The 115,343-nt window shown below is 39.3% G+C and carries 104 protein-coding genes, 4 tRNA genes, 4 pseudogenes and 1 riboswitch (1 of these 113 running past the window's edge); of the genes and pseudogenes, 44 read left to right on the top strand and 68 right to left on the bottom strand.

Going from position 1 to position 115,343, the window contains the following annotated elements; genetic code table 11:
• The 19 genes from KNQ97_RS15325 to KNQ97_RS15415 all read right to left on the bottom strand — a co-directional run.
• Positions 1–99, bottom strand: a 99-nt coding sequence (locus tag KNQ97_RS15325) for a GTP-binding protein (RefSeq protein ID WP_009586195.1), incomplete at its 3' end; no start/stop codon positions are given.
• Between the two features lie 162 nt (positions 100–261).
• Positions 262–336, bottom strand: a tRNA-Thr gene (locus tag KNQ97_RS15330).
• A 13-nt stretch (positions 337–349) separates the two neighbouring features.
• Positions 350–425, bottom strand: a tRNA-Gly gene (locus KNQ97_RS15335).
• Between the two features lie 37 nt (positions 426–462).
• Positions 463–546, bottom strand: a tRNA-Tyr gene (locus tag KNQ97_RS15340).
• A gap of 56 nt (positions 547–602) precedes the next feature.
• Positions 603–678 (bottom strand) — tRNA-Thr (locus KNQ97_RS15345).
• A 98-nt stretch (positions 679–776) separates the two neighbouring features.
• Complete coding sequence (trpE, locus tag KNQ97_RS15350; protein WP_253612425.1) at positions 777–2,270, bottom strand: anthranilate synthase component I; 1,494 nt, start codon at positions 2,268–2,270, stop codon at positions 777–779.
• 108 nt (positions 2,271–2,378) lie between these two features.
• The gene (locus tag KNQ97_RS15355) at positions 2,379–3,047 is read right to left on the bottom strand and encodes a phosphoglycolate phosphatase (protein WP_000109463.1); all 669 of its coding nucleotides are present in this window, start codon (positions 3,045–3,047) and stop codon (positions 2,379–2,381) included.
• Between the two features lie 65 nt (positions 3,048–3,112).
• Positions 3,113–3,742, bottom strand: a complete 630-nt coding sequence (locus KNQ97_RS15360) for an FHA domain-containing protein (RefSeq protein WP_000219968.1) — start codon at positions 3,740–3,742, stop codon at positions 3,113–3,115.
• Between the two features lie 40 nt (positions 3,743–3,782).
• Positions 3,783–6,059: a type II secretion system secretin GspD gene (gene gspD / locus KNQ97_RS15365; RefSeq protein WP_024432837.1), complete on the bottom strand. Its 2,277-nt coding sequence runs from the start codon at positions 6,057–6,059 to the stop codon at positions 3,783–3,785.
• Between the two features lie 41 nt (positions 6,060–6,100).
• On the bottom strand, positions 6,101–6,937 hold the full coding sequence (locus KNQ97_RS15370; protein ID WP_253612426.1) for a type II secretion system protein N: 837 nt from the start codon (positions 6,935–6,937) through the stop codon (positions 6,101–6,103).
• Positions 6,937–7,680: a type II secretion system protein N gene (gspN, locus tag KNQ97_RS15375; RefSeq protein WP_000730343.1), complete on the bottom strand. Its 744-nt coding sequence runs from the start codon at positions 7,678–7,680 to the stop codon at positions 6,937–6,939. The genes KNQ97_RS15370 and gspN overlap by 1 nt, the downstream gene beginning before the upstream one ends.
• A 331-nt stretch (positions 7,681–8,011) precedes the next feature.
• The gene (locus tag KNQ97_RS15380) at positions 8,012–8,338 is read right to left on the bottom strand and encodes an H-NS family nucleoid-associated regulatory protein (protein WP_000801427.1); all 327 of its coding nucleotides are present in this window, start codon (positions 8,336–8,338) and stop codon (positions 8,012–8,014) included.
• A gap of 194 nt (positions 8,339–8,532) precedes the next feature.
• Positions 8,533–8,973 carry a thioesterase family protein gene (locus tag KNQ97_RS15385; RefSeq protein ID WP_000661569.1) on the bottom strand — a complete coding sequence of 147 codons (441 nt, stop codon included), beginning with the start codon at positions 8,971–8,973 and terminating at the stop codon, positions 8,533–8,535.
• Between the two features lie 7 nt (positions 8,974–8,980).
• Positions 8,981–10,174: a hypothetical protein gene (locus tag KNQ97_RS15390; RefSeq protein ID WP_000681777.1), complete on the bottom strand. Its 1,194-nt coding sequence runs from the start codon at positions 10,172–10,174 to the stop codon at positions 8,981–8,983.
• Between the two features lie 9 nt (positions 10,175–10,183).
• Positions 10,184–11,023: a hypothetical protein gene (locus KNQ97_RS15395; protein ID WP_253612427.1), complete on the bottom strand. Its 840-nt coding sequence runs from the start codon at positions 11,021–11,023 to the stop codon at positions 10,184–10,186.
• Positions 11,024–11,031: 8 nt separating this feature from the next.
• Positions 11,032–11,799, bottom strand: a complete 768-nt coding sequence (locus tag KNQ97_RS15400; protein WP_253612428.1) for a uroporphyrinogen-III synthase — start codon at positions 11,797–11,799, stop codon at positions 11,032–11,034.
• 4 nt (positions 11,800–11,803) lie between these two features.
• Positions 11,804–12,721: a hydroxymethylbilane synthase gene (gene hemC, locus KNQ97_RS15405; protein ID WP_213064257.1), complete on the bottom strand. Its 918-nt coding sequence runs from the start codon at positions 12,719–12,721 to the stop codon at positions 11,804–11,806.
• A 100-nt stretch (positions 12,722–12,821) separates the two neighbouring features.
• The gene (locus tag KNQ97_RS15410; RefSeq protein WP_000865993.1) at positions 12,822–13,562 is read right to left on the bottom strand and encodes a LytTR family DNA-binding domain-containing protein; all 741 of its coding nucleotides are present in this window, start codon (positions 13,560–13,562) and stop codon (positions 12,822–12,824) included.
• Positions 13,563–13,622: 60 nt separating this feature from the next.
• Positions 13,623–14,762, bottom strand: coding sequence for a sensor histidine kinase (locus tag KNQ97_RS15415; RefSeq protein ID WP_002062409.1), 1,140 nt, complete (start codon positions 14,760–14,762; stop codon positions 13,623–13,625).
• Here KNQ97_RS15415 and argH point away from each other — a divergent pair.
• Entirely contained in the window at positions 14,753–16,186 is a 1,434-nt protein-coding gene (gene argH / locus KNQ97_RS15420; protein WP_000213740.1) for an argininosuccinate lyase, read from the top strand. The two genes, KNQ97_RS15415 and argH, sit on opposite strands and share 10 nt — an antisense overlap.
• A gap of 9 nt (positions 16,187–16,195) precedes the next feature.
• A complete protein-coding gene (locus KNQ97_RS15425) occupies positions 16,196–16,465 on the top strand; it encodes an oxidative damage protection protein (protein ID WP_000089996.1) in 270 nt (89 codons plus the stop codon).
• Positions 16,466–16,780: 315 nt separating this feature from the next.
• Here the strand turns inward: KNQ97_RS15425 and phoU are convergent, their stop codons facing one another.
• From phoU to KNQ97_RS15445, 4 genes are all read right to left on the bottom strand, one after another.
• Positions 16,781–17,503: a phosphate signaling complex protein PhoU gene (phoU, locus tag KNQ97_RS15430; RefSeq protein ID WP_000075183.1), complete on the bottom strand. Its 723-nt coding sequence runs from the start codon at positions 17,501–17,503 to the stop codon at positions 16,781–16,783.
• A gap of 108 nt (positions 17,504–17,611) precedes the next feature.
• Positions 17,612–18,943, bottom strand: coding sequence for a TolC family outer membrane protein (locus KNQ97_RS15435; protein WP_000959183.1), 1,332 nt, complete (start codon positions 18,941–18,943; stop codon positions 17,612–17,614).
• A gap of 95 nt (positions 18,944–19,038) precedes the next feature.
• Positions 19,039–19,944: a DMT family transporter gene (locus KNQ97_RS15440; RefSeq protein WP_253612429.1), complete on the bottom strand. Its 906-nt coding sequence runs from the start codon at positions 19,942–19,944 to the stop codon at positions 19,039–19,041.
• Entirely contained in the window at positions 19,937–20,518 is a 582-nt protein-coding gene (locus KNQ97_RS15445) for a TetR/AcrR family transcriptional regulator (protein ID WP_253612430.1), read from the bottom strand. Before KNQ97_RS15445 ends, KNQ97_RS15440 begins: the two co-directional genes overlap by 8 nt.
• A gap of 109 nt (positions 20,519–20,627) precedes the next feature.
• Here KNQ97_RS15445 and KNQ97_RS15450 point away from each other — a divergent pair, with 109 nt between their 5' ends.
• The 6 genes from KNQ97_RS15450 to gluQRS all read left to right on the top strand — a co-directional run bounded on the left by KNQ97_RS15450 (position 20,628) and on the right by gluQRS (position 27,044).
• A complete protein-coding gene (locus tag KNQ97_RS15450; protein ID WP_253612431.1) occupies positions 20,628–21,707 on the top strand; it encodes a hypothetical protein in 1,080 nt (359 codons plus the stop codon).
• A gap of 34 nt (positions 21,708–21,741) precedes the next feature.
• Positions 21,742–21,876: riboswitch (TPP riboswitch) on the top strand.
• A gap of 89 nt (positions 21,877–21,965) precedes the next feature.
• A complete protein-coding gene (gene thiC, locus KNQ97_RS15455; protein ID WP_253612432.1) occupies positions 21,966–23,843 on the top strand; it encodes a phosphomethylpyrimidine synthase ThiC in 1,878 nt (625 codons plus the stop codon).
• Positions 23,844–23,918: 75 nt separating this feature from the next.
• Entirely contained in the window at positions 23,919–24,545 is a 627-nt protein-coding gene (locus KNQ97_RS15460) for an NUDIX domain-containing protein (RefSeq protein WP_000029222.1), read from the top strand.
• Positions 24,546–24,549: 4 nt separating this feature from the next.
• Positions 24,550–25,362 carry a 3',5'-cyclic-AMP phosphodiesterase gene (gene cpdA / locus KNQ97_RS15465; protein ID WP_103235849.1) on the top strand — a complete coding sequence of 271 codons (813 nt, stop codon included), beginning with the start codon at positions 24,550–24,552 and terminating at the stop codon, positions 25,360–25,362.
• Between the two features lie 210 nt (positions 25,363–25,572).
• On the top strand, positions 25,573–26,109 hold the full coding sequence (gene dksA / locus KNQ97_RS15470) for an RNA polymerase-binding protein DksA (protein WP_001262524.1): 537 nt from the start codon (positions 25,573–25,575) through the stop codon (positions 26,107–26,109).
• Between the two features lie 2 nt (positions 26,110–26,111).
• Entirely contained in the window at positions 26,112–27,044 is a 933-nt protein-coding gene (gene gluQRS / locus KNQ97_RS15475; protein WP_000216738.1) for a tRNA glutamyl-Q(34) synthetase GluQRS, read from the top strand.
• Between the two features lie 49 nt (positions 27,045–27,093).
• Here gluQRS and ftsW read toward each other — a convergent pair whose 3' ends face one another.
• The 5 genes from ftsW to KNQ97_RS15500 form a co-directional block, all read right to left on the bottom strand.
• Positions 27,094–28,290 (bottom strand): putative lipid II flippase FtsW, encoded by a 1,197-nt coding sequence (gene ftsW, locus KNQ97_RS15480; RefSeq protein ID WP_000907680.1) that lies wholly within the window; start codon positions 28,288–28,290, stop codon positions 27,094–27,096.
• A 24-nt stretch (positions 28,291–28,314) separates the two neighbouring features.
• Positions 28,315–29,661, bottom strand: coding sequence for a UDP-N-acetylmuramoyl-L-alanine--D-glutamate ligase (murD, locus tag KNQ97_RS15485; protein ID WP_000908238.1), 1,347 nt, complete (start codon positions 29,659–29,661; stop codon positions 28,315–28,317).
• 160 nt (positions 29,662–29,821) lie between these two features.
• The gene (locus tag KNQ97_RS15490; RefSeq protein WP_000942501.1) at positions 29,822–30,073 is read right to left on the bottom strand and encodes a DUF6587 family protein; all 252 of its coding nucleotides are present in this window, start codon (positions 30,071–30,073) and stop codon (positions 29,822–29,824) included.
• Positions 30,074–30,093: 20 nt separating this feature from the next.
• Positions 30,094–31,947 (bottom strand): ferrous iron transporter B, encoded by a 1,854-nt coding sequence (locus KNQ97_RS15495; protein ID WP_001278225.1) that lies wholly within the window; start codon positions 31,945–31,947, stop codon positions 30,094–30,096.
• Entirely contained in the window at positions 31,944–32,207 is a 264-nt protein-coding gene (locus tag KNQ97_RS15500; protein WP_001991212.1) for a FeoA family protein, read from the bottom strand. The genes KNQ97_RS15495 and KNQ97_RS15500 overlap by 4 nt, the downstream gene beginning before the upstream one ends.
• Before the next feature lie 143 nt (positions 32,208–32,350).
• On the opposite strand from KNQ97_RS15500, the gene xerD reads away from it, so the two are divergent.
• The 4 genes from xerD to thrC all read left to right on the top strand — a co-directional run bounded on the left by xerD (position 32,351) and on the right by thrC (position 36,974).
• The gene (gene xerD / locus KNQ97_RS15505; protein WP_000608735.1) at positions 32,351–33,271 is read left to right on the top strand and encodes a site-specific tyrosine recombinase XerD; all 921 of its coding nucleotides are present in this window, start codon (positions 32,351–32,353) and stop codon (positions 33,269–33,271) included.
• A 146-nt stretch (positions 33,272–33,417) separates the two neighbouring features.
• Positions 33,418–34,233, top strand: coding sequence for a DsbC family protein (locus KNQ97_RS15510; RefSeq protein ID WP_000011163.1), 816 nt, complete (start codon positions 33,418–33,420; stop codon positions 34,231–34,233).
• A gap of 244 nt (positions 34,234–34,477) precedes the next feature.
• Positions 34,478–35,779: a homoserine dehydrogenase gene (locus KNQ97_RS15515; protein WP_000805827.1), complete on the top strand. Its 1,302-nt coding sequence runs from the start codon at positions 34,478–34,480 to the stop codon at positions 35,777–35,779.
• Positions 35,780–35,834: 55 nt separating this feature from the next.
• A complete protein-coding gene (gene thrC, locus KNQ97_RS15520; protein ID WP_000063593.1) occupies positions 35,835–36,974 on the top strand; it encodes a threonine synthase in 1,140 nt (379 codons plus the stop codon).
• Between the two features lie 104 nt (positions 36,975–37,078).
• Here thrC and pbpG read toward each other — a convergent pair whose 3' ends face one another.
• Entirely contained in the window at positions 37,079–38,125 is a 1,047-nt protein-coding gene (pbpG, locus tag KNQ97_RS15525) for a D-alanyl-D-alanine endopeptidase PBP7/8 (protein ID WP_001984577.1), read from the bottom strand.
• Between the two features lie 212 nt (positions 38,126–38,337).
• Here pbpG and KNQ97_RS15530 point away from each other — a divergent pair, with 212 nt between their 5' ends.
• Genes KNQ97_RS15530 through KNQ97_RS15540 form a run of 3 tightly spaced genes read left to right on the top strand, consistent with a single transcriptional unit; the run spans position 38,338 to position 41,998 of the window.
• Positions 38,338–38,973 carry a response regulator gene (locus KNQ97_RS15530; protein WP_000633799.1) on the top strand — a complete coding sequence of 212 codons (636 nt, stop codon included), beginning with the start codon at positions 38,338–38,340 and terminating at the stop codon, positions 38,971–38,973.
• Positions 38,974–38,983: 10 nt separating this feature from the next.
• The gene (locus tag KNQ97_RS15535) at positions 38,984–40,552 is read left to right on the top strand and encodes a PAS domain-containing sensor histidine kinase (protein WP_001160333.1); all 1,569 of its coding nucleotides are present in this window, start codon (positions 38,984–38,986) and stop codon (positions 40,550–40,552) included.
• Positions 40,553–40,576: 24 nt separating this feature from the next.
• A complete protein-coding gene (locus KNQ97_RS15540) occupies positions 40,577–41,998 on the top strand; it encodes a sigma-54 dependent transcriptional regulator (protein WP_017816292.1) in 1,422 nt (473 codons plus the stop codon).
• Between the two features lie 3 nt (positions 41,999–42,001).
• Here the strand turns inward: KNQ97_RS15540 and KNQ97_RS15545 are convergent, their stop codons facing one another.
• The 4 genes from KNQ97_RS15545 to lptF form a co-directional block, all read right to left on the bottom strand.
• Positions 42,002–43,186 (bottom strand): S41 family peptidase, encoded by a 1,185-nt coding sequence (locus KNQ97_RS15545; protein WP_000939107.1) that lies wholly within the window; start codon positions 43,184–43,186, stop codon positions 42,002–42,004.
• Positions 43,187–43,201: 15 nt separating this feature from the next.
• Positions 43,202–44,749, bottom strand: coding sequence for a 2,3-bisphosphoglycerate-independent phosphoglycerate mutase (gene gpmI, locus KNQ97_RS15550; protein ID WP_000128749.1), 1,548 nt, complete (start codon positions 44,747–44,749; stop codon positions 43,202–43,204).
• A 125-nt stretch (positions 44,750–44,874) separates the two neighbouring features.
• Positions 44,875–45,945 carry an LPS export ABC transporter permease LptG gene (gene lptG, locus KNQ97_RS15555; RefSeq protein WP_000881094.1) on the bottom strand — a complete coding sequence of 357 codons (1,071 nt, stop codon included), beginning with the start codon at positions 45,943–45,945 and terminating at the stop codon, positions 44,875–44,877.
• The gene (gene lptF, locus KNQ97_RS15560; RefSeq protein WP_253612433.1) at positions 45,945–47,045 is read right to left on the bottom strand and encodes an LPS export ABC transporter permease LptF; all 1,101 of its coding nucleotides are present in this window, start codon (positions 47,043–47,045) and stop codon (positions 45,945–45,947) included. The genes lptG and lptF overlap by 1 nt, the downstream gene beginning before the upstream one ends.
• A 143-nt stretch (positions 47,046–47,188) precedes the next feature.
• Between lptF and KNQ97_RS15565 the strand changes: the two genes are divergently transcribed.
• The 4 genes from KNQ97_RS15565 to KNQ97_RS15580 all read left to right on the top strand — a co-directional run bounded on the left by KNQ97_RS15565 (position 47,189) and on the right by KNQ97_RS15580 (position 50,063).
• Positions 47,189–48,637 carry a leucyl aminopeptidase gene (locus KNQ97_RS15565; protein WP_000673449.1) on the top strand — a complete coding sequence of 483 codons (1,449 nt, stop codon included), beginning with the start codon at positions 47,189–47,191 and terminating at the stop codon, positions 48,635–48,637.
• On the top strand, positions 48,630–49,037 hold the full coding sequence (locus KNQ97_RS15570) for a DNA polymerase III subunit chi (RefSeq protein ID WP_001151592.1): 408 nt from the start codon (positions 48,630–48,632) through the stop codon (positions 49,035–49,037). Before KNQ97_RS15565 ends, KNQ97_RS15570 begins: the two co-directional genes overlap by 8 nt.
• A gap of 38 nt (positions 49,038–49,075) precedes the next feature.
• Positions 49,076–49,714: a hypothetical protein gene (locus KNQ97_RS15575; RefSeq protein ID WP_001988710.1), complete on the top strand. Its 639-nt coding sequence runs from the start codon at positions 49,076–49,078 to the stop codon at positions 49,712–49,714.
• A 130-nt stretch (positions 49,715–49,844) separates the two neighbouring features.
• Positions 49,845–50,063 (top strand): hypothetical protein, encoded by a 219-nt coding sequence (locus KNQ97_RS15580; RefSeq protein ID WP_253612434.1) that lies wholly within the window; start codon positions 49,845–49,847, stop codon positions 50,061–50,063.
• A 58-nt stretch (positions 50,064–50,121) separates the two neighbouring features.
• Here the strand turns inward: KNQ97_RS15580 and KNQ97_RS15585 are convergent, their stop codons facing one another.
• The 6 genes from KNQ97_RS15585 to glnK all read right to left on the bottom strand — a co-directional run bounded on the left by KNQ97_RS15585 (position 50,122) and on the right by glnK (position 55,624).
• A complete protein-coding gene (locus KNQ97_RS15585; RefSeq protein ID WP_000493866.1) occupies positions 50,122–50,781 on the bottom strand; it encodes a riboflavin synthase in 660 nt (219 codons plus the stop codon).
• A 42-nt stretch (positions 50,782–50,823) separates the two neighbouring features.
• Positions 50,824–52,116 (bottom strand): DNA adenine methylase, encoded by a 1,293-nt coding sequence (locus KNQ97_RS15590; RefSeq protein WP_001083669.1) that lies wholly within the window; start codon positions 52,114–52,116, stop codon positions 50,824–50,826.
• On the bottom strand, positions 52,113–53,198 hold the full coding sequence (gene ribD / locus KNQ97_RS15595) for a bifunctional diaminohydroxyphosphoribosylaminopyrimidine deaminase/5-amino-6-(5-phosphoribosylamino)uracil reductase RibD (RefSeq protein WP_253612435.1): 1,086 nt from the start codon (positions 53,196–53,198) through the stop codon (positions 52,113–52,115). The genes KNQ97_RS15590 and ribD overlap by 4 nt, the downstream gene beginning before the upstream one ends.
• A gap of 15 nt (positions 53,199–53,213) precedes the next feature.
• Positions 53,214–53,672, bottom strand: a complete 459-nt coding sequence (gene nrdR, locus KNQ97_RS15600; RefSeq protein ID WP_000543541.1) for a transcriptional regulator NrdR — start codon at positions 53,670–53,672, stop codon at positions 53,214–53,216.
• A gap of 158 nt (positions 53,673–53,830) precedes the next feature.
• Positions 53,831–55,228 (bottom strand): ammonium transporter, encoded by a 1,398-nt coding sequence (locus KNQ97_RS15605; RefSeq protein WP_000738520.1) that lies wholly within the window; start codon positions 55,226–55,228, stop codon positions 53,831–53,833.
• A gap of 57 nt (positions 55,229–55,285) precedes the next feature.
• The gene (gene glnK, locus KNQ97_RS15610; RefSeq protein ID WP_000780326.1) at positions 55,286–55,624 is read right to left on the bottom strand and encodes a P-II family nitrogen regulator; all 339 of its coding nucleotides are present in this window, start codon (positions 55,622–55,624) and stop codon (positions 55,286–55,288) included.
• A gap of 279 nt (positions 55,625–55,903) precedes the next feature.
• On the opposite strand from glnK, the gene KNQ97_RS15615 reads away from it, so the two are divergent.
• Positions 55,904–56,131, top strand: a complete 228-nt coding sequence (locus KNQ97_RS15615) for an accessory factor UbiK family protein (protein WP_000894500.1) — start codon at positions 55,904–55,906, stop codon at positions 56,129–56,131.
• Between the two features lie 65 nt (positions 56,132–56,196).
• A pseudogene (locus KNQ97_RS15620) lies at positions 56,197–57,036 on the top strand (YifB family Mg chelatase-like AAA ATPase); the annotation flags it as partial.
• Between the two features lie 141 nt (positions 57,037–57,177).
• Here KNQ97_RS15620 and KNQ97_RS15625 read toward each other — a convergent pair.
• Complete coding sequence (locus KNQ97_RS15625) at positions 57,178–57,417, bottom strand: helix-turn-helix domain-containing protein (protein ID WP_005301602.1); 240 nt, start codon at positions 57,415–57,417, stop codon at positions 57,178–57,180.
• A gap of 69 nt (positions 57,418–57,486) precedes the next feature.
• Here KNQ97_RS15625 and KNQ97_RS15630 point away from each other — a divergent pair, with 69 nt between their 5' ends.
• From KNQ97_RS15630 to KNQ97_RS15665, 9 genes are all read left to right on the top strand, one after another.
• On the top strand, positions 57,487–57,969 hold the full coding sequence (locus tag KNQ97_RS15630; RefSeq protein ID WP_227517036.1) for a hypothetical protein: 483 nt from the start codon (positions 57,487–57,489) through the stop codon (positions 57,967–57,969).
• A gap of 542 nt (positions 57,970–58,511) precedes the next feature.
• Positions 58,512–59,216 carry a metallophosphoesterase gene (locus KNQ97_RS15635; protein ID WP_033846923.1) on the top strand — a complete coding sequence of 235 codons (705 nt, stop codon included), beginning with the start codon at positions 58,512–58,514 and terminating at the stop codon, positions 59,214–59,216.
• Positions 59,217–59,534: 318 nt separating this feature from the next.
• Entirely contained in the window at positions 59,535–60,605 is a 1,071-nt protein-coding gene (locus tag KNQ97_RS15640) for an XRE family transcriptional regulator (protein ID WP_033846922.1), read from the top strand.
• A 239-nt stretch (positions 60,606–60,844) separates the two neighbouring features.
• Positions 60,845–60,973, top strand: a complete 129-nt coding sequence (locus KNQ97_RS19225) for a hypothetical protein (RefSeq protein ID WP_000106063.1) — start codon at positions 60,845–60,847, stop codon at positions 60,971–60,973.
• 109 nt (positions 60,974–61,082) lie between these two features.
• Entirely contained in the window at positions 61,083–62,123 is a 1,041-nt protein-coding gene (locus KNQ97_RS15645; protein ID WP_033846921.1) for a nucleotidyltransferase, read from the top strand.
• Positions 62,120–63,850: a ThiF family adenylyltransferase gene (locus KNQ97_RS15650; protein WP_033846920.1), complete on the top strand. Its 1,731-nt coding sequence runs from the start codon at positions 62,120–62,122 to the stop codon at positions 63,848–63,850. The genes KNQ97_RS15645 and KNQ97_RS15650 overlap by 4 nt, the downstream gene beginning before the upstream one ends.
• Complete coding sequence (locus tag KNQ97_RS15655) at positions 63,843–64,334, top strand: Mov34/MPN/PAD-1 family protein (protein ID WP_033846918.1); 492 nt, start codon at positions 63,843–63,845, stop codon at positions 64,332–64,334. The genes KNQ97_RS15650 and KNQ97_RS15655 overlap by 8 nt, the downstream gene beginning before the upstream one ends.
• Before the next feature lie 11 nt (positions 64,335–64,345).
• Complete coding sequence (locus KNQ97_RS15660) at positions 64,346–65,947, top strand: SAVED domain-containing protein (RefSeq protein ID WP_033846917.1); 1,602 nt, start codon at positions 64,346–64,348, stop codon at positions 65,945–65,947.
• 52 nt (positions 65,948–65,999) lie between these two features.
• Positions 66,000–67,805, top strand: coding sequence for a hypothetical protein (locus tag KNQ97_RS15665; protein ID WP_033846916.1), 1,806 nt, complete (start codon positions 66,000–66,002; stop codon positions 67,803–67,805).
• A 73-nt stretch (positions 67,806–67,878) separates the two neighbouring features.
• Here the strand turns inward: KNQ97_RS15665 and KNQ97_RS15670 are convergent, their stop codons facing one another.
• The 8 genes from KNQ97_RS15670 to KNQ97_RS15705 all read right to left on the bottom strand — a co-directional run bounded on the left by KNQ97_RS15670 (position 67,879) and on the right by KNQ97_RS15705 (position 78,257).
• The gene (locus KNQ97_RS15670) at positions 67,879–68,244 is read right to left on the bottom strand and encodes a copper-binding protein (protein WP_033846915.1); all 366 of its coding nucleotides are present in this window, start codon (positions 68,242–68,244) and stop codon (positions 67,879–67,881) included.
• Between the two features lie 32 nt (positions 68,245–68,276).
• Positions 68,277–71,423 (bottom strand): efflux RND transporter permease subunit, encoded by a 3,147-nt coding sequence (locus tag KNQ97_RS15675; RefSeq protein WP_044423601.1) that lies wholly within the window; start codon positions 71,421–71,423, stop codon positions 68,277–68,279.
• Positions 71,424–71,436: 13 nt separating this feature from the next.
• Entirely contained in the window at positions 71,437–72,936 is a 1,500-nt protein-coding gene (locus tag KNQ97_RS15680) for an efflux RND transporter periplasmic adaptor subunit (protein WP_033846913.1), read from the bottom strand.
• Positions 72,936–74,240, bottom strand: coding sequence for a TolC family protein (locus KNQ97_RS15685; protein ID WP_033854514.1), 1,305 nt, complete (start codon positions 74,238–74,240; stop codon positions 72,936–72,938). The genes KNQ97_RS15680 and KNQ97_RS15685 overlap by 1 nt, the downstream gene beginning before the upstream one ends.
• A 77-nt stretch (positions 74,241–74,317) precedes the next feature.
• Positions 74,318–74,713, bottom strand: coding sequence for a hypothetical protein (locus tag KNQ97_RS15690; protein WP_033846944.1), 396 nt, complete (start codon positions 74,711–74,713; stop codon positions 74,318–74,320).
• Positions 74,714–74,874: 161 nt separating this feature from the next.
• Positions 74,875–76,704: a ferrous iron transporter B gene (locus tag KNQ97_RS15695; RefSeq protein ID WP_033846911.1), complete on the bottom strand. Its 1,830-nt coding sequence runs from the start codon at positions 76,702–76,704 to the stop codon at positions 74,875–74,877.
• On the bottom strand, positions 76,694–76,951 hold the full coding sequence (locus KNQ97_RS15700) for a FeoA family protein (protein WP_033846910.1): 258 nt from the start codon (positions 76,949–76,951) through the stop codon (positions 76,694–76,696). Before KNQ97_RS15700 ends, KNQ97_RS15695 begins: the two co-directional genes overlap by 11 nt.
• A gap of 10 nt (positions 76,952–76,961) precedes the next feature.
• Entirely contained in the window at positions 76,962–78,257 is a 1,296-nt protein-coding gene (locus KNQ97_RS15705; RefSeq protein ID WP_033846909.1) for a cation transporter, read from the bottom strand.
• Positions 78,258–78,343: 86 nt separating this feature from the next.
• Here KNQ97_RS15705 and cadR point away from each other — a divergent pair, with 86 nt between their 5' ends.
• The gene (gene cadR / locus KNQ97_RS15710; RefSeq protein ID WP_033846908.1) at positions 78,344–78,736 is read left to right on the top strand and encodes a Cd(II)/Pb(II)-responsive transcriptional regulator; all 393 of its coding nucleotides are present in this window, start codon (positions 78,344–78,346) and stop codon (positions 78,734–78,736) included.
• Between the two features lie 127 nt (positions 78,737–78,863).
• On the opposite strand, the gene KNQ97_RS15715 is transcribed toward cadR, so the two are convergent.
• The 3 genes from KNQ97_RS15715 to KNQ97_RS15725 all read right to left on the bottom strand — a co-directional run bounded on the left by KNQ97_RS15715 (position 78,864) and on the right by KNQ97_RS15725 (position 82,076).
• Positions 78,864–79,793 (bottom strand): copper resistance protein B, encoded by a 930-nt coding sequence (locus KNQ97_RS15715; RefSeq protein WP_033846907.1) that lies wholly within the window; start codon positions 79,791–79,793, stop codon positions 78,864–78,866.
• Positions 79,780–81,627: a copper resistance system multicopper oxidase gene (locus KNQ97_RS15720; RefSeq protein ID WP_253612436.1), complete on the bottom strand. Its 1,848-nt coding sequence runs from the start codon at positions 81,625–81,627 to the stop codon at positions 79,780–79,782. The genes KNQ97_RS15715 and KNQ97_RS15720 overlap by 14 nt, the downstream gene beginning before the upstream one ends.
• An 83-nt stretch (positions 81,628–81,710) precedes the next feature.
• Complete coding sequence (locus KNQ97_RS15725) at positions 81,711–82,076, bottom strand: hypothetical protein (protein WP_000853613.1); 366 nt, start codon at positions 82,074–82,076, stop codon at positions 81,711–81,713.
• Positions 82,077–82,225: 149 nt separating this feature from the next.
• Here KNQ97_RS15725 and KNQ97_RS15730 point away from each other — a divergent pair, with 149 nt between their 5' ends.
• Positions 82,226–82,909, top strand: a complete 684-nt coding sequence (locus tag KNQ97_RS15730) for a heavy metal response regulator transcription factor (RefSeq protein ID WP_001221580.1) — start codon at positions 82,226–82,228, stop codon at positions 82,907–82,909.
• On the top strand, positions 82,899–84,275 hold the full coding sequence (locus KNQ97_RS15735) for a heavy metal sensor histidine kinase (RefSeq protein ID WP_000149046.1): 1,377 nt from the start codon (positions 82,899–82,901) through the stop codon (positions 84,273–84,275). Before KNQ97_RS15730 ends, KNQ97_RS15735 begins: the two co-directional genes overlap by 11 nt.
• Positions 84,276–84,352: 77 nt before the next feature.
• Here KNQ97_RS15735 and KNQ97_RS15740 read toward each other — a convergent pair whose 3' ends face one another.
• Positions 84,353–86,698: a heavy metal translocating P-type ATPase gene (locus tag KNQ97_RS15740; protein WP_000349575.1), complete on the bottom strand. Its 2,346-nt coding sequence runs from the start codon at positions 86,696–86,698 to the stop codon at positions 84,353–84,355.
• Between the two features lie 284 nt (positions 86,699–86,982).
• Here KNQ97_RS15740 and KNQ97_RS15745 point away from each other — a divergent pair, with 284 nt between their 5' ends.
• From KNQ97_RS15745 to KNQ97_RS15755, 3 genes are all read left to right on the top strand, one after another.
• Positions 86,983–87,363: a copper resistance protein CopC gene (locus KNQ97_RS15745; RefSeq protein ID WP_000689220.1), complete on the top strand. Its 381-nt coding sequence runs from the start codon at positions 86,983–86,985 to the stop codon at positions 87,361–87,363.
• A 66-nt stretch (positions 87,364–87,429) separates the two neighbouring features.
• Positions 87,430–88,311, top strand: coding sequence for a copper resistance D family protein (locus KNQ97_RS15750; protein ID WP_253612437.1), 882 nt, complete (start codon positions 87,430–87,432; stop codon positions 88,309–88,311).
• A 15-nt stretch (positions 88,312–88,326) separates the two neighbouring features.
• Positions 88,327–88,584, top strand: a complete 258-nt coding sequence (locus KNQ97_RS15755) for a hypothetical protein (protein WP_033846899.1) — start codon at positions 88,327–88,329, stop codon at positions 88,582–88,584.
• 105 nt (positions 88,585–88,689) lie between these two features.
• On the opposite strand, the gene KNQ97_RS15760 is transcribed toward KNQ97_RS15755, so the two are convergent.
• From KNQ97_RS15760 to KNQ97_RS15780, 5 genes and pseudogenes are all read right to left on the bottom strand, one after another.
• Positions 88,690–90,132, bottom strand: a complete 1,443-nt coding sequence (locus KNQ97_RS15760) for a hypothetical protein (RefSeq protein ID WP_033846898.1) — start codon at positions 90,130–90,132, stop codon at positions 88,690–88,692.
• A gap of 18 nt (positions 90,133–90,150) precedes the next feature.
• A pseudogene (locus KNQ97_RS15765) lies at positions 90,151–91,236 on the bottom strand (TniQ family protein).
• A 16-nt stretch (positions 91,237–91,252) separates the two neighbouring features.
• Entirely contained in the window at positions 91,253–92,104 is an 852-nt protein-coding gene (locus KNQ97_RS15770; protein WP_033846896.1) for a TniB family NTP-binding protein, read from the bottom strand.
• Entirely contained in the window at positions 92,101–93,990 is a 1,890-nt protein-coding gene (locus KNQ97_RS15775; protein WP_033846895.1) for a DDE-type integrase/transposase/recombinase, read from the bottom strand. The genes KNQ97_RS15770 and KNQ97_RS15775 overlap by 4 nt, the downstream gene beginning before the upstream one ends.
• Positions 93,983–94,681 (bottom strand): heteromeric transposase endonuclease subunit TnsA, encoded by a 699-nt coding sequence (locus KNQ97_RS15780; RefSeq protein ID WP_033846894.1) that lies wholly within the window; start codon positions 94,679–94,681, stop codon positions 93,983–93,985. Before KNQ97_RS15780 ends, KNQ97_RS15775 begins: the two co-directional genes overlap by 8 nt.
• Before the next feature lie 114 nt (positions 94,682–94,795).
• Between KNQ97_RS15780 and KNQ97_RS15785 the strand changes: the two are divergent.
• A pseudogene (locus KNQ97_RS15785) lies at positions 94,796–95,446 on the top strand (ATP-binding protein); the annotation flags it as partial.
• A 14-nt stretch (positions 95,447–95,460) separates the two neighbouring features.
• Here KNQ97_RS15785 and KNQ97_RS15790 read toward each other — a convergent pair.
• A pseudogene (locus tag KNQ97_RS15790) lies at positions 95,461–96,895 on the bottom strand (PLP-dependent aminotransferase family protein).
• Positions 96,896–97,006: 111 nt separating this feature from the next.
• On the opposite strand from KNQ97_RS15790, the gene KNQ97_RS15795 reads away from it, so the two are divergent.
• Positions 97,007–97,783, top strand: a complete 777-nt coding sequence (locus KNQ97_RS15795; protein WP_000845032.1) for an aldolase — start codon at positions 97,007–97,009, stop codon at positions 97,781–97,783.
• Positions 97,784–97,798: 15 nt separating this feature from the next.
• Positions 97,799–98,677 (top strand): dihydrodipicolinate synthase family protein, encoded by an 879-nt coding sequence (locus KNQ97_RS15800; protein ID WP_065717670.1) that lies wholly within the window; start codon positions 97,799–97,801, stop codon positions 98,675–98,677.
• Positions 98,678–98,719: 42 nt separating this feature from the next.
• On the opposite strand, the gene KNQ97_RS15805 is transcribed toward KNQ97_RS15800, so the two are convergent.
• Positions 98,720–99,532: a TorF family putative porin gene (locus KNQ97_RS15805; protein WP_000975217.1), complete on the bottom strand. Its 813-nt coding sequence runs from the start codon at positions 99,530–99,532 to the stop codon at positions 98,720–98,722.
• Positions 99,533–99,588: 56 nt separating this feature from the next.
• Positions 99,589–99,759 (bottom strand): hypothetical protein, encoded by a 171-nt coding sequence (locus KNQ97_RS15810; protein WP_000097143.1) that lies wholly within the window; start codon positions 99,757–99,759, stop codon positions 99,589–99,591.
• Positions 99,760–100,456: 697 nt separating this feature from the next.
• Between KNQ97_RS15810 and KNQ97_RS15815 the strand changes: the two genes are divergently transcribed.
• On the top strand, positions 100,457–101,773 hold the full coding sequence (locus KNQ97_RS15815) for an OprD family outer membrane porin (RefSeq protein ID WP_253612438.1): 1,317 nt from the start codon (positions 100,457–100,459) through the stop codon (positions 101,771–101,773).
• 106 nt (positions 101,774–101,879) lie between these two features.
• Here KNQ97_RS15815 and ppa read toward each other — a convergent pair whose 3' ends face one another.
• Together ppa and KNQ97_RS15825 are read right to left on the bottom strand one after the other, a co-directional pair.
• Positions 101,880–102,407: an inorganic diphosphatase gene (gene ppa, locus KNQ97_RS15820; protein WP_000122443.1), complete on the bottom strand. Its 528-nt coding sequence runs from the start codon at positions 102,405–102,407 to the stop codon at positions 101,880–101,882.
• A gap of 127 nt (positions 102,408–102,534) precedes the next feature.
• On the bottom strand, positions 102,535–102,933 hold the full coding sequence (locus KNQ97_RS15825; RefSeq protein WP_000546045.1) for an MAPEG family protein: 399 nt from the start codon (positions 102,931–102,933) through the stop codon (positions 102,535–102,537).
• A 106-nt stretch (positions 102,934–103,039) separates the two neighbouring features.
• Between KNQ97_RS15825 and KNQ97_RS15830 the strand changes: the two genes are divergently transcribed.
• Entirely contained in the window at positions 103,040–103,423 is a 384-nt protein-coding gene (locus KNQ97_RS15830; RefSeq protein WP_031987858.1) for a hypothetical protein, read from the top strand.
• Positions 103,424–103,462: 39 nt separating this feature from the next.
• On the opposite strand, the gene KNQ97_RS15835 is transcribed toward KNQ97_RS15830, so the two are convergent.
• The 6 genes from KNQ97_RS15835 to KNQ97_RS15860 form a co-directional block, all read right to left on the bottom strand.
• Positions 103,463–105,142, bottom strand: a complete 1,680-nt coding sequence (locus KNQ97_RS15835) for a long-chain-fatty-acid--CoA ligase (RefSeq protein ID WP_000411991.1) — start codon at positions 105,140–105,142, stop codon at positions 103,463–103,465.
• 297 nt (positions 105,143–105,439) lie between these two features.
• Positions 105,440–107,659, bottom strand: a complete 2,220-nt coding sequence (gene parC, locus KNQ97_RS15840; RefSeq protein ID WP_000202262.1) for a DNA topoisomerase IV subunit A — start codon at positions 107,657–107,659, stop codon at positions 105,440–105,442.
• 153 nt (positions 107,660–107,812) lie between these two features.
• A complete protein-coding gene (locus KNQ97_RS15845) occupies positions 107,813–109,132 on the bottom strand; it encodes an MFS transporter (RefSeq protein ID WP_000366681.1) in 1,320 nt (439 codons plus the stop codon).
• An 82-nt stretch (positions 109,133–109,214) separates the two neighbouring features.
• On the bottom strand, positions 109,215–109,859 hold the full coding sequence (locus tag KNQ97_RS15850; protein WP_000927792.1) for a trimeric intracellular cation channel family protein: 645 nt from the start codon (positions 109,857–109,859) through the stop codon (positions 109,215–109,217).
• A 45-nt stretch (positions 109,860–109,904) separates the two neighbouring features.
• Positions 109,905–110,372 (bottom strand): YchJ family protein, encoded by a 468-nt coding sequence (locus KNQ97_RS15855; protein WP_000194004.1) that lies wholly within the window; start codon positions 110,370–110,372, stop codon positions 109,905–109,907.
• Between the two features lie 71 nt (positions 110,373–110,443).
• A complete protein-coding gene (locus tag KNQ97_RS15860; RefSeq protein WP_000575778.1) occupies positions 110,444–112,036 on the bottom strand; it encodes a TerC family protein in 1,593 nt (530 codons plus the stop codon).
• Positions 112,037–112,362: 326 nt separating this feature from the next.
• Here KNQ97_RS15860 and KNQ97_RS15865 point away from each other — a divergent pair, with 326 nt between their 5' ends.
• From KNQ97_RS15865 to KNQ97_RS15875, 3 genes are all read left to right on the top strand, one after another.
• Positions 112,363–112,986: a TIGR00730 family Rossman fold protein gene (locus KNQ97_RS15865; protein ID WP_001089658.1), complete on the top strand. Its 624-nt coding sequence runs from the start codon at positions 112,363–112,365 to the stop codon at positions 112,984–112,986.
• Between the two features lie 197 nt (positions 112,987–113,183).
• Positions 113,184–114,575 carry a multidrug transporter subunit MdtD gene (mdtD, locus tag KNQ97_RS15870; protein WP_000994601.1) on the top strand — a complete coding sequence of 464 codons (1,392 nt, stop codon included), beginning with the start codon at positions 113,184–113,186 and terminating at the stop codon, positions 114,573–114,575.
• A 77-nt stretch (positions 114,576–114,652) separates the two neighbouring features.
• Positions 114,653–115,343 carry the 5' portion of a glycoside hydrolase family 25 protein gene (locus KNQ97_RS15875; protein WP_253612439.1) on the top strand. It continues 68 nt past the right edge of the window, so the window shows 691 of its 759 coding nt (coding positions 1–691); its start codon is at positions 114,653–114,655; its stop codon lies off the right edge, out of view.

Genomic DNA, 115,343 nt, shown 5'->3' on the forward strand with positions numbered 1-115,343 from the left:
TGCAATCGCAGCAGTTAAAGTTGTTTTACCATGGTCAACGTGACCGATTGTACCCACGTTTACGTGTGGTTTATTACGTTCAAACTTGGCTTTAGCCATGATGATCTTCCTCGTTTACGTCGAACCACCTACAAATGGCGCTGAGCTAACTCAGTTTATCGACATATCGCCTAAAAAAACTAGACACCTAATACTTGAAAAGCAGACTATATAGCCTGCTTTTTGAAAACTTTGTGGAAATCCACATTAAACTTTAATATCTGGAGCTCTTATCGAGATTTGAACTCGAGACCTCTCCCTTACCAAGGGAGTGCTCTACCACTGAGCTATAAGAGCGACTATCCTTCGATGGAGCGGGAGACGAGGATCGAACTCGCGACATGCAGCTTGGAAGGCTGCCGCTCTACCAACTGAGCTACTCCCGCAACGTTGGTAATAACCACTTCACTCGAAGTTTAGAGATGGTGGTGAGAGAAGGATTCGAACCTTCGAAGCTTTCGCAACAGAGTTACAGTCTGCCCCCTTTGGCCGCTCGGGAATCTCACCAATATCGCACTTATCTACAGTGCCGTTCTTTACTCAATTAACTTAACACTTTAAAATGGTGCCGGCACACGGATTCGAACTGTGGACCTACTGATTACAAGTCAGTTGCTCTACCAACTGAGCTATGCCGGCGTTTCTTAGTGTTTCGTACGTTTCGTATCGGAACGGTGTGCAGTTTAGCAAAACTTCCAAACGATGCAAGCGGTTTTTTTAAAAAAACCGCTAAAAACTCATAAAATCAATCCGTTTGATGATAATTCAACCGCTTTGATCACTGCGCGAGCTTTTATTTGGGTTTCATTCCACTCAGATTCTGGATTTGAGTCAGCAACTAGCCCTGCACCAGCCTGTACATACACCTTTTTATCACGGATAACACAAGTACGGATTGCAATCGACATATCCATTTCACCATGCCATCCCAAATAACCAACAGCCCCGCCAAAAACTCCCCTTTTCACAGGCTCTACTTCATCAATAATTTCCATTGCACGAATTTTTGGGGCACCTGATAACGTTCCTGCCGGAAAGGTGGCTTTAAATACATCAAGTGCATCGATATCATCACGCACTTCACCTTGTACATTTGAAACAATATGCATGACATGTGAATAACGCTCGATCACCATTTGATCCGTGACTTGGACTTTACCTATTTTCGATACGCGCCCTACATCGTTTCGCCCAAGATCAATCAGCATTAAATGTTCAGCAATCTCTTTTTCATCAGACAGCAAATCTTTTTCTAATGCTATATCTTCTTCTTTAGTTTTACCGCGCGGTCTAGTTCCTGCCAAAGGTCGAACTGTAGCAATACCATTTTCTAAACGAGATAAAATTTCCGGTGACGAGCCAACAATATGAAATGGTTTTTTATCAGTAATCGTTTGCCCTTGAACCAAGAATAGATAAGGTGATGGATTTAAATGACGTAATGCACGGTAAACCTGTAAAGCTTCTCCATCAAAATCAGAAACCATACGCTGCCCAGGTACAACCTGCATCACATCGCCTGCACGGATATATTCTTTAACCTTCTCTACCGTCTCTAAGAACTTTGCTTTACCAGTAATTGATTCAAAATGCGGAGGCGTATGTGGTCGCGCTTGCATACTAACTGGAGTCGCCAACAACTGTTCTAATTGATCTAATTTTTGTTGAGCGTCTTCATAAGCATTACTCTGCTCTGTATCCGCATGCACAATTAAAAATAGCGTATCTTTAAGATTGTCAAAAACAATGACTGTCTTTGAGAGCATCAACCATAAATCTGGCAGCGTAATCGGATCAGCCGCAGGTACATTCTTTAAACGTGGCTCGATGTAGCGGACAGCATCGTAGCCCAAATAACCCACCAAGCCGCCCGTAAAACTTGGTAAGTCTGGTAAGAGTTTAGCCGTAGGAACTTTAAATTGTTTTTGGAATTCACGGATATATTGGAATGGGTCTAGACAATTTTGCTGTGTTACTGATCCGTCAGCATGTTGTATAGATAAAACGCCAACGTTACAGGAAAAAACTGTTGATTCGCCTAAACCAATCATAGAGTAGCGCGCCCAGTTTTCGCCCCCTTCAACAGACTCAAATAAGTAAGCCTGTGTTTGATCCTTAAAACGAGCAAAAACAGATAATGGGGTTTCTGTATCCGCTAAACGTTGACGATAAACAGGAATAGTATTGTAACCAGCAGCCTTAAGTTGCTCGAATTGCGCTAATGTTGTCATGAATCTTCTCTAATATGGTTTCGATTTAAAAGTGTGTTTTTCTAGATTCGGTTTAGACACGCCATCGAAAAACCATACGCTTATTCATTCTTATCTCCATTTTCTTCATTAGACAATCAACTCAGCAAGACTATCAACAACTTGCTGAGGTTGGCAATCATAGATATTCTCTCCATGATTATAGCCATAGCTAACCACAATACAATCAATTCCAGCACGACGTGCAGCTTCAATATCATTACTTGAGTCACCAATCATCAATGATTGTGAAGCAGATATTTTTAGGCTTTCCATGCAATGCAATAATGGTAGTGGGTGCGGCTTTCTTTCAGGTAAGCTATCTCCTCCAAGTACAACTTGAAAATAAGAAGAAAGCTCTAGCGCATCCAGTAACCCTTGAGCAAGTTTGACAGGCTTATTAGTCACACATGCCATTTTGATATTCAAAGTTTGGCAATGTTTTAAAAACTCAGGTACACCTGGGTAAATTTGAGTATTCACACACAGCTCCGCACCATATACCTCTACAAATTTCTGTAATAAAACTTTATGTTGTTCAACATCTAATTTTCCAAATATATGAAGCAGAACACTCTCACAAAGTTTTGAAGCCCCTTTACCTACCCATTCCCGTATTTGTGCTTCTGTTACCAATGGCCAACTGAGTGATTGCAGACTTAAGTTCATAGACCGATATAAATCGGCAGCGGAGTCAACCAACGTTCCATCTAGGTCAAATAAAATTAAATCGCGCTTACTTAGTTGTGCAACAGACATTTTCTTCTACTCAAAATTAAAAAGGCATGCGTTTAGCATGCCTTGATTGTAAAAGCACCAACGAATTATTTAAAGAATAACCACGCCAATACAGCTAAAATCACTAAAATAATAATGGTCACTAGACCAATAGATGCATTCTTCTGCTGCTCTTTCTCTTCAGCAACTCGAGAAACTGGCTCCTCAATAGCAACAGGAGTTTGTTCTGGCTGAGGATGAATATCCACCCCTTCAGGAATCGGTGCTGGTTTTGGTACAGAAACTCGCTGAGGCATTCCATCACGACTCACTTCAGTTTCTGCTGCACGCTCCGCAATACTTGGCATACCTTGATCACTTAAATCTTGTGTCGGTGCAGTTTGTACTGGCTCCACCTCAATTTCAGGTAAATCAGTATTTTCTTGTGCAGGGGCGAAAACTGAAAATTTTAAACTTGCGAATTGAACAATATCACCATCATGCAACTGTTTTTCTTGCTCAATACGAATATCGTTCACAAACGTACCATTCGATGAATTAAGGTCTTGCACCCATAGCGCTTGATCTTTTAACAGCAATGCTGCATGGCGTCGTGAAATTTCAGCAGCCTGTAGTAATAAATCGGCATCTTGATGACGTCCCACCAACATATCACGATCAACATTAATTTCTTGGCCAGTAAATTCACCAGTAATTGCTTGTAATTTCCAAGTCATGCCTATGTCCTATTCATTTTTTATTAATCATAACATGCTACTACGGCGCTGTGCTTGGACGCAGTGTCGTTGTTGTTACTGTATTTTTAGTACGATTAATTTCAGGATCAGGCAACTGTAGGGTTTGCTTTTGGACGGTAGGTTCTACAGCTACCGGCGTAGTTATGGTCGAACTTTTACCACCTGATGGAACCTGTTGGTAATTTTTTGGCTTGGAGGCAATACTCGGCGGGGTCATTTTTTGGTTATAAATATCATCAACTTGCTCAGGTAATTTTGCAAAGTTGCCATTTTTATCCATAGCCAATTGCAAGCTATAAAGTTGATTATAGCGCTGCTGAGATAAACGGCGTACATCATTTGCATCGCCCACAATTGTTGGGTGAATAAAAACGAGAAGGTTACGTTTTACATTGCTTCTGTTATCTGATCGGAACAATCGCCCAACATAAGGAATACTACTTAAACCAGGTATACCTTGTCTTGAAAGCGAAGTGTCATCCGACACCAAACCACCTAGCACCACAGTCTGCCCATGCTCGGCTAAAACAGCTGTTTTAATAGCGCGTTTACTTGTCACCAAGTCAGCTGCTTGCCCACGGCTATCTTGAACAGCAGAAACTTCTTGCTCTACTTCTAAACGAACAGTACCCCCTTCACCGATATGTGGAACAACTTTCAAGGTCACACCGACATCTTTACGCTCAACAGTTGTATAGGGATTGATACCTGTACTATTGGTAGTAACCGACCCTGTGACAAATGGAACGTTCTGACCTACAACAATATAAGCTTCTTCATTATCCATCGTCACAATGGACGGTGTCGAAAGTAAGTTTGATTTAGTATTGGTTTTGAGAGCCTGAATTAGTGCACCATATGCCTTACGAGAATTATCAAAATTGCCCAATCCTAAAGTCGCACCATTACCTTTATTAGCTCCATTAGCGATAGCAGATGCAGCTCCAGCCGAACCACCCGATAAATAACCAGCAGCGATAGAAGATAAACTCGCCCCTACATTACTAAAGCTAAGTAAACCAATCCCACTAGATAAATCACCGAGTGCCCATTGAATTCCAAGTTGATCTGCATCATCTCCAGAGACTTCAATAATTGCGGCCTCAATAAGCACTTGTTGACGACGAACATCTAGTTGTTGAATCGCTGATTCAATTTCACGCATTAATTGGGGATCAGCTTTAACTACTAATGAGTTCTGAGCATTATCTGCAATAATACTCACACCGTTTTGATTAAAGCTGGTGATATTATTCTGATTACTACTGTTCGAATTACCGTTTAGGTTAATTGCAGGAGTTGAAATTGAGGCACCATTTGAACCCGATGTATTTGAACCAGAATTCTGGTTATTACCAATTAAACTATTAATCGGATTCGATGAGTTAGATGAATTATTACTATTATTCGATGAAGATACTGCCTGTCCTGTGACTAAGCCTTGCAAAATTTCAGACAAGTTTTTAGCACTGGCATACTTCAAACGGAAAACTTTTAAGCCACCTAAACGATCTGCAGAAGGTACATCCAGCATCTCAATCATATGACGAATACGTTTACGTGTTTGTGGATCACCTTTTATTAAAATACGGTTTGTCCGATTATCAGCAATAATACGAATACGGGCACCACTAAAATCTTTAGATGCGCCTGTTGCGCTCATCGCTTCAAGCTGGGTAATAATTTCTTCTGCTTGGCTCGACTGAAGCGTGATGGCTTCAATATCATTTTGCCCAGTTCCATCCAAGTTACGAATAATATTTTCAAGTTGATAAATATTCGCAGCTCTATCAGAAACAATAAGTGCATTGGTTCCTGCAATTGCCGCCATATGTGCAAATTGCGGCATTAAGGGACGGAGTGCTGGAATTAAGTCATTTGGATTAGTATTTTCCAGCCAAATCACACGTGTAACGATTTGATCACCACGGACCCTATTTCTAGAATCATAAGGAATTCCCGAGTTTTTAACATTGCTATCCGGTACAAGCTTAATGGTATTACCAGAAGGAATTGCAACCACCCCGTTTACATTTAAGACCCCAAGAAATAGGTCATAAACTTCATCTTTATTTAATGGCTTATTAGAAATAACCGTGACATTACCACGTACTCTCGGATCTACAGCGAAGTTCTTTCCTGTAATGTCTGCAACTTCATTAATAAAGGCAGTTAAGTCAGCATCACGTAAATTGATCTTCCATGTTTGGGCATAGGCACTGCTAGTTACTGTCGCAATCAATGGGGCTGCTGCAAGTAATGCCCAAAGTGGACGTTGATGATTCAATAAAGCCATAACTCGCGATATTTCCTAACTCTTATGGTGACGTGTTATCACTAAAAATTTTGTTGTATGGTCATCACTTGATCACCACGTTTTATTTCTATTTTTACTTGCCCTGCTCGACGAGCCTGCTCAAGTAATTGCACATCCGTTTGCCCTTGCCCAACCGTTTGACCATTCAAAGAGACAATTCGATCGCCAGGCCTTAAACCTAACTTATTTCTAAGTGCAGTCGGTGTACGTTCTGTAACTTCATAGCCTTCACCTGAGTTACCACTTACCCCTATATCTCGGAGGTACTGCTCTCGGTTACCTTGCATCTGCTGGATCGCTTGTCCCAATGCCTGTTGGGCCGTATTCATAGGCTCTGTAGGTTGAGACGGTGTAGCACTTTGTTGTGAAGCATCCGGAGTCATCGGTTGATATAAACCATTTGGCAAACCTTTGAACTGAAGTTCACGGGTACTGCCATTTCCTTGACTCAACACAACATGATCCCAATACACCTCTGCCAATTGGTAAGAAGTTGAACCAATGGTTTCACCAACTCGATAACGCTCAGCAGTATTATCAATTTTAATAACAGCAGAGGAAAACCGGTTTGGATAGCCGACCATTACACCCTGCAATTCTAAATTCACGCTTTCTTGAGCCGCATTGGCAGAAGGTTCGTTAAAAAGTGAAAAAGTACTAATATTTGGTATTTGTGGTTGTTGAGAACCGAGTTCTACCCGATCAAATTGCATCAGTTGAGGAGGCGCAATCACCAACCAAAAAAATGAAGCGAGTTTCCAGCATAACCACAAAATTAAAATGGCAAGGACCACTACACTCAGTCGATCTAATTTTTGCCATTGCAATTGCTGTAATTTATCAATCCATACTTTCATTAGTTACCACCTTGTAATAATGGTTGGCGAGAACTAATGACAAAAGTATCCAAACCAGCTTTACCGTCATATGATGGAACATTGAGTAATAAACGCTGTGTGAGCTGAACATCCAGCATCATATTGGCATCTAGTAAAAGATTGGCCATTTTTTGATTACGCTGATCACGGATGTCCACTTGTAGCTGTCCGTTCTGGTCAGTTAATTGCCCACTTAAAGAAGGCATATTCATACGATCTTGACGATCACCAATATTATAAATGAGCGCCCCACCACCCCAATGCAATTGCCCATCAACTGCCGCAAAGCCTTGCTCTTTTTTATAATTAAATTGGATATCTTTAAGTTGAATACTGTTTACAGGCCATTGCCAATTTACAATTTGCTTCAGTGTTTCTGGAGCAATCTGGCCATTCATATCCCTTACAATAACTTTTTTTCCAAAACCATACGCCATAATCCCCGTTAATTGCGTATTACCACTATGAATATCAACATCTGCAGCAAAGCGTAATAAAAGTAAGTCTAGCGGTCTCGTTTTCCAGTGGATAGTGCCTCGTAACGCCCCACGGTGCCAGTCTGCCTGCCCCTGCCAGATGTTGCCACTTACATTATGGACAGTTTGATTATTCTTTGAAAATTTAGAGATAAGCCAAGTCGCCGGAATCTGTAAAATAATAAAAATTAAAAATGCAATGAGGGCAAAAAACCACCACTTCCATTGCTTAGACTTTTTCTTCATTCAGCCTTACCAACATGCAAATTATCATCCTTATATGAGAGTTCCTCTCTAGTCTGACATTATGCATACTTTTTCAACATCGCCAATTCACTTCATATAAAAAAACCAAGCAATCGGGCTTGGCGTCTCGCTAAAGACTATAAGTTGAACGTATGACAAAATCATGAAAATTACGATTGATCTTGCTAAATGAAAATTTAGTCTCAACAATGCTCTTAATTAGGAACTCAAGCACCTTATTGAATATTCATATTTAAAATAAAATTTTTTTAATTCTTTTAAAAATAAAAAAGCCAAGCAGAATCGCTTGGCTTTTTAAGAGGCAATACAATTAGATTAAGAAATCTTCAAGTTTTGCACCTTTTTCAATTTCAGCAACTAACCAACGTGGTTGTTTACCGCGACCAGTCCAAGTCTCTTCAGCATTGTTTTTGTTACGGTAACGTGGTTCTACAGATTTACGTGTTGTTTTCTTACGTTTTTGAGCGCCAAATTCTAGAAGCTGTTCAACACTAAAACCTACATTTTCAGCAATTTCGATAATTTGATTATAAGCATCTTCGATTGCTTGATCTTTTTTGCTTGCAATTAAAGCTTCTGCTTCTTCTTGTAAGCGTTTTAACTCTTCAACAGATAATTCACTAATATCCGGTTTCATTAATAAATACTCCAGTCTTACTGACAATTCAAATAATACAGACAAAATTTAAAAACATTAAATCATAACCAATAGTATTTATAATCTATTCAATAAGCAATAGTTTGAAAGTCAAGTTCATCAGAATAACGCTATAAATTTACTTTTTAATTACATTAGTAATTATAATTGTAATATATTTTCTTAATATTTATTTAAGCTAAATGTATTAAATCATGCCCAACTGATTTTTCTAATTCAATAATTTTACTTTTTACTTCACTTGGTATTTCACATTTTAATCCTGTCATTTTATTCACACAAACCATAACTGCTTCACCTGTAGCAACGATTTGCTGCTGAGATTCACTCCATAATATATAAGCCATACGGAACGCGCTCTTACGTAGCTCTTCTACACGAACCCCTACTTTCAATACATCTGGATAAAACACAGGTTTTAAATATTTGCACTGACTTGAAGCAACAACAGTATATATATTTGGAGTCAATATATTTACATTTTCCATATATAAAATACGTGAGCTTTCAATATATCTATAATATTGCACATTATTGACATGACCAAAAGCATCCATATCTCCCCATGCTACTTTCTGGTCGTATATTACAGGGTAGACAGACAGTTCTTTCATTTTTACCTCAGATTTTAAATTTTAAAAAATTCGCATCATTTTCAAAGATTAGGTTTAACTGTTTGATTAACTCATCATCTTCTTTTAAAGTTGATTTAATACGTAAATAGCTCATTAAAATATTATCAGGGTATAAACTTAATAATATTTCTGCTTCAGCTTGACGACCTGTTGCCATGTAAACATGCCATTTTGCAAATGTTAAAACTGGCAAATTCATATATTGAGATTCAAATTGATTAATCTTTTCTTCGACATCGGCATAGTCAGGAACCTGCTTAAGCAATTGTTGCTGAAACCATAAGTAAAATACGTCCGGATCGAATTGCTCTTTGAGTAAATGCAAGGTTAATGCTTCATGCTGAATACTCATTTCTGGCATACGGGCCAAAAGTTTTAACCATAACAATTTACTGCTATAAGGTCTGGTTTGAATTTCTGACTCTAAATCTAGATAGCGCTGTTGCAGTGCTTGTAAATCATCAATTGAAGCTTGATCAAACTGTTGAAGAAGTTGTTGTAGCCATAAATCACGATGTTCAGCGTCCAACAAACCATATTTCATAGAACGCAAGTATACCCATGGTTGTTGTAAAGCAAGCTGGCCCCAAAGCGCCGTTAAACGTTGTTGATATGCTGTCTCAATTTCTTCAAGCCATGGCGATAACTGATGCTGATATAAAAACTCAAGATGGGTTAAGGCACGTTCAGCTTCGTTTTGTGCCAAGAATATTTCAATACGCTGTAATTCTGCTAACTCAAAAGCCATTGGTGGGGATTGATCCAAGGCCTCTAAAGCTTTTTGGTAATCTCCACTTAAAACTAGAAATTTGGCATCAATAATATTTTTTAGAAGGCCTGATTGAGTAAAAACACGTTCGATAAATACCCGTTGATCTTCAGCAGCCTCTAATAACCAGACAATACCTAATTGTTCATACGGATGAAGGTTTTTAAACTGAAAAATATTCTCTCTCTTTCTTTGTTCCCGAGAAGAATAACGCTTAATCCAAAGCCATATCACCTGAGCAATAAAGCTCATCACAACAAACGTAAAGACTAATCCCCATACATTTGTTTGCAATTGCAATTGCCGCCAGTAAATATAAACATATCCCATACCATAGCCATAACTGAATAAAGCCAAGGCTGCGAAAAGGACTAAGCTAATTAAAAAGTAAACCCACAGGAGATGCTTCATATGTCCTCCTTATGAGCCGATTAGACCAAGTGTCGATAATTTAGGAACAGGCACTACAGATAAATGTGCCACTTTAGCAATACGGTTTTTGAGTTGTTGGCTAGTCGCATCGGGTAATTCATTTAGTTTGTGCATTACTGTCTGCAACTCATTTTGATATTCAGCCATTTTTCCTTGGTTCAAAGCTTGCTCAGCAATTAATAGCCTTAATTGCACTTCTTTAAGCACTACACTTCGGTTCATTAAATTAATAGACGGCGTTTCTACTTTCTCAATACGGAACCATTTTTTCCACCATGACACAGCCTCGGATTGGTCCATCTCAAATTTAGGCTGTTTTAAGGCTTGCTGAATATTTTTATCAATATTCTGGAGTAAATCATCAATGAGTTGATGTCGCTGATTTTGAGCAAGTACAAACTGTTGAATAGCCTGCTTATCTTGCTCAAGAGCCTGATTTAAGCTGTGTTGTAATGCAGGAGCAATTCCATATTGTGGTAGGGTTTGCTGTAGTTGGGTTAGATGATCTACAGCATAAATAAATTGCTGTTGGTCAATTGCAAATTGGATTAACTCTAATTTTTGTTTAATTAATACGGTCGGTGCAATTCCGGTTTGAACAATTTCAGTCGTTGCTAAAGGCGTTGTTTTAGAATTATGACTTGGTTGATTTTGAATTTGTCTTTGCAAAGCAACCAATTGATCATTCAAATTGGCATATTGCTGTTCAGATTGCAGCAAGTTTTGCTGAAGTTCAGGGACGGTACGAGAAATTTGCCACATATCGTAGCTGAGCTTAGCCACCCAAGCGATGCCCAGCAAAATGATGATAGAAACAAGTTTTCTCATACGAATCCTTATAATGCCTGAATGTGATGAATCATCCCCGAAGGCGATAAATTTTCAAGTTGAATAATGTGAAAATGAGCTTGTTGCTGATCGCGATAGTCTTTAACAAGTTGAAAAAGGCGTGGTCCTAAAACTAAATATACGCAATCAGGTTGTGCCTTATTTTTTAAACAAAGCTCTAACCAGTATTTCCAGCTCGCCTCACTGGTAATTAAGACGAGCCATTTATCTAAATTATAATTTGAATTCTGTGTCAGATGTTTGAATGTCGAATATGAAGCTTGCGGACACTGCCGGCGATATAGAACAAAATTTAAAATCTGAATTCCTTGCTGTTGCAAAGTTTCCATCATAAATTGACGGCCGCCTTCACCTCTCCAAAAAGCCACACTACCTGATTTTTTCATACAATGAAGGAGAGGTAAGTTAAGCATCCCCTCGGAAGTTTCAACCTCAGGAACATGCGCTTCAATCCCATAGTCGTGAAGACGATTAGCCGTCGCTTGCCCAACCGCAATCCATTGAATATGTTTTAGCTCATCTATTTTTAAACCACTTTGTGTTAAATACTGCATCCCCACATCAACAGCAGTAGGACTAACCACTACAATCGCTTGTGCACCAGTTAACTGCTGATAGAGTTGAGAGAGTGATTCTGAAAAAGGTTGAGCAACCAGTTCTAAAAGAGGTAAAGACTCGACCTGAAACCCCTTCTTCTGCAAAGCATGAGTTAATTCAGCCGCACGCGAGTCAGGTCGGGTATTAATAAACAACATAGCGTTAGTAAAGAGCCTTTAATAAATCACCAGCGCCTTGATCAAGTAAGTTCCGAGCAAGGTTTTCACCTAATTGCTGAGCATTATTCGCTTCATCTGTAAGCTCAGCCCGTAATAATGTTTGCCCATCAACACTACCTACACGGCCTTCAATATGAATTTTACCATCTTGGAGTGTTGCATAACCTGCAATCGGCACCTGACAACCACCTTCAAGATAAGCATTGAATGCTCGCTCAGCACGTACACATACATCTGTCTCTGGGTGTAGAAGTGGCTGAATTAAAGCCAACACTTCTTGGTCATCTGCACGGCATTCCAAACCAAGAGCGCCCTGTCCCACCGCAGGCAAACTTACACTTGGCTCGATACAGTGGCGAATGCGTTCTGCCAATCCTAAACGTTTTAAACCAGCACTCGCCAAGATAATAGCATCATATTGACCATCGTCTAGCTTCGCTAAGCGGGTACCGACATTACCACGTAAATCAATAATTTGTAGATCTGGACGTTGTTTTAAAATTTGTGATTTACGACGTAAACTTGAGGTGCCAACTTTTGCTCCTTGCGGCAAATCAGCAAATTTTTCAAAAGTATTTGAAACAAAAGCATCTAACGGATCTTCACGTTCGCAAATTACGGCCAAAGTTAAACCTTCTGGTAACGCCATCGGAACATCTTTCATTGAATGTACAGCAAGGTCCGCACGACCATCTAAAAGTGCTGCTTCCAATTCTTTAACGAACAACCCTTTGCCACCAATTTTTGCTAAAGGTGTATCTAAAATTTTATCGCCTTGCGTGACAAACTTAACCAACTCCACCGTTAAATCTGGGTGAAGCTCCTGTAAACGGGCACGAATATGTTCTGCCTGCCAAAGAGCAAGTGGGCTTTGTCGTGTAGCAATTTTCAAGGTTTTCATAAATTCAAGCATAGGCTGGTCAAACAATACACCCTAAACTTAACTTGATCCCTTAAAATTGCAAGTAAAATCTCACAAGCAAAAATAAGATGAATACAGGTTAAAGTTGGTGTATCCGTTCTCTAAGGGTAGATAAATGACGGCGGCTTACGGAAAGTCTTTCATCTAAGCCACGTAAGCGAACCTGATATTGGCCCGAACTTACTAGCTCTAAACCATCTAAATAAGCAATCGAGACCAATGCATTACGGTGAATACGGATGAACTGATCTGCGAACTCAGTTTCAAGTTCTTTAAGTGTTTCGTCAATCAATACGCTGCCATTTTTATGACGTACCGTGACATATTTCTGATCTGCTAAAAAGTAATAGATATTTTCAACAGGAATTAGCTCAACCCCACGATAGGTTTTAGCAGCAATTTGATGACGTTGTGTTTTTAAATCCTGTAAAAGCTCAGGTTTAGGCAAAGCGCTGAGCTGTGCTTGTGTTAGCTGGGTTAATTGCTTAAATGTCTGCTCCAGCTCTTGAGGATCAATGGGCTTAAGAAGATAAGCTTGTGCTTGTGACTTAAATGCCTCCAATGCATGCTGATCATAAGCTGTGCAAAACACTATAGCAGGTCGAGGATTAAGTTGGCTTAATTGCTCAGCACAGACGAGACCATTCATACCCGGCATCTGGATATCAAGTAAAATCACATCTGGGTGATGAAGCCGTGCCTGTTCCAAGGCATCTTGGCCATGATGAGCTGTTGCGACAACCTCATGTCCCATCTTTGAAACTAAACGTGACAATCGTTCCACTGCAAGTGGTTCGTCATCACAAATTAGCACCTTCATTCATCCTCCTTGTCACCGTTAACTTGGTCCATTTTTTTATGGTTAACTCTGACTGACTTATTATTTTGATTGGTATTGATAGCTCATAATAGTGGTATATAAAGCCTCACCCTTATATACCTGGAATCTCACTGAATTCCCATAATACGCTTTTAAGCGCTGTTTAACATTTTCAAGAGCGATTCCATGCCCTTTCCGTGAATTTATTGTATCGTGTGTATAAGGGTTGGTAATGACTATACTGACCTGATTTTGCAATATTTCAACCAATACCCCAATGGTTGCTTTACCCATCATTGGCTCTACCCCATGAAAAATACTATTCTCTAATAAAGGTTGTAATGTCAATAAAGGAATAGTGACCTGTTTTAATTGCAAAGGTTCAATTTCCACTTTCCATTCGACTTTTAAACGCTCGCCTAAACGTATTTGCTCAATCATTAAATATTGCTTACTAAGCTCAATTTCTTCATGCAAGCTCACTAATTTTAATTCTTGAAAACTCGCCCGAAACAGTCGTGACAGGCTAATTAACATACTTTCTGCTTTATCTGGATCTATCGTTATTAAACTCACCACATTATTTAGACTATTAAATAAAAAATGAGGATGAATGCGAGCCTGCATTGCCTGAATACGGGCATTTAATTCTGCATATTGTTGGTGTAACCATTGTTCTCGAACATATAAATAACGCAGACAAAAGGCCCCTAATAATATTCCATAACTTAAATATAAAGGGACATTGGTAAAATAAATGCTCCAGTCCTGCGCTATAACAGATGTTTTTTTCAAAACTCCAAACTGAAAAAAATTGCTTATTATGGTGGTTACCACAACTATCGCTTGCAGCATAACAAAGCCAATTACCAAAGCATATTTTTGCTGTAGCTGACTAAAAAAATCCTGAAAATGTTCAACCAATGCAAAAAAAGACAAAATCACCCAGTTAATAAAAATGATGTATTGTAAAAGACGTGAGCCGTTTAATGCATGCCAAGACTGCGCTTCAGCCAAAGCTAAAACCAGAGCTAAAACATTACTTGCGATAATTAATTCTAATAAATGTTGCCAACGATCAATTTTCGTAAAAAAATAGGAGGAATTTTGATTTCGATATGCTGTAGAAAACAACTTTGTTTGTTGAGCTTCGGCAAGTGATATACTCTTTTTTATTTTACTGAGCCACCATGACCACATCTTCAAATCCCCCTAATTCAGCAGCCCCAAACCAAACCTCAGGTATGTGGGGTGGTCGTTTTTCTGAAGCGACGGATGCTTTTGTAGCCGAATTTACCGCCTCTGTTCAATTTGACCAGCGTTTTTATAAGCAAGACATCGCTGGTTCTATTGCGCATGCTACCATGCTTGCGAAAGTTGGCGTACTGACAGAAGCAGAACGAGACGACATTATTGAAGGTTTAAGCACCATTCGTGCAGAAATTGAAGCTGGAACTTTTGAATGGCGTATCGATCTTGAAGATGTTCACATGAACATTGAATCACGTTTGACTCAACGTATCGGTATTACAGGTAAAAAACTTCACACTGGCCGTAGCCGTAACGACCAAGTTGCAACTGATATCCGTCTTTATCTCCGCGATGAAATTGACGACATTTTAGGCTTATTAGAGCGTTTACAAAAAGGTTTGTTGGGCTTGGCTGCCAAAAATGTAAATACTATTATGCCTGGCTTTACACACTTACAAACAGCTCAACCGGTAACTTTCGGCCATCACTTGTTGGCATGGTTTGAAATGTTAGTTCGTGATACTGAACGTCTTCAAGACTGCCGTAAGCGTGTTAACCGTATGCCACTTGGCTCTGCGGCTCTCGCTGGTACAACTTACCCGATTGACCGTGCTTATACAGCAGAGTTACTAGGCTTCGAAGCTGTATCTGAAAACTCTCTTGATGCTGTATCTGACCGTGATTTTGCTATCGAATTTAATGCAGCAGCATCTTTAATCATGATGCATTTATCGCGTATGTCTGAAGAACTTATTCTTTGGACTTCTGCACAGTTTAAATTCGTAAATATTCCTGATCGCTTCTGTACTGGTTCTTCAATCATGCCGCAGAAGAAAAACCCTGATGTTCCAGAACTCATCCGTGGTAAATCTGGCCGCGTATTTGGTGACTTAATTAGCTTACTTACGCTTATGAAAGGTCAACCACTGGCGTACAACAAAGACAACCAAGAAGATAAAGAACCTTTATTTGATGCCATTGATACCGTTCGTGGTTCACTCATGGCGTTTGCCGACATGATCCCTGCATTGGTTCCAAATGTTGAAATCATGCGTGAAGCTGCTCTTCGCGGATTCTCTACAGCAACTGACCTTGCTGACTATTTAGTGAAAAAAGGCGTTGCGTTCCGTGATGCACATGAAATTGTAGGTAAAGCTGTTGCATTAGGTGTTGCTGAAGAAAAAGATTTATCTGAGTTAACACTTGAGCAATTACAACAATTCTCTGACCTAATTACAGCAGATGTATTTGATAAAGCTTTGACACTAGAAGCTTCGGTAAATGCACGTGATCATATTGGCGGAACTTCACCAAAACAGGTTGAAGCTGCGATTGCACGTGCCCATAAACGTCTAGAACAGTTATACGCTTAAGGATACAAAATGAGTCGACAAGTATTTTGCCGTAAATACCAAAAGGAAATGGAAGGATTGGACTTTGCTCCGTTTCCTGGTGCCAAAGGCCAAGAATTTTTTGAAAATGTTTCTAAGCAAGCATGGCAAGAATGGTTACAGCACCAAACTACGCTAATTAATGAAAAGCGTTTAAACGTGTTTGAACCAGAAGCGAAAAAATTCCTTGAAGAGCAACGTGAGAAGTTCTTCAATAATGATGAAAGCGTTGAAAAAGCGGAAGGCTGGAAACCAGAATAACAGGTTTATTCCAAGCCCATCATTTTTTAAAAAGGCAGGTTTATATACATAGACCTGCCTTTTTTTACGTGAAACTTACACAAACATATAAAGCCTTACATAGAGCGCACAGGACTCTACATGACATGAAATAGCTGAAACTTTAATATCAATTCATAGCAAGTAAGACACGATCCCTGTCGTGTTTTCTCTTAATGCACTTGATTTTCTGTCCTGAACTTCCCCCCAAAGTTCGGGACATTTTTTTATCTATTATTTTAAAAAAATAAAAAAGCCTTGTCTGAAACAAGGCCTTTAAATATCTCAGCTCACATATTACTTTTCGTGTACTTTTGCTTCAATTTCTTCAATTTTGGTATGACGTGCATCAAAGCCTTTTGCCATGTAAATGACTTGTTCAGCAATATTACGAGCGTGATCACCGATACGCTCTAAAGAACGTAAAACCCACATGACATTAATCACACGAGCAATATGACGCGGGTCTTCAATCATATAAGTCATTAAAGTACGCGTTGCCGACTGATATTCACGGTCGATGTCAGCATCAGCTAAAAGTACACGTAATGCTTGATCTGCATCTAAACGTGCAAAAGCATCAAGTGCGTCATGAATCATGACTCGTACTTGGTTACCAATATGACGTGTTTCCATATAGCCACGAGGAGAACCGCCCTCTTCACATAGATTTTGCGCAATACGGGCAATTTTTGCAGCTTCATCCCCAATACGCTCTAGGTCAGTATTGGCTTTACTCATGGCAATTACCATACGCAAGTCAATTGCTGCCGGATGACGGCGTGCCAAAATCAGCGTCAGCCCTTCATCAATATCACGTTCATATTGATTGACTGCATTATCTTTAAATTGAACATCAATTGCTAAGTTCGCATCTGTATCAAGTAAAGAATGAATTGCATTGGCAACCTGTTGTTCGACCAAGCCACCCATGGTCATAAACTTTGTGTTCACATCTTGCAAATCTTCATTAAATTGAGAAGAAATATGATGGCTTAACACCGGATTACTCGGACTCAAGGGAAGCCTCCAACATGATGGCGCAGGGATAAAATGATTGAGCATTAAAACACATCAATCATTAAATTTTTATGACAAAATTAAATTTCAGATAAAAGCATTTTTTTATTACTGATACGTTAACCAGCTATTTAATTCAACTAGATCTTTTTCTCCTAGCTGACCTACAGCCGCTTTTAAACGTAATACATTTAATAAATAGTCATACTGAGCATTAAGATAATCCTGTTTTGCTGAAAAAGCATTACGCTGCGCCAATAAAACATCGACCATACTTTTTAAGCCTTCGTTATAACTTGCTTTTGAAGCTTGAGAAACAAGTGCTGAAGAGTCCATTGCCGCCTTTCTTGCTTCAAGCTTTGCTCGGTCGGTATCTACCTGCATAAAAGCACTTTTCACATCGACATTGGCACGGCGAATGGCCGCATCAAGTTGGGCTTGCGCTTTATTTAACTCCACACTGGCTTTTTTAATAGAAGTTCGGGTCCGGCCTCCATTAAATAAGTTCCAGTTCATTTCTACCCCGACCTGATCAAACTTCCCATCAGTTGAAATCAGCGTTTCTGGCGTTTGTTTGGTATAACCATAACTCGCCACTGCATCTATCTGTGGATAAAGTGCAGCTTTTTCCACACGACGTTGATCTTCAGCATATCGCTTTTGTAAACGTGCTTGTTGAATCTTTAAATTTTGCTGTTGGGCTAATCCTAACCACTCATCGAGCTGTGCCGGATAAGGTTTTTGAAAGATAAAATCACTTCTCAATACAGCAAGCCTATCTTGATACGGACCAATATATTCAGATAGTTGCTCTTGAGCCAATAAAAGCTGCACATTGGTAGCAATACGGTTGGCTCGGGCATTTTGATATTGGGCATTTGCTTCACTCACATCACTACGTGCTACCAACCCTTCTTTAAGCTTGGCGTTCATCATATTGAGCTGTTCAAGCAAAGCTTTTTCTTCTTGTAAATATGCAGCGGTAAGTGCCTGTTGACGCAGTACATTAAAATAGGCTTCAGCTACATTTAAAACATGATCTTGTTTTTGCAGTCTTAAAGTAACTTCACTAAGAGCAACCGAAGTTTTAACCTGTTTATAACCTTCCCATGCATCCATACGAAAAAGAGGCTGACGGGCAGATAAAGTAGCCTGTTTGGTAGTCGATGTATTACTTACCAAAGCATCGGAAAGTCCTTCCTGATCAACACCAGGAAAATTTGAACGCTTTACCGTTTGTCGATTACGGGTAATATTTCCAGATAATGTAACTGTTGGTAGTAAAGCGCCTGTTGCTAAGCCTAAATTAAGCTGATCTGCTTCAAACTGTTGTTGATTCGCTTGCCACGTCGGATCATTTAGTTTTGCGCGCTCATAAGTTTCAACTAAATCTAGAGCAAAACTCGACGATGTAAAACTCCATAAACCCGCAACAAGCATTAATTTTATTTTCATTGTTTAAATCAACGATAAAACTTGGCTTTAAGACTAAGAAAAATTTAATTTAAACTCAAGCCAGTAAAAGTTTTCATTTTTTATGTATTTTCAGGCTTTGATAACATCAAAATACAAATGAAAATCAAAAACATACCTACCCACCCAATCCATGAGACACTTTCGCCAACCAAAACAATGGCAAAAATCGCTGCAACAAGAGGTTCAAATAAAGTTAAAGTGGTGGCTTTACTGGCATTTACAGTTTTTAACCCGAAACCAAAAAGCAAATAACCCAAAAACATAGGAATCAGCATCATATAGCCAGCAACAAGTAAATTTGTTGAACTTTGCAGTAGCCCACCACCTGTAATTAATAAAGTTGGAAGCAAGATGACTGCCCCACCACCCATAATCATGCCCATTGCAGCTTTAGCAGCAATACCCCGATCTATTAATCTTTTTGCAACCCATGAATAAAGTGAATAGGTTGCACCCGCTACCAGCCCAAGAAAAATACCAAAAATTTTATTCCATTCATTTGTACTCTCTTGTGCTGCGTGGCTTTCGCCCATAGATAATAAACTTACCCCCACAACACCCAACACAAAACTTAGGAACCACTTTTTAGATAAAACTTTACGGTCAAAGAATCGCTCTAAAACTGCTGCAATGAGTGGAGCCGAACCAATTGAAACCACCGTACCAATCGTAATTCCGGCATAATGCATGGAAGAATAAAAAGCTAGTGGATATATCCCAACTGCCACAACACCTAAAAGAATAATAGAAATATTTCGCCCAATAAATTGTCGGTGTTCCCGGATGGCCTGAGATGCAATCAATGCCTGTAAAAGCCCACCTCCCCCCATAGCAACCGCGCCAATTGCAAGTGGTCCGAGTGTTGGGGCAAATGCTGCGGCTGTGCCCGTGGTTCCCCATAAGAAAGAGGCCACTAAAATTGCAATAGTGCCACCATAACTACTATTTTTAATAAGGCTAATCATGTTGGCATTCTCGATCTAAAATATCTTCTGCCATTTGTCTCGCTAATTGAAGTTGACGGCTACTACCCTCTAAACCAGCTCTTGCCATCGACCCTTCTAATAAAAAAGAAAGTTGTGAGGCAATATAGCTAACACGCTGTAAATCTTTTAATAAGCGATTTAAATGCTCGGCAACAATTGCCTCAACTTGTTCTTTATGCTGTCTTACAGCATTTCGTCCTGAACTATTCGCTGGGAACTCTGCGGCAGCATTTAATAGCCCACATCCTCTAAAACCCTTTTCATAAGCAAACTCGGCATGATCTTGATAGGCATCAAATACGGCCAAAATAGCTTCTTTAGCTGTTTTTGTTTTTTCTAAACGCTTTTGATAAAGGTCTAACCACTCTTGATGTCGTGCAGCAATATAGGCATCAACAAGTTCACCTTTTGAAGAAAAATTATTGTAAAGCGACATCTTGGCTACATCTGCTTTAGCCGTAACCGTATTAATTCCTGTTGCAGTAATGCCATCGTTATAAAACAGTGTTGCCGCTGCATCGAGAATTTTCTGTCTTGCTGTTCTATCATTCATAGCTTTTACTTAAGTAGACCGACCTACCTAATAATAAAGATTTCTAACAGTGATGCAATCTTTTTAAGCGTTATAATTTGAGCAATATCAATTTCGATAAAAATATAAGATGAAAAAAATTCTAATGATGAGTATGTGCGGCGCACTACTTTTAGCTGGCTGCAATAAAACCTCACAGCAAGATCAAACTGTATCTAAAGAGCAAAAATCAACTGCGCAAAAGGCCACCGAACAGCGAGACAGTAGCTGCTTACAAATTATGGTAGCCATGCACACGATTAATCAGAACAGTAAAATAGAAGACTTAAATCAAATTAATGAAAAGCTTAAAAACTGTGTTCCTTCGTTAAAAAATGAGGAACAGCTTAAGCTAATTGATGCATCAACAACCATGTATCAACGTTTTCTTAAACAAGACTACACTGAAAAAACAGGGAGAGCTTTTGAAGCATTTGGCTATGCTGTTTTAGAACAGAAACAAGACCTTAAAAAGGTGATTCAAAGTCAGAAAAAGCTCTTCGCCCAACTGAGCCCGCGTGATCAATATTTACTTCAACATGAAGGCCAAGCCTATATTGAGCTGCTCTATCAAGGTGAAGGTATGTTTACTTATCGTCGCCAGCCAAACTACTTAGTTGATGTTTTTTCTAAGGCTTTACCCGCTGACCAGAAAGAATTTTTATCTCGTATGGCAAAAGACAATCAAGACATTTTCTATAACGATGGTGCTTTGGCTGTTTCATGGAAAGAGCTCACTGAACGTGCTTTATTTTGGGAAAGATTTATTCAAAAATATCCAAAGAGTTATTTTATTAATGATGCCAAATTACTCTTTAATGAATATCGATACTTCATTTTCTTTGGCCTAGATAACACACCTGTGTCGAATGAATATGCCCCGAACACATGGTTTGACCCTGATGCACTTCAGCAAATCCGCTTTTTATCAACTCAGAGCCAATCAAGTTTAGCGAAACCTGCCCAACAATTTCTTAAATTTATTGCCACCCCTGTCGATGAGCGTAATACACAATTCAAGACAGATTTAACTGATGAAAATGGGCAAAAGAAATCTACCTATCAGATTGTGCATGAACAACTTGAACAGTTATTAAAATTAGATTCGCCATGGAACACGGAAGTCTATCGTGACTGCCATATAGATGCAGTTTGTATAGATACAAATTGACAATGCCAGCCAACCTAAAACATGTTAGTCTTTAAATCGCTTGACGGAGCGCGAGTAATAGCTCGCTGAGATTGTGTAAATTTCGTGTTATCGCAACACCAGTTTGATCACAAGTACCGTTGAACCTGATCAGGTTAAGACCTGCGTAGGAATCAAGCCATCTGAAAACCTAAGCCCTCAATTTATCTAGTTCAAGATAAATCCGCCATCGTTTTTGGTCGTGCTTGATTCGTTGATGTTATTCATAAGGATCATGTGATGAACCAATTAACGAATCTCTCTTCTGCTGAAATTTCAGCACAACATGAACAAGATGCAAAAGACTTAACCCGCATCTTACCCGCTTCTAAAAAAGTTTATATTGAAGGCTCTCGCCCTGATATTCAGGTTCCAATGCGAGAAATTTCTTTAACCGATACCCCAACTGGCCTTGGTGGTGAGCACAACCCACCTATTATGGTATATGACACTTCAGGTGTTTATACTGACCCGAATGTTCAAATTGATTTAAATAAAGGTTTACCTTCAGTTCGTCAAAAATGGATTGAAGAGCGTAACGATACTGACGTTCTTTCTGGCCTAACTTCAAAGTTTGGACAGGAGCGTTTAAAAGATATTCGTACTGCTGATATTCGCTTTGCACATATTCAAAACCCACGCCGTGCTAAAGCAGGCAAAAATGTCACTCAAATGCACTATGCCAAGCAAGGTATTATTACGCCTGAAATGGAATATATTGCAATTCGTGAAAATCAGCGTCAACGTGAAGCTGTAGATATGCGCCAGCACCCAGGTCAAAACTTTGGTGCGAAAAACTTAAAAGAAATTACACCTGAGTTTGTTCGCCAAGAAGTTGCCGAAGGCCGCGCTATTATTCCTGCCAACATTAACCACCCAGAACTTGAACCAATGATTATTGGCCGTAACTTCTTGGTTAAGATTAATGCCAATATTGGTAACTCGGCGCTTGGTTCTTCAATTGATGAAGAAGTTGCGAAAATGACATGGGCAACCCGTTGGGGCGCTGACACCATTATGGACTTGTCTACAGGTAAGAATATTCATGAAACACGTGAATGGATTATTCGTAACTCACCAGTTCCAATCGGTACCGTACCAATTTATCAAGCACTTGAAAAAGTTGATGGTGTTGCTGAGAATCTGACTTGGGAAATCTTTAAAGACACGCTTATTGAACAAGCTGAACAAGGTGTTGACTACTTCACCATTCACGCAGGTGTTCTACTCCGTTATGTGCCACTTACAGCAAACCGTTTAACAGGTATTGTGTCTCGTGGTGGTTCAATCATGGCGCAGTGGTGTCTCGCTCATCATGAAGAGAACTTCTTATACACACACTTCGACGAAATCTGTGAAATCATGAAAGCCTATGATGTGTCATTTAGCTTAGGCGATGGCTTACGTCCGGGTTGTATTCAAGATGCAAATGACGAAGCGCAGTTCAGCGAACTTAAAACACTGGGTGAGCTGACTCACCGTGCATGGGAACATGATGTTCAGGTCATGATCGAAGGTCCGGGTCACGTACCAATGCATATGATTAAAGAGAACATGAACTTACAGTTAGAAGTGTGTAAAGAAGCTCCATTCTATACGCTTGGACCTTTAACCACAGATATCGCTCCGGGTTATGACCACATTACTTCTGCTATTGGTGCAGCCATGATTGGCTGGTATGGCACAGCAATGCTTTGCTATGTGACACCTAAAGAACATTTAGGTTTACCAAACAAGAAAGATGTGAAAGACGGAATTATTACCTACAAGATTGCAGCACACGCAGCCGATCTTGCCAAAGGTCATCCGGGTGCACAGGTTCGTGATAATGCCTTGTCTAAAGCACGTTTCGAATTCCGTTGGGACGACCAGTTCAACCTAAGCCTAGACCCAGATACAGCACGCAGCATGCATGACGAGACTTTACCAAAAGAAGCGCATAAATCTGCTCACTTTTGCTCAATGTGTGGTCCAAAATTCTGTTCAATGAAAATCACCCAGAATGTACGTGACTATGCCAACAACCTCACCAATAGCGATTCAGAGGTTGAAGAAGGCCTCAAAGCAATGAAAGAGGTTTATCAAGAGCAAGGACAAAAACTGTATCATAAAGTGTAAATATTCAAAAAAAACACTTGCCTAGCCATGATTCTCGGTTAGGATGAAATAAATAGATTTCGTCCTGATCGAATCATGAGTATTGTCGAGCGTCCAAGTTATACATCTAAAGATGTCGAAGTAACATCACGTGAACCTCTGTTCAGTGGTTTTATTCAAGTTGAAAAAGTCAGCCTTCGACATCGTCTATTTAATCAATCTGAATATACTCCTGTATTGCAGCGCGAACTTGTGCATCGGCCTGAAGCGGCTGGCGTTCTACTCTACAATGATCAAAAACAACAGTTTGCCCTGATTGAACAGTTTCGTGTTGGTGCTTTAGATGACTCCCATTCGCCATGGCAACTCGAAATTATCGCAGGCGTATTAGATGGCAATGAATCACCAGAAAGTTGCATTCGACGCGAGAGCCTTGAAGAATCAGGTTGCGAAGTTCAGGATTTAGAACATCTATTTAGTTTTTACCCATCAGCTGGCGCCTGTTCAGAGTTATTTCATCTGTACGTTGCCGAAACCAATTTACCTGCTGTAGGTGGTGTTTTTGGGGTAGATAATGAGGGTGAAAATATTCAGCTGCATTTGTTTAGTTATAGTGAAATTCAAACACTACTCAACAGCGGACGTTTAAGAAATGCCCCTGTTATTATGGCATTACAATGGCTGGCTCAACACAGCAAAACGATAATAAATCCGAAGAGGTAGGACGGTGACTTTTCAAGTCTCAACACTTTCACAAAAAAATCATGTCATCATACAAATTACCGATACACATTTATTGGAGTATCCACAGCTAGAATTTGTGGGGATGAATCCTGAAGAAAGTTTCCACGCCATTATTCAACAGATACTAAAACAACATCCCGAAGCTGATGCGATTATTCATACCGGTGACCTCGCACAAGCGCCAACACCTATTACCTACAAACGTTATATCAATTTTATGCAAACCTTGGGCCTGCCTTTTTTCCAGACCCTCGGCAATCATGACAATGTCGACCACTTTCCTCTACATAACGAAAACCATCAACAACCTGTAGTTGTCGGTTTAGGAAACTGGCGTGTGATTATGCTAAATAGCGCTGTAAAGGGAAAAGTAGATGGCCATCTGTCTTCGGAACAATTAGAAAATTTAGCGAATTTACTTGAACAATTTGCAGATCATCCTGTTTTGCTGGCTTGTCATCACCACCCATTTGCCATGAAATCAAAATGGATTGACCACCATAAGCTTCAAAACTCAAATGCACTTTTAGATACTTTAAGTCCATTTCAAAACGTGAAGGCCCTAGTCTGCGGACATGTTCATCAAGATTCCCTTAATATCTGGCAAGGTATCGAGTTTTTTTCTACGCCTTCCACAAGTGTACAGTTTAAGCCGTTTAGTAATGATTTTGCACTCGACCAAAATGCACCGGGTTATCGTTACATTCGTCTGAATAACGATGGTAGTTTTGAAACAAAAGTGTTTCGCCTTGAAAATTTCAAAACCTGTATAAATACTGATATTTCAGGTTATTAGCCCTAAAGTTTATATAACCCAAAAGAATTATGACTAGGGTAAACACGTTTTGAAAATATTTACGGGACAGAATGACTATCATCTTGCAGGAAAAATCTATATGATGACGACCCGATGGAAAAATCCATCGATGGTTTTCTATAAAAACACTTGCATATCACCATATTTTTTGCGTATAGATAATACGTGTATGATGAGGAATGCCCTATTATGGCGAATGACAACCACAACCAAGTTTTGGATGAACATACAGAAGTTGTAGTAGAAGGTGATAAAGCTTCTGCAAAACGTGCACGTAAAGTGAAACCTAAAACTTCTGACGTAGGCTCAACTGCAAGTTTATTTGGTATTGCACCTTATCAACCTAAGAAAAATGAAGAGTACATGTCTGAAGGACAGCTCGAGCATTTCCGACAAATTCTGCAAGCATGGAAAGCTGAATTAATGTCTGAAGTTGATCGTACTTTAAATACGATGCAAGATGAATCAACTGCATTGCCAGACGTAAATGACCGTGCTACCCAAGAAGAAGAATTTGCAATTGAATTACGTACACGTGACCGTGAACGTAAATTAATTCGTAAAATCGAACAATCTCTTGAAGCGATTAAAAACGAAGACTACGGTTTCTGTGAAACTTGTGGTATCGAAATCGGCTTACGTCGTTTAGAAGCACGTCCAACTGCAACGTTATGTATTGACTGCAAAACTTTGGCAGAAATTAAAGAGAAGCAAAATAACGGTTAATTGTGACGGTTAAGAATTCTCCAGCCGAGCTTAGTTCGGCTCTTGCGAATCAGCGAAACGATGTTCCACTGATTCGCTACTCAGGTCGGTTTGCGCCCTCGCCAACCGGCCCTTTACATTTCGGATCACTCATTACTGCTGTTGCCAGTTACTGCGATGCCAGAGCCCATCAAGGTCGATGGTTAGTGCGTGTTGAAGACACCGATATCCCCCGCATCTACCCCGGTAGTGAAGACCATATACTCGCATCACTTGAAGCTTTTCAGTTCGATCCGGATGCCGAGATCATTTTTCAAAAAGACCGCCTAGATATTTACGAAAGTGTATTAGACCAACTTAAAAAAGAGGGTCTGGTTTACGCCTGTCAATGTACCCGTAAAATGCTCGGTTCAAACGCTATCTATGCAGGCACATGTCGAGATTTGCATCTCGACTTCCAACATCAAGCCATTCGGGTAAAAGTTCAAGATCAGCCAATCTGTTTCGATGACCGCCTACAAGGGATTCATTGTTCTAATCTAGAGCATGACCTTGGTGATTTTGTCCTTAAACGCCGTGATGGAATTATTAACTACCAGCTTGCTGTCGTCGTAGATGATTACCTACAAGGCATTACTCATGTTGTGCGAGGCGCAGACCTGTTAGATAACACTGAGCGTCAAATCTGGCTTGGTCAACTCCTCGGCTACCCTAAGCTGAGTTACATGCATCTTCCGCTCGCCATGAACGACCAAGGGCAAAAACTTTCAAAGCAAAACCTTGCCCATGCACTTGATTTAACAAAGGCTCCTGAATTACTACAACAAGCCATACAAGCCTTAGGTCAACCACAGGTTGATTTAGATCGTCCCGAAGTGATGCTCAAGCAGGCGGTAACCCAGTGGAATGTAGATTTGATTCCTCATGGACAACAACTTTGCGGAACATATCTATAAATAATAAAAAGCCCGATTTGATATCGGGCTTTTTATAACGCTTCATGGTTTAGAAGTTTGATTCTTCCCTCTCAGGGTTCACTTCTTGAGTTGAAGCATCAATCTTTAAGATCAAGCTAATCATAGCTGCACACATCATTAAAGACGTACCACCATAACTAATAAATGGCAGAGTTAAACCTTTGGTTGGCATTAAGCCCATGTTCATACCCGCATTTACCAAAATCTGGAGTAAGAAAATAATACTAATACCGTAAGCCAAATAACCCGCACGAAGGTAATGATGTTTCAAAGCACGGTGGCCGATTTTGATACAACATGCCAGCATCAAGAAAGATAAGCCAATGACAATTGAAATACCAAAGAAACCAAATTCTTCACCTAACACAGCCAACATAAAGTCAGTATGCGCTTCTGGTAAATAAGAAAGCTTTTGAACACTATGCCCCAAGCCTGTACCAAACCACTCACCACGACCAAAAGCCATTAATGCATTTGATAACTGATAACCCACGCCTAATGGGTCTGCCCAAGGGTCAGTAAACGAAATCAAACGTTGGAAACGGTAAGGTTCAAATAAAATCAAAAACACAATACCCGTGACAATTGCACCAAGCATGATTAAGAATTGTGTTGGAGGCGCACCCGCTAAAAAGAACACCCCGACCATCATCATGACAATAACCACCGTCGCACCCAAGTCAGGCTCGGCAATAATTAAACCTACCGTAATTGCCATAACGCCACTTAAACGAAGTAAGCCTTTCCAGTGGGTACGAACTTCTTTAGCACGGCGTACTACGTAATCTGCGGTAAAGATGGCCATCATGACCTTGGCAACCTCTGTTGGCTGCAAGGTAAAACCACCAATTTTAATCCAACGTGTGGAACCGTTAACTTCCGAACCTACAGCCAAAGCCGCAAGTAACAGAACCATGGTTAATAACCACAATGGAAAGGTATTTTTAAACCATGTATTGAGTGATATTCGATAGGTTAAATAAGCCACCACGCCAGCAGCAACGATTGAGATCCCATGACGAATCACATAGTGAAATGGGTTTTCATGCATATATTCAGCATAAGGCATGGAAGCAGATGCGACCATCACCGAACCGATACATAACAATGCAACCACACAGAAAATCAAGACATTACGTGGCGTCACTTCCGCTGGCCATTTCGGCAATATCCGTTCATACCAATGATTGATTTTCTGGATTGTGGTCTGAGCTAAGCCTGCCATACTACATTCCTAATCATATTTTCTTTAAACCAACGAATTGACGCAGGCAACAAACTGCTGACCACGGTCATTATAACTTTTAAACATATCAAAACTTGCACATGCTGGTGATAGCAATACCACATCTTCAGCTTGTGTTTCACGTTGACACAGCTCGACAGCTTCTTTAAGCGTTGCTGCATGTAAAATTTTAGTTGCGCCTTGAATGGCTTGTTCGATGACAGGCGCATCTTCACCAATCAATACCACAACTTTGGCATATTTTTCGATAGAAGAACGTAAAGGAGAAAAATCTTGCCCTTTGCCCTGTCCACCTAAAATAAGCGCAACCTTACCTTTTTTCACTTCAATGGCAGCACCTAAGCCATCAATTGCTGCAAGTGTAGCACCAACATTGGTACCTTTAGAGTCATTATAATAACGGACATCATGCACGGTTTTAACGTACTCACAGCGGTGCTCTAGTCCTTTAAATTTTTTTAAAGTTTCAAGCATTGACTCCATAGGTAAACCAATTGCTTCCCCCAATGCTAAACAAGCTAAAGCATTAGCTACATTGTGCATACCTTGAATATATAAATCTGAGCTTTTAATTAACCGCTGTAAACCACGAGCAAGCCAAAGCGTACCGTCGGCATCTCTTAAAACGCCATATTGATTTAAATCTGGTGCGTTTAAACCAAAGCTTTGCATTGGTGTCGTATCAGGAACAAGTGGGCGGCTTAAAGCATCGTCTCGGTTAAATACAACTTTTTTAGCGCCTTGGAAAATACGATGTTTTGCTTGGTGATACCCCAGCATATTTCCATGACGGTCTAAATGGTCTTCACTCATATTGAGAACCACTGCTACCTCAGCGTTTAAGTGAGAGGTGGTTTCTAATTGAAAGCTCGATAACTCAAGGACCAGTAACTCTGGTTGATCTTTAAGTAAATCTAACGCTGGTCGACCAAGATTGCCGCCTACTGCAACTTTCTTACCTGCATCCTTAGCCATTAAGCCAATTAAAGTCGTTACAGTACTTTTTGCATTGGAACCTGTAATCGCTACAATCGGCACATCAGTGGCACGGCGCAATAACTGGATATCGCCCACCACAGAAATACCCTTAGCAATAGCTGCCTGAATTTCCGGTAATTGCGGTGCAAGGCCTGGGCTTAAAATAATCTCTTCTGCTTGTAATAATAATTCTTGATCAAGTTGACCAAAACTGGTTTTAACGCCAGCCGGAATCTGATCGTGTCCGGGAGGTGTGGGGCGGGAATCCGTTACAGCAACTTGGTAGCCTTGTTCATGCAGGAAATTTACAGCAGAAACGCCTGATATTCCCAAGCCTGCGACAACTTTTAATCCACCACGTTGTATTAACATTTTTGCCCCACAATTTATCAATCGACAGAATGGCAAAAATGTTAGCACTTTGCTGTTTTGAATGCTTTTTCAGTTTGAACTTTATTCATCTTTTTTTGTGTCAGTGCGTAAAAAAGCCATCAATATGATGGCTTTTTATACGAAACAGGAATGGCTAAATTTATTGCCATTTAACTGGTTTAATTTCTTGAACTGTATTAGTTGGTTTATCTTCACTTGAGCAGCCACAGCCACCTGCACAACCAAAAGTCATTTTCGGTTTCAACCATTTTGCTAAAGTTGCCCAACCCTGCTTTTCACAAAAAACGGATAGTGCTGAAAAGGCCGAGTTTGCTGTTTTTGGAAATACTTTCTTAAAAACAACAACAGCACTCCAAATCACCAAAACCGCAATAATCAGATATTGAAGCATATACAACCTCCTTTATTGCTTTAACCCCAATAGTGGGAAGCAATTTGATAGGTAACAAACGATGCAAAATAAGCTAAACCAAACAGATATGCAGTCATAGCTGCAACATGTTTCCATGAACCTGTTTCACGACGTACTGTTGCCAATGTTGCCAAACAATGCGGCGCATAAATGAACCACACTAAAAGCGATAAACCTGTTGCCAACGACCAACCTGTACCATCTGCACTAATTAAATGAGACAAACCTTGTGCTACTGCATCTTCATCAGTTGCCGACAAGGCATATACGGTACCTAATGCAGCGACCACAACTTCACGAGCTGCCATAGCCGGGATTAAGGCAATACAGATTTGCCAGTTAAAACCAACTGGAGCGAATAAAGGCTGGATAAGGTGTCCAAGCATACCTGCGAAGCTGTAATCTATAGCAGGCAATGTCGCCCCTTCTGGTGGTTGTGGGAAAGTACACAAGAACCAGAGCAAAATAGAAAGCGCAAAAATAATGCCGCCGACACGCTTCAAGAAGATCTTCGCACGATCTAACAAACCGATTCCCACACTTTTTAAATCAGGGAAACGATAACTCGGCAGCTCTAGCAGTAAAGCGTGTTGAGACTTATCTTTTTGGAAAAATTTCATTAAGAATGAAACACACAGTGCACTCACAATCCCAGCCATATACAGACCGAACAGCACCAGTCCTTGTAGGTTGAAAATACCCCAGACCATTTTCTCTGGAATAAATGCAGCAATCAGCAAGGCATATACGGGTAAACGTGCCGAACAAGTCATTAGTGGCGCAACCATAATCGTTGTAAAACGGTCACGAGGGTCACTAATACTACGCGTTGCCATAATTCCCGGTACTGCACAAGCAAAGCTTGAAAGTAACGGAATGAAAGCACGTCCACTTAAACCGGCTTGAAACATTAATTTATCAAGTAAAAATGCTGCACGCGGTAAATAGCCCGATTCTTCTAATACTAAAATGAAGAAGAACAAAATTAGAATTTGTGGCAAGAAAACAACTACGCCACCTGCACCCGCGATAATTCCGTCAACCACCAGACTATGCAGTAGTGGCTGTGTAATCACAGAACCGACTACTTCACCCAGCCAGCCGAAGAAGCCTTCAATACCATCCATAAAAGGTGCTGCCCATGCAAAAACTGCTTGGAACACAATAAACATCATGATGGCAAGACTAAGTAGACCTAAGACTGGATGTAAGAAAATTCGATCGAGAAAATCAGTACGCTTGTCTTCCTGATCAACATAATGAACAACATCTTTAAAAATCATATCGATTTTTTGATGATGGGTCCCAGTTAAGCCACTCAGTTCAGTTTGTGGCACACTGTATTTTTCTTGATCAAGAGCATGTAATAAATTTTCAATACCCGCATTACGGACAGCTACTGTTTCAACGACTGGTACGCCCAAACGTTGAGATAACTTTTGAGTATTAATCTGGATGCCACGACGACGCGCTTCATCCATCATATTAAGGACAAGTAAAATTGGGCGACCCAACTCGATCATTTCGAGTACAAGGCCTAAATGCAATTTTAAGTTGGTCGCATCAACCACACATAAAAAAGCGTCTTGTTGCCCCTCTTCCGCTATTTTTCCTAAACAGACATCACGAGTAATTGCTTCATCCGGACTGGTCGCATTAAGACTGTATGTACCCGGCAAATCGAGCACTCGAACCGAACGGCCTGAAGGTAACTGAAAATGACCAACTTTACGCTCGACCGTTACACCGGCATAGTTGGCAACTTTTTGTCGAGTTCCAGTTAAATGATTAAAAAGAGAGGTTTTACCACAGTTAGGGTTTCCCACAAGGGCAATACGTAACGCATCACTCATGCGGGTACTCCTTCTTCTACTTGAATTTCGATTTTTTCCGCTTCTGCTTTACGTAAAGCGAAACGAGTAAAGCCAATTTGGATTAAGATCGGATCACCACCAAAAACACCCTTGGTAATCACTTCCACTCGCGTGCCTGGTACAAAACCCAGACTTTCCAAACGAATTGCGACCAAATCTTGCTGCTCGGACTCTACTTCTATCCGATTCACTTTGGTGATGGTCGCCGCTTGCTTCACTTTCAACGCTGATAAACGCACCGCATCCGATCCTAAACCTTTTTTACTAGTATACATATAAATGAGAATAATTACCAAATAAGGTTAGATTTCAATTCTTATGGAGTTTAATCGACAAACCTTAAAGTTTCTTTTACAGTACAGTGGTTTAGAGGAAGTTATTTATGATAAATAAAAAACCGCGTATTCCAAGCCCTGTTCAAATTCCTGAACATTTAAGCTTTTTACAAGGTTTTCGCGACTATCTGGTTGCACAAACAGTCAGTCCGCATACGCGTAATGCCTATTTATCCGACCTGATTCAATGTAGTGAACTTCATAAAAAAAATAGATTGCCAGATTGGACGAGCGATGACATTTCTGATGTCCTCATTGAACTTACCAAAGTAGGGAAAAGCCCACGCTCAATTGCCCGTTGCTTATCTGCTCTACGTCAGTTTTATAAATTTCTACGTGAACAGAAATTACGAAGTGATAATCCTGTAGCTACTCACCATTCACCAAAAATTGGCCGAGCTTTACCTAAAGACTTGTCTGAAGAAGATGTAGAAGCGCTCATTCAGGCGCCAGACATTACAACGGCGTTGGGCTTACGTGACCGAGCAATGTTTGAAGTCCTTTACGCTTGTGGTTTACGTGTCTCTGAATTACTGAATTTACGCCTCGAACTTATTAATTTAAAACAAGGTTACCTGCGTATTACGGGTAAAGGTAACAAAGAACGTTTAGTGCCTTTAGGCCAATATGCCTGCGATTGGGTGGAACGCTATTTAAACGAGGCACGTCCACAACTTTATAAAAGTTCAACTGACTATTTATTTTTAACCCAGCACGGTGGAATTATGAGCCGTCAGAACTTTTGGTATGCCATAAAGCGTTATGCGCTACAGGCCAATATTCAAGCTGAACTTTCACCTCACACCTTACGTCACGCCTTTGCAACACACTTGCTTAATCACGGGGCGGACTTACGCGTAGTACAAATGTTACTGGGTCATAGTGATTTATCAACCACGCAAATCTATACGCATGTAGCACAAGTCAGAATGCAACAATTGCATGAAAAACATCACCCTAGGGGTTAAATTTTTTTAAAAGAATATTTTGAAATACACCAAACAATCACTTGATTTCGTTCACAAAGGTTAAGAAAGTTTTAACAATAGACACTAGATTTTTTGTTATGCTTAGCAGCTTCTGACTATAAATACTGATGAAATAAGGGTTATCTATGTCCTTTACCCGATCTCAAATTTTTCTTGCCTGTGCTTTGGCTTCTAGCCTGTTGTTCAGTGCTTGTTCTAAAGAAAACAAACCACAAAAAGAAGATGCGCTCACAGCGACCGCACCTGCTACAGGGGAAGCTTCAACCATTATTGAACGCAATGCTAAACAACGTTTAATTGAAACTTTGCAAAAACAATTTAAGAATGCAAACATCAACGTCAAAATTTTAGATATTAAGCCTACCGAAGTTCCTAATTTATATTGGGTTAACCTTGAAGGAATGACGTCGGTTTATACAACAAGTGATGGTAAATACCTGATTCAAGGCGATGTCATCCGTTTAGGCGGTAAAGAACTTCATAATATCGGCGATAGCCTTCAAGCCTCAGAAAACAAAAAGCATCTTGCTGCTTTAAAAAATGAAGACTTAATTGTTTATCCAGCTAAAGGCGGTAAAGCTAAACATGTGATTTATGTGTTTACCGATGCAAGCTGTCCTTACTGCCATAAATTACATGAGCATTTAGCTGAGATTAATGAGAAAGGTATTGAAGTTCGTTACATTGCATGGCCACGCGGCGAACAATTTATGCCAACTATGGAAGCGGTTTGGTGTAGTGCAGACCGTAAAGCTGCATTTGACCAAGCTGTACAGGGCATTAGTATTCCACCTGCTCAATGTAAAAACCCTGTTCGCGAACAATACCAACTTGGTCTAAACATGGGCGTAAATGGTACACCAGCTATTTATAATGTTGATGGTGAGTACTTGGGTGGCTACTTAACACCGGATGAATTGATTAAACGATTGGATAAATAACCCTCTCCAAGTTGATGAACAATTCATCATCCATCTTACAAATAAAGCGCTGATCTTATTGCAGCGCTTTGTTTTTTCAATAAATACTTCTTCTCATACCAGTGTTTAAAGAGTGATCTACTCTTCTTTTCCAAACATTGCACTCTAAATCACTGAACAGGCGCTAAAAGCGCTAGAGTCTGGCGTTTTTTTTAGCTATGATCTAGCTTCAATTAAATGATTCAATGATGATATGGAGTGTGACGTGAAACCAGTTCGCCTGGCAATACTCGGTCTAGGTACCGTAGGTGGAGGAGCCCTTAAACTACTACAAGAAAATGCCGCTGAAATTAAACGTCGCACCGGTCGAGAAATTCAAATTACCCACGTTGGAACACGTCGTCCTCGTCCAGATCTCGAATTGGAAGGGATTAAACAAAGCGCAGACTTACTTGATATCGTTCGTCAACCCGATGTGGATGTGGTTGTAGAAGTTATGGGTGGTATTCATCCTGCTTACGAAATCATTATGGAAGCGATCAAACACGGCAAACAAGTCGTGACTGCAAACAAAGCATTACTCGCTGAACATGGCAATGAACTATTTAAAGCAGCTGAAGACAATGCTGTGCAAATTGCTTATGAAGCGGCAGTAGCTGGCGGTATTCCAATTATTAAAGTGATCCGTGAAGGCCTTGCTGCAAACCATATCGAGTGGCTTGCAGGCATTATTAATGGTACAGGTAACTTTATTCTCACTGAAATGCGTGAAAAAGGTCGTGCATTTGATGATGTATTAAAAGAAGCTCAAGAACTCGGTTATGCAGAAGCAGACCCAACTTTTGACGTTGAAGGTATTGACGCTGCACACAAGCTTACAATTTTAGCGTCTTGTGCGTTTGGTATTCCTTTGCAATTCGATAAAGTCTATACCGAAGGTATCAGCAAAATTACTGCACAAGATGTGAAGTATGCTGAGGAGCTTGGTTTCCGTATTAAACATCTAGGCATTGCCCGCCGTGCTGAAAAGGGTATTGAACTACGTGTTCACCCAACACTTATTCCAGATGAGCAGCTTATTGCGAATGTAAACGGCGTTAAAAATGCTGTTTTAGTTCAAGCCAACGCAGTAGGTCCAACGCTTTATTACGGTGCTGGTGCTGGTGCAGGCCCAACAGCTTCTGCGGTTGTTGCCGATGTAATTGATATCGTTCGTGATATTTCTTATACAGAAGATGGCGCAGGCACAATTCCTCAACTGGCTTTTGAAGCATTAACAAATATGCCAATTTTAAGCCGTGAAGAAATGACCACAGGTTATTACATCCGCTTAAATGCTGAAGATCAGACTGGTGTACTTGCAGATGTGACGACCATCTTAAGCCGTGCCGGAATCAGTATTGATGCCATCATGCAACAATCTCGCTTAAAAGACCTCATTCCAATTGTGATTTTGACCGATCCAATCGTTGAATCCAAAATGGATGACGCTCTTGCGCAAATTCAAGCATTACCTGCAATTCGTGGCGAAATCGTAAGAATTCGTTTAGAATCGCTCGATAGTTAATCAGGTTGAGGGAAAGATTCCCTCTCCCGCTTCACCTCATAATTGGAACACCATCATGTCTAATGCCAATCGTTATACTGGTCTTGTAGATCGTTATCGTGACCGTTTGCCAGTTTCGGCAACTACTCGTGCTATCTCTTTGGGTGAAGGCAACACCCCTCTCATTAAACTTGAGAATATTCCACGTATTATTGGCAAAGACGTTGAAATTTATGTGAAATACGAGGGTTTAAACCCGACTGGTTCATTTAAAGACCGTGGTATGACCATGGCTGTAACCAAAGCGGTTGAAGAAGGCTCTAAAGCAATTATCTGTGCATCTACAGGTAACACTTCTGCTGCTGCTGCTGCCTATGCTGCACGCGCAGGTATCAAAGCGTTTGTTTTGATTCCAGAAGGCAAAATTGCGATGGGTAAAATGGCGCAAGCCATGATGTATGGTGCGATCACTATGCAAATCCGTGGTAACTTCGATGATGGTATGCGTCTTGTAAAAGAAGTGGCTGATCAAGCACCTGTAACGATTGTAAACTCAATCAACCCTTACCGTTTGCAAGGTCAAAAAACTATTGCTTATGAAATCGTTGAAGCTTTAGGCCGTGCACCTGATTACCACTGCTTACCAGTTGGTAACGCAGGTAATATTACAGCTCACTGGATGGGTTATACCGAAGCAGTAGCTAACCAACCTGCTGACCAATTTGAACAAGTTGTTTATGACGCTGCGACTGATCAATTCACCGGTCCAAAACCAGAAGGCTTACCAACAATGGTAGGTTATCAAGCTTCTGGCGCAGCTCCTTTCTTACGTGGTGCTCCAGTAGAAAAACCGGAAACAGTTGCAACTGCAATTCGTATTGGTAACCCACAAAGCTGGAACCATGCAAAAGCTGTAGTACGCGACTCTAAAGGTTGGTTTGATGAACTTCAAGACAGCGAAATTTTAGAAGCTCAACGCTTACTTTCTATGTATGAAGGTGTATTTGTTGAGCCAGCATCTGCTGCTTCTATTGGCGGTGCGATCCGTGATATTAAAGCGGGTAAAATTGCTGAAGGTTCTGTCATTGTATGTACAGTAACGGGTAATGGCTTGAAAGACCCTGATACAGCAATTAAACAATGTGCTGATGCAGTGATGTTGTCAATTGATGCAACAATGGACCAAGTAAAAGATTCGATTTTATCTAATATGTAAGATCTGATTTTTCAAAAATGGCTGTTTTAAACAGCCGTTTTTTTATGTCTTTTTATAGCCATAAAAAAACGCTTCTTAATAGAAGCGTTTTTTGAATATTTAAATTAAATACGTTTTGGCAAATTGCTCAACCAACCAAGCAAGTTAGTTGCATCATTATTACGTGCCTGTGTACTTGGTTCACCCAATAATACAATCACTGCTGGACGTGAGTTCACAGTAGTATGCATAACCACACAACGGCCTGCTTCATTAATATAACCAGTCTTAGATAAGTTGATATTCCAACCACCATTACGGACTAAAGCATTTGTATTATTTGATTTAAGAACACGATAACCTAAATTAAAGTCATAGGTCGGTGTGGTTGAGAACTGACGAATCAAACCATATTGAGATGCTGTACTCGCCAAAATTCCTAAGTCACGCGCAGAAGATACATTACGCGGATCTAAACCAGTTGACTCATAATAATGAGTTGCATTCATACCTAAAGCACGCGCTTTAGCATTCATTGCCGCCACGAATGCAGCACGGCCACCCGGATAAGTACGCGCTAGAGCTGCTGCTGCCGGATTTTCTGACTTCATCAGAGCAAACAGAAGAACTTCTGCTCGGTTCATTTTATCGCCAACACGAAGTGTTGAGCTTGAGTTTTTCCCGCCAGCCCCAGCAAAATCAATTTGCTCAAGTGTAATTTCTTCAGACATGTTTAAACGGGCATCTGCCGTTACAACTGCCGTCATCAATTTGGTAATAGAAGCGATCGGCACTGATGCGTTGGTATTTTTACTATAAAGTACCTCACCTGTTTGCGCATCCATTACAAGTGCAGCACGTGCACTGACACTTGGCTGGGCGTTATAACCCACAGTATCACGGATTGGAGCAACTTTAGGGGCAGAAGTAATAACTCTTGGCGCATTACTGCCACGCAAAGTTGTGGTTACAGAAGTTGAACCTTGCGGAGTCGGTTCATCATCTTCATCATTTAAAAGTTGACTAGCATCCGCTGCCGACCAATTTAAACTTGCAGTACCAGTACTCCCTGAAGACGGGTTATTGACGAGTTCTGCAAAGCTTGTTGAACTCAAACTAAGCAAAATAGACATGCTTAGCACATGCATTAAAGACTTTTTAGAATTTTTCACGGCACAATACTCGACTCAGGGTGACACACATTTGCGCTTACTATCATTATGCCTTACATTTGAGATATAAGGTATAAAGCTTTTACCGACACAATTGTGCACAACTATTCGCTCACTATAGAAGAATAGGATTGCTAATTTTGTCATTCCATTGCAAGCTTATTTTGCTTTATGTAACAAAAAACTTGTTTTTTGAAAGAAAGGAGGTCTTCTTGATTACAGTTTTAGTTGTCGATGACCATGAACTGGTACGTACGGGTATTTGCCGTATGTTAGAAGATCATGCCGATGTTGAGGTAATTGGACAAGCCGAATCGGGCGAAGAAGCAATTGCTATCGTTCGCCAACAACATCCGCAAGTCGTACTGCTGGATGTCAACATGCCGGGCATCGGTGGCGTAGAAACAACCCGTCGTTTATTACAGACGGCTCCAGAGACGAAAGTCATTGCTGTAAGCGGCCTTGCCGAAGAGCCTTACCCATCTTTATTATTAAAAGCCGGTGCAAAAGGCTATATCACTAAAGGCGCGCCAATTGCCGAAATGGTTCGTGCAATTAATAAGGTCATGCAAGGCGGTAAATATTTTAGTGCAGATATTGCCGAACAACTCGCGAGCTCATATTTATCCGACACTCAACAATCCCCTTTTGATTCGTTATCGGAACGGGAAATGCAAGTTGCAATGATGGTCGTCAACTGTATTAGCGCCCAAGAAATTGCCGATAAACTTTTTGTAAGTGTGAAAACTGTAAATACTTACCGTTATCGTATTTTTGAAAAGTTAGGAATTGATAGTGATGTAAAACTAACACATCTTGCGATTCGTTACGGTTTGATCAAGCCATAACCAAATTTACATGCAATTTCCCTTAAATTCATCCTTGTCCCATACGATTTTTCGTTTGGGCACTTGGTATGGCTTATACCGTCTTATTATTGCGGTTAGCCTGAATATTATTTTGGTTTTAACCGATGCGCAAACTGATAACAGTTTGCAGCAACCTGCCTTATATTCCTACACACTACTCGGCTATTCGCTCTTAAGTCTTGTTCAGCTGTTATGCTTTAAATTTATTGCCACTCAAGCCACGCGACAGCTTATTTTATTTTTTATTGTTGATATTATTTGTTTGAGTTTACTGACTTTTTCTGTGGGTGAACCAAATTTACAACTCAGCTTACTCTATGTAATTGCCATCTTTACCTCGGCGATTTTACTCAGCGCAAGAATGTCTTTGCTGATTACATTGCTTGCGGTTATCGCTGTTATTTACCAAAGATTTGTAGGTAGTCTATTTGACTATAACAATCTAAATACTATTGGTAATAGCGCTCTCTTAGCTTTCTTATTTTTTGTGGTTCACGGAATTGGCCAAATTGCAGTGCAGCGCTTTAAATTACTTGAAGCACTCACCTTTCACCAGTCAATTGAACTTTATCAACTCCAAAATATTAACCGTTATATCTTAGAACAAATTGAAGAAGGCTATTTAGTTCTAGATGAGAATTACGACATCGTTGTCAGTAATCCTGCGGCCTGTTCACTCTTGGGTATTCCCCCTCAATTTGCCAATGAAAAATATCCTTTAGCAAAGTGGCATGCCGATTTATTTGAAATTTTAAAGTTTGGCGACTTAAAAGAAGGTGACCGATTCATTTTTGAGTCTCGGCTATCGGCGTACTCCATCAACATTAAAGTGCAACATCTTTTGGTCCCACAACAAACGTTAACCCTGCTCATTTTACAAGATGCCCAACAAATTAATCAGCAAGCTCAGCAGCTTAAGCTTGCTGCGCTAGGGCAACTCTCAGCAAGTATTGCACATGAGATCCGCAATCCTCTCGCTGCAATCGTACAAGCAAATGAGTTACTGAAAGATAGCGATCCAGAACAACAAAATACTTTGCGTCATATGATTGGCAAACAAACCAAACGTATTGATAGTATTGTTCAAGATACCTTAGGGCTTGCTCGTAGCGAAAGAACACATCCTATCCAGATCGATGTAAAACACTTCATAGTTACATTGCTCGAAGAAGATTTATTTGACGTTAAACATTCAATTCAACTTAAAATTTCGGATAGTTCTTTAAAATTTTTATTTGATGAAAAACAATTAAGACAAGTCATGATTAATCTGGTGAGAAATGCTTTACGGCATAATGCCCCCGACTCACCGTACATTACGATCAACATTCATTCACAGACAAATAAAATTTATATTGATGTGATCGATTACGGTGAAGGTGTTTCAAAACGTGATATATCTCAATTATTTAAACCATTTTTTAGTACCGAAATTAATGGAACTGGTTTAGGATTATATTTGTCTCATAGTTTTTGTGAGGCGAACCATGCAAAGCTCACCTATGTAGAGCAAAAACAAGGGGCATGCTTCAGAATAGAATGCCCAATAATATATTGATTTTTTTATTAGGTTTTTGGGGAAATGGCAGAACAGCAACCACTGGTTTTGCTTGTAGACGATGAAGAAGATTTGTGCCTTTTAATGCAAATGACACTTGCACGAATGGGGATTAAAACACATCTTGCTTATCGGGTTGAACAGGCCAAACAACTCTTCACTCAGTTTCATTACGACGCATGTTTAACCGACTTAAACCTACCCGATGGGAGCGGGATAGATTTAGTTAAACATGTCTCTCAAAATTATACTAATACTCCCATTGCCGTTTTAACTGCCTACGGCAATATGGATATTGCAATTGCAGCATTAAAAGCAGGCGCTTTTGATTTTGTAAGCAAACCGGTCAACCAAGTACATCTAGATCAGTTATTACAAAAAGCCTTGAATCGGCAAAAAGTAGAGCATGATGCTACCGAGAATGCGTTAGAAAATAAATTATTAATCGGCCGTTCTCTACCCATCCAGCAGCTACGTATTGCAATTAAAAAAATTGCGCGCTCACAAGCACCTGTATTTGTTACCGGTGAGTCTGGAACAGGTAAAGAAGTAGTTGCCAATCTGGTTCATCGGCTGAGTAACCGTAGTGAAGGCCCTTTTATTGCAATTAACTGCGGTGCCATTCCAACCGAACTCATGGAAAGTGAGCTTTTTGGGCATAAAAAAGGGAGCTTTACCGGAGCAACTCAAGATAAACAAGGCCTCATTTTATCGGCACACGGTGGCAGTTTATTTTTAGATGAAATTGCCGAATTACCTTTAAGTATGCAGGTCAAACTGCTCCGCGCAGTACAGGAAAAAAAGATCCGACCTGTCGGTTCAGATCAGGAAATCGATGTTGATTTCCGTGTGATTAGTGCAAGTCATCAAGACTTAGATTTATTAGTTCGACAGGGCAAATTCCGTCAAGATTTATTCTTCCGTATTCACGTTATGGACCTCATATTGCCGCCTCTACGTGAACGTGGCGAAGATGTCCTTTTACTGGCCAATCACTTTATTCAGAAAATTTGTATGGAGTGGGAAACGACACCTAAACAATTAACAGAAGCGGCCGAAACTTATCTGCTACAGCAACACTTTCCGGGTAATGTTCGTGAATTAAGAAATATGATTGAGCGCGCAATTACCTTAAGTGAAGATACCACTATAGATGTATCTCATTTACATCCTGCTCCACTAAGAGCAAATATTTCTAATCCTTTTGCTTCGGTTGCTCAAAGCATACAAACCACTGTGGCAGCTCCTCAAGTCGTAAAAAAATTACCAAGTGAAGGCTTAGAACGTTATTTAGAAAATATTGAAAAAGATATTTTACTCAATGCACTCAATATGACTCATTGGAATCGTACCTTAGCAGCTAAAAAATTAGGAATGACTTTCCGCTCTTTACGCTATCGTCTGAAAAAATTTGGCTTAGATACGGAGACAGAACAGGAAGTATAAAATTTACTTTCTTTTTAAAAGGAGATCGGCAACACGATCTAGATAAACTTCTTCTTTCATTTCTGGAGGTAAGGGATAAGTCTGGTTAGGCTGAATACCTTGCCCCTCAATCATATTACCATTTGGTGTGTAGTAATGTGAGACTGTCATTTGTAGCGCTGCCCCACTCGGTAAAGGGAAAAGCTTCTGTACAACACCCTTTCCATAACTTTTTTCACCCATGACCCAAGCACGTTGATGCTCTTTCATTGCAGCAGTAAAAACCTCTGCTGCCGAGGCAGATCGGTGATTAATTAAAATACCAACTTTTATATTTTGAAAATCGTTACCCGGTAAAGCCTGAAATTGCTGGTTGCCTTCTGAACGACTTTTTGTAGAGACAATAATGCCATGATTTAAAAATAAATCGGCTGACTCAACAGCAGCAGATAACAAGCCGCCTGGGTTATTTCTTAAATCAATTAACACCGCTTTTAAACGCGAAGAACTATTTTCTTCAATTAAACGCTTAATCTCATTGGCGGTATCTTGTTGAAATACTCTAATTTTTAATACCAACACTTGATTGTGCAACATCACAGGCTCAATATCGGTTTCAATCTTTTTATTACGGACTAAACTAATTGGACTATTTGACTCTTCTGTTTGTACTTGAAGCGTCGAGCCTATCGATCCATAAAGCAAACCTAGCACCTGATCATGTGTCAGATTCTTAAGTTCCTGATTATCAATCTTTAAAATAGTTTGGCCATTTCTTAAGCCTAGTTTATATGAGTCAGAACCCGTCTTAAGGTCACGAATCATCCATTTATGAACATGTGATTCGGGGCTTAGTACAAAATCAACTGAAGCAAGATCCCCTTCAGTATATTGAATGAGTTGACGGTATTCTTCAGCTGACAAATAGCGGGAGTAACGGTCTAGACCACTGACTAAACCTTTAATTGCCTGTAAAAATAAAGCATCGTCCGATTTTTCATCGACATAGTTATCACGGACGATTCCATATATTTGTACAAACTGTTGAATAGACTCAATAGGTACTTCTGCATAACTTTCTTCTGATTCTGGGGCATCAGCATGCAGAGGCGATAATTTTTCTTTTACAACAGGGGCTGCAAGAGCAAGCTGGCTGCAACACATCAATACGCTAACAAAAAAAGCTTTATATATATTGTGTTGCAGCATTTAGTCACCTATCGCTTAAGCAGACAATGTAATGAGATTACGACCTTGCATTTCAGCAGGCACAGGAATCTGCATTAAGTTCAGAATGGTCGGTGCAACATCAGCAAGCACGCCACCTTCTGCAATCGTTGCTTGGGTTGGACCCACATAAATAAAAGGCACAAGCTCTGTTGTATGCTGAGTATGAACCTGACCACTTTCATAATCTTGCATTTGTTCAACATTACCGTGGTCAGCCGTAATAAGCATATGGCCTTTTTTCGCCATTACAGCTTCGTATACACGACCTAAACATGTATCAACTGCTTCAACAGCCTTAACTGCAGCATCAAATACGCCTGTATGACCGACCATATCACCATTGGCATAGTTCACAACAAGTAAGTCGTACTCACCCGAGTTAATTGCTTTGACTAGCTCATCAGTTACTTCATAAGCACTCATTTCAGGCTTTAAGTCATATGTCGCAACGTTTGGCGATGGAATTAGAATTCGCTTCTCACCTGGATATTCGTCTTCACGACCACCACTAAAGAAGAAAGTCACATGGGCATATTTCTCAGTTTCAGCAATACGTAATTGTGTTTTACCTAAAGAAGATAAATATTCACCAAGCGAGTTCTTTAACTCTTCAGGCATATATGCCACAGGTGCATCAATACTTGCCTGATAACGCGTCAACATGACAAATTTAGAAAGGTTCGGTACAACTTTACGCTCAAAACCTGCGAAATCTTTTTCAACAAACGCACGCGTAATTTCACGGGCACGGTCAGCACGGAAATTCATAAATACAACGCTATCGCCATCTTGAACTTTAGCGATCTCACCAATACGGGTTGCTTTTACAAACTCATCATTTTCATTTGCAGCATATGCAAGCTCTAAGCCTTCAACCGCAGTAGTTGCAGTACGAACAGCTTCACCTTCCGTTAATAAACGGTAAGCCTGCTCAACACGATCCCAACGGTTATCACGATCCATTGCAAAGTAGCGACCAATCATGGTTGCAATACGGCCCTTGCCTTCATATTGAGCGAATAAAGCATCTAATTTTTCTAATGAAGGTTGAGCACTACGTGGAGGAGTATCACGACCATCAAGGAATGCATGTAAGTAAACTTTCGCACCGCGTTTTAAGGCAAGTTCACACATCGCCACAATATGATCTTCATGTGAGTGAACACCACCTTCAGAGAGTAGGCCCATAATATGAACTGCGCCACCCGCTGCTTTTGCTTTTTCTACGGCATCAACCAATACTTCGTGCTCAAAAAAAGCACCAGTACGAATATCTTTAGTAATACGTGTGAAGTCTTGGTATAACACTCGGCCAGCGCCAAGGTTCATGTGACCAACTTCAGAGTTACCCATTTGTCCATCAGGTAAACCAACATCTTCACCAGAACCAGAAATGAGACTATTTGGATGCTTTGCTTTCATTGCAGTTAAATTCGGGGTTTTTGCTGCAAGAAAAGCATTATCTTCAATCGCTTCACGGTGTCCAACACCATCCATAATGACCAGAACGTGAGGGATCTTGCCAGCAGTTGCATCCGTCATAATCAATTTCTCTTTTGTCTACAATTTCATCGCAATATCTTACCGAATTTTCGGTGAAGACTCTATTTTTTCCTATGGCTTTCCCCAATGCTCCTCATTGAGAAAGCCATTCATATACTTTCAATTTAACGGGCCCGATAAAGCAAATAACTTCCGGCACCAAACATTAAAATAATAGGCATGAGTACAAACCAAGCTGGCGAAGGCGCGTAGACCAAACTTGCGTAGCCCAAGAAGTCTTGTAAATAATAAAAGCCTAAACCAATGAAGAGTGCGATCACTAAACGGAAACCCATCGACTGTTGACGTAGTGGACCAAAAATAAAAGAACAAGCCACTAATACAAGAGTAATGAGTGAAAATGGAGAAGCGACTTTTTGCCAAAAAGCTAATTGGTAAGTTTTCGGCACTTGGCTATATTCGTCCATATAGCGCATAAAACTAATCAGCTGACTTGGAGACAAGTCCTCAGGGTCTAAAGTCACCATGTGTACATATTTAGGCTGTAGAGCCAAACCTAAAGACTGCTGATCATGATTATTTAGTATCGAATTACCATCTGTAAGAATGTCCATCTGGCTGGCTTTTTGTAAAGTCCATTGACCATCTTGGATAAACTTTCCTTGCTCTGCATTGATTAAAGACTGTAAATGGTAGTCTTTGTTAAAGTCTACGACCTGGATATCTCTTAAATTTCCTTGTGAGTTCGCATAATCAATATAAATAAAACGTTGCCCTTCTCGTGACCAATAACCTTTCACTTCACCTAAAGCAGCAACTGATCGATGGCTTTTGACACTTTGCGCTTTCTCATTTGTATAGGGAACAACCCACTCACTTAGAGCAAAAGATAAAACAATAAGTAGCAAAGCTGAGCGCATAACCCAACCTACAATACGCCATAAGCTAATCCCGACTGAACGCATCACGATCAGCTCACTATTGGATGCTAAAGCGCCTAACCCAATCACAGCGCCAATTAAGGCCGAGATAGGTAAAATTTCATATAGATAGCGAGGGGCACCCCATAACACATAGATAAAAGCTTGCCATGCATTATAGTCAGGTTTTAGCTCACCTAATTCACCCAGATAAGTAAACAGGATTTGCAAAACAGACAAAACAATGGTGGTACCAAACATTGCGAGCGCAGTGGTTTTCGTCACATATTTGGCGACTATTCGACGTGCTAACATTATAATTTCACTCGCTTAATCTGTTTCTTGATTTTCGGCCCTAATTTCTGCTTACGTGAAAATAAGGCAGCTGCGATTGCATAAACCAATAAAGCCACTAGATAAGCCCAAATACCCAGTTCTCCTTTACTTATACGAGTTTTAATTGCAATCATGAGTACGATCAAACTCGCGAAAATAAAGATAGATGGAATAAGGCGATAATAACGACCTTGTCGTGGGCTTACTTCCGACAATGCCACAGATAGCATCAAGGCAATAATAATGGTAAACGGACCAAATAAGCGCCAGCCCAACTCACTTCTTACGACCGGATCATTTGCTTTAGAAAATAGTTTTGATGTGGAAAGTGCTTCTACATCGCCACTCTCAAACTTAACATCTTTGTCATTTTCTAAACGTAGACGATAAGACTGGAACTCTGCTTGCGTATATTTTGGTTGTCCCGGGAATATTTCATAGCGACGACCTTGAACGAGATCAACCACATTGGCTGTATCATTCGCGACCTCAACACGTGTTGCCTCTTTTGCCAAAATCATGACATCTGGCTTGCCTTCTTTGGCTGCACGCTGATAAAAGAAAATATCTTTAAGGTTTTTTCGATCTTCCGACAATGAACCTGCATAAATCGTATAAGGTCCAGAAGAAATAAACTCTCTTGGTCGCACCAAGTCAAACCCCGTACGCACTGCTTGGGTTGTAGTTAATTTTTCGAATTCACGAAGTCCCCACGGTGTCATCCAAAGCATAAGTACGGACTGACACACCATGTAAACCAGTGTCATTGGAATAAGTAAGCGCGCTAACTGATGACGACTTACCCCACTACCATTCAATACGGCCATTTCATGGTCAACATATAAACGACCAAACACCAACATTAAACCAATAAAAAACCCAAGTGGTAAAATGAGGGTTAGAAATTCAGGTAAACGATATCCAATGATGCTAAACAAGATACTGGCATCTAGTCGCCCCTGTGCCGCCACACCAAAGTATTTGATCAGACGACCACCCATCATGATTAAGGTCAATAATGCAATGACCACCAATGAGGTAGAGACAACTTGCTTGACGAGATAACGCCGAATAATCAAATTAATACTTCCAAAAGGCTAATCGGGACGAACGCTAGTTTACCCGAATGTTAAAAATATAAAACCGCACATTGCAACGCTATGCTTGAAAGTGTTTCAATGTTTCAATCCAACATAACTTTCTATAGGCAATCACGGCAGCCATGAAATTTACAACTTATACAACTTTTCCTGAACAAACATCTAATGAATCTTTGTGGATTTTAGTTGATTCAGAACAGCTACAAAGCAATCTCAATACATATCAAATCAATAATCTAGAAAGTATTCTTACAGCAACTCAATTTAAAGCCAACTTCAATGAAACGTTGCCATTATTTGGTCAACTTAGCACTCAGCCCCATAGCCAATTACTTGGTTTAGGAAAAGCAGCTGAACTTCAAGCAGCTAAGTTAGCAAAATTGGCGCAAACCATTATCAAGTCGGCACAAAATAAATTTAAGCATATCGCAATTGATATTGCTGCGTTACCTGTCGAATACCATTATTTATTTGCATTAAGCTTAACTCAAGCAGCTTATGGTTATGATGAGTTTAAATCGAAAAAAAATGAATTTGTGTTACAACAAGTTGATTTAATTAGCTCACAAACCAGCCTTGATGAAAATCAACTCGCTTTGGTACATGCCGTACAATCTGGTCAGTCTTATGCTCGTGACTTAGGAAACCGACCAGGTAATATCTGTTTCCCTGAATATCTGGCAGAACAGGCATTAGCTTTAGCTGCAGAATTTCCAGACTTACTTAAAGTCACTGTCTTAAATGAGCAACAAATGGCTGATTTAGGCATGTATGCATTTCTTGCAGTCAGCAAAGGGTCTGAGCGTCCGGGCCGTATTGTGACTCTTGAATACCAAGCACAGCTTGAACAAGCTCCTGTCGTACTTGTCGGTAAAGGCGTAACCTTTGATACAGGCGGTATTTCTTTAAAACCAGGACTTGGCATGGATGAAATGAAGTTCGATATGTGTGGTGCAGCTTCTGTACTCGGCACAATCCGTGCTTTATGTGAGGCACGTCTTCCAATCCATGTTGTGGGTGCGATTGCAGCTGCGGAAAATATGCCTTCAGGTAAAGCAACTCGCCCAGGCGATATTGTAACAACCATGAGTGGTCAGACCGTTGAAATTTTAAACACTGACGCTGAAGGCCGTTTAGTCCTTTGCGACACCTTAACGTATATCAAACGTTTCAATCCGGCAGTTGTGATTGATATCGCAACATTAACTGGTGCTTGCGTAGTTGCGTTAGGTAAAGTACTGAGTGGTTTATTCTCTCCGGACGATACTTTGGCAGCTGAACTCCAACAAGCTGGTGAGCAGTCATTTGACCGTGTATGGCGCATGCCAGTGATTGATGATTATCAAGAACTATTGGACTCTCCTTTTGCAGACATCGCTAACATTGGTGGACCACATGGCGGCGCAATTACAGCAGCCTGCTTCCTTGAGCGTTTTACTCGTGACTATCGCTGGGCTCATTTGGATGTTGCCGGAACAGCATGGTTATCAGGCTCAGCAAAAGGCGCAACTGGTCGTCCAGTACCGTTACTTATGCAATTCTTGGCTAACCGTGTAAGTACGAATGGCTAAAGTTAGCTTTTATCTGTTTGAAACCAGTGAAGAACGGCAAGTCGATAGTGCTTGCCGTTTATGTCGAAAAATTTTACTGAAGCATTCACAAATCTGGTGGTATTGCCCAGATGTGCAGTTACAACAAACACTTGATGAAAAATTGTGGAGCTTTGATCCGACCAGCTTTATTGCCCATGGCGTTGATCAGGTAGATGCAGCAGTATGTATTTCGGCTAAACAACCTTCTGAACAAGGTTGGCTGGTATTTAATTTTAACAATCATGCACTTGAACAAGTGAATCATTTTAGCCACATTATAGAAATTGTTGAAAATAATGAAGCAGCCAAGCAAATTGGCCGAGAAAAATTTAAAATGTATCGTCGTTTAGGTATAGAACCTCGAACCTTTAAATTATAACGCGCTAAAATGTAAATACTGTTGAGCAAAGGAGAACTGTGGTGGCATTAAATGTCGGGCAAGATTTTAAAAAAAGATGGTTAAATGCGCCTGAAGCTGTCCGTCATGCTTATCAACAGGATTTGGCTCGTATTTGCGATTTATTAGAGCCTCAGACCCCTATTCAACTGTGGGTTTTAAATGACGAAAAAGCGCAGTTAGAATCACAACAAAATATTGAAAAGGCATATGCTGACTTAAAGGCAGAGTTAATCGAGCAAGCGCGAATTCGTCGCCAACTTGCTTTAGAAAAAGCTCTTGCAGATAAGCGCGCAAAGGAAGCAGCTTATGCTGCTGAATTACAAGCTGACGAAGTTCGTAAATTTAGTGAACAAACGGAAGCTTTGCAGGCTTTACGCAGTCATTTAGAACAAGAAGTTGCTGAACATACTGCACGTTATCAGAAAAACCCTGAAACGCCAGCAATTGACTATTCTTCTGGTGCAAAACTTAGCATTACTGATGATCAGATCTTATCTGAGCTTGAAAGTGTACGCGTTCGCCTAGAACTTGAAGCTGAAAGCTTAATTGAACAGGCGGTAACAGTTTTCCGTGCCAAACTGCATGCTGCGGCTCAAGAAGAAATTGAATATATTTTAAAGAATTCTAACTTTTCTGATGAAAAAATAGAAAAGTAAAGTTTTAATATTCTTCCTGTCATAAAAATGACATTTAATTGTCACAAAATGGTCATGCATAATATTCTTATGGTTCAAACAATTATAAGAATAATTCATGATTATTTATGAAAATTAATGAGGGTAAGAAATGGACATTCCGCATCAGATTTCAACGCAAATTGAGCAACTTAATCAAGGCGAGCAATGGACCTTCTCAGCACAAGAACTTTATATGAGTTATAACGACTTTAATTCGCTTTCAATCTTACTCACACGAGCATCGGAAAAAGGCGAATTTTCAATTACACGCACTCAGCATAATAAACCTTGGGTCGGCACACACTCAGTTACTCTCACCAAGCATTAATTTTTAAAATAAAAAACCGGAACGTATGTCCGGTTTTTCATTTTGGCAATTTAAAAGTTTATTTTAAAAAACCATTTTCAGCTAAGAAGGCCATACTAATATTTGATTCAGTTTTCTGTTCAGCAGCTTTATCACCTAGTAATAAGCGTTCGATATAACGTGCTAAAACATCAACTTCAAGATTGACCTTGCTACCCACTTGCCACGTTCCAATATTAGTACGCTCTGCTGTGTGTGGGATGAGGTTTAAACTTAAAATATTACCGCGTAAATGATTAATCGTTAAGCTAATACCATCTACAGTTACTGAACCCTTCTCTGCCAGATATTTAGCAAGTTCTACAGGCGCAGTCACTTCAAAATAAATTGAGCGAGCATCTTCACGTACTAGGGTAATTTCACCTACACCATCAACGTGACCACTTACAATGTGTCCACCAAAGCGAGTGGTCGGTAACATTGCCTTTTCTACATTGACACGTTGACCAACTTTCCAGTTACCCAAAGTCGTGCGGTTTAAACTTTCACGAGATACATCAGCCGCATACCAGTTATCACCCCACTCAATCACTGTGAGGCAAATCCCGTTAGTTGCAATTGAGTCACCCAAATGTACATCAGACATATCCAAATCGGTTTGAATACGTAAACGCACATCGCCACCTACACTTTGCAGGCTTTCTACTTTACCTAAACTTTCAATAATGCCTGTAAACATGGCTCAATCTCCAAATCTTTTACACTGCTTAAATTGCAGCGCTTACCAAAGTGCGAGCTGCGTACTGTTACCTGAAGTATCTACACCACCTAGCTCGGCGAAGTGGTAAAGCTGGCCTAACAATTGACGTAACGGTGGTCCTGGTTTGGCATGAGTATCTGTAATCACAATAAACTCAAGCACACGTGCACGCTCTGACTGACGTTGTTTACTTACGCGATAACGTGGAACATCTTGAGTAAGTAAAGTCACTTTTCCACGTTCCAGATTGGCCATCAGTAAATCTTTCGGCTCAATGTTACCATCGGTCGAATAACTGGTCAGAATATAACGTGCATTGATGGTTGAAAGTAATTTTTCATACGCATCTTTTGCATGTTTAGAAGAGTTGTATGGACTTGGACGCTCTTTACGCCATGCACGGTCAATACCACTCTTATAACCCTTAGTGTCTGGTGGCGGTAGGTCGACTTGATCCCATAATGTCAACGCATTTAAAACGTGATAGTTACTACTGTAAGCATGCTGATTATAAGGTGGGTCAAGATAGGCTACATCTACTTCAAAACCGCTCATCTGATTTGCTAGATGCTGAGCATCTACACACCACATTTCAGCAGCAGGGCGTTTACGGTCGCCAATCTCACAGAAACGGCTCGGAGTTAACCAAAGTAGTGATTCGATACGTTCTAATGCTGTTTGTGTACGTCCGCCCCACCCTTGGTGGAAGCTTTTAAATACACCACTGGTATTACTCACAAAACTTGCCGAATAGAGTAATGGCGCAAGCAAAGCACTCATTTCTACATCATTAATTGCACCCTGCGCTTGCCATGTTGCAATTTGCTGGCGAATCGCATCGATACGCATACCATTGCGACGTTTAAAGAATAATCGGTCACGAGATGGATCATAGACATCATCATTACGAGGGCAAAGATTGTGTGTTACCCAGCCTTTAACCTCGGGTAAGCGGTTTAAATAATCAATCGCTTTCTGATAGCCACCCAACTCTTTAAAAGCAGGTGCATCGACACACGCTAAAATTGCATGATTTAACGCATGGCTATAAGGTTCCCAGTCATTTGCAATCACACGGTAACCATTTTGACGTGCCAAACGAGACACTACACCACTACCCGCAAAGAAATCGGCAAAAATCGGAGGATTCTTTTTCTTGCTATTCAGCGTCCCTGTGATTTCCAGAGCTTCTAAAATCAAGTGGAGCAATCGGCGCTTGTTACCCAAATACGGGACAAGCTGATGGAAAAGATATTCGTCTGTCGTGCGGGCTGCATGACGACGTTTGTGGTATACCGAAGGCTCTGAATTCATACTTTCTCTTGCGTAGGGATTAACCTTAAGCGTATATCTTGATCAAGTTGTGTTACATCAAGAAGTTTAAAACGAAGTTGCTGTGCCATATATTCAAAATCTGCATTGAACATGGCTCTTGCACTTTGCCCCAATAAAGTTGGAGCCACATAACTGATCATTTCATCAATCAAGCCTTCTTGCAAAAAGGCACTTGATAATGTCGCGCCAGCCTCGATCAGCACATCATAAATTTGGTATTGCTTAGATAAGGTCTGTAATAACGTTTTTAAAGGCTGAATTTCTAATTGTATCACGCCTATGTCAGCGAGTTCCTGACGATATGGTCCCATGACCATCACAGTTTCAGGATTTTCTAATATTTTAGCGGTGAGTGGTAAACGCCCTCTCCGATCTAGAATTACACGTTTTGGCTGAGCAACTGTCTCGATATCAACATCATGAAGTGAACGTACATTAAGTTGGCAGTCATCGGCAATTACAGTTTCAATACCTGTAATCACGGCGCCTGAAATCGCACGCCAATGTTGTACATCTTGACGGGCCGCAGAACCTGTAATCCACTTCGACTCACCTGATGCCATTGCAGTACGCCCATCAAGACTAGAAGCAACTTTTAGTCGTACATATGGCATGCCGGTAGACATCGCTTTTAAAAAGCCTTGATTAAGTTGAGCTGCCAAATCCTCACAAATACCGATTTCTACTTCAATACCGGCATTTTTTAATATCTGAACACCTTTACCTGCAACAAGCGGGTTTGGATCGGGACATGCCACAACCACTTTTTTAACTTGTGCCTTTACAAGTGCCTCAGCACACGGAGGTGTTCGTCCATAATGAGCACACGGCTCAAGCGTCACATAAGCAGTTGCGCCTTGTGCCTGTTCACCCGCCTCGCGTAAGGCAAAAACTTCAGCATGAGGTTGACCAGCTTTAGGGTGAAAACCTTCGCCAATGATTTGATTATCTTTGACAATGACACAACCAACATTTGGATTAGGCTTGGTCGAATAGAGTCCTCGTTTGGCAAGTTCAATGGCTTGCTGCATCCAGTATTGATCTTGTTTTAACTCAGACATAAAAATCTCAAATGATTAGTGCTCACGTTGTTGCATTTGCTCAATTTGGCGGCGAAACGCTTCAACATCCTGAAAGTCTTGATAAACCGAAGCAAAACGAACATAGGCAACGTGGTCAAGTGCAAATAAAGATTGCATGACAATCTCACCAATCGTTCTGGATTTCACATCACGCTCACCCAAACGGCGAATTTGCAACTGAATATCGCTTAGAACCGTCTCGATCTGCTCTTGTGTCACTGGACGTTTTTGTAAGGCATGCATAAGCGAACGACGTAGCTTCGCCTCATCGAACGGTTCATTTTTTCCATTCGATTTGATCACACGGGGCATCACCACTTCATAGCTTTCAAAAGTGGTAAAACGTTCACCGCAACTTACACACTCACGACGTCGACGAATCTGACAACCTTCTGCGGCTAGACGCGAATCGATGACTTTACTATCTGCGGCGTTGCAAAATGGACAATGCATAGCGGACTTAATAGGGTCAATTACTTTGACCTAGTGTAGCAAAATTTCTACACTTACAGAACCAGCATTCTATGAGACAAAAAAACAGTCCTGTCCGAGATCAAAGCATCGCTTTGATCACAGCACAAGACTGTTTTTGATATAAGAATTATTAGTGATTATTCAATACGTTCGCCATGTTGGCTTAAGTCCAGACCCATACGTTCATCATCGGAATTAACACGAAGTCCAATTATAAGGTCAATCACTTTAAGAATAATGAAAGTTGCGATACCACTGTAAACCATTGTCGCAAGCACACCTTCGACTTGTACCCACAACTGACCAGCGAATGTTGGTGCTAATGCTACGTTGGCTGCCTTAATGATTTCATCACTATAAAATACGCCAGTTAAAATCGCACCGACAATACCACCTACAGCATGCAAACCAAACGCATCCAAAGCATCATCTGCTTTAAGTAAGCGTTTAAGTGCCGTAATACCCCAGAAGCAGACTACGCCACCAATAAGGCCCATTACTAAAGCTCCGCCTACACCAACAAAACCAGCTGCAGGAGTAATCACAACTAAACCAGCAACAGCTCCAGACGCACCGCCCAATACAGAAGCTTTACCACGGATCATACGTTCTACTACCAACCAAGAGAACGCAGCAGCAGCAGCAGCAACTTGAGTCACTAAAATTGCCATACTTGCACGAGCACCAGCACCTAAAGCACTACCACCGTTAAAGCCGAACCAACCCACCCAAAGTAAACTTGCACCGATTACAGTTAAAGTTAAGTTATGTGGCGCCATAGATTCACGGCCAAGGCCAATACGTTTACCAAGCATATAAGCAGCAACTAGACCTGCAACACCGGAGTTAATGTGTACAACCGTACCGCCAGCGAAATCTAATGCACCTGCTTTAAATAACCAGCCATCTGCCGCCCACACCCAGTGAGTAATTGGCGCATAAACCACAAGTACCCAAATTGCAATGAATGCCATGAAAGCTGAGTATTTCATACGATCAGCAATCGAGCCACTCAAAATTGCGACAGTAATGATGGCGAAAGTCATTTGGAAAATAACAAAGAGGCTTTCAGGAATTGTTCCACTTAGTGCATCAAAAGCGACACCATTGAGCATTGCTTTAGACAAATCACCAAAGTATGCACCTGTGCCAGAGAACGCGATTGAATAACCTGCAATCACCCAGAGCAAACTTACTAAAATTGCAGCAGAAAGGCTAAACATCATAGTGCTTAAGACATTTTTCTTACGGACCATACCACCGTAAAATAACGCCAAGCCTGGAATTGTCATCAACAGAACCAAAGCTGTTGAAATTAAAATCCAAGATGTATCACCGGTATCGAGTTTTGCAGTCGGTGTCGGAGCGGCCGGAGTTTCCTCAGCTGCTGGTGCCGCTGCAATTGTTGCAGGAGCTTCAGACGTTGATGTTGCTGTAACCTCAGATGTTGGTGTTGTTACAGTCTCTTCTGCCCAAGCGGCAGTACCACCCAAAAGTGCGCCGGTTAAACTCAGCGCCATAAGCATTTTTTTCATTCGTGTCCCCCAACCTCATTTGCGAGCTATTTATTGCTCAGCAAGCTTTGTGCCAATTTAGACAGCATCTGGTCCTGTTTCACCTGTACGGATACGGATGACTTGTTCCAGATTAGTCACAAAAATCTTACCGTCGCCGATTTTTCCAGTGCTTGCCACACGTGTAATTGACTCAATTACCGCGTCGACCATTTCATCACTAATCGCAATTTCGATTTTTACTTTAGGTAAGAAATCAACCACATACTCAGCGCCGCGGTAAAGTTCTGTATGTCCTTTTTGACGACCAAAACCTTTAACTTCAGTTACGGTAATCCCTTGTACACCAATGTCAGAGAGTGCTTCACGCACATCATCCAATTTAAACGGTTTTACAATTGCAGTTACAAGCTTCATGTTTGTTTCCTTCGGCTTCTTTTCACCAGTAAGGTTTTATGTTCAATTTTCATGCCAATATTTCAAAGGTTGGAGGATATGAATCTTTTGCATGAGCTTTCTTTATAACCTATTTAGTTATCAAGATGTAGATGAGCAACTAAAAATAAAATGAATTTTCAGTCCTGTTTTTATTTCAATTTATCGTTATAACATGGCTAAAAGCCAAGAAGCCTATATCCTAGATTCAAGCAGTGTTAAACTGGCGAGCATAAGGTAATACAACAGTTTGGATATATCATGCTAGAAACTCTATTACAGGCCATCTTGGAACAAATTGACGAGCCTAAAAAAGATTTAGAAAAAAACTTACGTGCATTATTAAATGAAACTGTCGAGAAATTAGATCTTGTCTCTAAACAAGAAATCGAAAGACAAAAAACAGCCCTTCATTTAGCCAATCAACGTTTAGAAGCGCTACAAAAACAAGTCAGTCTATTAGAAGAAGCTTTAAAGAATAAAAAATAAGCACCAACGTAGCGCACTTATACTTTACAACGATTAAAAATGAAGCACCATAATGGAACAATAAGATGTCTTTTTCTAAAATTTATACTCGGGGACTTTTAGGATTACATGCGCCTCTCATTGAGGTTGAGGTGCATGTGAGTCAAGGCTTACCCTCTCTGACTATTGTAGGCTTAGCGGAAGCAGCAGTTAGGGAAAGTAAGGATAGGGTTCGCTCAGCTATTATTAACAGTGGATTTCAATTCCCAACTAAGCGGCTGACCATTAATCTTGCTCCTGCAGATTTGCCCAAAGATGGTTCACGGCTAGATTTACCAATTGCTTTAGGCATCTTAATTGCCTCTGGTCAACTTCCGGAAAACTGCATAGAAGACTTTGAATTTATTGGAGAGTTAGCTCTAGACGGTCATGTAAGACCTGTGTCAGGCGCCTTAACTTTAGCAATGGCATGCCAGCAAGCTCAGCATAAAATCGTTTTACCAGTCGATAATAGCCAAGATATTAGCCATTTACCTAATCTTGAGTGTTATCCGGTTAATCATTTAAAAGAGGTGTGCGAGCACTTTTTAGGCACACAAAAGCTAGCTCACGCACAGCCAAGTGCCCATTCAAATGAAATGCCCTATAAATTTGATCTTGCAGATGTTAAAGGTCAGCTACGCCCACGGCGTGCACTAGAAATTGCTGCCGCTGGGGGACATTCCCTGCTCTTTAAAGGACCACCAGGCACAGGTAAAACTTTATTGGCCTCACGCCTGCCTTCCATTTTACCGCCACTTTCTACTCAAGAAACTCTTGAAGTTGCAAGTATTTATTCTATTTCAAATACACCGCATACTTTTGGGCAGCGTCCATTTCGCGCGCCCCACCATACAGCATCAGCAATTGCACTGGTTGGGGGCGGTTGTGATTTACAAACAACTATGCGACGTTACAAACAACTATGCGACAAAATACTCTGTAATAATGTGTTTTGGAGAGTTAAAGCGTAATTTTGAGAGGTTGATATTAAGTTTTAAGACAAAACAAATCTTATCTAATTAAAATTAATGTTTTTCTAATTTAGAAATTATAATAAATTCTGAAAGTTGTATATCAAGGGCTTTTAGCCAGTCATGTAATTCAATTACATCCAATCTACGATCTAAATTTTCTACTTTAGCAACATACGACTGATGTTTTTTTAGAAATGAAGCTACTTCTACCTGAGTTATATTTTTTTCCTCACGTAAAGATATTAAACATTGTATTAGACCAATATATCTAGGGTCATGTATTGAGCTCATAACCGAAGATGGTGTACTATTTTAAAAAATATCCCAAAATAGGATATTAATTGTTACTTGATGGTAGAAATGACGAAAAGACAAATTCTGCAAAGATTGTTTTTACGTTTCCTTATGAAAAATTCTTTTCATAAATTGGCGTTCACAGAAATATGGTCGTTATTTGTAGGCCATAACAGCTATTTAAATAACGATGAAAACTTTGAAGTAGTTCATAGCTTTTTTATTCATCATTTAGTAAAGGAGTACTTTATTGTGGATTCTATAAATATTCCTCAAAAATACACTTCTAAATATCATGCATATCAAATCAAGAAGTTTTGTTTACCTGTGGAATTACAAGAGCCTTATGAATCTATTTGTGAGAAGACTAATCAACTTAATAAAGCACTACAGCAAAATGAACTCGAAATTGAATGTCTTAACGAGTGTTTTAATGAGTTTCCTAGTATTAGATTTCAGATTGAACTTTTGATACAAAAAAAGAAAGATTATCAATTTTCACTTCAATCAAAAGTAAACGTATTAAAGGAGTTAATACAAACTTTCTAAATTATACATTGCCACTTCATTATATTTAAAAATCATTATGAAAAATAATAAATTAAATAAATATTAACTTATTAACAGATAGTTAATTAAGAGAATATTTTATTGTTAGGTTGAGAATATCTTGTGCTCTTCTTAAGCGTTAAATTGGGAGTTCACTGGCTAAATATATTTTTATAATCAATATTTTGGAGTATTAACCTTGAGCACTAATAATTCTCTACAAACGAAAACCACACAATGTATAACGTGTGATATTTGTGACCAGCCAACTTCAAGCAATTATGGTGTACTGAAATCAGACTGGGATCCGAACACCGATGATAAGAAAGATAAATATGAAGTTCGACTATGTAAATCCTGCTTCTTAGGGACACTTTCTTATTTAAGAAATCAGAAAAAATTAAATCACTTATTTGATGAAAATTTTGACTTTAACCAATTAGATAATCTTGGCTTAAGTTAAATGTAATAGTCAAAGTTGATATTCTTCATATGAACCATGATTATGTAAACTCATTATTTTTAACTAGTGAATTAGAATTATGAAAGAAATAGATTTAGGACATAATTTAATTGAACACTATTCTAAGCCTATACAGGGCCGTCTTTTTGTAGTGGGTGATCTTCATGGATGTTACACCCTACTCATGAATAAATTAAAAGAAATAAAATTCAATTTTCAGCAGGATTTATTAGTATCTGTTGGAGATTTAGTCGACCGCGGCAATGAGAATCTTGAGTGCCTAAACCTTATTAATGAACCATGGTTTAAGGCAATCCGGGGCAATCATGAACAGATGTGTATTGAAGCGACTCTTGATAATGAAATGAAGGATATGCATACCCATCATGGGGGAGCCTGGCTATACGATTTACCTATTGAGCAACAGCAAAGCATAGTTGATCAATGCCGTAATTTACCCATAATTCTTGAAATTCATCATAACAATAAGGTTTATGGTTTTGTTCATGCAGATATAAATATCAATGACTGGGAAGACTTCAAGCAAAAAATTCTTGAGAACGATTATTTCATTGCAGGCGAGCAGTCAGCTATACAAATTGCTTTATGGCATCGAGGACGAGTTAGATTTAGTAAATATCACCCTGGGTATAGAACTGTAACAGGGGTTGATGAAATCTATTTCGGTCATACCGTAGTTAAAGAACCAGTCCAGCATCAAAACTGTTTTTTTATTGATACAGGCGCTGTTTTTGGGGGAGCTTTAACAGTTCTAGAAATCTAAGAGTCTAATAACAATCATTCCAGAATAACTAAATTATCTATAGAAATATGGCCTTCAATAACCCGTCTTATGGTCCCATCTTTCAGAATATCTTAAGAACTTTAGCTGATCTAACTGCTTTAAAAACTAGCTTTCTTGTCATAAAATTTAATAAATGTTTCAGCCAAAAACTATATTTAGTAAAAAACTAAAAAACAAACACAATATATAGACCCAATTTTAATTTCGGTTATAGTTTCACAAAAAATTGACAGCCCCAAATATTTCCACTATCTTACCGGCATGAATCAAAAGAAATTTTTGTTTCAGGGAGGACATATGCCTACATTTAATCCAGACATGTTAAGAATTGCTCGGGACCTAAGAGGGATGAGCCAGACTGAGCTTGTCCAAAAAATGGGAAATATTACTCAAGCTGCTTTATCCAAAATTGAGAAAGGCGACATTAAGCCTTCAGATGAAACAAAGTTTAATATTGCTAAGACCCTTAATTTCCCAGAAAGGTTCTTTCATCAAGATGACCACTTTAAAGTGTCCCCAATTAGTCTACATGCATACCGAAAAAAAGCTTCAACTACAGCTAAAATCCTAAATCAAATCAATGCTGAAATGACAATTAAAGCTTCAAATCTAGATAAGCTTGATCTGTTTTGTCAGTTAGAATCATCTTTACCATTACCAAGTTATCAGATACATATAAATGTTAGTTCAGCCACTGAAGCTGCATTAAAGCTTCGTAAAGAATGGAATTTGGGACTAAACCCTATTGAAGATTTGACCGGACTCATTGAGAAAGCTGGAGTCTTTATTTTCTATTGTAATTTTGAAGAAGATCACATTGATGGGGTATCTTTACAAACTCAAAATAGCCCTCCATGTATTTTCCTCAATGCAAATCAACCTAATGACCGAATTCGCTTTACCTTAGCACATGAGTTAGGACATTTAATTCTTCATAAATATGCTCCATCTATAGACATGGAAGAAGAAGCGAATGAATTTGCTGCAGAGTTTTTAATACCAACTGACGCTGTGCAAGGCCAGTTACAAACAACTAATCTTAAGACTTACGCAACGCATAAGTTGTTCTGGAAAGTTTCCATGGCTGCTCTAATTGTGAAATCAAAACACATTGGAGACATAAGTGACAGACAGTCAGCAACGTTATGGCGTCAAATGAGTATGTACGGTTACCGCAAAGCTGAGCCTTATTCCCTAGAAAGAGAGCACCCTCAACGCTTTGCTAAATTAATGATGGATTTTTGCCAAGGTGATAAGTCAAAAGTCATTCCAGATTTATCATCCTTCTTTAACTTATACCCGGAAGATTTCACTCAGCTTTATAAAGCTGATATCGAAGAGATGGAGAGATTTTCTATGGCTTCTTAATATTTTAGCCGACCCGAAGGTCGGCTAGTAAACGTGAGAAAGGCAGATTTGGGCATATGCCCCTGCGATTTCAGGACAAAAGACTTGACTATCCATAAGTACGGATAGATGTCTTTCACGTTAGTCCTCGTGATGTGGTGTCTCGATTCTAACGTAAAAGCTCTCTCCTCCGCAACGGACAACCCTGTCTACTCCTAAGTCGCACTCACATTACCATGCCCTATGTGAGGAGTAGACCTATGTCTACAAACGACGATGGCATTGAATATGTGTACACACGATTCATTACCAGAAACGGCAAACGTATTTATCACCCAAAAGGTGGTTTATATAAGTTTCCGAAACGTTCAAAAAAGTCAAAGTCTTAGAGTGAATTAACTGAGCTAATGGCTTTTAAAAGTTTAAGTAATTGTTCTCTACCCAGTTTTTTTAGGGGGGCTGGGTACCAAATAAACTTACATTTTGAGAGAGCAACACATGAGTTTGCAAAATAAATTTAATACGTTTAATCAACGAATCTATCTAACCCGTCATGATTCCGAGTATTCAAATGCTCGTGAAAAAGACGATAGCATTACAGCTGCAATCAAGGCTAAATTTAAAGAAAAAGGTTATCCTGTTATTGATAACTTTGTTCAAGGGTCACTTGCTACTTATACGACTATTAAAGAACCTGGTAAAGATTTTGATATTGACCGTGCCATAGTCATTGATTATGAAGATTCTCCATCAGATCCTTTAGTTCCCAAAAAAGTCATTTTAGAAATTCTGGAAGATCGTGGATTTCAAAATGCTAAAATTAAAAAACCTTGTGTTACTGCTGATTATAAATTTAAGAATCTACATATTGATATCCCGGTATATAGAAAGAATTCCTGGGGAGGATATGAATTAGCAGTAGGGAAAAAAGACTCAGCTGATGAACATAAAATTTGGTCAGAATCCTCGCCAATAGAACTCATTGACTGGGTCAATGACTCATCTCAATATGGCGTATATGCCACAGAAAAACTACATCAATTTCGCAGATTGGTAAGGTACCTCAAACGTTGGAGAAACCTGAAGTTTAGTCCTGACGTGTGCAGAAAGATCTATTCAATCGGTCTAACTGTAATGATTAAACAGAACTTTAAACCAAGTATTGATGAAGACGGGTTTCCAAATGATTTACTCGCACTAAAAGCTACAGTTGATTCAATTCTGGATTGGTCTGGCTATTTTCAATTGCACTCTGATGATCAATGGAAAGTAAAAGTTAACCTCCCGGTTTATCCATCTAGAGATATTTTTCATGGTAGTAGCCTAAATACGGGCACTAGATTTAGAAATCAATTCACTAATTTACGATCTACCTTGCAGGATGTAATTGATACATCAGATGAAGCTGAACAATGCTCTTTACTGGTCAAAGTATTCGGTGATGACTTTCCAAATAATGTTAATACCAACAGTGCAAGCACGGCTCAAAAAGTGCAATTCGCTACCTCTGGAGCTGTAGGGACATCTCAAGGCGCATGAACTACTCTTCAATCATTAATCATCTGACAGACCGCGGATACCAAGTATCCGCAACAGAGTTCTGTTTGTTTCCGGCTCTGAGTATCGAATGTTCCGTTGCAGGTTACGATATCACCTTAATTCATCTAAAAGATGAAGAACTTACAGCTCTGCCTTCTTTTTTTCTAAAGTCTCCTGATAAGTACGGGCGAATCGCGCACACACTTGCGAATAAGACTTTAAATGTAGCTTCAATATGCGTAAATGTTCCGGATTCGGTGTCTATCAATTTTGAGGTGCCCGAACGAGCCTTTGAAGAATCCTTAAAACGGCATATTTCTTTATTAGAAAGATGTTTATCTGATCCCAAATGGAATGAAGAAGAGTTATTACGAGAATTTTTAGCAGGCTGGAATCATATTCAGGACCAAAAGTATGAGGACTTTTTATGCTTGTCTGATAAAGGAGAATTTGAGCTTCTTAATATTCTTCCTCCCAAGAAAGGCGTTAAATACGGACTGAATGCTTGCCATTTTGGGATACCTCAGGAATTTAAACAAAAGCCTCAGTTTTCAGTAATTAATGATCACATCAATAACCGTGGTAAACCTAAAGGAATTGGATGTATTGTTCCTTTAGAAAAGTTAATCCCTGCCCCATGGCAGAGTGCAGACTTAGAAGAATGGTATCTTGAAATACTCAAGTTTATTTCTCAGGATGTTTTTGAGTCTTTAACCCGTACCCTCGGACAAACTCGAGACCATGCCTTTTGGCTTGTATTTAATGCGGATACACCATCAGGTAAAACTTGGTTTGGTATCCATTTTCATTTAAAAAATAATATTAAAAGCAAAAAAGGCCTGCCTCTTAATCGTGAGCATTTAGAGTTCTGGGAACTCAAGGCAATGAATGTACGTTTATTTAATAAAGAACGAGTCATGCCCCGAAGTGGAGCTATTCAAGAATTACAAAACAAAAAAGTTTTACTGGTAGGTTGCGGATCGGTTGGGAGTCAAATTGCTAATCAACTTGCATCCACAGGTATTGGCCATATCACACTTTCAGATCCCGAGACTTTTTCTTTGGATAATTTATATCGCCATACTCTTGCAGCTCATTATATTAGCTGGCCTAAGACCTGGGGCTTACAAACAGAATTGAGTAATAAATATCCGTGGCTAGAAGTCCAGGTTATGTTTTCAGAACTCCTAAGCCTAAGATATGAAAATGTATTAAATACTTTCGATCTCATCATTATCGCAATCGGTTCACCTACACAAGAACGTATTTTTCATGATTACTGTATTAAGAATTCAATTGAAACTGCTGTCATAAATACCTGGGTGGAAGGTTACGGAATTGGGGGCCATGCTGTACTAGATATTCCTGATTCAAAAGGTTGTTTAAGATGTGCATATGTTGATCCAATTGATTTTTCACGAGGTCTAGGTTCCAACCTTAATTTTTTGAAACCTAATCAAAACCTTACGAAAAATCTTGCGGGTTGCGGAAATGCATTCTTACCTTATAGCAACTTAAGTGCATTACAAACCGCTCTTATTACTTCTAATTTAGCGATCAAGTTTTTAATGGGCCAATTACACAGCTCTTCAAAAGTGAGCTGGAAAGGCAGTGATTTTGATGTCGTCCAAGCTGGTTTCCAGGTAACTGATCGATATACACAGTTTTCAAAATCATTAGAAATTCTCCCTCTTCTAAATAGCGGGTGTGATCTTTGCAATGATTGAAAATTATTACTTGCTCCCCTCTAAACAGTTTGAACTCTATATTTCCCATGAAGTTATTCAAACATGGACGAGATATAAGCAACTTGATAGAAAAGATCTAGAAGCATGTGGTGTTCTGATTGGCAATCAGAGCTCCTCTAACCCTAATCAGTACTGGATTGAGGACTTAACTGAGCCTATGCCAAAAGATTGCAGATCTACGCATAGGTTCACCTTAAAAGATCCGGGACATCAAAAGAAAGTAGATTCGGCATTTTCAAAATCAAACGGAACCTCGGTTTATTTAGGAACTTGGCATAGCCACCCACAAAACATCCCAACTCCGTCAAATATTGATTATGCAGACTGGAAAAGTTGCATTTTGAGGAATCCTGACCGCCAGCTTTTTTTTGCCATAGTGGGCATTCAAGCAATACGAATTTTCTTTTACTCCTCCCTTCAAGGGTGGAATCAAGCAGAGATCAATAATCAACAAGTACGATAAGGACTATAAGAATGACTGAAGTTACTTTTACTGAAACACTTGTACAAACGGTAAATCCTCCATTTGATTCATTAAAGACTGCACAAGAGTTTACAACTACAATTCAAGATTTCATTACATGGGATACAGTCGGTCTACTTATTGATGAAAGTGGTCAAAATTTAGTTATTTTATTATTAGAAAACGATACTGTAATCAGTTCCCTAAGGGCTAACCTGTATGAGACTGATCTACTTCAATTCATATTAGAACTATCTAATAAACAAACCAAAAAAATTATTCTGCATGCTTGGCAAGGTCATACAATAAATTGTTCTCATTTGAGCGATTTAAAAAAACTTGAGCATATTTGGCATAATAAAAGCGCTTATCAAGCTACAGAATTTATTAAAGTAAATGACATTAAAAAATTCATCAAAAGCTATTTTAAGCCAGTAAAAAAAATTGGACGAGGTAATCCGTTTACTGCTGAGACAAAGCGACTCGTCATGCAAGATAGTCATGGCCGCTGCATGTTCACTGGATGCGGTGATCGTCTAGATATCGAACAACTTACAGGCATGAAGGGTAATATAGGATATCTGGCTCATAATGTAGCCTCTTCAGAAAGAGGTGAAAGAGGAATTCCGTACCTTTCCGACTTGCTTTCTGATGACCCGGCAAATGTACTCCTTTTGTGTGATAAACATCACCGGTTAATTGATAAAATTGCAGCAAGTGATTACTCAGCACAACAACTGAGCGAAATGAGAAAATCATATTGTGATTTAGCAAACACTTTACTTGACGCCCTAGCATTCAGCCCAATTCCTGTATATTCAATTTTATGGTCTGTAAATAGTAATGCTGTTGGTCATCCAGAGCCTAAAGAGATTGCTTCATGTTTATCACCATTACAACATCGGATGGATGGTTACCTTCAAAGGTTATGTGATAGTAATACGATATATATGAAAAATCCTGACCAGTTTTCACAACAACTCGTCATGATTATTCAGAATGAAGCTGACAAAATTATCCAGCAAACAAGTTTAAATGGACATCGTGCTGCCATCTTTGCATTCGGACCTATGCCGGCACTTATTGGCTTAGGTGCTTTATTAGGTAATAAAGGAAAGTTTCTCCCAATGTTAAGGGATAGAGAAGCAAATCGATGGGGATGGCCAAATACTTCAGCTGCTGATCAATCATATGAAACGATCGGAATTGAAACTCTTCGAAAGGCTCCCGATGTTGTTTTATGTATAAATTTCACAGCTCTTATTGATAAAATCAAAAATAAGGCTCTTGAGCTAAAAGCTGAATTGGGTGCTGATATTATTGAAATTAATGCGCTTGAAGCATATTTAGGAAGTAAGGCGGTTCCTCATCCCCATAATATTTCAAAGTTCACCGCTGAGCTTCAGAAACTTTTTCATCTATTAAAAGATAAACATGGTGTAAAGAGAGTCCATCTTTTAATTGCCGCACCAAATGCAGCCTGTATAGCTTTAGGACAAGCTATTGATCTACATCATCCTGATATTATTATCTATGACTTTGCGCAAGATACTATGCTTCCTAAACTCATTATTAGAAATGATTCACGCGGAAATCACTTAGAACTTCCCTAAAAAACCTATTTTACAAGCTTATTTTTAATATATTAAAAATGGGATAGACCTTATGACTAATACTTCTACTGATCAAGATAAAAACTCTTCTGATGAAAATAAAGTAAAACTATTATGGGAGATCCTTAAACCCTATAAAGATAAATATTTACAAGTTTGGTGGTATGGAGGGATGGAAAAAGGAAAAAGGCCTGGAGATCAGCCACAGGTTCATGTCTTATTCAGAGAAGTTTTAGAAGATTTGCGTCCCACTGATAATTTTATCCAGATTACAGCAAACATTACAGATCTTGTATCTTGGCGAGTTGATTCAATTTGGCATCAGCAACGAAAAATAGATTTTGCAAACCAGGATATCTATGAATTTGTTATTAATCATACTGATTTCGAATTTAAATTTTTAAAAATCTATGAGAATGTGGATGAGAAGAAGAAAATTAACTTTTTCAAAAATCGAGAAGAATGTGAAATAGTGGATACGAAAGAGAGAAAAAATTGTATTTCTTTCAAAGTGAACCACCCTGAATTTGATGAGCTTTTAATACCATGTCTAGAATTTCTCACTAGAGCATATGGTTTATCAACTGAGCTCATACGAATACTTACTACATATAATGAAAGTGAACGAGAATCTCGATTATATATTCCCCACGTAGGGGAAAAGGATCTTTGGAGTGTACTACTTGGCGATAGAATTACCCGGCAGGATGCCGACTTTGTCGCATATTATAAATATACTGAACTCGCTAAGAATGCTACACGTATCTTATATAGTAGTATCGTTAGAAATTCTGATTTAAAACAAGCCAATATCTATCCAAAAGTTGTCCCTTGGCATACGGAGACCTTACCTATCCGAGTGTCAGGGTTCCGCTTAGCGGGAACAAAAACATTTGTTGTGACAAGAATCAGAGGAATGAAGTCACCAAAAAATGATCATATTAGAATAATACCTAGAGCAACTGAACGTATTAATACCATTACAGACACTAACCAGCCTAATCCCCCTTTACCTCAATTAGGTAGCGGTGATATTAATGTTTCCACAAATCAGGGCGGTCGACGTCCGCCTTCTGATTATGAATTCTTAGAAGATGACTTTGAATGGATTGATGGCGGTCCAGCTAATGAATTAAGTAAATACAAATATGTAAAACAGACTAAACGTCCAAAAAGAAAGAAGAAATATATAGAAACACAGACTATAGGAACTGGAGCTCCTGACAACTCACCAGAAGTATTAAACGGCCAAATAGTTCCTTCAACAAATCAATCGACAGAGTTTCAGGCCTCCGAGGATGGCAGAATTATTGGATTATGGAAAGCTTGTGTAAAAGCCATGGATTTCAATCCAGATTTAATACAACAAGTTCACTACTACACATTTGAAAAGGGATTTAACTATTCCGAACTCCCGATGCTGATCGGTTTTTTTACAGAGTCGGAAGTGCAGGTTCACAAGACTTGGTGCTACGCAAATTCATTAAAAACTCAGATAAGAGGAGCATTAATTATCAGATTAACTGTATCGCAATTAGAACCTGTTTATATTTTTGATATACAGCCCGCAACATATACGTCTACTGTAGAAGGTGAAAATCTGACAAAAGAAAGAGGACATGCAGGATTAGTTTTCCGAATGAAACAAGAAAAAGATCTAGAACAATTCATATCTGATTTGATGTATTTACTTCCGCTTTACGAAGGTTCATATCCTCAAGAAGTTTTTCAGAGTCTACTCGTCACACAAGTATTCTTATTCCGGCATTCAAATACAAAGGGATTAACTGAAGGAGAATCAACGCTATTAAATGCTTTGAGGAAAATAGGTATAGAAAAAATTTCTTTTAAAAATTAGAAACATATAGTTGGAACCAATAGTATCAATCACATATCAACAGAAGATACTATTGGCCAAAATACACTTTTATTTATGCCGTTTTTGGTTTAACTGCAACAATAATATAGTTTTCACCTTCAGCTTTTAGCTCAAACTCTACATGTTGTCCTATGGTTAGACCTTCTAGAAGTGCAGGATCAGCAACTTTAAAGCCCATAGTCATTGCTGGCCACTTAATCGCAGGAATTGCTTCATGTTCGAGTGTTAAAATATTTCCTTTTTTATCAATAGCAGTAATCACCCCAACGGCTTGGGCTGTTACCGCTTTAGATGACTCTTTATTCATCTGTTCCATAGGTGCTTCCGCTTTCTTTTGCTCAGATGCTTCGTTTTTAGTACACGCACTTAACGCGGCTACTGTTCCAACAAATACTGCAATTTTCATAAATTTCAACATAATAAAACCTCTTAGACTAAATAATGAAACTATCAATGTTTTGATAATTTCCTTTTGATTAAAAGCTGATAGGCAGCCGGGATAACAAACATAGATAAGAGGGGGGCTGAAATCATGCCCCCAACCATAGGTAAAGCTATACGGCTCATGAGTTCAGAGCCGGTTCCATTTCCTAAAAGAATAGGAAATAAGCCTGCCAGAATGACAGCTACTGTCATGGCTTTAGGACGCACACGTAGCACGGCACCGGACCGAATCGCATCATTGAGTTGTTGTTCCGATAAGGATGCTGCTGAAGAAGATAGACTTTGCTGTGTATGTTTGATCGCTTGCTTTAGATAAAACAACATAACTACGCCAAACTCTGCGGCAACGCCTGCTAGTGCAATAAATCCAACAGCAATTGCAACAGAAAAATGATAACCACTGAAATACATGGCCCATATACCACCGATAAGGGCAAAAGGAAGAGTGGCCATAATCAGAACTGCATCTTGTACTTCTCTAAAAATTAGATAGAGCAATAAAAAAATAATCATCAAAGTAATTGGAATGACTATTTTTAGGCGAGCATTTGCTCTTTCCATAAACTCAAATTGGCCAGAATAACTGATACTCATACCAACTGTTCGTTTTACCTGCTGATCAATAGCCTGTTTTAGATCTCGAACAACTGAAGCTAAATCTCGTCCTTGTACATCGACATAGACCCAACCACTTGGACGGGCATTCTCACTTTTCAGCATTGGAGGGCCATCTGTAATTTGAATATTGGCAACACTACTCAAGATAATTTGCTGGCCAGAGCCCGTGACAATCGGTAAGTTTCTTAAAGCCTCTAATGAGTCTCGGATCTCTCGAGGATAACGCACGTTAATTGGATATCTTGCTAATCCTTCAACCGTTTCCCCAATATTTTCCCCACCTATCGCTGAAGACACAATTTGCTGTACATCTGCAATATTGAGACCATATCGTGCAGCTTGTATCCGGTTGATATCGACATCAATATATCGCCCACCAGTGAGTCGCTCTGCCAAGGCTGAGCTTACGCCAGGCACCTTTCTTGCTATTTTCTCAACTTGCTGTGCAACCTGATCAATATTTTGCAGATCATTTGCTGAAATTTTAATACCAATTGGGCTTTTAACTCCTGTTGCCAACATATCAATCCGATTACGAATCGGTGGTACCCATATATTCGTTAATCCTGGCACTTGAACAGCCTTATCCAGCTCTTTTATCAATTTGTCAGGTGTCATCCCTGAACGCCACTCTGATCGCGGTTTAAACTGAATTGTGGTTTCAAACATCTCCAGTGGTGCTGGATCAGTCGCCGATTCAGCTCTTCCAGCCTTACCAAATACAGTTGCAACTTCAGGTACAGTCTTAATCATCCGGTCAGTTTGCTGCAACAGTTCGGAAGCTTTAGCTGCGGACAATCCCGGTAAAGCTGATGGCATGTACAGTAAATCACCTTCATCCATATTAGGTAAGAATTCTCCACCTAAGCGTGTTAGGGGGAAAAGGCTTACTAAAAAAATGAATAGTGCAGCAAACAGGGTTATCTTTGGATGAGCTAATACTACGTCCAACATAGGACGGTATATTCTGATCAGAAATCGATTTAATGGATTATGCTGTTCTGAGGGTAATTTTCCTCGAATCCAATAACCCATCAAGACTGGAATCAAGGTAATGGATAAACCAGCTGCTGCTGCCATGGCGTAGGTTTTGGTAAATGCCAATGGTGAAAATAAACGTCCTTCTTGTGCCTGCAAAGTAAAAATAGGGATAAAGGATAAAGTAATGATGAGTAAGCAGAAAAATAATGCAGGACCAACCTCACTCGCTGAGCGTGTAATAATGTCCCAACGAACTTGAGTATCTAATACCTGATCAGGGTATTCATGCTGCCAAGCCTCGATATGCTTATGTGCATTTTCGACCATCACAACCGCAGCATCAACCATGGCACCAATTGCAATAGCAATACCACCGAGAGACATGATATTGGCATTTAAGCCCTGATAATGCATAACCAAGAAAGCTGATAAAATCCCAAGAGGCAGAGAAACAATGGCTACCATTGCTGAACGTAAATGCCAGAGGAATAATCCACAAACTAAAGCTACTACAATGAATTCTTCAATCAATTTATGGCTGAGATTCTCTACAGCCCGATCAATCAATTGACTACGATCATATACCGGAACAACTTGCACACCTTTCGGTAAGCTAACTTGTAATTCAGCAAGTTTTTCTTTCACAGCGGCAATCGTTTCCCGTGCATTTTTTCCTGCCCGTAGAATCACGACACCACCAACAGTTTCACCTTGTCCATTCAGCTCACTGATACCTCGACGCATTTCTGGTCCAAGCTGAATGGTCGCAACATCATTTAAAGTAACCGGAATGCCAAAACTATTTGTTCGTAGTGGAATCTGTCGAAAGTCATCTAATGTCTTTAAATAACCGGAAGCACGTACCATATATTCCGTTTCAGCCATTTCCAGTACTGAACCACCAGTTTCCTGATTGGCCTTTTGAATCGCTTCAATGACATTGTTTTGGGTAATACCAAAGGTTGCCATTTTGTTGGGGTCTAAAACAACTTGATATTGCTTAACCATCCCGCCAATAGAAGCAACCTCAGCCACATTGGGTAATGTTTTTAATTCATACTTTAAAAACCAGTCTTGTATACTTCTCAACTGGGAAAGATCATGTTTTCCTGTTTGGTCAACCAATGCATATTCATAAACCCAACCAACACCTGTCGCATCTGGTCCTAAGGAGGATTTTGCATTCGCAGGCATTTTCCCTTGAATCTGGTTTAGATATTCCAATACACGAGATCGTGCCCAGTAGAGATCGGTATGTTCATCAAAAATGACATAAACAAATGAATCTCCAAAAAAAGAATAGCCACGTACAGCTTTAACACCTGGTACCGATAACATCGTCGTTGTTAAAGGGTAAGTCACCTGGTTTTCAACAATTTGTGGTGCCTGCCCTGGAAAATTAGTTCTGACAATTACTTGCACATCAGACAGATCTGGCAAAGCATCAACGGGAGTATTCCTTACAGCCCAAGTTCCCCAAATCGCAAGAACTACAGCCGCTAACAAGACAAATATGCGATTTATAATTGAAAAACGAATAATACGGGCAATCATAATAGTTCTCCCGTTAGTTCTTCATAGGGGCCTGAGATATTTTGGAAATCTCAGAAATAGTGTAAGCATTTCCAGCATGTATAAAGCTAAAGCTGACCTGATCACCTTGCTGAACCTGGCTAAATGGTCGTACAGGCTGTTTAAAGCCCATTGTCATAGCTCCCCATCCCAGCTCAGGAATAGCCTGATGTGAAATAGTAATCTCTTGAGTGGTGATTTTTTCCACTTTACCGGTACTTTGATATATAGCGTTCTTAACTTTTTGAGATGACGTAATTGATTGTCCAGTATTTAGCTTATCCATTACACCTTGTAAATTTGCTTCAGAATCAATGAGGAATTGTCCTGAAATCACCACTTTCTGGCCAGCTTTCAAACCTTGTAGAATGGCAATCTTATTACCATCGCTTTGCCCTAGCTGTACAACAACAGGTTCAAAGCGTCCTTGATCATGTCCCACAATGACAACATTTCGAGTACCTGTGCGTATAACAGCTTGTTCTGGCACAACTAAGCTGCTTTGGGGATGATTCGATAATCTGACAGAGGCATACATTCCTGGCTTGAGGTGGCCATCACTGTTAGGTAATTCAATACGAACCTTTATGGTTCTACTGGTAGGATCTAAAGTGGGTAAAATATCTGTTACTTTACCAAGCACTGCTTGAGGGTATGCAGCTAGAGTTGCTTCGACTCTCATCCCTCGTTTTATACCGGCAATTTGTGTTTCTGAGACAGATGCTTCTAACCAGATTGGGTTAATCCCTTTAATCGTGGCTAGGGTTTGTCCCATCGCTAAAGTCATTCCATTACGAACTTCCAATGAGTCAATAAAACCACTCACAGGCGCAGACAAAGTCATACTAGATTGCACTCGATGAGTACGTTCGACCTGACGAATCACAGTTTGCGGAATTCCTAAAAGCTGCAAACGTTGTCGGCTTGCCTGAATCAGAGAACGGTCTCCAGTTCGGAGTACAGCTAAAAACTCGGTTTGTTCTCCTGTCCATTCGGGTATGGAAATATCTGCAATCGGGCTGCCTTGGTTCACCATATCACCAGGGGCATGTCCATAAACCCGTTGAACAAAACCATTTGCTCTGGTTTGTAAAATCGCGACTTGCCTTTCATTGGCCTGTAATATGCCATTAGTTAACAGGGCGTTTCCAATGACTGCTTGTTCAACTGTGACATAACGAATGGCTAAATTTTGTTGAATAGATGGATCAATCTTGACTGTAGAATGACTATCATCTTTTATCCCTGTATTTTCATCTGCATATTTAGGTACCAGTTCCATATCCATAAATGGAGACTTACCGGGTTTATCAAAATGCTGTTCCGGCTTCATTGGATCGTACCAATAAAGAACTTTTTTATCCTGTTTTTGGCTTTCCACCCACGGTTGAGATTCTTCTTTTTTATGGGCAAACCAGTATCCAGCACCGCCACCTGCAACCAGACTAATTGCGGCGACTCCCATAATAGCAACTGTCAATTTATTCCTTAACATTATGGCTGCTCCCCAATATGGTTTAAGGTCGGCTCTTCAAAGGTAAAGAAAAGCTGTGCTGTTGTAATCGCTTGTTGTTGTTGAAGATCAATGAGTCGTAGCTGTTGCTCCAAAAGAGTTTGTCGGACAGCAATCACATTGGATAAATTAGTTTTCCCCGCTTGATAGCTTGCCAACTGTAATTTCACTTTTTGTTTGGCTAATGGAATACCCGTTTGAATTGCACGCTTAATTTGCTGGTTAAGCGCTTCAAGATCAGATAGCCCATCATCTAATTTGGTAAGGTGTTCACGGTACTGGGCTTCTTGATCAGCGGTAATTCTGTTTTGTTCCGCTAAAGCGGCCTGGATGAGTGGTGTACTTCGTCTTTTTGAAAATACGGGAAGCTCAGTGGTTAGTTGTACTCCAATCATATCGCCAAATTCTGGAGCCCGATGCTGATAAGCAAGTTCAATACCCCAATCTGGTTTCTGTAAAGCTTGAGCTTGCTTTAATTTTGCTTCGGCAGTTTGCTTTTCTGCCTGAAAAGCTTTTAATTCAGGATGTTGATGCAAATGACCATACAACTTTGAAGTGTCGAGATGAATAACAGGTGGTTGGGAAGGCAAGGCTTCAATCTGGGAGAGATTTTCAGTAGGGTCTGCACTGATCAACCGATGCAATTCAAGTTTTGCCTTATTTAAATCACGGAGTAAATCATCCTTTTGGTCAAGCAATACGATAGTCTGCTGTCTTGGCTCAAGTGCATCGGCAATCATTGTCCGGCCAGACGTGACTTGAGTTTGCGTAATTTCAGAAAGTAATCGATTCTCAGCAAATAATTCATCGTATAGGGCCAATTTACGTTCAAGATAAAAGCGCTTAAACCAAGCAGATGCGACTTTTTGACGTAGTTCAATCCGTAGAATCTCAGTTTGGGCATTGGCAGAACCTAATTCAGCTTTTGCTAACTCGACCTCTGCTTGCCTTTTAGCCCGGTTTGGAAAATCCTGCATAACCCCAATTTTCTGCATGGTCATACCTTCGCGTGTGACTGACCATGCTGCATCACCCGATACAGGGTAATTATCTAAACCCACAAATAATTTAGGGTTAGGTAAAATACCTGAAGCTGAAACCATATTTTCAGCCCCTTCAATCCGTGCACTACTTGCTCTTAGGTTAGGTGCATATTGCTCAGCAAGCTTTAAAGCTGTATCCAAAGTCAATGGTTCAGCATAAGCCTGACCATAGATCAGACAGAAACAGATCGTAGCTATTGGCCATCTCTTACTAAGAGATCGCTTTTCTTTATAAATATTCATATTTTTTGCTCTAAAATGATTACGCGCACGCGCAGAACATCCATAGAAAATTCTATGAATGATAGAGGACTATCAAATTAGTTAGAGCGTGGGGGCTTCCATAAACCCGAAGGGTATGGAGAAGGGAGATTTTGATCTGGAGAGTAAAAAGCTGAGCGCTCTATAGGAAAGGAAACAGTTGAGTACAAAATACTCTGAACATCATGACCATATACAAGCTTGCTAAAGGACATAATGCAATCTTGTTCTGACATACAAGATGGGTCGTGTAGAGTTTTTTTGGTCTTTACTTCTACTTTCATACAATCCGTATGCATCATCTGCTGATTTTGAGATGCTCCCATTAACATGGGTGGCATTTGTTCAGATGGCATTAAACATCGTTTATGTACAGACGAAGCAACAGCGGCCGATCCTACTAACAGGATAGCAAACGATAAAAACAGCGATAGACATGTTTTTAACCACTGCATAGATATAGACCAAATTTTAAGCTTTATTAGTTTTGCAGATTCCATCACAAAGGGCAACAGATAATACGCAAAAACTGTATGACTTAAGAAAATTATTAAAAACAGGAAAGACTAAATAAAACAGTGACATAAATATCACTGTTTTATCTTAAATTAATTCATCACCACCGGCTGACAAGCTGATACGTTATGAAAGAGAATAAATATGCGAGAGAGAAAAGGTAAACTGCCATTATAGTTGGTTGCTTCCAACTCCCAGTTTCTCTTCTGATAGTCGCCAAGGTTGCTAAACAATGAGGTGCAAAGATAAACCAGACTAATAGAGACATCCCCGTTGCCAATCCCCATCCATCAGGGCCTGATATTTGCGACAAAAGGGTCTGCGTAACGGTATCTTCATCACCCGACATAGCATAGATTACCCCTAAAGCAGCGATGATTACTTCACGCGCAGCCATAGCAGGAATTAAGGCAATACAGATTTCCCAAGTGAAACCGATCGGCGCAAATATTGGATGAATTAAATGCCCCAACTGACCTGCAATACTATAATTAATCGGAGGCATAGTTGGATTATCAGGTGGTAAAGGGAATGTCACCAAGAACCATAATAAGACAGATAATGCTACAATAATTCCGCCAACCCTTTTTAAGAAAATAGTGGCTCTATCATAAAGTCCTAACGCAACATTTCTAACATCTGGAAGGCGGTAGGTTGGTAACTCAAAAATAAAAATACTTTCTGTTTTATCTTTTCTTACTAATTTCAAAAATAAGGAAACGAGTAGAGCCGATACGATACCAGACATGTACAGTCCAAACAAAACCAGACCTTGTAAACTGAGCCAACCGTAAATTAGCTTATTCGGTATAAAAGCTGCAATTAATAAAGCGTATACAGGTAGTCGAGCAGAGCATGTCATTAAGGGAGCAATCATAATTGTTGCTAAACGATCTCTTTCCGAGCTAATACTTCTTGTTGCCATAATGCCCGGAATAGCACAAGCAAAACTAGAAAGTAATGGAATAAATGAACGCCCACTTAACCCAGCTTTAGACATTAATTTATCTAATAAAAAGGCTGCTCTAGGTAAATATCCTGATTCCTCTAAAATTAATATAAAGAAAAATAGAATAAGAATCTGAGGCATATAAGCAAGTACACTACCTGCTCCTGCAATCACTCCATCAACAACTAAACTTCTTAATAACGGTTGAGGGATCAAGGAACCTATAAAACTTCCCAACCATGTAATCGAATCTTCAACAAAAGAAATGAATGGCTGTGCCCAAATAAAGACAGCCTGAAACATTACGAACATAGTAAAGGCTAATATTAATAATCCAAAAACAGGATGCAAAAATATTTTGTCTAAGAAAGCTGTTCGCTTATCACCGTTATCATTTTTCAAAATGACTTGTTGTGTAATGTATTTAATTTGATCGAAATGACTTAAATTTGAATGATAAGGCGTGACAAATAAATTCTTTTTATCTAATTCAGTCAATAAACCTTGTATGCCTTTTGTCTTGACAGCTATTGCCTCAACAACAGGAACTCCTAAGAGTTCAGATAATTTTAATGTATCAATTGAGATTCCGCGCTTTCTAACCTCATCCATCATGTTTAGAACTAGAATCATTGGCCTATTAAGAGCTCTAACCTCAAGCACTAAACTTAAATGGAGATGTAGATTAGTAGCATCAACAACACATACAAAAATGTCAGGTATTACTTCACCTTTTAACTCTCCAAAACATACAGCTCTGGTCACTTCCTCATCTAAACTACTTGGTTTTAAACTGTAAGTCCCTGGCAAATCTAACACTCGAATTGTATTGCCAGAAGGCAATTTAAAAAAGCCTTCTTTTCTCTCTACAGTTACACCTGCGTAATTTGCAACTTTTTGGCGTGTTCCTGTAAGTGTGTTAAAGAGTGATGTCTTACCACAATTGGGATTACCAATAAGTGCAATATTTTTAGTGTTCATTGGCAATCTCTACAATAATTCTTTCAGCTTCATTTTTTCTTAAAGCAAAACGGGAAGTCTCAATTTGAACTAGAATAGGCTCTCCACCAAAAAGTCCTTTGGCAAGTACTTGTAAAGATTCACCTACTCTAAAGCCAAGTAATTTCAAACGTTCTAGAACAGGATCATTATTATCTGGATAATGATTACCCTTTTTAAGTTCAATAATTTTTACAGTTTGAGCTTGCTTTACTTGAAATAAATTCATTTTCAATACCTTATTTCAATGCCAAAATTTTTCGTGCTCCATTCAGCACAAACAATGAAACAAGGATACCAATAATCAAATCTGGATAAGCTGAACCAGTCCAAGCGACTAATATTCCTGCCAAAATTACTCCCATATTCACGATGACATCATTTGCAGTGAATATCCAACTTGCTTTCATATGGGCGCCTCCATTTTTATGGCCTGTCAGTAAATAGAGACAGGCAGCATTTGCAATGAGTGCACATAAAGCAATAATAATCATGATATTGGATTCAGGTTCGCTACCAAACATAAAACGTCTAACTACATCTACAATAACGATTGAGGCCAATATAAGTTGTATCCAACCAGCCAAGTGTGCCGCTTTTACTTGATACCTCGCTGCTTTTCCTACTGCATACAATGCAATGCCATATACAGCCGCATCTGCAAACATATCAAGGGAATCAGCAATAAGACCTGTTGAAGCAGCGATAATTCCACTTATAAATTCAATAAAGAAAAGGACACCATTAATTGCCAACAATAATTTTAAGACTTTTGTCTGTTGAGCTGGATCAGGTGTTTCTGGTAAATCCTCGGTAGTTCTTACAGTTTCAATAAGTACTGCACCGAATCCTAAAGACTCAAGCTTTTCGGTAATTTCATTAATACCGTTTGTATGATAAACCTTTAAATTTCTTTGTGATAAATCAAAGGTTAAGCCCTTAATCTGTTGTAAAGGCGAAAGAGTCATTCTTACCATTTGCTCTTCAGCAGAACAATCCATTTTTGGAATTGAATAGGTACTTACTTCTTTCGCACTCGGTTGACTTTCCAGAATCTCTGATTTATTTAATTTGGCTCCAAATCCGAGATTCTCTAGTTTGGCAGTAATTTCATTAACTTCACCGCTGTGGCGAACTTTAAGGCTTCTATTTGGTAAATCAAAAATCAGCTTATCAATATTCGCGAGTGATGATAGTGTCATCCGAACCATTTGTTCTTCTGCGGAACAATCCATTTTCGGGATATGATATTCACTAATAAAAGTCACTTTACTTACGTTCTCAGCCGCCATTACTGCATTTGTTTTTGAATCTGAACCACATTGTGAATTCGTCCCACTTGAACAGGGCTTAGTACTGCCACAAGACAGCTTCTCTTTACCACCCAGCTCTTGCTCTGTATCACTTCCGCAACAAGAACTATTATTTTTTTCAGGCGCCGAACCTGATGCTTTACAAGCATCCTGTTGAGAAGTCTTTAATTTTTGCTCCGTTTCTTCAAAAGCGCTTTCTTTATTACAACCGCAACCACTCATTGACGTGCCTATAGTCATATCTTCACTTATTGCATATTTAAATCCCTATAGCTACTATAGAGTCAAGCTAGTTTTAGTTGATTACCATGTTTTTAAAAATAGGTGAGTTATCTGAAAAAACTTCTTGTTCAGTATTAACAATAAGGTTCTACGAAAAAGAAGGTTTAATCCCTCAGCCTGAAAGAAATCAGGGGAATTATAGGCTGTATTCTGAAAGCTATATTGATAGACTTAAATTCATTGTGAATTGCCGTTCACTAAATATGAATTTAAGTGAGATTAAGAAATTACTGTCTTACAAAGACATTCCTAATCAAAATTGTTCTGAAGTTAATGAGCTCATTGATTCACATATTAAAGAAGTGCAAAACAACATCCGCAAACAACAAAAACTTATCGAACAACTGTTAGAAATTCGGAAAACCTGCGATGGTATGTGTAATGCTGATCAATGCGGTGTATTGAAAAATTTAGGTTAAATAAGTAAAAATATCAATTAATTCAATGGCGTTTAAAATTCGTATTAGCTCCGATCTGATCAGTTAGTTATTAATATTTGTATAAATTATCTGATCGGATAGGAACTAATACATCAAATTGATTTATTTAAAATACCAATTCGATACCCGCACCATAGACCCATTCTTTTTCAGAATCAGTGGCTTCTTGCATGTTAGTCGCTTTTTGTCCTTTTTCATATTGGTAGGCCACATCAATGAAAGGTCGGATTCTTTTAGTGATCTCATACCGGGTTTTGATACCAGTTTTTAACTCAGATAAACCTGATTTTGCAGCATATTTAGAATCATCGCTAAACACAGCATCTACTTCTAAATAAGGTTGTGTGATCAATTTCTGGGTTAACAGGAAATCACGCTCGACTTCTAAGCTCGCCCCCCAGAAATTATTCTCACCACCGTACAAATAAGCTTGGGTTTCAAAGAAATAGGGAGCTAATCCCAATACGCCAATAACACCATCAACCCGATCACTGTTGCTGTTATTTTTATCTTCACTGTATCTCACCCCAGCCTGTACATCCCAGAAGGGTGCTACATTACGGCTATAAAGTGCAGACACATCATATTTTGGATCATGACTTTCCGCTTTATCCAAATTTGCTTCAATAAATAGGCGATTTTCATCTGTGCCTATCAATGTTTCAATTTTCGATCCTAAAGTACCTTTGCCATCTTCATCCACAGTCCACTCATTCTCAAATTTAGTCGTTTGAAAAACTTGTCCACCATGCTCTTTCAGATGTTTATCATGATTTCGGCTATTAGATGTTTCGGCTTCAAGACCTGTACTGTTATCTCCATCATTACCAGAAGTTGAATTTTGGTAAGTATTACGGTCAACGTAACCTAGCCCGCCAGGCTCTTTTAACAGCATTTTCATACTCTCGGACTGAAAGGATTTAGTACTATTATCCATGCTTTGAATATCTGTATCATTTGCAAAAGCTAGACCTGATAATCCAATTAAAGCTATTGATAAAAGTGTCTTAGAATATATTTTTTTAGTGGTGCGCATGTTGATTTACCCCCTTATCATTAGTATTAGGTTGAGCAACAACATCTTTCGAATCAGTACTATTACTATCGACATTTGCCACAATAAGTTTATTCATCATTCCAGCAGACATGTGATAGAGCAAATGGCAATGAATAGCCCATTCACCTAACTCATCAGCCGTTAATAAAGTTGTAACTGTTTTACCTGGTGGAACAATAATTGTATGTTTATTCGGCATATTACTTGGATCTTGGCCATTTTCCAGCTGCATAAACATGCCGTGTAAATGCATCGGATGAGCCATCATACTATCATTAACAAATTTCAAGCGTATACGCTCACCATATTTCACTTTAAATGGTTCAGTTTCATTAAACTTCTTACCATTAATTGTCCAAATATAGCGCTCCATATTTCCACCTAAGCGGATTTCAATTTCACGCTCTGGAGCACGGGTATCTTTTTGAGGGGTTAAAGATTGTAGATCACTATATTGAAGTGCTTTTAGTCCAGCTGGGGTTGAGGCATTCGCCCATCCGTAAACCACTTCATCTGATCCAGAAGAGCTCATTGTTTTTGGAGACATGTCATGGTCCATACCTTTCATTGAAGACATATCATGATCCATACCTTTCATTGAAGACATGTCATGATCCATACCTTTCATTGAAGACATGTCATGATCCATACCTTTCATTGAAGACATGTCATGATCCATACCTTTCATTGAAGACATATCATGATCCATACCTTTCATTGAAGACATGTCATGATTCATGCCCATATCTTCCATCGTCAGTAAAGCACGGGGACGAGGTGTCGGCATCACAATACTTTTTACAGGTGAAGTATTTTCGTCATGTAATGTACCGATAGAAAAACCACTTCGGTCAATAGATTCAGCTTCAATCTGATAATTTGCCTGTTTCGGTTCTACGATAACATCATAAGTTTCCGCTGTTCCTATCCGGAACTCATCCACTGGCACGGGTTTGACTGGTTGTCCATCCGCGCTGACTACTGTCATTTTCAGATTGGGAATTCTTACATCGAACAAAGACATTGCCGAGGCATTGATAAACCGGAGACGTACTTTTTCTCCAGCTTTAAAGTTTCCAGTCCAATTTTGTTCTGGAGTCTTACCATTCATTAAAAACGTATAGTTTGTTACATCAGACATATCTGTCTTAAGCATTCGCATCTGATTCCACATGGAACGATCTTTCCATGTTGCTTTTAAACCATCTCTTTTAATCTGCCTAAAAACATCAAAAACTGTTTCTCTTCGATTCTGGTAGTAATCAGCTTCTTTCTTGAGATTACTCATAATCTGACCACTAGTAGAATTGTGAAAATCAGAGAGTAAGACTACGTAATCTCTATCAGCTTTTTCTCCGGCCGTTAAAGGAACTTTATTTTTGGGATAAATGACTAAAGGGCCATATAGACCATCTTGCTCTTGACCTTTACTATGCGAGTGATACCAATAGGTTCCATTCTGACGAACCTTGAATTTATATTCATAGGTTTTATTTGGTGCAATACCATCAAACTGGTTGAACCCCGGTACTCCATCCATGATGCCAGGTAAAATTAAACCATGCCAATGAATAGAAGAATCTTGGTTTTTCAACTTGTTGTGTACACGAATAACGGCATCATCGCCTTCCTCAAACTCAAGAAGAGGCGCAACAAACTTACCATTTACAGTAATTCGTTTTAGAGGCTTTCCTGTAATATTCACCGTCTGTTCAGCAATTGTTAAATCATATTCTTTAACCGCTGCCATAACCCAAGTCGACGAAAACAATCCGACTCCTATTAAAAGGACATGACTTAATTTTCTAGACATTTATTTTCACCTATCTATAGTTAATTGAGGGCTAAGCAGGTGGATAAAATACTTTTCCCTCAATATCTTATTTCACGTATTAATTATTTATTTGGCATATTCATTTTAGAATGGTCCATGTCCATCATCTTAGAATGGTCCATGTCCATCATCTTAGAATGGTCCATATCCGTCATCTTAGAATGGTCCATGTCTTTCATCTTAGAATGGTCCATTTGGGACATATCAGACATTTGGCTGTGATCATGCTGACTATGGTTCTGTTGATTTTCCTTACCATCTTTCATATCACAAGGCTTTTTGCATTTCTCTTGTGCTTTTGCATTTACTTTAACTTCTGTACTTAAAGTATTTTTCTGTTGAGCATCAGCAGCCCAAGATTGGCTTCCAGCAATTAAAGTCCCAACACACATAAAAGCAGTTAAGCTACGACGGAATAGAGTTTTCATTGATTGCTCCAAAAATAAATTTTATATAACTAACTTATAGGTTGGAACCGGACATCTATGTGACTTGAAAATGACATTTTTGTAATCTACATCGCATCGTGTATTTATAACGTTATTATGGTCTTAATATGCGATACGGGGCTTAATAAATGAGAATCTTACTAGTTGAAGATGAACAAAAAACTGGTGATTATCTAAAGCAAGGTCTTTCTGAGGCAGGATATATTACAGACTGGGTTACAGATGGCTTATCAGGTAAACATCAAGCTCTTTCTGAAGAATACGATCTAATCATACTAGATGTAATGTTACCGAAGTTAGATGGCTGGAATATCATTAATGATATTCGCAAAAGTGGAAAAACTATGCCTATCCTTTTTCTCTCAGCTCGTGATCAAATTGAAGATAGAGTTAAAGGCCTGGAATTAGGAGCTGATGATTATCTGGTTAAGCCTTTTGCTTTTGCAGAACTTCTTGCCCGAATTAAAACCTTACTTCGTCGCGGTCAACAAAAGGAAGATAGCAATATTATTACGATTGCTGATCTTGAACTTGATCTTCGTAAACGTCGCGTCACACGTGCTGGACAAAGAATTGACCTTACAGCTAAAGAGTTCGCATTGATGGAATTATTCATGCGTAGACGTGGCGAGATTCTGCCTCGTGCTCTCATTGCTTCTCAAATATGGGATATGAATTTTGATAGTGATACCAACGTTGTAGAAGTCGCTATCAAACGTCTAAGAAATAAAATAGATAGTAATTTCAGTCCCAAGTTGATTCAAAACATCCGCGGAATGGGGTATGTCTTAGAGGTAGAAGATGACTCATAAACTGTTTAATGCGATCAGTTTCCGTATTGCACTCATCTTCTCGTTATCTACCATTATTATCTTAATGATTATGGGGCTGGTCATTCATCAGCTTGTTATGCATCATTTCGAAACTCAGGACCGTACTCAGCTAGAAGGGAAAATTCAGCTTTTAGAAAATTTACTGGAACAGAATCCGAAAAATACTGATGAATTAAAGATATATTTAAAAGATGCTTTAGTTGGCCATCATGACCTAATTGTCCAGATTGAACGCCCAACTGGCCAAATCATTTTTAGTTCAGCACCTGCCGTTATAAAGGCTCAAACATTAGTAAAGTCTAAACATATCCCTTGGATAGAGTGGGAAATTCAAAATAAAACCTATCGTGGTTTAGTTTATAAAAAGTCGTTTGATAAAAATATGAGTGTTCCAACTGCTCAGATTATTGTTGGAATCGATACCTCCGAACATCAACATTTTTTAAACGACTTTAGACGACAATTGTTATATATCGGAGTGGTGGGCACAATTTGTTTAATGTTTTTAGGTTGGTTTGCCGCATGGAGAGGCTTACGTCCAGTTCAGAAAATGGCAAAAGTTGCAGAAGGTATTTCAGCTCAGCATCTATCTGAACGGTTAGCGGTCGATAACACTCCTACTGAACTAAAATCATTAGCCATAGCCTTTAACGATATGCTAGATCGATTAGAAACTGCTGTAGAAAAACTCTCAGATTTTTCATCTGATCTTGCCCATGAAATAAGAACGCCAATTAATAATTTAATGACTCAGACTCAAGTATGTTTATCTCGTAGTCGGGATATTAATACTTATCAGGAAGTCCTCTTTTCTAATCTGGAAGAGTTTGAACGTTTGGCTCGAATGGTTTCAGATATGTTATTTCTTGCAAAGGCAGAGCATGGCCTACACTTACCAAACCTGCAACAGGTCAACCTGGTACAAGAAATTTCTGCTCTATTTGACTTTTATGATGCTATCGCTGCTGAAAAGGGAATGTCCCTAGAACAAAGTGGACAAGGATATGTTAAAGGCGATCCTTCAATGTTACGTCGTGCACTGAGTAATTTACTATCAAATGCGATCAAATATGGCAAACCTGATACAGTAATTAAGATTAACTGCCGACAAAATATTGATACCACTATATTTACAATCGAAAATGAAAGCTCACCAATAACATCTGAGCAGCTGAATCGGTTATTTGACCGTTTTTACCGTACGGATGCGTCCAGACAAAGAGTTGAGGAAGGCACAGGTTTAGGTCTAGCAATTACCAAGTCAATTCTTGATGTACATGGTGCAACGATTCAAGCGGACTATAACAACGGTCGGATAGCTTTTAAAATAATTTTTAAAAAATAAATGCTTGTGAATAAAAAATAACTGACTACTCATATCTGTATCTAAAAAATTATGAGTAGTCAGAGAATGATCCTTTCTTAACTACGTAATCTTAAAGCATTACCAATAACCGATGCTGAACTTAGGCTCATTGCTAAAGCTGCGATCATAGGAGAAAGTAGCCAACCGGTAAATGGATATAAAATACCCGCAGCTAAAGGGATGCCTAAAGCATTATAAAGAAATGCAAACATTAGGTTTTGCCTCATATTTTTAATAGTGGCCTCTGACAGGGAACGAGCGATCTCTATACCCCGTAAATCACCTTTGATTAAAGTGACTTGAGCACTATTCATGGCCACATCTGTTCCTGTTCCCATTGCAATACCAATATCTGCTTGAGCTAAAGCTGGGGCATCATTAATGCCATCACCTGCCATTGCAACCATTCTTCCTTCGTTTTGTAATTTATTAACCAGTTCCAGTTTATCTGCCGGTTTAACTTCTCCATAAACTTCATCAATACCTAATCTAGCACCAACTGATTTTGCAGTAGTTAAACCATCTCCTGTGGCCATTATAATTCTTAAACCAGAATTCTTCAGAGCATGCACAGCCTCAGGTGTACTCGCTTTGATTGGATCTGAAACAGCCAATAACCCTACGAGCTTCCCATCAACAGCCAAATGCATAACACTTGCACCTTCTGCTCTTAATTGCTCCGCTTGAGGGATATATGTATCAACTGATATGCCGAGTTGTTCCATTAGGGCTGTATTGCCTAATGCTAATTGTTGCCCGTCTAACTCGCCCTTCACACCAATTCCGGAACCTGACTCGAAAGATGTTGGTGTTGTTAGTACAAGATTTCTTTCACGGGCAGCCCGTACAATTGCATCCGCCAAGGGATGTTCACTACCTTGATCCAAGCTGGCAGCTAATCTGAGAACTTCATTCTCTTCATATCCGGATAAAGCAATGACCTTATCAAACGAGGGGCGGCCTTCTGTTAAGGTGCCTGTTTTATCAATAATTAATGTATCAATCTTACGTAAATTTTCTATTGCTGCGGCATCACGGAAGAGTACGCCATTGGATGCACCACGACCTGTTGCGACCATGATTGACATGGGTGTAGCCAATCCTAAAGCACACGGGCAAGCAATAATTAAAACTGCGACAGCATTGATTAGTCCGTATACCCAACTTGGTTCTGGTCCAAATATTCCCCAACCAAAAAAGGTAAGGATAGATATACCGATCACCACCAGCACAAACCAGCCGGCTACCTGATCTGCCATTCTTTGCATAGGGGCTTTAGAACGCTGAGCTTGTGCCACCATTTGAACTATCTGTGAAAGTACTGTTGAAGAGCCGACCTTTTCCGAGCGCATCACTAATGAACCGTTCATATTCATTGTCGCACCTATGACTTGGTCACCTATACGTTTTGTTACCGGAACCGGCTCTCCCGTTAACATCGACTCATCAATAGAACTAGAACCTTCTGTAATTATTCCATCAACAGGTACTTTTTCACCTGGCCGCACTCTCAGTAAATCTCCAACATGGACATGGGAAAGTGGAATATCTTCCTCTGTACCATCTTTATTAATTTTTCTTGCAGTTTTTGGTGCCAACCCAAGTAAAGATTTTATTGCTGTAGAAGTTTGCGAACGTGCCTTTAACTCAAGAACCTGGCCTAATAAGGTCAGTGAAATGATTGCGGCTGTTGCCTCAAAATAGACAGCAACACGCCCCATAGAGATGAAAGACGCTGGGAAAACTTGTGGGGCTAAAGTCCCAACGACACTATAAATAAATGCAGCTCCAGTCCCAATTCCAATTAAAGTCCACATATTCGGACTACGATTTAAAATTGAATGCCAACATCTAACAAAAAATGGCCAACCTGCCCAAAAGACGATAGGTAAAGTAAGGACAAGTTCAATCCAGCTTTGCACCTTCATTTCAAACCAGTTCAACTGATGCCCGAACATCGCCAAAAATACGACGATGAGGGTTAAAGGTAAGGTGTACCAAAATCTTCTTTTAAAATCTTTAAGTTCAGGATTATCATCAGCTTCATCTAGATTGGGTAGTAATGGTTCCAGGGACATACCGCATATGGGGCAGTTACCGGGATGATTTTGCCGGATTTCCGGATGCATTGGGCAAGTATAAATTGATGAGGTATTTGCATTTACACTATTTGACTGTGCCTCCATCTTATTTAGAGAGGCATTTGCGGAAGCAGATCCATTTTCTTTAGCAATATATAAAGCAGGATCATGCTTAAATTTTATCTGACATTTTTCACTACAAAAGTAAAAAGTCTTATTGCCAACCTGTTCATGAAATTTAGATTCTTCTGTTACAGCCATGCCACAGACAGGATCTTTAAATGCTTCATTTATAGTTTTCTTTTCATGATGATGGTCCATATATAAACCTCCTTCATATTTAATTTTTTTAAAAAAACAATTAGCTTTGGACAGAAATAAATTTCCGGTTATTTGAATATTTAATGAACATTTTTCTTGATAAAGTCAGTGTAGCACTTGTGAGTTTTCAATTCTAAAAATGACAAAAATGTAATTTTGGAGTCATCAAGACGTTTCTCTCATTCTTAAATAATAGGCATACAAAGAGTGATGACCAACTCGATCAATTTAGGAATTTCACTGGGTCATTACTTAGCAAGTACTAATTTTAAAAAGGTGATGAAATGAAAATTTTCCAGAATAAAGTGTCGGCTCTACGTAATGTACTAGTAGGTGCGACTATGGTTGTAGCTGCTTCAAGCGCATTTGCTCATGTCAAACTTGAAAGTGCTACTCCGGCTATTAATGCATCTGTAGCAAGCCAGCCAAAAAATATAACTCTGAATTTTGGTGATGAAGTCATGTTAATGAATGTCAAATTACTTGACGCTCAACGTAAAGACATCCCTTTAAATTACCAGGTAACTCATGATTTAAAAAAATCATTTGAAGTCGCAGTACCTAAACTTAAGAAAGGCAAGTACACAGTGGTTTGGACCACAATGGGTGCTGATGGTCATAACATGAATGGTGAATATAGCTTCACCATTAAATCAGCGAAATAACCATAAAACACCAGTAGTCTATATGCCAGCAGCTTGCTGGCATATTACTATCGCCGGGGAATAAATATGAATCCTGAAACTTGGATATATGCAACGTGGCTGATTAAAGTCGTTTTATATTTAGGAATAGCCTTTGTCGTTGGGGGCGCCTTTAGCTATTTTCTACTGGGACGCTATGTAGAAATCAAGAAAACTCTCCTAAAGTACATTACTATCGGTGCCGGATTAGGCTTTATTTCAAGTACTTTAGGTTTCTTCGTTCTTATAGGAAGTTTTGCCAATACAGGTCTTTCTGGGATGTGGGACAGTAACTACATTAATATCTTAGTAAATACACCTACTGGGCATATCCATATCATCCGTTCAGTCAGCTTCGCACTTTTACTGTTATTTATGCTCGTAAAGCTTAGTAAAGGGACTATCCAGATTTCCAAAGTAGAAGGGACAATTTTTACCATCCTGCTCATCCCCATAGTTTTTAGTTTTTCACAACTAGGCCATGTTACGAATTTACCTTTATTCGCTCAATTCTTATTATCAATACATGTACTTGTAATGTCCTTATGGATGGGATCACTTTTCCCTTTATGGAGAACAACTAAAAAAATTACTGGTCTATCATTAAAAGATCGCATGCACTTATTTGGAAGAATCGCAACATTTGTTGTAGGAATTCTACTCGCTTGTGGTGCCAGTATTGCGCTGTTACTCATTAAAGATTTTAATACGCTACTAAATACTCCTTATGGGCATGGTTTTATTATTAAGATCGCATTTGTTCTAAGCATTTTATTATTAGCTGCCTTTAACAAATGGTATTTTACTCCTCGCTTACAAGACCCAAAATTTGCCGGACAGTTGGGTTATGCCATTTTATTTGAAATGTCATTAGGCCTAATGATCCTTTTAACGACTGGATATATTACAACTGTAGTCGGGATTGAGTAACGGGAGTAATAAGCAATGATTTCATGGATGAAAAAAATCTTTATTGCTGTTATGTCTGTTGTAATGCTTACTTCGGTATGGGCTAAACCAGCTTCACCTAAAACTATGCATGCTCTTGATGACAGTGAATTAAGTAAAATTACAGATCATGATCACTCAGATAAAACCTCGCTTTCCCATAACCAAGCAGAAAAGAAAGAGGTCCCTCAAAATTTAACTAAAGAAAATAATCTTCAAAATTTAAAACTTGTACAAAGCCCTCAGCCCCAGTGATTTCATATGCGTTTTAATTACACACGGGGATAGAAAGCTTCTATTCCCTAGTCGGCATAAGTGGCCTTTATAATTTAAAAGCAGAGACATCAATACACTGCATATCTAGGTTTGTACTTGTCTTCTATCAAGGAAATTACTTCTTTTGGGTATCCAGAAACTTTCATTTCTAAAACTCACAACCAATCCATCTTCAACTTCATTGACCATATTTAGTTGTATTTGTTTAGCGTTGGCGACATCTAACTTATGGAAAAACCTTAAGCAAAGCCTAGTCCACAACAAAAGATCAAAACTACTCTCAGCTATCATTATTAGTTTGATAATCTCTTTTTCTAACTTCTTGTTTCTAACTGTTTTTAGAAAACTAGAGTTTTTAGTAAATGAAAAATCTAAATGGGTACCGTAATTCTGATTTAAAAAAATTAGAAATCCTGTAAGAGCGGCAGCCTGACCAGGATGCTCAGAAAGATAGTGCTTGATATGCCATAGCCGTGGCAGTTTAAACCTTGATTTACTGATCTGTATCATTAAGGCTGCTGCAGGTTTCATTGCTAATCGGGCAGAACGAATACTTGTTTTGCCGTTATATACTCTATTCATTAATACTTCATAGTACTCTTGAAGAATTTGAGCTGAGGATGAAGTTTCCGGGCAAATATCTTTCAACTTATTCAATTGGTCCAGCTCAGAACAAAATTCTTTTGCTTGTATATCTACTTCAAGATGATGTACTTGAGTTAACCATTGCATAGGTAGTACGAACTTACGTAAGCCACTTGATCTTAATCGTGCAAGGAAGTCACGATAAGCTGGAATTTGCTCCTTCCAAAGATCATTTGTTACTTCAAAAAACTTTATATGTTTAACACTAAATAATACTGCTTTATGTGGCCCAACTCGTTGTTCAAGCCATTTAGAATAATTTTTAAAATGTTGTCTAAGGTTTACGTCTTTTAGATTATTTACCAGCTTCGCAACTTTTCGCTCCAGAGCCTGGTGCCAAGAACATATTTCACAATAACTCCCACGTCCAGCCGGGATTTCCTGTTTACAAGACAAGCAAGGATGAGGTTGGCCAGTTAAACATTTTTTGCAGTACATCTGACCTGTTGAAATGTCTACTTCAAGTAGGCGATACCGGCGACAACACGGGCAAGTTCTACAATCACGAGTTGCACACTTAGGACAGACTCTTAAATTATCTGCAAAACGGCTAATTCGGAAAAGTTTCTGTGAAAGACATCCACAACGCTCACAAGCTTGAAACTCTCTAAAATAAACGGAACAACTTTTACAAACTGGACCATTCTCTGTAATTTTTCCTATGGAATAATCAACTCTTTGACAACGAATACATGGCCTATTGTTTTCACATTTCTGGCAAATTGCCAAATGATCATATTTATATAATCTAGCCAGACTTCCGCAGGATGAACATTCCCGTTTTTTAAATACCCGTACATAACATGTATGACAGAATTTATTTGATTTATAGTTTTTATGAATTTTTTTAACGCTTCGGCCACATTCATCACATTGAGGCATTCCTTATTCTCCCTCAATTTAGGAGATCTTTTGCTTTAATCTCCTCATCTTTCGCAATATAGTTTTTTTACTCGTAGGTTTAGGAATTTCTGAAACCTTTTTTATTAAGAGATACTTCCGAGAAACTTTGTCTAGTTGTCTTTCTAGAGGCTGTAATATTTCAGGTATTCTACATCTCTTATCCCAGAAAGAGGTTCTATTCATCTTTAAAGAATGAGCTATTTCGATAAGTCTTATTTGAGGGATATTTAAAAGTTGATAAATATAGGAAAAGATTCGCTCTCTTTCCATTACTGAAAGTTGGCTAAGAACTAAACCTGTCGATAAAAGTTGTATGTGGGGTATTTTAATTCCTAAAGCCTTTAAAAATGCCCAACCCTTACTATTTAAGGGACCTCTAAGAACTTTTCGAATGAATTGATTAAAGACCTGAATGACGTTCAACCATTCTGATATAGAAATTAAAGTATTTGTATAAATCGCATATCCTTGCCTTAGAAAAAGGTCAAAATCTTCCTGTAATCTCAAAGCATTTTGATCAATGGTATTGGCTTTCACATCAGGAAGTTTCTTTTTACATATAGCACAGCAAGATAGAGTTCGATCCGGGGCTTCCAATAACCTTGGTTGAATAGCCTTATGACAGTGGGGGCACTGGTCTACTAAGCGTAACTGATGCTTAGTACAACCCACATGTAATACATACCGCTAATTCAGGTGGTAGTAAGCAACAGGATCTTCTTCCAAGCACTTCGGGCAATATTGCCAGCCGCCACTATGTTTACGATTTCTTGTACCTAAAGCTAGAATCCATTGATGAGGGTTTAGTTCATTATTTTGTACAAATAATTCCTTAAAAGTAGCGTTATTTAATTGATCCTGACTGACAGCTGTCTTACGAGCTAATATTTCTAAATATTCTTGATTAAGTCCTTTATCAATATCTATAGTCCATACTCTCCATTTAGGCCAAATTATTCCCGTTAAACTTAATGGATCACAACCGCATCCAAGGGCAACCCGTATTAACCAAGAGGATAAAGCTTCATCCTGAAATAAAGGTGTTCGGGTTACCCAATAATAAGTCTCTCGGGTAGGTGCCATATTGGAGCCTCACAGACTATCTCACATCTTCTAATAAATGATGATCAATATATTCCTGACCTGAAATAATAGCTTTCTTGGCAGCCTCTCTTAACAAACTACGTAAATTTCCTAAGTTTCCTTCAGTAATGTCATGTAAATACTTTACCGTGGCTGGCTCAGCTAATCTTGAAGGTTGTTTAAGCGGAAGTACTTTTTCAAATTTATTTACTAGAGCCTGAAATTCTTTATCAAGCTGCCATAAAGGTAAGTTAACAACACGAAAACGGCTCACGTGCTGCGGATCTGTATAAAGTACACGGACTGCTTCTTCCGTACCAAAACCCACCACCGGGATCTGGGTTTCATTACACAAGTATTTGATCGCATTCATGACTGTTCTCTGCTTAATGGGGGTCCCACATAATAAAGAATTCATCTCATCAATAATGAGTAGCTTCACCTCATAAAGTTTAAGACAGTGCACAACCTGATACCTTAATTTAGCAACCGGATCTCTTTCCCGGAAAGGTTCCCAAAATCTATCCAGGATCGCCATATATAAAGCTTTCTCATCAGGGGAAACAGGTGCTTGAACAACAATGACAGGCTTTACTGCATTATTCAGCTCATTGATATATCCCTCACCATAGAGCTTAAAAAATTGGTTAATGATTGATGTCTTACCATTATTAGGCTTACTTAACACCAGTAAATTAGGCATACGACTTCGTTTTGGGAGGGTAAGCATGCCCTTTAACTGATCTAATAAATCATTCGCTGCCGGGTATCCGATCCAACGATCCTCTTCAAGAAAGTACAGCCGATCCTCATTAGATTGATCAACAATAGGGCGAAATTCCTGGAAAATATGTGGATAATTACTCATGAAATATCCTCATCATTTTCTAGCTCATCTAAAGGTAATAACCCATATAAGTTTTCAAGTTGTTGCTCCATAACTGTGCTCTCTTGCTGAGATTTTTTATCCTGAATTGAGGCAGGGTTAATACTCTGTTGATGTTGAGTACTACGCTGATATGATCTGCGAGCACGACGAGTCTTAGTACTCGCTTCTTGTACTCGTTCACGAAGTTTAGCCAAAGCCTGTCCAAGCTCATGATCTTTTAAATATTCACCAGTTTCTTTTTTCAGTTCCTGAATTTTTTTATGTTCCCAGATACTAAAAGGCGGAATACTTTGATCTGCTAAAGGAACCTTAAAATAGTTTTTGATTTCCGGGTCAAAGAACCATATTTCACTGATATTCCGTGGATCACGTCTAAAAATAAACTTACGTTTCTCTTTATGGTTATCAGGGTCTACTGAATTGATCCAGCCTCTCAATACATCCGAATAATATGACAGCCCATCAATAGTTACGCCTGTGGTTTGAATAGTTCGTTCAAAACTCGGTAAAAAATCAAGGAAAAAATTATGATCATTTGCAGGTAATCTGGCTGCACCAGATCCTAAAGTATTCTTATCACCAAAAATACCAAGTTCAAAAGCATGTAGAGGTGATGTACCTAAAGCTGAGTGTTTCCGTTTATGGTAAACATTACAGATAAAGTCAATCAGCCAATCCTCAAACTCTGTAAATGTGAAAACGGCTTCTGTATCAGAGTTATAGTCTTTTCTTTGAAAAATATTAGAGAAAGTAGTACCTGGTACTGCATGAATATCTGTAGCAAATGTCCCCATCAAACGTTCAATATGTCCACCAAAGCGTGGTTTTTTAACAGGTCGATATTCGAGACGAATATCATGCGCCATACAGGCATTTCTGAAAGTTTCTGAATGGAATTCGGAACCATTGTCTACATGAATCGTATTCATAATTCCCCAAACAGGCCACTCAGTCTGGATTTTGCGTAAGGCCAGCCATTTCTCTTTAGGTAATACTGCTTGAGATACACACATAGCAATCGACATTACAGAAGGCGCATCTAAAGAAAGGTAATAACCGACAACAACCCGTGAAAAGACATCAATTGCAAGGGTTAGATAAGGACGTCCAATAGGTTGTCGATTAAAATCATCTACTAAAATAAGGTCCACTGGGGTATGGTCAATCTGAACCACTGCAAGTGGATAATCTGCATGTGGAAATTTTCCAGCAGCAGGAGTAAATCTATTATTTGCCTTTTCTTTATGTCCTCTTTTACGAAGAGCTTCTTTTTGACTAATCGCTGCTATACGATTTCGTACCGTATTTGCATGAGGGACATCAAGAATATGATATTCATGGCATAAGCGTTTCACCTCAAGTACAACTTTTTGAACACTTATTCTCTGATTGGTCAGGTATAAATCTTTAATCGCTTTTTCAATAATTGCTTCGGCATGCTTATTAATCATTTTTTGACCTTGAGGCAAACCCTCTTTTTTAGGTCTCAGTCCATCAATAGTTCCATATGCGTTATAGATTTTTAACCATCTATATACAGTTGCCGGGTTTATATCATGTTGTTTCGCACGTAACTCTACTTCCTTACGACCACTCACACCCTCCTCAATGAAGGGGCGGATGATATTGAAACGCCTTTCAGCTTCCACCCAATCTTTATCAGGAATGAGATTTATATCTTCATACTTTTCAGTGGGTAGTGCTGGTTCCAATTCACTAATAGCAGCAATACCTTTTCTGCCCGTATTCTTGTTTTCAACAAAGACAGATTTAAGATCAATGATCTCAAGAATTGTATGCGGAACACCTTTAACCTGAACGGATTCACCAGCAGCAATCTTGATATTTATACGTCTATCATTCATAGTAATTTCCGCTTGTCCAAAGTTCCGTAGAAGGCTGCAAAGGCTGACTTAGATCACATACTAAATAACCATGAGCAACTAAATACCAAATTTGACTAATGCCATTTGCACGGTCCCATTTACCGGAAAAATGCCGTGCTAAAAGTGTGTCAAAAGTGACGACTTCCCGATCTCGTACATAATCTATTAAATGTTTTGAATCGGCGAAAGAAAAGTTCATTTTTCGGTATTTTTGCAGAAACATAGCATTTAACCATAACCGATCACGAATACGTCCTTCATGCGCGATATGGAATTTCCAGCCTTCTTCTTTGCAAATAGTCATAGCAGCACGGTATCTTGTTTTCCAAAGATTTAAATTCTGTTCTAACTCTGCTGCCGGCTTTACTTCGACTAATTTAGGGGGAATAAAAGGAAGATAGTTATCATGTTTATAAGTTACTAAAAAGTCGGGGGTATAAACCCGTTTCTTTCCATTATCAATATACTCAATAGTAAATGGTTGAGACTCAACAGCAAGAACGTTGGGATCAATTTCCAAACGGATAAGAAAATCTCTTTCAAGTGTAGATTCAAAAGCAACAGCAGAATCTTTTTTAAAAGGGTACAGACCAGATACACTAATGCGTGTATTACCAACTTTTCTTCGGGCCGGTACGATCTTTACCGTGTCGCATAATTGATTGTACATTCTTGGTTCCGTCGCATAGTTCATTATAAGATTTGTCGCACAGTTCTTTGTAAAAAGTGTTCTAAGTTATTGACTCATACTTAAATTGTCGCATAGTTCTTTGTAAATGACAGCGGTTCACACCCTAAACCGGGTGAAATTACTTTATCTCATTTAGGTGTTCTATTTTTAGATGAACTCCCCGAGTTTGACAGAAAGGTTCTAGAAGTCTTACGCCAACCGCTTGAGTCAAAAGAAATCATTATTTCACGTGCGGCTCGGCAAATTACTTATCCGGCGAACTTTCAGCTCATTGCAGCAATGAATCCTTGTCCATGTGGGTATGCATTTAATCAAGATAGCCGTTGTCAGTGTTCACCAGAAAGCATTAAACGCTATCAAAACCGCATATCGGGACCGTTACTCGACCGCATCGATTTACATATTGATGTACCGCCATTAAAAGCTCAAGAACTGCAAGACCCAACGCCTGCAGAAGATTCTACAACTGTGCGACAACGTGTGATTTATGCTTATGAACAACAAATGCAAAGACAGGGTTGTTTGAATCAGGCGCTCTCACCAAAACAACTGGAACAACATGCCGTTCTCGATAGTACTTCACAGCGAATGATTGAAATGGCTCAGCAACGTTTAAATTTATCTGCTCGTGCTTATCATCGCGTTTTACGGGTTGCTCGTACTATTGCCGATTTGGCTCAAAGTGAGATCATTCAAAGTCCTCATCTTACAGAAGCACTCTCTTATCGAGGTAATCATTCTTAAAATTAAACAGCGGATTATGAGTCCGCTGTTCTTTTATTAAAGAGCTTCATTTAAGGTCTCAATTAGAGAGGTGATTTCTTTCTCTGATAAAGCTGCAAAACCAAAGCGAATACAATGATTAGCACATTCTTTCTGTTTAAACTTCTGCTCTGTATCAATGTTGAGTTCTTTTAGCTTTATGAGCTGATCTTGAGTAAATGATTTCTGAAATTTTACCCACAAAGCCATTCCACCCGCAGGCGGTTGTATCTCAATACTTTCAGCAAAAACTCTTTGAAACTCAGCTAACGCATGGTCTCGACGTAACTGATAAATCTTTTTCATTTTACGAATATGACGCTTGATCTCCCCTCGTTGCATTAAATCTGCTAAAGCGAGTTCTGTAATATTATTGCCCTGCCGATCAATCAATAAAATATCTTCAGTAATAGTTTGAATGATGGTTGGAGCTGCCACGATGTAACCTAACCGAATACCGGGTGCAAAAACTTTAGACAATGAACCTACATGAATAACCAACTCAGAATGGGGCAAACTTGCTAAGGGTGGCATAGGCCGGCTGTCATAGTGGAATTCGTGGTCATAGTCATCTTCAATAATGTAAAACCCCCATTTTTTTGAAAGCTCTAAGAGTTGAAGACGGCGGCTCATTGTCATGGTAACGGTTGTAGGGTACTGATGATGTGGCGTTGTATAAATTGCTGCAACCGAGTGTTCTTTTAAAATCCGTTCAAGATCTTCAATAACAATACCTTGATCATCTAATTTGACAGAAACCACTTGAAAGCCATTTGATTGGAACGCTTTAACAGCAGATGGGTAATACAGCTCTTCAACGACAATAACGCCCTGCCGATTGGGTAATGCTCGAGAGGCAAGAAAAATTCCCATCTGGCTACCACGTACAATACAAATCTCATCTTCCGCAACATTCATGAAACGTTCCATCGACAACATTTGTTTTAAAGCCTGCCTTAGTTCAGCCATACCGCGTGGGTCACCATATCCCATATACTGGTTTTGAGTAATTTTAATGAGTGCGTGCCGATAGGCCCTCGAAAACAATTCATAGGGAATAAGCCTCGGATCTGGCACACCATCGTTATGGGGCCGCTGAGCAACTTGTTGAATTATTGGTTTATTACTAACTTTTCGATCAGCTCTTGGCTCTATATGAGGCTTTTTTTCCGGTAAAACATCTGCCACAAATGTGCCTTTTCGAGGCCGAGTCACAAGCCAACCTTGTGCCTCCAATTCTTCATAAACTGCTTGTACCGTTTTTCGATTAATTCCCAATTCTTTTGACAGGCTGCGAGACCCCGGCAGCATAGTGCCCTGTACTAAACGGCCACTCAAAATTTCCTGACTAATCAAGTTAGTTAGTTTTAGAAAAACCGTTTTTTCTTCTCTTTCATCAATGCGGAAATGTATTTGCCAAGGTCTTAGCATATTCGCCCCATCTGGACCATATAACTTATAAAAACTGGATGTATTTATCCATCCAGATATTTTCTATTCTGCCTTCACCTACTTAATTTGGTCAACTGGACTGGAGAAGAGATGAAGACTGCTTCTGTAAATAAACACGACTTGATGCAACACGCACAGCAAGACATGCAAAAGTGGATGAGCGACTTAGATTTAACAGACCGTCAAAAGCTTGCACTGACTTGCCGTATTTTATTCGATCATGGGCATGACGCTGGTTTAGCGGGTCAAATTACATGCCGTAGTGAAAATAAAGAAACCTTTATTACTCAACGTTTCGGTTTAGGTTTTGATGAAATTACTGCTTCAAACTTGCTTGAGGTGAATCAGGACTTAGAACCCATCAATCAAGAAGGCATGGCAAACCCAGCCAACCGTTTCCACACATGGATTTATAAAGAACACCCAGAAGTGAACTGTATTATCCATACGCATCCTACCCATGTAGCGGCTCTATCGATGTTACAGATTCCACTTATGGTTTCCCAAATGGACGTTTGCGCACTTTACGAAGACTGCTCATTTGTAGGTCATTGGCCGGGAGTTCCTGTAGGTAATGAAGAAGGTCTTTTGATTTCTTCCGCGCTGGGTAAAAACCGCGCTGTTTTATTGTCTCATCATGGTCAATTGGTCACAGGAAAAACCATTGAAGAAGCATGCAACTTAGCTCTTTTAATTGAACGCGCAGCTCAACTGCAACTTTTAGCCATGTCTGCCGGACAAATCCAGCCTATCCCCCACGCTTTGGCAGCAGAAGCCCATGATTGGGTATCTACCGATAAACGCAACAAAGTGAACTTTGCTTACTACGCACGTAAAGCTTTGAAAAAACATTCTGACTGTATTTAAAAAGAGACCTCGACTATGAAATTAAACGGCATTATTGGCTACCCTGTTACTCCCTTTTCTGATGACAACACTATCAATCTTCCTGTTCTAAAACAAATGCTGGATTTACTTATTGAAAATGGCTGCGACGCGATTGCACCTTTAGGCAGTACAGGTGAAAGCGCTTATCTTGAATGGGATGAATGGTGCTTAGTCGCGAAAACTTCAATTGAAAGCATTAATAAGCGCGTGCCTGTTATTATTGGAATTTCAGAACTCACGACTAATCAAGCCATCAAAAAAGCTCAAATCGCGCAAAGCTATGGTGCAGATGCACTTATGGTGATTCCTGTATCTTATTGGAAGCTAACAGACCAAGAGATTTTTGAATATTATCAAGCAATTGCCCAAGAAACTACTCTACCAATTATGATTTATAACAACCCCGCGACCAGTGGTGTTGATATGTCTCCTGAATTAATCGTGCGCATGTTTAATAACATTGCAAATATTATGATGGTAAAAGAAAGCAGCGGCGATATTCAGCGCATGCATAAAATTTATGAGCTATCAAAAGGTGAACTTCCGTTTTATAACGGCTGTAACCCTCTAGCTTTAGAAGCTTTATGCGCAGGAGCAAGCGGTTGGTGTACAGCAGCACCCAATCTGTTAGGACAACGACCTCAACAGCTCATTGAACATGTAAAAAATGGCGAATTGGAACAGGCCCAGAAGTCATTTTATCAGCAACTTCCTCTACTACGCTTTATTGTAAGTGGTGGTCTGCCTAAAACGATTAAAGCTGGTTTACAACTAAAAGGTGTCGCTGCAGGAGCACCACGCAAGCCGTTGACCAAAGCCACGGATATTGAGCTTAATCAGTTAAAACAACTACTTTCTGAAATAGAAAACTAATAAAAAAGCGGGTTTATTGACCCGCTTTTTTAAAACCCCAACTTAGAATGTTTTAGTTAAACTAAACACTAAACCTGTGTCATAAGGTTTTTTCTGGGCATCAGTCATGCCAGAAGTACTAATATCTGTACCGACAACATCTAGCTCAGCAACAATACCCAAGATGTTATAGTTTACGCCGACTTTATAATCAATATAGCTATCATCTTCACCTGGTCCACCAGCAACTACAAGTAAAGAATCTTTGTTTTTAAGCTTGTTATAACCAACTGAAGCAAGTCCAGTAAATCCGGTGTCTGCAATTGGTGCCGAATAACCCACGTTAAAATACCAGAACTCGTCAGAGTGGCCCCAGTAATCGTTAGAATAATTCACGCCGACACTAAGGGCATCACCTTTAAATAAAGAATCTGCAAACGTTAATTTTCCGTAAAACTCGGTAAAGTCAAAACCAGTGTCACCATTGTATGGATTAGTGAATTTTGAATCAGAGCCAATATAACCATAACGGATCACACCAACATCATAAGTCGGTGCAAGTGTGTCTGACAGTTTTAAGGTGTTGGTATAACCTAACGAGATATCAGTTTCAGTTGAAACACCAGGTGTATTAAAGTCTACGCTTGACCCCCAAAGCGCAACATAAGCACCTGACTTATGAGAGAAAGTGAAACCACCTTGAATAGCTGGGTTGTTTGAAGACTGCGTAATACCACGGAAGCGATAATCTGTAGTAGCGGCCACACTACCAGTTGCGGTGATGCCGTAAAAAGATGGAGCATCTTCAGCCATAACCATGGTTGAACCTGCCGTGAGTACGCCGACTGTTACTGCTTTAAGTGCAAACTTCATCATTTTGATCTCCCCCACAATGAACGCACGATTTATATGACTTAAACAAATTTTGTTGCTTAAGCTTTAGCAATTGCTGTGCCAAGTTCATATTTGGTATCGCTACACTTCATTAATTTAGAGACTAAAAAACTTATACAACGCGAAAAATAAAAACCTCCTAAATAATTATTTTTATATATAACAATAAAGTATGAATAATTTGTCTGCTTAAAATATAAAGAAGACATGAGAAAACACCTTATCGGAAATAACCAAGCCGAGCTCGGTAATATTGAATGGTAAGGTGTAAAGTCTCTATTTCATTTCTACATAAGGAGATAAAAACTCCATAAATTTATTAGTACAGAGCCTCTTTATTTAACCCTTATTTTTATTTATGAACCATTTTGGGCTTTTTCCGCACGAAAATATAAATAAAAAATAAATTGCACAAATTTCATGCAAATTATCGCACTAAATTTGATCGATAAAGTCTATGGGTTTTCTGACATTGCTTTTGTCTCTGTTTTAAACAATTTTTTGATATAAAAATGTTATAAAGTAACAATATAGAGTGAGATTACTAAAAATTGCTCAAGAAAATTGCTTAAGATGAGATTAAAAAGTAAACATATCAAACAAAAAAGAGTAAAAATTGAACACAAAAATCAAGTGTTTTTAAAATTTTCACATAAGAAAAAATGGTAAAATTCAACTAAAAAATAAATTACTTTTTTTATTTTAAACAATAAATTAACTATAAAAATTTAAAAATAAATCTAGTTAAACTTATCTACCACATTAATCAAATCCTGCATAGCATATATAAAATAAAATGAACAAAAATATATCTTTTTTATAGATTACTTATACAATTGATGGAAATCCTAGGCCCTGAACAATAACAAGGCACAGGATTTATCGTTTTTATGAGGTTCTTTAAATATGCTAAAAGCACAAAAACTTACATTAGCAGTTCTCATTTCTGCGGCAATAATTTCCTCAGCTCAGGCAAGCGAGCAAAGTGAGGCAAAAGGATTTGTTGAAGATGCGAACGGTTCTATTCTCTTCCGTACAGGTTATCTAACTCGTGACAAAAAACAGGGCGCGAAAGATACCAGCTCAGTTGCTCAATCAGCAATTGTAAGTATCGAATCTGGCTTTACCCCTGGTATCGTTGGTTTCGGTGTAGGCGTTGTTGGTGATGGATCATTTAAAATTGGCGAAAACAAAAACGCTGGAAACCAAATGATTCCAAAACACAACGATGGTTCAGCTTACGACCACTGGGCTCGTGGTGGTGGCAGCATTAAGGCACGTTTCTCGAATACAACAGTACGTTACGGTACTCAAGTACTCGACTTACCAGTCCTTGCAAGTAATACAGGACGTATGGTTCCTGAATACTTCACAGGTACTTTATTAACTAGCCATGAAATCAAGAACCTTGAGGTTGTTGCTGGTAAATTTACTAAAGACCAAATGTCTGACCAAATCAATACCGATGCGGATGCTTCTGGCAGAGGTCTTGACCGTGCAATTGTTTGGGGTGCTAAATATAAGTTTAATGATAACTTAAATGCATCTTATTATGGCTTAGACAGCAAAAATGCTCTTGAACGCCATTATGCTAATGTTAACTTTAAACAACCTTTAGCAAATGACAGTTCATTAACTTATGATTTTAGTGGATACCATACTAAGTTTGATGCAAATGCACACACTTATTCAGCAACTGGAACTGTAGCACCAAATTATGCTACGGATGGTATAGCTGGCGAAGAAAAGACCAATAATATTTGGGCTATTTCAGGTACTTATGCGACTGGTCCACATAGTGTGATGTTAGCATATCAACAAAACACTGGTAATGTTGGTTACGACTATGGCCAAAATGCTGATGGTTTCCAAAGTATTTATTTGCCAAACTCTTATATGTCTGATTTCATCGGTAACCACGAGAAATCTGCTCAAATTCAATACAATGTTGATTTTGGCAAGTTAGGTGTATTACCTGGTTTAAACTGGACCACTGCATTTGTATATGGTTGGGACATCAAGGTTAGAAATGTAACTGATGATGCTCAAGAACGCGAATTCTTTAACCAAGTGAAATACACAGTTCAAAGTGGTTTTGCTAAAGATGCAAGCCTTCGTATTCGTAACTCTTACTACCGTGCAAGTGATGCTTACCAAGGCGCTTACATCGGTGATACCAATGAATGGCGTATTTTCTTAGATATTCCTGTGAAATTATTCTAATTCAGAGATTTATCAAGCATAAAAAAACCTACCTCTGGTCACACAGGTAGGTTTTTTATTAAGCCCAGAATATCAATTGCGACACTCTAGGCTTAAAAATTAGAGCTTATTTTTTAGCAGCTTCGATTGCTTTCAATACTTCCGCTTTAGCAACGTCAGCACCTTCCCAACCGCTGATTTTCACCCATTTGCCTGGTTCTAAATCTTTATAGTGGCTGAAGAAATGCTCAACTTGGCTAATCAACAATGGAGGAAGATCTGTATATTCCTGAACGTCTTTGTAAAGCGGAGATAATTTTTCGTGTGGAACAGCGATTAATTTCGCGTCGATACCACCGTCATCTTCCATGTTTAATTTGCCCACTGGACGGCAACGGATTACAGAACCAGCAGCAACAGGATGTGGAGTTACAACAAGTACATCTAATGGGTCACCATCTTCAGACAAAGTATTTGGTACATAACCGTAGTTTGCTGGATAGAACATTGCTGTACCCATAAAACGGTCTACAAACAATGCATCAGAATCTTTGTCAATTTCATATTTAATTGGCGCTGCATTTGCAGGAATTTCAATGATGACATAGATGTCATTTGGTGCATCTTTACCTGCTGGGATATTGCTGTAACTCATATCAATACTCTTTCGTTATGAAGTCAGATGTAAAATCCACTCGATTATAACGTGGATATCATCAAAATGATGCCGATTATACAATGCGCACACGCGAAAGTTGATATGAATGGTGACAGAATGACACTCAAGTCAACTTAATTGTCACGATCAACAAGAATATTGGGCATAACAATGATAAAAACCAGACGATAGAGCGTAAAGTAGCCCAATTACTTAAGTAGCAAATGCCATAAATCACACGTAAAATAATATAGGCCCAGCCCAATCTTAAAATAAAGTATTCAGGAACCACCATATATTCAGCCATCAAAATAGCTGTTAAAAATAAAGGTAAACTTTCAAAACTGTTTTGTTGTACTGCATTTGCCCGAGCAGCGATACCCTTTGTATTAGCAAGAAAGTCTCTTGGGTTCTGATTATCGACGGGCTGAAAACCACCGGTAAATTTTGCAATTACGGTAAATGCGTATGGCAGCAAACATGCCACTAAAATAATATAGATAATGCTGCTGATGCCGTGCATAGTGCCATCCATCACTGAAAATACTGTTGATCATGCTATCATAACTCATCGTTTTTACCTGAAATTTTATGCAACCGCATGTCATCACTGATTTATAGGGCTATGTATGCAACAACCTGATCAAAAAGAATTGTTCGAGGTCTTAGAAAAGCAAAAGAAGAACCAGCTTCAGGTAGATCGTATATTCAAAATTGTATTACCGATCGTCGCTTTTTTACTGAGTGTAATTTGTGCGAATTTTAATTGGCAATCTACACTGGGTACCTTCGTGATCTTAACAGTGACCTTTATTGCTGTGGGTGTCAAAAGACTTCCTTTGTGGCACTGGCTCATTGTGATTACCATATATTGTCTTGTAGATAATTACCTCAGTTATAGTCAACTTGATGTAACTCACTTACGTCTACAACTCGGTACCATGTTAGTTTTTGTTGGTATGGTCGGAATTGGTCGTCCTTATGTAGATCGTTGGTTTATGAAAAACTATTAAACTAAAAAAAGCGCCTTACGGCGCTTTTTTTATTCATCATTACGCAGGCTTACGTAAATCTTTACGTAAAATTTTGCCTACATTTGATTTTGGTAATTCATCCATAAACTCAACATAACGAGGGCGTTTATAGCCTGTTAAGTTTTCTTTAGCAAAGTTCAAAACTTCTTCTGTAGTTAAGCTTGGATCTTTTTTCACAATAAAGAGTTTTGGCACTTCACCTGATTTTTCATCTGGAACACCAATTGCAGCAACTTCCAATACTTTTGGATGTTTAGCAATCACTTCTTCAATTTCACTTGGGTAAACGTTAAAGCCAGAAACCAAAATCATATCTTTTTTACGGTCTACAATTTTGACGTATCCACGGCTGTCCATTACACCAATGTCACCGGTACGGAAGAAACCATCTGCTGTCATGACTTTAGCAGTCTCATCTGGACGGTTCCAATAGCCTTTCATGACTTGAGGACCACGAATTGAGATTTCCCCTTGTTCACCCAAAGGTACTTCTTTTCCGTCATCATCTAAAATTGCAACCTCAGTTAACGGTAATGGAATACCAATGGTGCCACTAAATTCAGTAGATGCAGGTGGATTTGCAGTTGCAACTGGTGAAGTTTCTGATAAGCCATAACCTTCAATAATGGTGGTACCAGTAATTTTCTTCCAAGCTTCTGCTGTAGATGGCAGAACTGCCATACCACCGCCCATTGCCATTTTTAAGTTGCTATGGTCAAGTTGCTTGAACTCTTCATTATTCACCAAGGCATTAAATAATGTATTTACTGCAGGGAAGAAAGAAGGTTGATATTTACGTAATTCCTTAATCACAGCCGGTAAGTCACGCGGGTTCGGAATTAAGATATTTGCCTGTCCTTTGTACATACCGTACATCGCACAAACCATGAACGCAAAAATATGGTAAAGCGGTAATGCGCAAACAATACGATCGCCTTTAGCACCATCGTTTGCACCGAATTTGCTTTGGAAAATACCGTCACACTGTAAAAGGTTGGCAACCAAATTGCGGTGAGTCAGCTCAGCACCTTTTGAAACACCCGTTGTACCACCGGTATATTGAAGCACGGCAGTATCACTTAAAGTTAAAGTCGGACGTTTATAATTGCTTGGATTTTCTTTATTTAATGCACTGTTAAATTTAACATGCCCAGGAATATTCCAAGCTGGAATTTGTTTACGGACTTTACGTAAAACAAAGTTCACCAAAGTACCTTTCAGTGTACCTAGCATATCTCCGACAGAAGCAACAACTACATGCTTCACTGGAGTTTTACCCAAAATGCTTTGGTAAACACTTGCAAAGTTCTCGATAATAACGAGCACTTCTGCACCTGAGTCATTCAACTGATGCTCAAGTTCACGCGCAGTATATAGTGGGTTAACATTCACTAAAACCAAGCCTGCACGTAAGACTGCCAATGCCACTACAGGATACTGCAGCACGTTTGGCATCATTACTGCCACACGCGTACCTTTTGCTAACCCCAAATTTTGCAAATAGGTCGCGAACTTACGGCTTGCAAGCTCCAACTCGTTAAATGACATGGCTTTATCCATAAAGATAAAGGCATCACGAGAACCAAATTTTTGGAAATTACGCTCAAAAATATCAACAAGTGAGGTATTTTCTGCAGGCAATGCTACTGTTTCTGGAATCCCTGTCTTTTGGTATTCTGCAAACCAAATCTTTTCCATAATGCCATTATCTCCGATTCGTAATCCTTAGTAATAACTGTTATTCAATGCCCCAGCTATTCTTTAGCTTCTTGGTGCCAGAACATATTTAAAACTTATTGGCACATTCATGACACTTTCGAACAAGATTATGAGACAGAAGTTTTGACAATTTAAGCCTGCCAAATTTTTTGCATGGTGTACAAATTACGTACTCCAAATTGCTGCCCTTTTAATCATTATTCAATACCAACAAGTTCAGTTCATTGCTTGAACATGTTGCCATATATAGCGTATTTATGTTGCCAGACGCTAGCTTTATCTCTGAATCAACAGTTTATTTGCTTTTTGATATCCACGTGGTAAGAGCTGACCTTTCGAAGCACGTTTACCCATGTATTTTTGTAGATCATCACCTTTTAATTTGAGATGTTGTTGACCTGCAACCACCTGAATTATTTCATCTAAGTTCAGGGTTGTCATGGATAAAATTTGCTCTTTTCCTTCAAGTTGTATCAACTTATTACCTTTACCTTTATTTAAATTTGGTAGCTCTGCCAAATCTAAAATTAACAAACGCCCTGCTGAGCTCAGTACAGCCAAATGCGTCATGTTTTGGGCAGAAATGAGTGGTAAAGCCTTTGCCTTATCCGGAACCGTTAAGAATGTCTTACCAGCTTTCGCATTGGTATCTAATTGCTTGGTTTGCGTTTTAAAACCATAACCTGCCGAACTTGCAGCAATCAACTCAGACTCATCATCATCTAAATAAACCTGAATAAACGATACGCCACTTGCTGGTGATAATTTAGAACTTAATGGATCCCCCAAGCCTCTTGCTGAAGGTAAGTTACTAATTGGCAAGGCATAGCTGCGCCCGGTTTCATCAAGGAAGTAAACTCGCTGATTGGTTTTACCGACAGCATGACTTAAATATTGGTCCCCAGCACGGTAGTTCAGATTTTCGGCATCCACATCCGCACCTTTTGCCGCACGAACCCAGCCTGCTTCAGACAACACGACTGTTACCGTTTCAGCTGGCATTAAATCCTGTTCTTTAATTTGAACCGCTTCAGCACGTGCAACAATTGGAGAGCGGCGCTCATCACCGAACTTTTTCGCATCTTCTTTTAATTCACTGATAATCAGGTTTTTTAAAGATTCAGGATTTTCGAGTTGTTCACGAATAATGGCAGCTTTCGCAGAAAGTTCATCTTGTTCATGACGGATTTCCATCTCTTCAAGCTTTGCCAAATGACGTAATTTAAGCTCTAAAATCGCTTCGGCCTGTATCTCATCAATATTGAAGTGTTCCATTAAGACTGGCTTAGGCTGGTCTTCTTCACGAATAATACGAATGACTGTATCAATATCGAGATAAGCAATTAAAAGACCTGCCAAAATATGCAGGCGCTTTTCAATACGGTTTAAATGGTACTGTAAACGACGAGTTACCGTTTTTTTACGGATCTCGATCCATTCAAGCAAAATACGACGAATTGATTTCACCTGAGGACGGCCATCTTCGCCAATCATGTTTAAATTGACACGATAGCTTGATTCTAAATCAGTGGTCGCAAATAAGTGGCTCATCACTGCTTCCGCATCAATACGGTTAGAGCGCAGTACAATCACGAGTCGTGTCGGGTTTTCATGATCCGATTCATCACGCACATCTACCACTAATGGCAGCTTTTTAGCCTGCATCTGGTCAGCAATTTGAGTAATTACCTTAGAACCAGAGACTTGATATGGCAGCTCAGTAATTACGATTTCATTTTTCTCAATGGTATATACCGCTCGCATACGGTAACTGCCACGACCAGTGGTCTGGATTTTGAGTAATTCTTCTGGCGGGGTAATAATTTCAGCTTTGGTTGGTAAATCCGGAGCCGGAATATATTCAGCTAATTTTTCGTCCGAGGTTTGCGGATTACGGATTAAAGCAATTGTGCCTTTTACAACTTCACGCAAATTATGTGGCGGGATATCAGTTGCCATCCCGACAGCAATACCTGTCGTACCATTAAGAAGAATATTAGGTACACGTGCAGGTAAAGTGATCGGTTCTTTTAAAGAACCATCAAAGTTATCTTGCCATTCGCTAGTGCCCTGACCTAATTCGCTCAGCAATAATTCACTATAAGCCGAGAGTTTGGCTTCGGTATAACGCATCGCAGCAAAAGATTTAGGATCATCTGGTGAACCCCAGTTCCCCTGACCTTCGATTAAAGGATAGCGGTAACTAAATGGCTGAGCCATGAGTACCATGGCTTCATAACATGCCGAGTCACCATGTGGGTGGTATTTACCAAGTACATCACCCACTGTACGCGCTGATTTTTTTGGCTTGCCACTGCTTTTTAAGCCTAGCTCGCTCATAGCATAGACAATACGGCGCTGTACGGGCTTTAAGCCATCACTGATATGCGGCAATGCACGGTCCATAATGACGTACATGGCATAATTCAAGTAAGCCTGTTCAGTAAATTCGGCTACAGAGCGGTTTTCTGTCGCATGATGCGCAAGGCTGGTCATAATCAGCTTATCTTCCAAATCAGTCGTTATTTTAAGTGTGTATTATGCTAAGTGGGCTATGTTACAGACACAAGGGGGACTCTGTCACCTGAGCGTCAAATTGTGTCTTATCTCTCTATATTTTTAGTTACTTGCTATAAAGTTAGGCAAAAACTATAGCCCAATCGACTCTAGTCTTTTACCTTGAGTCTCTTCACCTAATATCAAAATCACTAAAGCTACGGCAAGTAAAACCACAGTAAACATCATAAAAACGTGATTAAAGCCGTTTTTAGCAACCATCATATGTGTCACGACCATTGGCGCGACAATTCCACCGATACGCCCCATTGCCGATGCCCAGCCTGACCCGAAAGCCCGAATATTGGCCGGATATTGTTCTGGTGTATAGGTATATAACACTCCCCATGCACCCAAATTAAAGAATGACATGAGACAGCCCCAGAACATAATGCTATTTACACTGTCGGCTTGTCCAAAGAAATATGCCGACAAAGCACAAAAACCGATAAATGCGGCAAGTGTAATTTTTCGACCTAAACGCTCGACAAACCAAGCAGCCGCCAAGTAGCCCGGTAACTGCGCCAAAATCATAAGCAATACATATTCAAATGATTTGACAATGTCATAGCCTTGTTTCACCAATAAACTCGGCAACCACGTAAAGATGCCGTAATAGGAATACACAATGCCAAACCAGATTAGCCAGAGCATTAAACTTCTACGAGCAAATTGACCACTCCAGAGCTGTTTAAATGAAACTTTTTGTCGCATCGCCACAGGCACGACTTCAATATGGTGAACTATTTGCACACATGCTTCGGCTTCTAGTTTTTGTACCAGTGCATGCGCTTCTTCAATACGACCACGGTTAATCAAATACGGTATAGATTCAGGGACTTTTTTCCAAATCACTAAAATATAAATAAGTGGAAGACCGCCTATAAGGAAGGCAATATGCCAGCCAAATTTAGGAATAATAAAATAAGAAATGAGCGCAGCAACCAACCAGCCTAATCCCCAAAAACTTTCAAGCAGAACGATAAATCTTCCACGAACATGAGCAGGCACATATTCACTGACCAGCGTGACTGCTACAGGTAATTGACCACCTAGCCCCAACCCAACAATAAACCGAAAAATTAATAGCCACTTTAGATCAGGGGCAAAAGCACATAACGCAGTCGCAATACTATAAATTGCCATTGTCATCGCAAAGACAGTTTTACGACCAAAACGATCTGCCAAGGCACCAGAACAAACTGCACCTATAGCCATGCCTACAAAGCCAATACTGACAATCCAACCACTTTCAGCAGGTGTTAATGACCAATCTTTAACAAGGGTTGTCATAATAAAAGCGATAATGCCGGTATCCATCGCATCAAACATCCAGCCTAAACCCACTACCCATAAAAGCGTGTAGTGAAATTTGCCAATTGGAAGATTTTGTATACGTGAAACCAGATCCATAGGATTAACTCTACTGGAAAGAATAAGTGGACAAGACCATATATAGAATTGTTATATCATGCCCACATGAAATTCTGCATGATTAATGTTCGTCGGTTGAAGAAGCCGACTCTGCATCATCATCTTTATAAATAAATTTAGGCATTTCCAAACCAAAATAAATGGCAATTAAACGAAGCGTAAAACCAAATACTAAGGTTGAAATAACGGTAAGTTCTAAACTTAAACCTAAGTCTAGACAGACCCAATAGCAAATGACTGCAACAAAAGAAATACTAGCATACAGCTCACGGCGGAAAACAAACGGGACGTCGTTACATAAGATGTCACGTAAAATACCACCCGAAACTCCTGTTAAAACGCCTGCTACAGCCGACACGACAAAACCATGCCCCATCTGTAAGGCAATCTGACAACCAATGATCGTAAACCCAATTAGACCTAAAGCATCGAGCACCAAGAAAATGTTATGTAAATGACGCATCCATTTAGCAATAACGATGGTAACAAATGCAGCACAACACGTTAAAACTAAATATTCAGGATGTTTTACCCACGTTAAAGGATAGTGTCCAAGTAGTACATCACGTACAGAGCCACCACCCAAGGCCGTCACACAGGCAATTAGTACAACACCGAACCAGTCCATACTCCGTCGCCCAGCAGACAATGCACCAGTCATGGCTTCGGCAGTAATCGCAATAATATAAATAACGGTGAGTAACATTGCCCTTTCCCTCAGGCCAAACGGTGGGCGTATTTTAAGATAAAGTTATAGGAATTGTGCACAGCATTGCTTAAATTTTTTTCCTGAACCACATATACAAGGTTGTTTCATAGTGACCTGCATATCGACCGTCGGATCAAGGAAAAACCATTGTTGCTGATGAAATACAAAATGTGAAACTTCATGATGAATTTGAGCGCTTTTACCATCATGATAATGGGCCTTGAACTCTACCTGTGCATGGGTTTTATCTAATTTTTCGTTGGCGTTAACCACCTCTAAACCCAACCATTGATTTTGTTTGCTCCATTCCGCAATAGCCTCTTTATCAAGAGCAGTTTGCTGACCTAAAGCCGTCGTTTGCACAATATAATCAATTTGCTGCAATGCAAATGCACTATAACGTGAACGCATAAGCTGCTCTGCGGTGAGTGCTTTTGTTGTGCCTAAATGTAAAGGTTCACAACATTCTGCATAGCTGCCTTTTCCGCATGGACAAGTTTGTTGGGTCATTTGGTACTTCTCAAATAAAAAATAGCTCAAAGTTGAGCTATTTTATGATGTTTCTAAATCTGACACGCAATTTAATCTTTCGATTCATCCTGTTCGATAGAAACAATATGAACTTTCTCGATTTTATGGCCTTCCATGGTTACAACTTCAAAGCGATAACCATCCGCTTCAACAGTTTCACCATTTTCAGGTAAACGGCCTAAATGGAATAACAAATAGCCCGATAAAGTAGAATATTGTTCACTTTCATCAACTAAGTCACGTCCAAGTAAAAGCGATACATGACGAATATCGGTTGAACCCTCAAGTATTAACGAACCGTCTTCTAAACTTTCTGCTGCTGCATCTAGTTCGTCTTCATCAGGGAACTCACCCGCAATTGCTTCTAAAATATCAATTGGTGTGGCAATACCTTCAATTGAACCATATTCATTTAGAACAATCGCCATTTGTAAAGGAGCCTGACGTAATTGCTCCATCACCATAAGCACTTGGGCATTTTCATGCACAATAACTGGCTCACGTAAGTGCTTTTGAAAATCGATAACGCCTGTTTCAATAAAGCCATTTAAAACTTTATGTGTAAGCGCAATACCTTCAATATTATCAAGTTCACCACGAGCAACAATTAAACGTGAATGTGTCATCGACATTAAACGTTCTTTTAAAACTTCTGGTTCTTCGTCTAAATCAATCCATTCAAGCTCAGGTCTTGGTGTCATCACTGACTTTACTGGACGTTCAGATAAACCAAGTACACCTTGTACAAGCACACTATGGTAAGCGCCATTTTCTTCATCAAAGACTTCATCAGCAAAAGCTTGAGTTGCCAATACATCTTCTTTATCAGCCGTTTGAGCGTCTGAAGTAGAACCGCTATTTTTACTGCCTAACATACGTAAAACCGCAGAAGCTGTGCGATAACGTAAATCTGTAGTAGTCACTAGCTTCTCTTGGTTGCGACGCATGGTTTGGTTGATCATTTCGACTAAAATTGAGAAACCAATCGCAGCATATAAATAACCCTTCGGAATATGGAAACCAAAACCTTCCACCACCAAAGAGAAACCAATCATCATCAAGAAGCCAAGACATAGAATAACTACTGTTGGGTGTTTATTCACAAAGTCCATGAGTGGTCTTGAAGCCCACAGCATAATACCCACAGCAATCACAACAGCAACCATCATGACTGACAGTTCTTTCACCATACCTACAGCAGTAATTACGCTGTCTAATGAGAATACGGCATCAAGCACAACAATCTGAACGATGACCATCCAGAACGCAGCATGAACAGGATTATCTTCTTTATGAAGTTGTTTACCTTCCATCCGCTCATGCAATTCCATGGTGCCTTTAAAGAGCAAGAACACACCACCGAACAATAAAATCAAATCACGGCCAGAGAATGGATGGCTAAAAATATGGAAAAGTGGTTGGGTGAGTGTCACGACCCAAGCAATTGAAGCTAAGAGGATAAGACGCATTCCCAAAGCGAGTATTAAACCCACTATACGTGCCTTAGTACGTTGTTCTGGTGGCAGCTTTTCAGCCAAAATGGCAATAAAGACGAGGTTATCGATCCCTAGTACGATTTCAAGAACAATTAACGTCGCTAGGCCTACCCAAGCAGACGGATCAGACATCCATTCAAAGATCATTGATCCTGCTCCTGTGCTGGGTGGATTTTATCTTTATTGGGCAACGCAAAAGGCATGCCTAGACAAAGGGGGAATAATGTTTTTTTAGGACAAGAAATTAAAACGGAGCGACTACAACCACTACCCATATTTGTTCATATGTTGTTAAACGAATTTTCAGTATAGGCAAGATTTAACATAAATTCATCATTTTTATTTGATCATTATATGTATTCACCAAACCCATACAAAACATGAATCTTTCCTATAAAACTGCTTATAAAGTTGTCATATTTTTTGCTTAGTGTAGACAAGAAATATGAACGTGATAAGGTGAAAATAAAGCAATGAATAGCGTATTAACAATGGCAGTAAATGATTCACCAATAACATCTGTAAAAACAACACAACCTCTTATTGCATTATATTGTGGCTCACGAGCAGGAAATAACCCGATTTATCGCGAAAAGGCAATTGAGTTAGCCAGCGGAATTGCTGAACAAGGTTTTGGTTTGGTCTACGGCGGTGCCAGTATTGGTTTAATGGGACAAGTCGCAGAAAGTGTACTTGCACATGGTGGAGAAGCTGTAGGGGTCATTCCTGAATTTATGCTTGATTATGAAGTGGCGCATGCAGGACTGACCGAGTTGCATGTAGTAGAAACCATGCATGAGCGTAAAGCCATGATGGCAGAGCGCGCGAGTGCTTTTATCGCGCTACCTGGCGGTTTAGGTACATTCGAAGAAATTTTGGAAATTGCGACTTGGGGTCAACTCAACCAGCACCAAAAACCCATGATTTTATATAACGTAAATGGTTTTTATAATGCGTTAATTGCTCAGTTAGACCATGCTGTACAAGAAGGCTTCCTCCCTCTTCAGCATCGAGCTAAATTAATTGTATGTGAAGAAATCGACCAAATTTATAACGTCATTAAAAACTTAAAAATGCCAAAGAGATTTGTTGTGTAAGCTCTCTATCTCAACAAAAAAGCGGATTCTTCCGCTTTTTTTATTTTATCTATTTATACTCATTCACTTGAAAGTCCGGTTATATAGCTGCTCTAAATAATAGAAGTTAAACTTACAAAGCGTTTATTCAACATTGACTTACTTTTTTTAAATTCAATTTGTTTTACACTAGGCGAAAACGTTAATTTTCAAATGTTATGAATGCCACGCCAACCCATCAAGCCTTGCAACCCGAATATCGCCTATTGGTTCTTTTGGTTTCCATTGGCTTTTTTATGCAGGCATTAGATACAACAATTGTAAATACTGCCATTCCTGCAATGGCACACCATTTAAATGAAGATCCATTACGTATGCATAGCGTAGTGGTGGCCTATGTTTTGTCTGTAGCGGCCTGTATTCCTTTAAGTGGATGGTTGGCTGACCGTTTTGGTGTTAGAAATACATTTTTATCAGCAATCATTATTTTCACGCTTGCTTCCTTAGGTTGTGGCCTTTCTCAAAGCCTAAATCAGCTTTTATTTTTCCGTGTCATTCAGGGTGTTGGAGGTGCGTTATTACTCCCTGTTGGTCGTTTATCACTTTTAAAAATTATTCCCCGAACTCAATTTTTGGCAGCCATGAGTCTCATGAGTCTGGCAGGTTTACTAGGCCCTTTAGCTGGTCCAACACTCGGTGGTTGGCTCGTTGAAGTTGCAACGTGGCATTGGATCTTTCTTATTAATATTCCAATGGGAGTATTGGGCATATTAATGACATTAAAGGTCATGCCAAATGTAAAAGAGCCTACCGTTAAAACTTTTGATCTTATTGGATTTGTGCTCTTAGTCGTCGCAATGATTGGCTGGTCTTTGGGTATTGAACATCTTGCCTCACCTGAGTATTCCAAATGGTTTAGTATTTCTTTATTAGTGGTCGGGGTAATCGCAACCCTTTGGTATGCCTACCATTCACATACGCATCAAAATGCATTGTTCCGTAGCCGACTCTTTAGAAACAAGATTTACGCGATTGGTATTTTAGGTAATTTCTTTGCCCGCTTTGGTGGTAATGCCTTACCTTTTGTTTTACCACTCATGCTACAAGTCGCTTTTGGTTTTGAGCCATTCATTGCGGGATTAATGATGATTCCGCTAGTGTTAGGGTCGCTTTTCTCCAAGCCTATTGTTAGACCGATTATTCAGAAAATGGGTTATCGCCGCTTTCTGTTAATTAACACAACTTTAGTTGGTCTATGTATTGCTTCTTTTGCCATTATGACTGTCGACACCCCAACTTGGTTTAGAGCCTTACACTTTTTCTTATTTGGTACATTAAACTCATTACAATTTGTGGGAATGAATACACTTACCTTAAAAGATTTGCCTCAACAAGATGCAAGTAGCGGTAATAGTTTCTTATCAATGATTATGATGCTTTCAATGAGTATTGGTGTTGCACTGGCAGGTACACTCATTAATGTATTTACCGATTACTATGGTACAGCACATGTGACAACTGCCTTCCATGTTACCCTCATTTGTTTAGGCTGTATTAATATCATTACCGCACTGATCTTTTGGCAAATACCCAAAAATACGCCTGTGTAAGCAGTTGCATTTTTAGCGTGGTTTCTCGCTCGCGAATCACGCTATGATGTGAACTTCATATTAATACTGAGTTTTGCATGACCAAGCTGGCAAAAACCTTTTCTGCACCACGCTACAATACCCTCATTGGGATTGTTTTAGCTTGTGTTATGGGGGTTCTCACCTACTTCGGTCTGTTCTACCAGCAAAAAGCTATTGCTCAAGATTACCCAATTCAAGGCTTTGATGTCTCTCACCATCAAGAAAATATCAACTGGAAAAAAATATCACACCAAAAATTTCAGTTCGTCTATTTAAAAGCGACTGAAGGCGGTGATTATAAAGATCCAAAATTTCAAGAAAACTGGTTAAAAGCACGCGAACATGGCTTTCATGTCGGCGCTTATCATTTTTATCGTTTATGTCGTGATGGTAAAACACAAGCTGAAAATTTTATTGCAACTGTACCCAACAAAGTTGATGCCCTTCCTCCTGTTATTGATCTGGAATATGACAGCAACTGTATTAATTCCCATACCAAAGAACAATTACTTAAAGAAATAGGCATCATGCATGACAGCTTAAAGCATCATTATGGTAAACAGCCTATCTTTTATATTTCCAAAACTTTTTACCACATTGTATTAATAGGTAGTTTCCCTAATACACCTCTTTGGGTCAGAGATTACGAAGGGAAACCTGAGCTGAAAGACAAGCGAAAATGGCTCTTTTGGCAGCATAGTAATCAAGGTAAAATTGAAGGCATGACAAAGCCAGTAGACTTAAATG

Source organism: Acinetobacter sp. UC24323 (genome assembly GCF_024151445.1).
Classification (GTDB): domain Bacteria; phylum Pseudomonadota; class Gammaproteobacteria; order Pseudomonadales; family Moraxellaceae; genus Acinetobacter; species Acinetobacter baumannii.

Bases quoted from the DNA above. Each gene is read 5' to 3' on its own strand.
- trpE (WP_253612425.1), bottom strand. From the start codon at position 2,270: ATGACAACATTAGCGCAATTCGAGCAACTTAAGGCTGCTGGTTACAAT.
- KNQ97_RS15355 (WP_000109463.1), bottom strand. From the start codon at position 3,047: ATGTCTGTTGCACAACTAAGTAAGCGCGATTTAATTTTATTTGACCTA.
- KNQ97_RS15360 (WP_000219968.1), bottom strand. From the start codon at position 3,742: ATGACTTGGAAATTACAAGCAATTACTGGTGAATTTACTGGCCAAGAA.
- gspD (WP_024432837.1), bottom strand. From the start codon at position 6,059: ATGGCTTTATTGAATCATCAACGTCCACTTTGGGCATTACTTGCAGCA.
- KNQ97_RS15370 (WP_253612426.1), bottom strand. From the start codon at position 6,937: ATGAAAGTATGGATTGATAAATTACAGCAATTGCAATGGCAAAAATTA.
- gspN (WP_000730343.1), bottom strand. From the start codon at position 7,680: ATGAAGAAAAAGTCTAAGCAATGGAAGTGGTGGTTTTTTGCCCTCATT.
- KNQ97_RS15380 (WP_000801427.1), bottom strand. From the start codon at position 8,338: ATGAAACCGGATATTAGTGAATTATCTGTTGAAGAGTTAAAACGCTTA.
- KNQ97_RS15385 (WP_000661569.1), bottom strand. From the start codon at position 8,973: ATGAAAGAACTGTCTGTCTACCCTGTAATATACGACCAGAAAGTAGCA.
- KNQ97_RS15390 (WP_000681777.1), bottom strand. From the start codon at position 10,174: ATGAAGCATCTCCTGTGGGTTTACTTTTTAATTAGCTTAGTCCTTTTC.
- KNQ97_RS15395 (WP_253612427.1), bottom strand. From the start codon at position 11,023: ATGAGAAAACTTGTTTCTATCATCATTTTGCTGGGCATCGCTTGGGTG.
- KNQ97_RS15400 (WP_253612428.1), bottom strand. From the start codon at position 11,799: ATGTTGTTTATTAATACCCGACCTGACTCGCGTGCGGCTGAATTAACT.
- hemC (WP_213064257.1), bottom strand. From the start codon at position 12,721: ATGAAAACCTTGAAAATTGCTACACGACAAAGCCCACTTGCTCTTTGG.
- KNQ97_RS15410 (WP_000865993.1), bottom strand. From the start codon at position 13,562: ATGAAGGTGCTAATTTGTGATGACGAACCACTTGCAGTGGAACGATTG.
- argH (WP_000213740.1), top strand. From the start codon at position 14,753: ATGACCACATCTTCAAATCCCCCTAATTCAGCAGCCCCAAACCAAACC.
- KNQ97_RS15415 (WP_002062409.1), bottom strand. From the start codon at position 14,762: ATGTGGTCATGGTGGCTCAGTAAAATAAAAAAGAGTATATCACTTGCC.
- KNQ97_RS15425 (WP_000089996.1), top strand. From the start codon at position 16,196: ATGAGTCGACAAGTATTTTGCCGTAAATACCAAAAGGAAATGGAAGGA.
- KNQ97_RS15435 (WP_000959183.1), bottom strand. From the start codon at position 18,943: ATGCTTGTTGCGGGTTTATGGAGTTTTACATCGTCGAGTTTTGCTCTA.
- KNQ97_RS15440 (WP_253612429.1), bottom strand. From the start codon at position 19,944: ATGATTAGCCTTATTAAAAATAGTAGTTATGGTGGCACTATTGCAATT.
- KNQ97_RS15445 (WP_253612430.1), bottom strand. From the start codon at position 20,518: ATGAATGATAGAACAGCAAGACAGAAAATTCTCGATGCAGCGGCAACA.
- KNQ97_RS15450 (WP_253612431.1), top strand. From the start codon at position 20,628: ATGAAAAAAATTCTAATGATGAGTATGTGCGGCGCACTACTTTTAGCT.
- thiC (WP_253612432.1), top strand. From the start codon at position 21,966: ATGAACCAATTAACGAATCTCTCTTCTGCTGAAATTTCAGCACAACAT.
- KNQ97_RS15460 (WP_000029222.1), top strand. From the start codon at position 23,919: ATGAGTATTGTCGAGCGTCCAAGTTATACATCTAAAGATGTCGAAGTA.
- dksA (WP_001262524.1), top strand. From the start codon at position 25,573: ATGGCGAATGACAACCACAACCAAGTTTTGGATGAACATACAGAAGTT.
- ftsW (WP_000907680.1), bottom strand. From the start codon at position 28,290: ATGGCAGGCTTAGCTCAGACCACAATCCAGAAAATCAATCATTGGTAT.
- murD (WP_000908238.1), bottom strand. From the start codon at position 29,661: ATGTTAATACAACGTGGTGGATTAAAAGTTGTCGCAGGCTTGGGAATA.
- KNQ97_RS15490 (WP_000942501.1), bottom strand. From the start codon at position 30,073: ATGCTTCAATATCTGATTATTGCGGTTTTGGTGATTTGGAGTGCTGTT.
- KNQ97_RS15495 (WP_001278225.1), bottom strand. From the start codon at position 31,947: ATGAGTGATGCGTTACGTATTGCCCTTGTGGGAAACCCTAACTGTGGT.
- xerD (WP_000608735.1), top strand. From the start codon at position 32,351: ATGATAAATAAAAAACCGCGTATTCCAAGCCCTGTTCAAATTCCTGAA.
- KNQ97_RS15510 (WP_000011163.1), top strand. From the start codon at position 33,418: ATGTCCTTTACCCGATCTCAAATTTTTCTTGCCTGTGCTTTGGCTTCT.
- thrC (WP_000063593.1), top strand. From the start codon at position 35,835: ATGTCTAATGCCAATCGTTATACTGGTCTTGTAGATCGTTATCGTGAC.
- KNQ97_RS15535 (WP_001160333.1), top strand. From the start codon at position 38,984: ATGCAATTTCCCTTAAATTCATCCTTGTCCCATACGATTTTTCGTTTG.
- KNQ97_RS15540 (WP_017816292.1), top strand. From the start codon at position 40,577: ATGGCAGAACAGCAACCACTGGTTTTGCTTGTAGACGATGAAGAAGAT.
- KNQ97_RS15545 (WP_000939107.1), bottom strand. From the start codon at position 43,186: ATGCTGCAACACAATATATATAAAGCTTTTTTTGTTAGCGTATTGATG.
- gpmI (WP_000128749.1), bottom strand. From the start codon at position 44,749: ATGACGGATGCAACTGCTGGCAAGATCCCTCACGTTCTGGTCATTATG.
- lptG (WP_000881094.1), bottom strand. From the start codon at position 45,945: ATGTTAGCACGTCGAATAGTCGCCAAATATGTGACGAAAACCACTGCG.
- KNQ97_RS15565 (WP_000673449.1), top strand. From the start codon at position 47,189: ATGAAATTTACAACTTATACAACTTTTCCTGAACAAACATCTAATGAA.
- KNQ97_RS15570 (WP_001151592.1), top strand. From the start codon at position 48,630: ATGGCTAAAGTTAGCTTTTATCTGTTTGAAACCAGTGAAGAACGGCAA.
- KNQ97_RS15580 (WP_253612434.1), top strand. From the start codon at position 49,845: ATGGACATTCCGCATCAGATTTCAACGCAAATTGAGCAACTTAATCAA.
- KNQ97_RS15585 (WP_000493866.1), bottom strand. From the start codon at position 50,781: ATGTTTACAGGCATTATTGAAAGTTTAGGTAAAGTAGAAAGCCTGCAA.
- KNQ97_RS15590 (WP_001083669.1), bottom strand. From the start codon at position 52,116: ATGAATTCAGAGCCTTCGGTATACCACAAACGTCGTCATGCAGCCCGC.
- ribD (WP_253612435.1), bottom strand. From the start codon at position 53,198: ATGTCTGAGTTAAAACAAGATCAATACTGGATGCAGCAAGCCATTGAA.
- nrdR (WP_000543541.1), bottom strand. From the start codon at position 53,672: ATGCATTGTCCATTTTGCAACGCCGCAGATAGTAAAGTCATCGATTCG.
- KNQ97_RS15605 (WP_000738520.1), bottom strand. From the start codon at position 55,228: ATGAAAAAAATGCTTATGGCGCTGAGTTTAACCGGCGCACTTTTGGGT.
- glnK (WP_000780326.1), bottom strand. From the start codon at position 55,624: ATGAAGCTTGTAACTGCAATTGTAAAACCGTTTAAATTGGATGATGTG.
- KNQ97_RS15615 (WP_000894500.1), top strand. From the start codon at position 55,904: ATGCTAGAAACTCTATTACAGGCCATCTTGGAACAAATTGACGAGCCT.
- KNQ97_RS15625 (WP_005301602.1), bottom strand. From the start codon at position 57,417: ATGAGCTCAATACATGACCCTAGATATATTGGTCTAATACAATGTTTA.
- KNQ97_RS15630 (WP_227517036.1), top strand. From the start codon at position 57,487: ATGACGAAAAGACAAATTCTGCAAAGATTGTTTTTACGTTTCCTTATG.
- KNQ97_RS15635 (WP_033846923.1), top strand. From the start codon at position 58,512: ATGAAAGAAATAGATTTAGGACATAATTTAATTGAACACTATTCTAAG.
- KNQ97_RS15640 (WP_033846922.1), top strand. From the start codon at position 59,535: ATGCCTACATTTAATCCAGACATGTTAAGAATTGCTCGGGACCTAAGA.
- KNQ97_RS19225 (WP_000106063.1), top strand. From the start codon at position 60,845: ATGTCTACAAACGACGATGGCATTGAATATGTGTACACACGATTCATT.
- KNQ97_RS15645 (WP_033846921.1), top strand. From the start codon at position 61,083: ATGAGTTTGCAAAATAAATTTAATACGTTTAATCAACGAATCTATCTA.
- KNQ97_RS15650 (WP_033846920.1), top strand. From the start codon at position 62,120: ATGAACTACTCTTCAATCATTAATCATCTGACAGACCGCGGATACCAA.
- KNQ97_RS15655 (WP_033846918.1), top strand. From the start codon at position 63,843: ATGATTGAAAATTATTACTTGCTCCCCTCTAAACAGTTTGAACTCTAT.
- KNQ97_RS15660 (WP_033846917.1), top strand. From the start codon at position 64,346: ATGACTGAAGTTACTTTTACTGAAACACTTGTACAAACGGTAAATCCT.
- KNQ97_RS15665 (WP_033846916.1), top strand. From the start codon at position 66,000: ATGACTAATACTTCTACTGATCAAGATAAAAACTCTTCTGATGAAAAT.
- KNQ97_RS15670 (WP_033846915.1), bottom strand. From the start codon at position 68,244: ATGTTGAAATTTATGAAAATTGCAGTATTTGTTGGAACAGTAGCCGCG.
- KNQ97_RS15675 (WP_044423601.1), bottom strand. From the start codon at position 71,423: ATGATTGCCCGTATTATTCGTTTTTCAATTATAAATCGCATATTTGTC.
- KNQ97_RS15680 (WP_033846913.1), bottom strand. From the start codon at position 72,936: ATGTTAAGGAATAAATTGACAGTTGCTATTATGGGAGTCGCCGCAATT.
- KNQ97_RS15685 (WP_033854514.1), bottom strand. From the start codon at position 74,240: ATGAATATTTATAAAGAAAAGCGATCTCTTAGTAAGAGATGGCCAATA.
- KNQ97_RS15690 (WP_033846944.1), bottom strand. From the start codon at position 74,713: ATGCAGTGGTTAAAAACATGTCTATCGCTGTTTTTATCGTTTGCTATC.
- KNQ97_RS15695 (WP_033846911.1), bottom strand. From the start codon at position 76,704: ATGAACACTAAAAATATTGCACTTATTGGTAATCCCAATTGTGGTAAG.
- KNQ97_RS15700 (WP_033846910.1), bottom strand. From the start codon at position 76,951: ATGAATTTATTTCAAGTAAAGCAAGCTCAAACTGTAAAAATTATTGAA.
- KNQ97_RS15705 (WP_033846909.1), bottom strand. From the start codon at position 78,257: ATGAGTGGTTGCGGTTGTAATAAAGAAAGCGCTTTTGAAGAAACGGAG.
- cadR (WP_033846908.1), top strand. From the start codon at position 78,344: ATGTTTTTAAAAATAGGTGAGTTATCTGAAAAAACTTCTTGTTCAGTA.
- KNQ97_RS15715 (WP_033846907.1), bottom strand. From the start codon at position 79,793: ATGCGCACCACTAAAAAAATATATTCTAAGACACTTTTATCAATAGCT.
- KNQ97_RS15720 (WP_253612436.1), bottom strand. From the start codon at position 81,627: ATGTCTAGAAAATTAAGTCATGTCCTTTTAATAGGAGTCGGATTGTTT.
- KNQ97_RS15725 (WP_000853613.1), bottom strand. From the start codon at position 82,076: ATGAAAACTCTATTCCGTCGTAGCTTAACTGCTTTTATGTGTGTTGGG.
- KNQ97_RS15730 (WP_001221580.1), top strand. From the start codon at position 82,226: ATGAGAATCTTACTAGTTGAAGATGAACAAAAAACTGGTGATTATCTA.
- KNQ97_RS15735 (WP_000149046.1), top strand. From the start codon at position 82,899: ATGACTCATAAACTGTTTAATGCGATCAGTTTCCGTATTGCACTCATC.
- KNQ97_RS15740 (WP_000349575.1), bottom strand. From the start codon at position 86,698: ATGGACCATCATCATGAAAAGAAAACTATAAATGAAGCATTTAAAGAT.
- KNQ97_RS15745 (WP_000689220.1), top strand. From the start codon at position 86,983: ATGAAAATTTTCCAGAATAAAGTGTCGGCTCTACGTAATGTACTAGTA.
- KNQ97_RS15750 (WP_253612437.1), top strand. From the start codon at position 87,430: ATGAATCCTGAAACTTGGATATATGCAACGTGGCTGATTAAAGTCGTT.
- KNQ97_RS15755 (WP_033846899.1), top strand. From the start codon at position 88,327: ATGATTTCATGGATGAAAAAAATCTTTATTGCTGTTATGTCTGTTGTA.
- KNQ97_RS15760 (WP_033846898.1), bottom strand. From the start codon at position 90,132: ATGCCTCAATGTGATGAATGTGGCCGAAGCGTTAAAAAAATTCATAAA.
- KNQ97_RS15770 (WP_033846896.1), bottom strand. From the start codon at position 92,104: ATGAGTAATTATCCACATATTTTCCAGGAATTTCGCCCTATTGTTGAT.
- KNQ97_RS15775 (WP_033846895.1), bottom strand. From the start codon at position 93,990: ATGAATGATAGACGTATAAATATCAAGATTGCTGCTGGTGAATCCGTT.
- KNQ97_RS15780 (WP_033846894.1), bottom strand. From the start codon at position 94,681: ATGTACAATCAATTATGCGACACGGTAAAGATCGTACCGGCCCGAAGA.
- KNQ97_RS15795 (WP_000845032.1), top strand. From the start codon at position 97,007: ATGAAGACTGCTTCTGTAAATAAACACGACTTGATGCAACACGCACAG.
- KNQ97_RS15800 (WP_065717670.1), top strand. From the start codon at position 97,799: ATGAAATTAAACGGCATTATTGGCTACCCTGTTACTCCCTTTTCTGAT.
- KNQ97_RS15805 (WP_000975217.1), bottom strand. From the start codon at position 99,532: ATGATGAAGTTTGCACTTAAAGCAGTAACAGTCGGCGTACTCACGGCA.
- KNQ97_RS15810 (WP_000097143.1), bottom strand. From the start codon at position 99,759: ATGTCTTCTTTATATTTTAAGCAGACAAATTATTCATACTTTATTGTT.
- KNQ97_RS15815 (WP_253612438.1), top strand. From the start codon at position 100,457: ATGCTAAAAGCACAAAAACTTACATTAGCAGTTCTCATTTCTGCGGCA.
- ppa (WP_000122443.1), bottom strand. From the start codon at position 102,407: ATGAGTTACAGCAATATCCCAGCAGGTAAAGATGCACCAAATGACATC.
- KNQ97_RS15825 (WP_000546045.1), bottom strand. From the start codon at position 102,933: ATGCACGGCATCAGCAGCATTATCTATATTATTTTAGTGGCATGTTTG.
- KNQ97_RS15830 (WP_031987858.1), top strand. From the start codon at position 103,040: ATGCAACAACCTGATCAAAAAGAATTGTTCGAGGTCTTAGAAAAGCAA.
- KNQ97_RS15835 (WP_000411991.1), bottom strand. From the start codon at position 105,142: ATGGAAAAGATTTGGTTTGCAGAATACCAAAAGACAGGGATTCCAGAA.
- parC (WP_000202262.1), bottom strand. From the start codon at position 107,659: ATGACCAGCCTTGCGCATCATGCGACAGAAAACCGCTCTGTAGCCGAA.
- KNQ97_RS15845 (WP_000366681.1), bottom strand. From the start codon at position 109,132: ATGGATCTGGTTTCACGTATACAAAATCTTCCAATTGGCAAATTTCAC.
- KNQ97_RS15850 (WP_000927792.1), bottom strand. From the start codon at position 109,859: ATGTTACTCACCGTTATTTATATTATTGCGATTACTGCCGAAGCCATG.
- KNQ97_RS15855 (WP_000194004.1), bottom strand. From the start codon at position 110,372: ATGACCCAACAAACTTGTCCATGCGGAAAAGGCAGCTATGCAGAATGT.
- KNQ97_RS15860 (WP_000575778.1), bottom strand. From the start codon at position 112,036: ATGATCTTTGAATGGATGTCTGATCCGTCTGCTTGGGTAGGCCTAGCG.
- KNQ97_RS15865 (WP_001089658.1), top strand. From the start codon at position 112,363: ATGAATAGCGTATTAACAATGGCAGTAAATGATTCACCAATAACATCT.
- mdtD (WP_000994601.1), top strand. From the start codon at position 113,184: ATGAATGCCACGCCAACCCATCAAGCCTTGCAACCCGAATATCGCCTA.